We start from the raw sequence: 112581 nt of genomic DNA, 5'->3' as shown, positions 1-112581 counted from the left end.
TCCGCCGGGGCGTCCCCGGCCGCGTCCCCGGCCGCGGGGGCGGTGCGGGGGCGGCGGGCCGGGGCGGCGGCTCCGGCTGCGCGGGGAGTGCGGGCCGGGCGGGCGGGGGCCGGCGGGAGCTGGCCCTTCATCGGGCCCCAGTCGTTCGGGTCCGGGACGCCCGGCGGAAGCATCTGGCGGCGCTTGGGGCCCTCGGGGTCGGCGCCCTCGCCGGGCTCCTTGGCGCCCGGCCAGGACTTGGCGACGCGCGCCGCGAGCACGAAGTCCTTGCGCAGCGGGTGGCCCTCGAAGTTCTCCGGGAGGAGGAGGGGAACGAGGTTCGGGTGCTCGGAGAAGACGACCCCGAACATCTCGAAGGTCTCGCGCTCGTGCCATTCCGCGCCCGCGTAGATCGAGACGGCGGAGGGCAGCGAAGGCGCCGAGTGCGGGACCGTCGTCCGCAGGAGCAGGCGGCGTACACGGTGGTTTTCGAGGGACACGACGTGCGCGCAGACACGGAAACCGGTGCCCGGCTCGTCCACCGCGCTCAGCCAGTCGAAGTACGTGCAGCCCAGCTTGTCCCGGGCGATCTCCAGTGACGGGATCCAGCTTCCGACGGGCACGTCGACGGTGAGGACGTCGTAGGCGAAGGAGCCGACGGCTTCGGCGCCGAAGACGGTCGGGGCGCCGTCCGGGAGGGAGTCGTAGAGGTTCACGCGCCTGCCCCCGGGGTGGGCGGAGGGGTCACCAGGGCGCTCGTCAGCTGAGCCGGGGAAGCGGGCGCCGTCGCGTAGCGCTCCGCCAGGGACTCCCGGGCGATCTTCTCCTGGAGCTTGAGGATGCCCTGGAGCAGCGCCTCCGGGCGCGGCGGGCAGCCGGGGACGTACACGTCGACGGGGATGATCTGGTCGACGCCCTTCGTCACCGAGTACGAGTCCCAGTACGGGCCGCCGCAGTTGGAGCACGCGCCGAAGGAGATGACGTACTTCGGCTCGGGCATCTGCTCGTACAGGCGCTTGACGGCCGGGGCCATCTTGTCCGTCACCGTGCCCGAGACGATCATGAGGTCCGCCTGGCGGGGTCCCGGCGCGAAGGGGATGACACCCAGGCGGATGAAGTCGTGGCGCGCCATTGACGCGGCGATGAACTCGATCGCGCAGCAGGCGAGGCCGAAGTTGAAGACCCACAGGCTGTAGCGGCGGCCCCAGTTGAGGACCACCTTCATCGGCTCGGGGGCGAGGCGGGAGAGCACTCCCAGCCTCTTCGGCTCCGGGAGCAGCACGCCCTCGGTCTGTGGCACGGCCGGTGTCACGTCCATTCGAGGACGCCCTTCTTGTACGCATAGAGCAGGCCGACGGCCAGGAAGCCCAGGAAGATGAACATCTCCACCAGCGTCGTGGCGCCGTAACCGGCGGCGGCGAACACCGTCGCCCACGGGAACAGGAAGATCGAGTCGACGGCGAAGATGACGTAGAGGAAGGCGTAGACGTAGTAGCGGACCTGGGTGTGCGCCCAGCCCTCGCCGACCGGGTCCACGCCGCACTCGTACGTCAGGAGCTTCTCGGGGGTCGGAACCGAGGGGCGCAGCAGGCGGTTCGCGCTGAAGGCCACGGCCACGAAGAGCACACCGAGGACGGCCAGGAGGCCGACGACCGAATAACTCCGGAAGTAGTCCGCGGCGAGCACGGATACGGTCGATACCGTTGGGTCGGGCACGTCCGTTCCTCGCTTCTCGGCCACTGTCGACGATCAGGGTGATCTGGTACGGACGGGAGTCTAGGGCCTGGGCCCCGCGGGGTGGGGTTATCCCCCGTTTACCTCGACCTGACCACCCCATGGCATCGGCGTGGCGAAATTGGCAGGCTGGGGGGCATGACCGCGAGCATTCAAGCCAGTCAGGCCGTCGGCGACGATCGGCCCCCTCCCGTACGCGCCGCTCTGAGTGCCGTGACCTGGAAGGAGATCGCTCATCTCTTGAGCAATCTCCCAGTGACTCTCGTCGGGTTTGTTTACACGATCGGCATGGTGTCGATCGCCGGCGGCCTTTCGGTCACCGCGATCGGTCTTCCGCTGCTCGCATGTGGCCTGTTCCTGTCTCGCCAGTTGGGACGTCTGGAACGGGCGCGGGCCCGCCTGCTGCTCGGCGTACGGGTGGAGGAGCCGACGCCGATCCCCGGCCCGCGGCGGACGGGCGGCTTCTTCCCCTGGCTGTGGACCGCCCTGAAGGACCCGGTGGCGTGGCGGACCGTGCTGTACGACCTGGTGCGGCTGCCGTGGGGGGTGCTGACCTTCGGCGTGACGCTGGTCGGGCTGTTCGTGCTGTGGCCGGTGCTGCCGTACGTGGCGCGGGTGCTGACCAATGCGGACCGGGCGATGGTACGGGGCCTGCTGTCTCCGTCGGACGAGCTGGAGCGGCGCATCGCCGAGCTGGAGTCCGACCGCGGGGTGGTGGTCGACACGGCGGCGGCCGACCTGCGGCGCATCGAGCGGGACCTCCACGACGGGGCACAGGCGCGGCTGGTGGCGCTGGCCATGGGGCTGGGCCTGGCGAAGGAGAAGCTGCTGGAGGACCCCGAGGGGGCGGCGGCGATGGTGGACGAGGCGCACGGTGAGGTGAAGCTGGCGCTGCAGGAGCTGCGGGACCTGGCGCGGGGGATCCACCCGGCGGTGCTGACCGACCGGGGGCTGGACGCGGCGCTGTCGTCGGTGGCGTCGCGGTGCCTGGCCCCGGTGAAGGTGTCGGTGGACCTGCCGGCGCGGCCGGCGGAGGCGATCGAGGGGATCGCGTACTTCGTGGTGTCGGAGCTGCTGCAGAACGTGAGCAAGCACGCCCGGGCGCGGATGGCCGCGGTGGAGGTGTGGCGGTCGGGGCCGCGGCTGTTGATCCGGGTGTCGGACGACGGGCGGGGCGGGGCGGACACGTCGGCCGGGAGCGGGCTCGCGGGGTTGGGGGAACGGCTCGGGTCCGTCGACGGGGTGTTCGTGGTGGATTCCCCCGAGGGGGGCGGGACCACGGTGACGGCCGAGTTGCCGTGGCGCGACCGGGTCCCTGTGCGGGGGCCCGTGCGGGGCTGAAGTGTCGGTCGAGCGGGGCTCCCGTCCAGGGTTGGGCGGGGGTCCCGCCGTGTGTCCGGGGGCGGGTGGGCGCGGCTCCAAGACATAGGGCTCCGCCCCAGACCCCGCGCCTCAAACGCCGGCGGGGCTGGATTTTTCGGCTGAGGCCGTCTGGCTCCCGGCGGGGTGGGTGGGGTTAACCCCACCTCCGAGAGGCCGACGTGCCGCATGGATCGGGGCGGGGGCGGGCGGCAGGGTGGAGGGGTAGAGGGATGACGGAAGGGCGGGTCCAGATCATGGTCGGCAGCACGCGTACGGGCAGCGGCATCGGCAGGGTGTTGCGCGCCCCCGTCGAGGGGCGGGCCTGGCGGGAGTTCGGGTATCTGATGCTCGGACTGCCGCTCAGCACCGTGTACTTCTCCCTCGCCATCACCGGCGTCAGCCTCGGCGCGGGCCTGCTGGTCACCTTCCTCGGGGTGCCGGTCCTCGCCGGAGTCCTCGCCATGTGCCGGGGGTTCGGGCGGCTGGAGCGGGCGCGTGTGCGCGGGCTGCTGCGCGTCGACATCGCCGAGCCCGAGCCGATCCGGGCGAAGAAGAGCGGGGCGCTCGCCGCGATGGGGGCGCTGCTCAAGAGCGGCAGCGCCTGGCGGCACGTGCTGTACTCGGTGGTCCACTTCCCTTGGGCGGTGACCAGCTTCTGCGTGGCGCTGGTGTTCTGGGCGTACGGGTGGGCGTGCCTCCTGTATCCGCTCTGGTTCTGGGTCTTCCCCGCCTTCACGGACCAGCCCGGGCTGCAGCTCTTCCAGAACGAGGGCCACGCGTACTTCCTGGACTCGCCCGTGGAGATCACGCTGACCTGCCTCCTCGGGCTCGCGCTGACGCTCGCCACCCCGTGGGTGGTCCGGGCGCTCACCACCGCCGACCGGGTCCTGATCGCCGGGCTGCTCGGGCCGTCCCGGCTCGCGTACCGCGTCAGCGAGCTGGAGTCCGACCGGGGCGTGGTCGTCGACACCGCCGCCGCCGACCTGCGCCGCATCGAGCGGGACCTGCACGACGGGGCGCAGGCCCGGCTGGTGGCGCTGGCCATGGATCTGGGGCTGGCCAGGGAGAAGCTGACCGAGGACCCGAAGGCCGCCGCGCGGATGGTCGACGAGGCCCACGGGGAGGTGAAGATCGCCCTTCAGGAGCTGCGCGACCTGGCCCGCGGGATCCACCCGGCGGTGCTGACCGACCGGGGGCTGGACGCGGCGCTGTCCGCGGTGGCCTCGCGGTGCGCCGTTCCGGTACGGGTGGCCGTGGATCTCCCGGCGCGGCCCGCGGCGGCGATCGAGGGGATCGCGTACTTCACCGTCTCGGAGCTGCTCCAGAACATCAGCAAGCACGCCGGGGCCCGTACGGCGAGCGTCGACGTGTGGACGTCGGGCGACCGGCTGCTGATCCAGGTCGCCGACGACGGCCGGGGCGGGGCGGACTCGGCGGCCGGCAGTGGGCTGGCCGGGCTCGCCGAGCGGCTCGACGCCGTGGACGGGGTGTTCGTCGTGGACTCCCCCGCCGACGGGGGCACCACCGTCACGGCCGAGCTCCCCTGGCGGGCGTGACACTCCCGCGCCACGCCGTTCACCCGTCCGCTCCCGAAAACACGGCTCCCGCGCCCATTCGTTGATCCGGCTCCGCCTTGATCCGGCCTTGAGGCTGGGATGCTTGGCTGAGTCAGCGAATTCGGGCACGAGCAAATGCGGGAGCGGCAAAGTCGTGGAAGACAGGGTGCGGGTGGTCATCGCCGAGGATTCAGTGCTGCTGCGTGAGGGCCTGACCCGGTTGCTGACCGACCGGGGGCATGACGTCGTGGCAGGCGTCGGGGACGCGGAAGCCCTGCTCAAGACGGTGGCGGAGCTGGCGGCGGAGGATGCGCTGCCGGACGTGGTGGTGGCCGATGTACGGATGCCGCCGACGCACACCGATGAAGGCGTACGGGCCGCGGTGCGGCTGCGGCGCGACTACCCCGGGATAGGGGTGCTCGTGCTGTCGCAGTACGTGGAGGAGCAGTACGCCACCGAACTCCTGGCCGGTTCCAGCACCGGGGTGGGGTATCTGCTCAAGGACCGGGTGGCCGAGGTGCGGGAGTTCCTGGACGCGGTCGTCCGCGTGGCCCGGGGCGGTACCGCCCTGGATCCCGAGGTCGTCGCCCAGCTCCTGGGCCGCAGTCGCAAGCAGGACGTGCTGGCGGGGCTGACCCCCCGCGAGCGCGAGGTGCTCGGGCTGATGGCCGAGGGCCGGACCAATTCCGCGGTGGCCAAGCAGCTGGTGGTCAGCGACGGAGCGGTGGAGAAGCACGTCAGCAACATCTTCATGAAACTCGGTCTTTCGCCGAGTGACGGGGATCACCGGCGCGTGCTGGCCGTCCTCACCTATCTAAGGTCTTGATCAACTGACACTCTGTCAGGTATGGCCGGATGCAGCCCCCCGCGTCACGCGGGGATCTGCGTCCGGTCGGCACCTGGGCTCGGAATGTTTTGCGCACGGCACGACATCTCTCGGACAGACCGTCTCAGAGGACGGTCCAGAATATGAGCGCCCCAGGGAAGGAAAACCTTCCGACGTAGGGTTGGCCTTGGGAGCGGCTCACGCCTCGAAGGAGGTCCAGTTCAGTGACCAGCCAGGTCAGTAGCCCAGCCGAGCAATCCGACGGGGCCGAAGGGACCGTGGTCGGCGAGCAGCGGACGCCCCCGGGTCCGGGTGGCAAGGAAGTGCGCCGCCTCGACCGGGTGATCATCCGCTTCGCGGGTGACTCGGGTGACGGCATGCAGCTCACCGGTGACCGCTTCACCTCGGAAACGGCTTCGTTCGGTAACGACCTCTCGACGCTCCCGAACTTCCCCGCCGAGATCCGGGCGCCCGCCGGCACCCTGCCGGGCGTCTCCTCGTTCCAGCTGCACTTCGCCGACCACGACATCCTGACGCCGGGCGACGCCCCGAACGTCTTGGTGGCCATGAATCCGGCGGCGCTCAAGGCGAACCTCGGTGACGTGCCGCGCGGCGCGGAGATCATCGTCAACACCGATGAGTTCACCAAGCGCCCGATGGCCAAGGTCGGCTACGAGACCTCGCCGCTGGAGGACGGCACCCTGGCGGCGTACAACCTCCACCCGGTGCCGCTGACCACGCTCACCGTGGAGGCGCTGAAGGACTTCGGGCTCCCCCGCAAGGAGGCCGAGCGCAGCAAGAACATGTTCGCCCTGGGGCTGCTGTCCTGGATGTACCACCGCCCCACCGAGGGCACCGAGAGCTTCCTGCGGCAGAAGTTCGCGAAGAAGCCCGAGATCGCCGAGGCGAACGTCGCCGCCTTCCGGGCCGGCTGGAACTTCGGCGAGACCACCGAGGACTTCGCCGTCTCCTACGAGGTGGCCCCGGCCACCTCGTCCTTCCCGACCGGCACCTACCGCAACATCTCCGGGAACCTGGCCCTCTCCTACGGCCTGATCGCGGCGGGCCGGCAGGCCGATCTGCCGATCTACCTGGGCTCGTACCCCATCACCCCGGCCTCGGACATCCTGCACGAGCTGAGCAAGCACAAGAACTTCGGCGTACGGACCTTCCAGGCCGAGGACGAGATCGCCGGCATCGGCGCGGCGCTGGGCGCGGCCTTCGGCGGCGCGCTCGGCGTGACCACCACCTCCGGCCCCGGTGTGGCGCTCAAGTCCGAGACGATCGGCCTGGCGGTGTCGCTGGAGCTGCCGCTGCTCATCGTGGACATCCAGCGCGGCGGCCCCTCCACCGGCCTGCCGACCAAGACCGAGCAGGCCGACCTGCTCCAGGCGATGTACGGGCGCAACGGCGAGGCGCCGGTCCCGATCGTGGCCCCGCGGACCCCGGCGGACTGCTTCGACGCCGCGCTCGACGCGGCCCGGATCGCGCTGACCTACCGGACCCCGGTGTTCCTGCTGTCCGACGGGTACCTCGCCAACGGCTCCGAGCCCTGGCGGATCCCGGACGTCGCGGACCTGCCGGACCTCAAGGTTCCGTTCGCCACCGCCGCGAACCACGAGCTCGCGGACGGCACCGAGGTCTTCTGGCCGTACAAGCGCGACCCGCAGACCCTGGCCCGCCCCTGGGCGGTTCCGGGCACGCCGGGCCTGGAGCACCGTATCGGCGGCATCGAGAAGCAGGACGGCACGGGCAACATCTCCTACGACCCGGCCAACCACGACTTCATGGTCCGCACCCGCCAGGCCAAGATCGACGGCATCGAGGTGCCCGACGTGGACGTGGACGACCCGGACCAGGCCCGGACCCTCGTACTCGGCTGGGGCTCGACGTACGGCCCGATCACCGCGGCCGTACGCCGGCTGCGCCTCGACGGCGCGCCGATCGCGCAGGCGCACCTGCGTCACCTGAACCCCTTCCCGAGGAATCTCGGCGAGGTTCTGAAGCGTTACGACAAGGTAGTGGTGCCGGAGATGAACCTTGGGCAGCTGGCCACCCTGATCCGGGCGAAGTACCTGGTCGACGCGCAGTCGTACAACCAGGTCAACGGAATGCCGTTCAAGGCCGAACAGCTCGCCACGGTCCTCAAGGAGGCCATCAATGACTGACCTCGCGAGTCTGCCCGAGGCGGAAGCCGAGCCCACGCTGCTGTCGCTGGTGCCGAAGGCCGCGGCCAAGCAGTCCATGAAGGACTTCAAGTCCGACCAGGAGGTCCGCTGGTGCCCGGGCTGCGGCGACTACGCCGTGCTCGCCGCCGTACAGGGCTTCATGCCCGAGCTGGGGCTGGCGAAGGAGAACATCGTCTTCGTCTCCGGGATCGGCTGCTCCTCACGCTTCCCGTACTACATGAACACGTACGGCATGCACTCGATCCACGGGCGCGCCCCGGCCATCGCCACGGGCCTGGCCACCTCCCGGCGGGACCTGTCGGTCTGGGTCGTCACCGGTGACGGCGACGCGCTCTCCATCGGCGGGAACCACCTGATCCACGCCCTGCGGCGGAACGTCAACCTCAAGATCCTGCTGTTCAACAACCGGATCTACGGGCTGACCAAGGGGCAGTACTCCCCCACCTCCGAGGTCGGCAAGATCACCAAGTCGACGCCGATGGGCTCGCTCGACGCGCCCTTCAACCCGGTGTCGCTGGCGCTCGGCGCGGAGGCCTCCTTCGTGGCCCGCACGGTGGACTCGGACCGCAAGCACCTCACCGAGGTGCTGCGGCAGGCCGCCGACCACCAGGGCACGGCGCTGGTGGAGATCTACCAGAACTGCAACATCTTCAACGACGGGGCCTTCGAGGTCCTGAAGGACAACGAGCTGGCGCAGGAGGCCGTGATCCGGCTGGAGCACGGGCAGCCGATCCGCTTCGGCGTGGACGGCGCCAAGGGCGTCGTGCGCAATCCGGCCACCGGTGACCTGGAGGTCGTCGTGGTCACCCCGGAGAACGAGTCGCGGGTGCTGGTCCACGACGCCGCCACGGCCAGCCCGACGACCGCGTTCGCGCTGTCCCGGCTGGCCGACCCCGACACCCTGCACCACACCCCCATCGGGGTGCTGCGCAGTGTGGAGCGGCCGGTCTACGACACGCTCATGGCCGAGCAGCTGGACAAGGCCGTGGACCGCAGCGGCAAGGGCGACCTCAGCACCCTGCTGAGCGGCAACGACACCTGGACCGTCGTCGGCTGAGCCGTCACGGGGACCGCCCGAGGCCCGGATCTCGCGAGAGGTCCGGGCCTCGGCGCGCATACGGACGATCAACGCGCGCAGACACTGTCAAAAAGTTAGCGCTTACCGTAAGGTGGTGGCATCCCACCAAGGAGAGCCATCATGAGCATCGTCGTCACCGCAGCCACCGGAGCCCTCGGCCGCCTCGTCGTCGAAGAGCTGCTGGAGCGTGTCCCCGCCGACCGCGTCGCCGTCGTCGTACGCGACGCCGACAAGGCGGCCGACCTCGCGGCGCGCGGCATCGAGCTGCGCGTCGCCGACTACGGCGACCCCGCGAGCCTGGCCGGTGCCTTCCGGTCCGGCGACCGGGTCCTGCTGATCTCCGGCAACGAGATCGGGCGCCGCGTGGCCCAGCACACCGCCGTGGTCGAGGCCGCGGTCGCCGCGGGCGTGGCGCAGCTCGCGTACACCGGGATCCTCGGCGGCCCCGAGGCCGACTTCGACCTGGCCGCGGAGCACCGGGCCACCGAGCAGGTGATCCTCGACTCCGGGATCCCGTACACCTTCCTGCGCAACGGCTGGTACCACGAGAACTACACCCGCGACCTCGCCACCGTCCTGGAGCACGGGGCGGTCCTGGGCAGCGCGGGCGAGGGCCGGGTCGCCTCGGCGGCGCGCGCCGACTACGCGGCCGCCGCGGCCGTGGTGCTGACCGGCGAGGGGCACCTCGGCCGGGTGTACGAGCTCTCCGGGGACACCGCCTGGAGCCTGGCGGAGTACGCGGCCGAGGTCGCGGAGCAGTCGGGCAAGGAGGTGGCGTACACCGAGCTGCCCCCGCAGGCGCACCTGGAGGTGCTGACCGGCGCCGGGGTCCCCGAGGCCTTCGCGGCGATCATCGTGGACGTGGACGCGGCCATCGGGCGCGGCCGGCTGGGGTCCACCACCGGCGACCTGGCCCGGCTGATCGGGCGCCCGACGACCCCGGTGGCCCGGGCGATCACCACCGCGCTCGGCGCCTCGTAGTCGATCACACGGCGGGACCGGCCCCACTCGATGTCATGAGTATCTCCTTGAAACAGTCATGACTTCCTGCCCGTTCGGCGCTACCGTCGTCAGGTTGGCTCAAAGTCGTAGTGGAGGCCCGCGTGAAGGCAGAGAACGAGCAGCGCACGGGTTTGCTCTACGGACTGGGCGCATACGGAATCTGGGGGCTGGTCCCCCTGTTCTGGCCCCTGCTCAGACCCTCCGGGGCCATCGAGATCCTCGCCCACCGCATGGTGTGGTCCGTGGCCGTGGTCGGCCTGGCGCTGCTCGTCCTGCGCCGCTGGAGCTGGATGGCCGAATTGCTGCGCCAGCCCCGCAAGCTCGCCCTGACCGCGCTCGCGTCCGTGCTGATCGCCGTGAACTGGGGCACGTACATCTGGGCCGTCAACAACGGCGCCGTCGTCGAGGCGAGCCTCGGCTACTTCATCACCCCCCTGGTCAGCATCGGTCTCGGCGTGCTCGTGTTCGGCGAGCGGCTGCGCCGCGTCCAGTGGGCGGCGGCGGGCATCGGCCTCGCCGCCGTCCTGGTCCTCGCCCTCGCGTACGGGCGTCCGCCGTGGCTCTCCCTGGTCCTGGCCGGCACCTTCGCGCTGTACGGGATGCTCAAGAAGAAGATCAACCTCGGCGGGCTGGAGTCCCTGACCGCCGAAACCGTGCTGCTGTTCCTGCCCGCCCTCGGCTATCTGGTGTGGCTGGCCGCGCGCGGCGAGTCCACCTTCGCCTCGCAGGGCACCGGGCACTCCCTGCTGCTCGCCGCGACCGGCCTGATCACCGCCATCCCGCTGGTGCTCTTCGGGGCGGCCGCGATCCGGGTCCCGCTGTCCACGCTGGGGCTGCTGCAGTACATGGCCCCGATGTTCCAGTTCGGGCTCGGCGTCGTGTACTTCCACGAGGCCATGCCGCCCGCCCGCTGGGCCGGCTTCTCGCTGGTCTGGGCGGCGCTGGCGATCCTCACCTGGGAGGCGCTGCGCACGGCGCGGCGGTCCCGGGCAGCGCGGCCGGCCGCGGCGCCCGCCACGGCGGTGGCGCCGGCCCGCGAGCCCGCGTAACAGCACACCCCTCGCACACACGATCCCCGCTTTGCAACACCGGTAGCGGGGATCGTCCGTTTTCCGAACTCACCTGACCGAATCGCGGTCTTGACTGACAGTCATCTTCTCGTTGAACATCAGGCTCGCACTGACGCACGCATGCTCACCCGCCATACCCCGCACGTTTCCGTTCACATCCCCAGTACGGAATCCCGGAGCCCCCACATGAGCCTGTCCGTCTCCCGGCGTCTCGCCGCCGTGGCCGCGATCGCGGTCACCGGCCTGTTCGCCGCGTCCTCCCCCGCCGCCCTCGCCGCCCCGGCGGCGGTCACCGCGGCGCCGACCCCTCCCGACATACCCGTCGCCAACGTCAAGGCGCACCTGGCGCAGCTCCAGAGCATCGCCACCAACAACGGCGGCAACCGCGCCCACGGCAAGCCCGGCTACAAGGCCTCGATCGACTACGTGAAGGCCAAGCTGGACGCGGCCGGCTTCACGACCGCGCTGCAGACCTTCACCTCCAGCGGCGCGACCGGCTACAACCTGATCGCCGACTGGCCCGGCGGCGACCCGAACTCGGTCCTGATGACCGGCGCGCACCTGGACTCGGTGAACGCGGGCCCGGGCATCAACGACAACGGCTCCGGCTCGGCCGGCATCCTGGAGACCGCGTTGGCGGTCTCCCGATCGGGCCTGCAGCCCACCAAGCACCTGCGCTTCGGGTGGTGGGGCGCCGAGGAGCTCGGCATGGTCGGGTCGAAGTACTACGTCAGCAACCTGCCGGCCGCCGAGAAGGCGAAGATCTCCGGCTACCTGAACTTCGACATGATCGGCTCGCCGAACCCGGGCTACTTCGTCTACGACGACGACCCGACCATCGAGCAGACCTTCAAGACGTTCTTCGCGGGGATCAGCGTCCCGACGGAGATCGAGACCGAGGGTGACGGCCGCTCCGACCACGCCCCGTTCAAGAACGCGGGCATCCCGGTGGGCGGCCTGTTCTCCGGCGCCGACTACACCAAGACGGCGGCCCAGGCCCAGAAGTGGGGCGGCACCTCCGGCCAGGCGTTCGACCGCTGCTACCACGCCTCCTGCGACACCTCGGCGAACATCAACGACACCGCCCTGGACCGCAATTCCGACGCCATCGCGTACTCGATCTGGACCCTGGGCGCGGCCACCACGGTGCCGCCCGGCCCGTCCTTCGAGAACACGGCGGACGTCAGCATCCCGGACTCCCCCGCCGCCGCGGTGACCTCCCCGATCACGGTCTCCGGCGTCACGGGCAACGCCCCGGCCACCACCAAGGTCGACGTGAACATCGTCCACACCTACCGCGGCGACCTGGTCATCGACCTGATCGCCCCGGACGGCACGGCGTACCGGCTGAAGAACTCCAGCTCGGACTCCGCGGACAACCTGGTGACCTCGTACACGGTCAACGCGTCGAGCGAGGTCGCCAACGGCGTCTGGAAGCTCCAGGTCAAGGACGTGGCCGCACAGGACGTCGGCTACATCAACAGCTGGAAGATCACCTTCTAGGACGGCGGCGCGGGCGAGGCCGGCGAGGCGTGCTGCGGGTCCCGCATACGGGCCCGCAGCTCCTCGGCGACCGCCGCGACATCGGCCCGTCCCAGCTTCGCGGCCTCCACCAGATCGCCGAGCTCCTCCGGCGTGGGCAGCTGTTGCGCCCCGGCGACGCGCAGGTACGAGCGGGTCGCGGCGGCCGCGTAGAACTCGTTCATCGGGGACTCCAGCGCCGGGCACACCGCGAGGGTGTGCAAAAACGCGGCGGCCCGCCACGCGGTGTCCGGGGCGGGCTGTTCGGGCACCAGGACGAGGTCGTTCTGGTGCCGGGCGACGGCGGCGGCCACCCCGGAGGGGTCCCACACGGCTGGATCCGACGGCAGATGGTGGGCCAGAGCGGTCCAGGCCCACTCCATGGTGATCTTCAATTCCCGAACCGCTCCTGGAAGTAGCCCCAGTGGTCGGCGAATTCGTCGATGCCGGACAGGAAGCTCTTCCGGTCCTCGTCGAGTTCGCGTTCCGTGACTTCGGTGATCAGCGCGGTGACCGTCGTCCCCAGCGCCGCCGCACGCGCCTTCAGGCGTTCGTGGAACTCTTCGTCCAGGCGGATGGTGACGTGTCTCGACATGCTTTTCACGGTACAGCGGCGCCGCTGTACGCAGGAGGGGAACGACGCAAGGGTGGGCAGGGACACAGTCCCCGCCCACCCTTGCGCGCTTCGCGTCGCCCGTCGGCGCTCCTTGCCGGCGTTACTTGTTGGCGTCGGCCGCCTTCACCAGCGCGTCCTTGGTCACCGCACCGACGTAGACCTTGCCGTCGTCGGTGATCAGGGCGTTGACCAGGCGGGTCTTGAAGACCCGGCCCTCGCCGAACTTCCCGGAGACCTTGTCCCCGAGGGCGTCGAGGAACTGCTTGGCCTCCTTCGGGGCGTTCTTGTCGTTCTCGAGGTCCTTGAGGTTCTTCTGCGCCCCGGTCTCGATACGGGCGATGCTCGCCCAGCCCTCGCCGAGCACCTTCGTCTCGCCCTTGCCGCCCGCGCCGCCGGTCAGACCGCTCAGGCCCGGGATCGAGTCCAGGGCCCCCAGGCCGTGCTCACCCTTGCCGTGGCCGCCCGCGCCGCCCTCGTTGACCTTGGCACCCTTGGGCGGGGTGAAGGCGAAGGAGTCGGCGGCCGGCTTGGCGAAGTCCACCTTCGTGAAGCCGGCGTCCACGATCGGCTTGCCGCCCTCGGTGGACAGCAGCTGCACGCGCAGCGGCACGCCGTTCTTGGCGTCGACGGCGATCTTGACCGAGGCGACCGTGGAGCCGCTCGCCTTCGGCTTCAGCACGAGCTGGTAGGCGTTTCGTCCGGCCACCTGCGCGGTGTCGCCGACGCTGATCTCGGTGGTGGGCCCGGCGGCCTTCAGGACCTCCTGGGCCATCTCCTGGGGCGAGGCGGCGAGCCGGTCGGCCGTCTTGTGCTCGGTGCCGCCCTTGACGCCGTCCGCGTTCTTCTCGTGGAAGACCTCGTTCGACTTGGAGTCGTATCCCCAGACGTCGTCGCCGTTGTGGATGAGGCTGTACTCGTCCTTGCCGTCCAGGAACGTGAGCTTCTGGCGGTCCGGACCGTCGGCGGCCACCCGGAAGGTGTGCGTGCCGTTCGCCAGCTGCGCGATCTTGTCCTCGGGGTCGGCCGAGCCCCCGGCGATGCCCGAGCCGCCGAGCAGGCCGGTCGCCAGTTTCGGCAGGCCCAGATCCGTACTGATCTTGGCGCTGCCGGACAGCTGCTGGACGTCGGAGGCCGCGACCTTCTCGATGAGCTGCTGGGCCGTCACCGCCGGCAGGTCCGGGCCCCCGGTGTTCGCGAAGGCGGGAACCATCGCGATGGCCCCTGCGGCTACGCCGAACACCGCGACCGGTACGGCGTACCGTGCGGCCTTGCGGGAAGTCTTCGCGTTCGCTGCCATGTCAGTGCCCTGCCCTCTGTGTCCACGGTGGCGGCCCGGGTGTCGCGCCACACTCACTCGATCCGGTGGGGTTGATGACTCCATCTGACCAAATCGGGGGCTTCGGGGCGTCACTCCCCGGCATCAACTCCGTGTACGACCGTGGGATGACATGGAAAGGGCCCTTCTCCCCCGACCCGTAAGGGTCGACGGGGGCGGAAGGGCCCGTTCCGCTGCCAGAGGTCCTACCCGGCGCGGTGCACCACCGCGTCGCACAGCTCTTCCAGGGCCGACTTCGCGAAGCACTCCGGCAGCGGTGCCAGCGTGGCCCGCGCCTCCTGCGCGTAGCGGATGGTGTCCTGGCGGGCCTGCTCCAGCGCGGGGTGCACCCGCAGCCGCGACAGCGCCTCGGCGTGCCGGACGTCGTCCGTCAGGTCCCCGTCCAGGAGCCGTACGAGCTCCAGGTCCTCGGCCCTGCCCTCACGGGCCGCCGTCTCGCGCAGCCGCAGCACGGGCAGCGTCGGGATGCCCTCGCGCAGGTCGGTGCCCGGGGTCTTGCCGGACTCGTGCGAGTCGGAGGCGATGTCGAGGACGTCGTCGGCCAGTTGGAAGGCGGTGCCGAGCCGCTCGCCGTACTGGGTCAGGATGTCGACCACGGCCTCGTCGGCGCCGGACATCAGCGCGCCGAACCGGCCGGAGACGGCGATCAGCGAGCCGGTCTTGCCGGCGATGACGTCGAGGTAGTGCGCGACCGGGTCGCGGCCGTCGCGGGGACCGGCCGTCTCCAGGATCTGGCCCGTCACCAGCCGCTCGAAGGCCTCGGCCTGGATCCGGACGGCCTCGGGCCCGAGGTCCGCAAGGATGTGCGAGGCACGGGCGAACAGGAAGTCACCCGTCAGGACGGCCACCGAGTTGCCCCAGCGGGCATTGGCGCTCTCCACGCCCCGGCGCACGTCCGCCTCGTCCATGACGTCGTCGTGGTAGAGCGTCGCCAGATGGGTGAGCTCCACGACCACCGCGGAGGGCACGATCCCGGGCGCGTACGGATCACCGAACCGCGACGCGAGCATCACGAGCAGCGGCCGGAACCGCTTGCCGCCGGCCCGGACCAAATGCTGTGCGGCCTCGGTGATGAAGGGGACTTCGCTCTTGGTGGCTTCCAGCAGACCCGCCTCGACGGCGGCCAGTCCGGCCTGGACATCGGTCTCAAGAGCCTGGTCCCGCACGCTCAGTCCGAACGGCCCGACGACGGTCACGAGGGGTACTCCTGTCTGCTGACGATCACGTTGACGATCACATGGATTGTCGATGTGTCGCTGCCATCACTCAAGCCAGCGTATCCGGTCTGTTTTCGATCACCCAGAGCGCCTGCCCGGTCGCCGCACACACACTGCCCGTTCCGCACCGGTATGTTCGTGAGGAGCCGAAACAACCGGAGAGTACGTTTTGTCCAGAATTGCGACCGACCTAGGGGAACCTGGCGACCCGGCGGCGGACCAGCCGCCGGCCCGCGACGACCGCGCCTTCCTCGGACACCCCCGGGGCCTCGCCACCCTGTCCGGCCTGGAGGTCTGGGAGCGCTTCTCGTTCCTGGGCATGCAGGCCATCCTCGTCCTCTACTTCGCGGACACGGTGGCCAATGGCGGCCTGGGGATGAACCCGGGCACCGCGGCCTCCGTCTCGGCGGCCTACGGGACCATGGTCTACCTCGTCTCCGTCGCCGGCGGGTGGCTCGCCGACAGGATCCTCGGCTCGTACCGCGCCGTCCTGTGGGGCGGCATCCTGATCGCCTGCGGACACTACGCCATGGCCGTGCCCAGCGCCGCCATGACCTGGGCGGGCCTCGGCCTGATCAGCGCGGGCACCGGCCTGCTCAAGCCGAACGTGGCCAGCATGGTCGGCAAGCTGTACCGGACGGACGACGACCGGCGCGACGCCGGCTTCGCGCTCTACTACATGGCCATCAACATCGGCGCCTTCGCCGGACCGCTGGTCACCGGCTGGCTCGGCGAACACCAGGGCTGGCACTGGGGCTTCTCCGCCGCCGCCATCGGCATGACCGCGGGCCTGATCCAGTACGTCGTCGGACGCCGCCACCTGGCCGGACGCAAGCACTCCGCCGAGTTCGCGCTCGCGCCCGACGCGATGCGCGCCGCCGTCTGGAAGATCGCCGGCGGGCTCCTCGCCGCCGCCGCGCTCGCCACCCTGCTGGCCGGCCTGGGCTGGCTGACCATGGGCCGCTTCGTGGACCTGCTCACCCTGATCTCGGTGATCGCACCCGTCGTCTACTTCGCCGTCATGTTCCGCAGCCCCCAAGTCAGCGCCGAGGAGCGCGGGCGGCTGCGCCCGTACGTCGTCCTCTTCCTGGCCTCGGTCGCCTTCAACTTCATCCTCTTCCAGGCGTACTCGACGATGATGCTGCTCGCGTCGACGAACGCCCGGACCGAGATCCTGGGCTTCCACTTCCCGGTCGGCTGGTACGCCTCGGCGCTCGGCGCCTTCGAGGTGGCGCTCGCCCCGGTCGTGGCCGCGCTCTGGGTCCGGATGGGCCGCCGCCAGCCGCACGTCTCGAACAAGATCGCCATCGGTGTGGTCCTGGGCGGCCTGTCCTTCCTGCTGATGGTCATCCCGACCTCGGGCCACGGCGGGGACACCTACCGGATGGCCGCCTGGTGGATCGTCGGCTCGTACCTGCTGCTCGGACTCGGCGACGTCCTGCTGCAGACCTCCGGCATGTCGGCCACCACCAAACTCGCCCCCAAGGCCTTCACCAGTCAGACCATGGCCCTGTGGTTCCTGTCGCTGGCGCTCGCCAACGGCATCCAGGCGCAGGTCGTCAAGCTCTACGGCGAGGTCTCCAACCCCGTCTACTTCGGCGTCAACGGCTCCATCGCGGTCGTGGTCGGCCTGGCCGTGATCGCCTTGGCGCCGTGGCTGCGGCGCACGATGTACCCCGTCCACTGAGGCTGCGGCCGAGGCGATTGGTGGCTGAACACCGATGATCATCCGTACCGATTTCCCGTACGAGACCACCCACGAGGACGTCCGGATCCGGCTCCGCGACGGGGTCGAGCTGTACGCCCGGATCTGGCGCCCGGTGACGGACGAACCCGTACCGGCGCTGCTGGAGTACCTCCCGTACCGGCTCACCGACTGGACCGCGCCGCGCGACTGGCAGCGCCACCCCTGGTACGCGGGGCACGGCTACGCCTCCGTACGGGTCGACGTGCGCGGCCACGGCTGCAGCGGCGGGCTCCCGGGCGACGAGTACGACGCGCAGGAGCTCGCCGACGGGGTCGCGGTGGTGGAGTGGCTGGCGGCCCAGCCCTGGTGCACGGGGTCGGTGGGGATGTTCGGGATCTCCTGGGGCGGTTTCAACAGCCTCCAGATCGCGGCGCTCGCCCCCGAGCCGCTCAAGGCCGTGGTCACCGTCTGCTCCACGGACGACCGGTACGACAACGACGTGCACTACATGGGCGGCTCGGTGCTGGCCGTGGACATGCACGCGTGGGCGGCGACCATGCTGGCCTTCGCCGCGCGCCCGCCGGACCCGCTGTTCGTGGGCGACGGCTGGCGGGGGCAGTGGCTGGACCGGCTGGAATCACTCGAACCCCTCGTCCACACCTGGCTCTCGCACCAGACGCGGGACGGGTACTGGCGCCACGGCAGCGTCTGTGAGGACTACACGGCGATCGGCGCGGCGGTCCTCGCGGTGGGCGGCTGGCACGACCCGTACCGGGACACCGTGCTGCGGCTCGTCGAGCACCTGCCGGCCGGGCGGGTACGGGGGCTGATCGGGCCGTGGTCGCACCAGTACCCGGACCGCGGGCTCCCGCCGGGCCCGGCGATCGGCTTCCTCCAGGAGACGCTGCGCTGGTGGGACCACTGGCTCAAGGGCGCCGACAACGGGGTGATGGACGAGCCGCTGCTGCGCTCCTGGATCAGCGAGTCCCATCCGCCGGCGACCGTCTACCCGGAGCTCGCGGGCCGCTGGGTGGGCGACACGGCGTGGCCGTCGCCGGCCGTGGAGACGGTCTCGTACGCCCTCCAGGGCGCGCCGGTGGTCGTGGCGTCCCCGCAGCACACGGGGCTGGACGCGGGCCGGTTCTTCCCCTTCGGCAACGACGCGGACCTGCCGCCGGACCAGCGGGAGGAGGACGCGAAGTCGGCGTGCTTCGAGTTCCCCGTCGGGGGCGGGCCGGGCACGGCGCCGGTGGAGATCCTCGGGCGGCCGCGGGTCACCGTACGCCTGCGGCTGGACGTCCCGTACGGCCAGGTGGTGGCGCGGCTGTGCGACGTGGCGCCCGACGGGTCCTCGACGCTGGTCACGCGGGGCGCGCTGAACCTCTCCGCGCGGCAGGGGCGGGACAAGGCGGTGCCGTGGCAGACGGGCGCGTACGAGGACGTGACCTTCGAACTGAACGGCATCGGCCACGCGTTCGCTCCGGGGCACCGGATCCGGCTGGCCCTCTCCTCGGCGTACTGGCCGTGGATCTGGCCGCGGGCCGGGTCCGAGGCGGGCTGGACCCTGGAGCCGGCGGGCAGCTCGCTGGAGCTCCCGGTACGGGATGCGGGCTCGCCCGCGGCGTACCAGGAGGAGGTCCTCTTCGAGGCGCCGGAGCAGTCGGAGCCGCTGGGGGTGGTCTACCCGGCGACGCTGGACGAGCCGCGGCCGGAGCGGCTCGTCGTACGGGACGTCGCGCGCGGGAGCCGGCGGCTGGAGGTGGACCCGCGGTACGGGGGCACGCGGGTGTACCCGGACGGGCTGGAGTACAGCGAGGACGCGGAGGAGGTCTACGAGATCCAGGAGTCCGACCCGCTGTCGGCCCGGACCCGGTCGGACTGGCGGATCCGGCTGCACCGGCCGGAGCTGGGCTGGGACGTGCGGGTCGAGACGCGGTCGGAGATCTCATGCGACGAGGGCGGCTTCGTCACGTCGAACGAGGTGGTGTGCCGGGAGGGTGACGAGGTGGTCTTCCACCGCACGTGGGAGCGGCGGCTGCCGCGCGCGGCGGGCTGAACCGCCCCGGCGGGCGGCCCCGGGGCTCCGCCCCGGGGCCCGTGCCTCGAACGCCGGCGGGGCCGGTTCTTTCAGCCCCCCGCACCGCTACGCGAACAACCGCTCCAGCACCACCGCGATGCCGTCGGCTTCGTTCGACAGCGTGACCTCGTCCGCGACCGCGACCAGCTCGCGGTGCGCGTTGGCCATGGCCACCCCGTGCGCGGCCCACGCGAACATCGGGATGTCGTTCGGCATGTCGCCGAAGGCGATGGTCGAGGCGGCGGCCGCCCCCAGGACCTCCGCGGCCCGCGCGAGCCCGCTCGCCTTGTCGATGCCCGGCGGCTGGAGTTCCACCGTGTGCTCCCCCGCCATCGTGACGTTCACCAGGTCACCGACGACCGACCGGGCGACCCGGGTCAGTTCGTCGTCGTCCAGTTCGGGGTGCTGGAGCAGGACCTTGTTGATCGGCGCCGCCCACAGGTCGGCCCGTCGCGCCACCCGGACCGTCGGCAGGTGCGGGTGCCACATCCGGTAGCCCGGCCCCATCAGCATCTCCGCGTCCACGCCCTCCTGGTTGACCGCCGCGTAGACCTCGCCGATCTCCGCCTCGATCTTCCCCAGCGCGACGTCCGCCAGCTCCCGGTCCAGGGACACGGAGTGCAGCAGGCGCCCGCGCGCCGTGTCGTACACCTGCGCGCCCTGTCCGCACACCGCGAGCCCGGTGTAGCCGAGGCCGTCGAGGACGTGGCGGACCTGCGGGACCGGGCGGCCGGTGACGATGATGTGCCGGGCGCCGGCCGCGCGGGCCGTCGCGAGCGCCGTGTGGGAGCGGGCCGAGACGGTGTCTCCGGCGCGCAGCAGAGTCCCGTCCAGGTCAGTGGCGATCAAGTCATAGGGGAGGGCGGAAGTCACGGCGCCAAGGATACGGACCCTCTTGGACAAGTCCTACAAATATGGCCCGAATCCGGCCTCACGCATGCCTCACCAACCACTTGATGCACTCCTGGATCCGAAGCCGACCATAGGACCCCGCCTCGCCGGCACATGCCAAAAGATCAGATATGACCGGAACTGGGCATATCTGGCCGGGCCCGACCTCACGGGTGTGTTTCATCTCCGCCCGGGGGCCCGCGCTTTCGCCCGGGAACCTGGGTAGCGTGTGCCGCACTGTGTCTTCCGGGCCACCCCCGGACCGCATCGAAAGCGAGGCCGCACCCCATGCCCCAGCAGAGCCCCCTCGATGTACCCGAGGGCGACCCGTTCGGGCCGCACAACCTCCCGTACGGCGTCTTCTCCACCAGCGGGGACGCCCGCCGCCGCATCGGTGTGCGGATCGGCGGACACGTGCTCGACGCCGGCGCGACCGCGGCCGCGCTCGGTTCCCCGTACGCCGCGCTGCTCGGCCACGGCTCCCTCAACCCGCTGCTCGCCGCCGGCCGCACCGCCTGGCGCGACGTGCGCCGCGCGCTGACCGCCTGGGTCACCGACCCCGGCCACCGGCCCGCCGTGGAGCCGCACCTGCTGCCGCTGGACGAGGTCGAGCTGCACCTGCCGTACGAGGTCGCCGACTACGTCGACTTCTACGCGAGCGAGAACCACGCCACCAACGTCGGCCGGATCTTCCGCCCGGACGGCGACGCGCTGACGCCCAACTGGAAGCACCTGCCGATCGGTTACCACGGCCGCGCCGGCACGATCGTGGTCTCGGGCACCGACGTCGTACGCCCCTGCGGCCAGCGCAAGGCCCCCACCGACCCGGCGCCCGTCTTCGGCCCGTCGGTCAAGCTCGACATCGAGGCCGAGGTCGGCTTCGTCGTCGGCGCCCCCTCCGAGCTGGGCCGCCCGGTGGCGCTGGGCGAGTTCGAGGACCACGTCTTCGGCCTCTTCCTGCTCAACGACTGGTCCGCGCGCGACATCCAGGCCTGGGAGTACGTGCCGCTGGGCCCCTTCCTCGGCAAGTCCTTCGCCACCTCCGTCTCCGCCTGGGTCACCCCCCTGGAGGCACTGGACGCCGCCCGGGTCGCCCCGCCGGCCCGCGACTTCCCGCTCCTGCCGTACCTGGACGACGCGGACGCCGACCGCCCCGGCGGCTTCGACCTGCGCATCACCGTCTCGATCAACGGGCAGGAGGTGGCCCGCCCGCCGTTCGCGTCGATGTACTGGACCGCCGCCCAGCAGCTCGCCCACATGACCGTCAACGGCGCCTCCCTGCGCACCGGCGACGTCTACGGCTCCGGCACCGTCAGCGGCCCGGACGCCGACCAGCGCGGCTCGCTGCTGGAGCTCACCTGGAACGGCCGCGACGCCATCGAACTCGCCGACGGCAAGCGCACCTTCCTGGAGGACGGGGACACCGTCACCCTCACCGCCTGGGCCCCGGGCGCCGCGGGCACCCGCGTCGGCCTCGGCGAGGTCACCGGCCGCATCGTGGGCACCCGCTAGTCCGCCCTTCGGGACAGCCGGTCCCGGCGGGGTGGCGGAACTTGTCACCACCCCGCCGAAACCGCAGGTCACAGCCCTGCGGATGAGCCGCCCGGTGGCGCAACACTGCGGCAACACCACCGACGCCGCCCCCTCGGTATGTTCCGTGCCATGCCAGCCGAACGCACCGCCACGCACACCGTCCCGGTCGCCGCCGCGCGCCGGCGGCGGCTGCGCGCGGACCAGGCACGGCAGCTCGCCGACCTGCTGCGCCACCAGATCCTGGCGGGCGGCTACCCCGGTGGGGTCCTGCCCCTGGAGGACACCCTCGCCGCCGACTACGGCGCCGGCCGCAACACCGTCCGCCAGGCCCTCGACCTGCTGCGCGGCGAGCGACTCGTCGAACGCCGGCCGGGCGTGGGCACCGTCGTCGTCTGCGAGAAGTTCCCGCACGGCCTGGACCGCCTCCAGGGCCTGGCCGAAACCCTCCACGAGCACGGCCGGGTGACCAACGAGGTCCGCACGGTCGGCCCCGTCCGCGCACCGGCCCCCGTGGCGGCCCGGCTGCGCCTGCCCGAGCACGCCGACGTGCTCTACATCGAACGGCTGCGCCGCCTGGGCGGCCTGCCGCTCTCGCTCGACCTCACGTACATCCCCCTGGACATCGGCGCCGAGCTGCTCGGCTGCGACCTGGAGAACACCGACGTCTTCCGGCTGCTGGAATCCCTGACCGGGCAGCCCCTCGGCCACGCCGAGATCACCCTCGAGGCCGTCAACGCCGACGCGCACTCCGCCACCGTCCTGCAGGCCCCGCGCGGGGCCGCCGTACTGATGCTGGAGCGCCTCACCCACCTGGGCGACGGCCGGCCCGTGGACCTGGAGTTCATCCGCTTCCGCGGCGACCGGATCACCATGAGCGGCCTGTTGCGCCGCTCCCTCTGAGCCCCTGCTCACCCCTTTCCTGGAGACAGCCATGCCTGTGGTCCCCCAGCGCGGCGACGTGCCCGTGACCATCGACGAGTCCCTGTGCATCGAGGGCTGCACCCTCTGCGTCGACATGTGTCCGCTCGACTCGCTCGCGATCCGCGAGGACAACGGCAAGGCGTACATGCACGTGGACGAGTGCTGGTACTGCGGCCCGTGCGCCGCCCGCTGTCCCACCGGCGCGGTGACCGTCAACTTGCCCTACCTGCTCCGGTGAAAGGCCCGATCCCCATGCGTACGCGTACCAAGGCAGTCGCACCCGCCCTCGCCCTGCTCCTCGCCCCGCTGGCCACCGCGTGTGGCGGCGACGCGTCCGGGGCCCCGGGGCCCAAGACGGTCACCGTGACCGTCGGCTACCAGTCCAAGACCATCAACACCGTCACCGCAGGCACGCTGCTGCGCTCCCTCGGATACTTCGAACAGGAGCTCGCGGCGCGCGGCAAGCAGGACGGGATCACCTACAAGGTCGACTGGCAGGACTACGCCACCGGCGCCCCGATCACCGCCCAGATGACCGCCGGGAAGATCGACATCGGCTCGATGGGCGACTTCCCGCTGCTGATCAACGCGGCGCGCGGCAAGGAACTGAAACAGCCCACCCGCCTCGTCGCCGTGACCGGCTACAACCTGCGCGGCGGCCTCAACACCGTGGTCACCGCGCCCGACTCGAAGCTGGAGTCCCTCGCCGACCTGCGCGGCAAGAAGGTCTCCACCTCGGTCGGCTCCGCCGCGGACGGCACCCTCGTACGGGCCCTGCAGCGCGCCGGCATCGACCCCGGGTCGGGCATCCAGAAGCTCAACCAGCAGCCCAGCGTCGGCGCTTCGGCCCTCCAGGCGGGCAGCGCCGACGCGCTGTCGCAGTTCGTGGCATGGCCGGGCCAACTCGCCTACGAGGGACGGGCCAAGGCCCTGTACGACGGCGCCGAGCTGAACCTGCCGACCTTCCACGGGGTCACGGTCCGGGAGAAGTTCGGGCGCGAACGGCCCGGCGTACTGGAGGACTTCCTGCGGGCGCAGCGCAAGGCCACCGACCACCTGCGCACCGAGCCGGTCGCCGCGGCCGAGTCCGTCGCCAAGGAGACGGGGCTGCCGGCCGAGGTGGTGTACCTGTACAACGGCGCGAACGGCATCGCGACCTTCGACCCGGCGCTGCGGCCCGAGCTGATCGACGCGCTGAAGCAGGACGTGCCGGTGCTGAAGGACGCGAAGCTCGTCGGGGACGTGGACGTGGACGCCTTCGTGGACCCCGAACCCCTGAAGCGGGCGTCGGCCGGCGCGCCCGAGTACCCGAAGGCCGCCGCGCCCCGCGCCGAGCTGTGGCTGCGCGGCCAGAGCCGCACGCAGAGCTTCGACTCCCCGCGCGAGCTCCTCAAGGCCGCCCGGGGCGCGGACGTCCGCGCCGCCTACGTGCCGGACGCGGTGACCGGGACCCTCTGGTTCGCGGACAAGGCCGTCTGGGTGGCCGAGGGCGCCGAGCTGCGCGCCTTCGTCACCCCCGCGGGCGCCAAGGCGTACGTCGGCCAGCACCAGGACAGCGGGGCGCGCATCGTGAGCTTCGCCGAGGCCGGAGCGCTGGTGCCGTGACGGCCGGCCGCTGGCTGCTGCGGGCGGCTTCGCTCGGCGCGGCGCTCCTGCTGTGGCAGGCGCTGACCTCGCTGGACGTGAACCTGTGGCTGCGCTTCGAGCAGTTTCCGACGGTGGGCGAGGTGGCGGCGAAGTTCGCCGAGCGGGCCGGCACCGGGCCCTACTGGCAGGACCTGGCCTTCAGCCTGCGCCGGATCGTGGCGGGCTTCGCACTCGCGGCCGTCCTCGGCGTGGCCGTGGGCACGACGGTGGCCCGGTCCCGGATCGCGGACGACCTGCTGGGCCCGCTGCTGGAGGTGCTGCGTCCGATCCCGGCCATCGCGCTGGTCCCGGTGGCGATCCTGCTGTTCCCGTCCAACGAGCAGGGGATCGTGTTCATCACCTGCACCGCCGCCTTCTTCCCGGTGCTGGTCTCGACGCGGCACGCGGTGCGGGCGCTGACGCCGGTGTGGGAGGAGGCGGTCCTGACGATGGGCGGCGGGCGGACGCGGATCCTGTTCTCCGTGGTCCTGCCCGGGGCCCTGCCCGGCATCTTCGGGGGACTGTCCGTCGGCATCGGGGTGGCCTGGATCTGCGTGATCTCGGCCGAGATGATCTCCGGGGAGTACGGCGTCGGCTACCGGACCTGGCAGGACTACACGGTGGTGGACTACCCCGCCGTGTTCGTCGGCATGGCCACCATCGGCGCACTGGGCTGGCTGACGTCCACCGCGGTGGAGCGCGCGGGCCGCCGCCTGACGCGCTGGCTCCCGTCCCGCGGAGCCGCGGCCCCGCCGGCCCGGCCGGTGCGCGGCCCCAGGGTGGCGGCGCCCGGTCCCCGGTCGGCCGCCCGGTGGCCCGCCCGGGCGCCCGTACCGGGCGGCGAGCCCGCGCCGGACGGTCCGCAGACCCGTACCCGAGAGGTGGCCCCGTGAGCCTGACCGACACCCAGAGCGGCACCCGGACCGCCGCCGAGGCCCGCGGGGCCCGCCTCGCCCTGCGCGGTGCCCGGCTCGGCCACCGCGGCGGCGCGGTCCTCGACGGGATCGACCTCACCGTCGAGCCCGGCGAGGTGCTGGCCGTCGTGGGCCCGTCCGGCTGCGGGAAGTCCACGCTGCTGCGCACACTGGCCGGGCTGCTGGCGCCGCTCGGCGGGGTGGTGGAGCAGGACGGCGCCCCGGTCACCGGACCGGGCGCCGACCGGGCGCTCGTCTTCCAGGACGACGCCCTGCTCCCCTGGCGCACGGTCCGGGCCAACGTCGAACTCCCGCTCGCGATCGGCGGCGGGCGGCTGCCCCGTGCCGAGCGGCGGCGCGCCGCCGGGCAGTGGCTGGAGCGGGTCGGGCTCGCCTCGCACGCCGGCCGGCTCCCGCACCAGCTCAGCGGCGGACAGCGCCAGCGCGTGCAACTGGCCCGCGCCCTCGCCGCACGCCCCCGCGCCGTCCTGATGGACGAGCCCTTCGGCGCGCTGGACGCCCAGACCCGCGCCGAGATGCAGGACCTCCTCGTGGAGGTGCTCGCCGGCACCGGAGCGACGGTCGTCTTCGTCACCCACGACGTCGACGAGGCCCTGTTCCTCGGCGACCGCGTCGCGCTGCTCGCCGCCGGCGAGGTGGTGCCCGTACCGCACCCGCGCGACCGCGCCGCCGTACCCGCCGGTCTCCGGCAACAGATCATCAACTCACTCTGAAGGGCCGCACCATGGACATCCCCGCCCTCGACGAAGCCGAGGAAATCTCCTGCGACGTCCTCGTCATCGGCGGCGGCACCGCCGGCACGATGGCGGCGCTGACCGCGGCCGAGCGCGGCGCCCGGGTGCTGCTCCTGGAGAAGGCGCACGTACGGCACTCCGGCGCCCTCGCCATGGGCATGGACGGGGTCAACAACGCCGTCGTACCCGGCCGCGCCGAACCGGACGACTACGTCGCCGAGATCACCCGCGCCAATGACGGCATCGTCGACCAGTCCACCGTCCGCCAGACCGCCACCCGCGGCTTCGCGATGGTGCGGCGACTGGAGTCGTACGGGGTGAAGTTCGAGAAGGACGAGCACGGTGAGTACGCGGTGCGCCAGGTCCACCGCTCGGGCTCGTACGTGCTGCCCATGCCCGAGGGCAAGGACGTCAAGAAGGTCCTCTACCGGCAGCTGCGCCGCCGCGAGATGCGCGAGCTGATCCGCATCGAGAACCGGGTGATGCCCGTCCGGGTCCTCACCTCGCCCGAGGACGGCCGGGCGATCGGCGCGGCCGCCTTCAACACCCGTACCGGCGCCTTCGTGACGGTCCGGGCGGGGGCCGTGATCCTGGCGACGGGCCCGTGCGGACGGCTCGGACTGCCGGCTTCCGGATACCTGTACGGGACGTACGAGAACCCCACCAACGCCGGGGACGGGTACGCGATGGCGTACCACGCGGGCGCGGCGCTGACCGGGATCGAATGCTTCCAGATCAACCCGCTGATCAAGGACTACAACGGCCCGGCCTGCGCGTACGTAGCGAACCCCTTCGGCGGCTACCAGGTCAACCGGCACGGCGAGCGCTTCGTGGACTCCGACTACTGGTCCGGGCAGATGATGGCCGAGTTCGCGGCCGAACTCGACTCGGACCGGGGGCCGGTGTACCTCAAGCTCAGCCACCTGCCGGAGGAGTCGGTGGCCTCGCTCGAATCGATCCTGCACACCACCGAACGCCCCACCCGCGGCACCTTCCACGCGGGCCGCGGCCACGACTACCGCACGCACGACGTCGAGATGCACATCTCGGAGATCGGGCTGTGCGGCGGCCACTCGGCCTCCGGCGTACGGGTGGACGAGCGGGCCCGCACCACCGTGCCGCGCCTGTACGCGGCCGGGGACCTGGCCTCCGTACCGCACAACTACATGATCGGGGCCTTCGTCTTCGGGGACCTGGCGGGCGAGGACGCCGCCCAGTACCGCCCGCACGAGGGCGCCCTGCCGGCGGACCAGCTGGCGGCGGCGCACGAGCTGATCTACCGGCCGCTGCGCCACCCCGAAGGTCCGCCGCAGCCGCAGGTGGAGTACAAGCTGCGGCGCTTCGTGAACGACTACGTGGCCCCGCCCAAGACGGGCGCTAAACTGTCGCTGGCCGTGGCGGCCTTCGACCGGATGACCGGCGAGATCGCGCAGATGGGGGCCACCACCCCGCACGAGCTGATGCGCTGCGCCGAGGTGTCCTTCATCCGGGACTGCGCGGAGATGGCGGCCCGGTCCTCCCTGGCGCGCACGGAGTCGCGGTGGGGGCTCTACCACGAGCGCCTCGACCATCCGAAGCGGGACGACGCGGGCTGGCTGCACCACCTGGACCTGCGCAAGTCGGCTTCCGGGGCGATGGAGTTCACGGCCCGCCCGGTGGAGCCGTACCTCGTGCCCGTCCCGGAGTTCACCCCGACCGGCGGCCCCTCCCGGCACCTCGGCGAGGTGGCCCTGCTGCCCGTGGCGACGGCCGGACCCCGCGAGGCCGCCCCGGCGGCGCGACCGGCGGCGCGGGCCGCCGGGGGCGTCGGCGGATCAGGCGGCGCGCCCTCCTCGCCGCGGATCCTGGAACTCCTCGCCCTGGCGGAGGAGTCCCCCGACCTGGACGCCCTGCGGGCCTACCTCGAAGACCCCGACGCCTCGGTACGGGCCGCCGCCGTGGCCGCGATCGGCGAGAGCGTCCCGGAGGGCGCGGGCCCGGCGCTGGCCGCCCGGCTGGCCGACGCGGCACCGGCCGTGCGCGCCGCGGCGGCGGCCGCCCTGCGCGAGCTGCTGGAGGTGCTCCCCGCGGACCCGGAGCTCGCCACCGCCCTGCACGCGGCCCTGGCCGTCGCCGACCCCGCCGTGCGCTCGGCCGCGCTGGAGGCCCTGCGGGCCCTGCGGCTGGGCGACGCGGAGCGGTACGCGCGCTCCCTCGCGGACGCCGACGTGGAGGTCCGCATCCACGCGGTACGGGCGCTGGTCTCGGTGGACGCGACCGCGGAGCTGGCGCGGGCCGCCGGGGATCCGGCCCGCGAGGTCCGGGTGGCGGTGGCCAAGGGCCTGGCCTCCGTACGCGGGGCCGCGCCCGACCCGCTGGACCCGCTGCTGTCGGACCCCGACCCGCTGGTACGGGGCGCGGCCCTGGCGGCGCTGGCGTCGACCGGCTGCCCGGCCCCGTACGCGGGCATCGCGGTGGCCGCGCTGGCGGACCCGGCCTGGCAGGTACGGGCGGGAGCCGCGGCGGCCCTCGCGGCGGCCGGACCGCAGGCGGCGGTCGGCCCGTTGGCGGCGGCCCTGGCCGATGCCAACGCGGACGTCCGCAAGGCCGCGGTCCTCGCCCTGCTGGCCCACCGCACCACCCCGGCGGCCGCCGCGGCCCTCGACACGGCCACCGCCGACCCGGACGCGGACGTGCGGGCGTACGCCTCCCGGGGCTAGGACGGTCTCGGCGGGACGGCGGCGGACGGAAAGTTCCCAGGTCAGCCGCCGCATCACACCCCGCACGTTCGGCGGTGGAAGGAGAACCCGTCCGGCCTGAGCGGCTCGCGGGGCCCCCGTTTGGAGGCGTGCCGCGTGCAACCCCGCCACGGCGCCTGGATGGTGGACGAAAGCCCCCGAACGCCAGGAGTCCCGATGCCCCTCCGCACCCGCAAGGCCTTCCTGACCTGCGCGGCCGCCGTGTCGCTCGCCCTGGCCGCCGTCGCGCCCGCCCACGGCGTCGAGGGGCCCGCGCCCGACCCGACCGACACGCAGGCCATGAGGGACATGGCGACGGCGATCCGGGTGACGGCCAAGTACGTGGACGAGGGGGAGGCCATCAGGGACGGGTACGTCCCGCACGGCGAGGCGTGCATGACCAACCCGTTCGGGGTGGGCTCCATGGGCTACCACTACGTCAAGGAAGCCAACTGGGGTTCCAAGGACCCCGCCAAGCCGACCGCGCTCCTCTACAGCACCGAGAAGGACCGCCACGGCCGTCGCAGGCTCCAGACCGTGGAGTGGATGTCCACCGACGGGGACCAGGACCTGAAGACCACCGACGACCGGCCGAGCATGTTCGGCCTGCCCTTCGACGGGCCTATGCCGGGCCACTGGGCGGGCATGCCCAAGCACTACGACCTGCACATGTGGGCGTACAAGGACAACCCGGCGGGCCGCTTCCACAACTGGAACCCGGCCCTGACCTGCCCCGGAAAGACCCCCACCCAGGCCACCGCCCCGCACGCTCACCCGTAGGAGCGACAATCCGGGATTCCCCGGCGCTACGCTGAACGGACTCGCGAGACTCTGCCCCATGGGAGCACTGATGAGCGTCGAATCCGCAGCGCCACAGCCTGAACCGGAGCAGGGGCCCCGCTGGCCGATCCCGCCGGCAGGCGGCTGGACCGCGGACGACCTGGACACGCTTCCGAATCTGCCTCCGCACACGGAGCTGATCGACGGGAGCCTGGTTTTCGTGAGTCCGCAGAGCGTCTTCCACGAGCGGGCCATCGACTTGTGCAAATGGCAACTGCAATCGGTGGCCCCTGACGACTTCGAGGTCTTCCGCGAATTCACCATCGACATCGACAAGCGGAATCGACCCGAGCCGGACGTCGTCGTCGTGCGCGCGGAGGTCGTCGACGCTCTGGAACAGACGCGATTCCCTGCCGAGGCCGTGGTTCTCGCCATCGAAGTGGTCTCCCCCGACTCCATCGGGCGTGACCGCGAAACGAAGCCGTTGAAGTACGCCAAGGCCGGGATCCTCCACTTCTGGCGGGTGGAGAACAAGGAAGGCCGGGCCGTGGTCTACGTCTACGAACTCGATCCCGCCACCCAGAAATACGTCGCCACCGGCATCTTCCACGATCGCCTGAAGGTCTCCGTCCCCTTCCCGGTCGACCTGGACCTCGACGCGATCACGCCGAAGCGGCGACGCCCCGAGTAGCCCCCGCACGGCAAAGGGCCCGGCTCCCCAAAAAAGCCGGGCCCTCGGCCGTACTCGGTGCGGTCAGCGTACGAACGTACTCGCGCTGCCCGCCAGGTCCAGGAAGTACTGCGGCGCGATGCCCAGTACCAGCGTCACCGCCACGCCCACCGCGATCGTCGTCATCGTCAGCGGCGAGGGCACGGCCACCGTCGGGCCGTCCGCCTTCGGCTCACTGAAGAACATCAGCACGATGACCCGGATGTAGAAGAACGCGGCGATCGCGGACGAGATGACACCGACCACGACCAGCGCCCCCGCACCACCCTCCGCCGCCGCCTTGAAGACGGCGAACTTGCCGGCGAAGCCGGACGTCAGCGGGATGCCGGCGAAGGCCAGCAGGAACACCGCGAAGACGGCCGCCGTCAGCGGCGAACGCCGCCCCAGGCCCGCCCACTTGGACAGGTGCGTCGCCTCGCCGCCCGCGTCGCGCACCAGCGTGACCACCGCGAAGGCGCCGATCGTCACGAAGGAGTACGCGCCCAGGTAGAAGAGCACCGACTTGACGCCCTCCGCCGAGGTCGCGATCACACCGGCCAGGATGAAGCCCGCGTGCGCGATCGAGGAGTACGCCAGCAGCCGCTTCACGTCGGTCTGGGTCACGGCGATCACCGCGCCCGCCAGCATCGTGACGATGGCCACGCCCCACATCACCGGCCGCCAGTCCCACCGCAGCCCCGGCAGCACCACGTACAGGAGGCGCAGCAGCGCACCGAAGGCGGCCACCTTCGTCGCCGCCGCCATGAAGCCGGTGACCGGCGTCGGGGCGCCCTGGTAGACGTCCGGGGTCCACATGTGGAAGGGGACCGCGCCGACCTTGAAGAGCAGGCCCATCAGCAGCAGGGCGCCGCCGATCAGCAGCAGCGCGTCATTGCCCATGGTGTCGGCCAGCGCCGGGTCGATCCGCGCGACACTGCCGTCCACCACGTCGGCGATCACCGCGTACGAGACCGAGCCCGCGTACCCGTAGACCAGCGCGATGCCGAAGAGGAGGAAGGCGGAGGAGAAGGCGCCGAGCAGGAAGTACTTCACCGCGGCCTCCTGCGACATCAGCCGCTGGCGGCGGGCGACGGCGCAGAGCAGGTACAGCGGGAGGGAGAAGACCTCCAGGGCCACGAACAGCGTCAGCAGGTCGTTGGCCGCCGGGAAGATCAGCATGCCGGAGACCGCGAACAGTGCCAGCGGGAAGACCTCGGTCGTGGTGAAGCCGGCCTTGACGGCCGCCTTCTCGCTGTCGCTGCCCGGTACGGACGCCGCCTGCGCGGCGAAGGAGTCGACCCGGTTGCCGTGGGCGGCCGGGTCCAGGCGCCGCTCGGCGAAGGTGAAGATCGCGACGACCGAGGCCAGCAGGATGGTGCCCTGCAGGAACAGCGCCGGGCCGTCCACGGCCACGGCCCCCATGGCCGCGATGTGTGCCTTGCTGCTCCCGTACCCGCCGGCGGCGAGGCCGACGACCGCCGCGAAGGCCGCGGCCAGCGCGGCGACGGCGAGGAACACCTGCACGTAGTAACGGGACTTGCGCGGTACGAAGGCCTCGACGAGGACTCCGACGATCGCCGCGCCCAGCACGATCAGTGTGGGCGAGAGCTGCGCGTACTCGATGTGCGGGGCCGGGATCTTGTCGATCGGCTCCCCCGCCGCCAGCGTCAGCAGGCTCTGGGCAGCAGTCATGGTGCTCACTTCGCCGCCTCCCCGTTCTTGGCCTCGACAGCCACTTCGGGCTTCGGGTCCGACTGCTTCACATCCGACATGGTGTGCTCCACCGCCGGGTTGACGATGTCCGTCAGCACCTTCGGGTAGACGCCGAGCCCGATCAGCAGCGCGATCAGCGGGGCGACCACCAGCACCTCCCGCAGGCGCAGGTCCGGCATCGCACGGACCTCCTCCTTCACAGGGCCGGTCATGGTGCGCTGGTAGAGCACCAGCGTGTAGAGCGCGGCCAGCACGATGCCGAAGGTGGCGATGATGCCGACCACCGGGTAACGGGCGAACGTGCCGACCAGGACCAGGAATTCACTGACGAACGGCGCCAGGCCCGGCAGCGACAGGGTCGCGAGACCGCCGATCAGGAAGGTGCCGGCCAGGACCGGCGCCACCTTCTGCACGCCGCCGTAGTCGGCGATGAGCCGCGAGCCGCGCCGCGAGATCAGGAAGCCGGCGACCAGCATCAGCGCGGCCGTCGAGAGCCCGTGGTTGACCATGTACAGCGTCGCGCCCGACTGGCCCTGGGAGGTCATCGCGAAGATGCCCAGGATGATGAAGCCGAAGTGCGAGATCGACGCGTACGCGACCAGCCGCTTGATGTCCCGCTGCCCGACCGCGAGCAGCGCCCCGTAGACGATGCTGATCAGGGCCAGGACCAGGATGACCGGCGTGGCCCACTTGCTGGCTTCGGGGAAGAGCCCGAGGCAGAAGCGGAGCATCGCGAAGGTGCCGACCTTGTCGACGACCGCGGTGATCAGCACGGCCACCGGGGCGGTGGCCTCGCCCATCGCGTTCGGCAGCCAGGTGTGCAGCGGCCACAGCGGGGCCTTCACCGCGAAGGCGAAGAAGAAGCCGAGGAACAGCAGCCGCTCGGTGTTGGTCGCCATGTCGAGCGTGCCCGCGGCGCGGGCGGCGGCGATCTCTTGGAGCGAGAAGTTCCCGGCGACCACGTACAGCCCGATGACGGCGGCGAGCATGATCAGGCCGCCGACCAGGTTGTAGAGGAGGAACTTGACGGCCGCGTACGAGCGCTGCGCGGCCGCGTTCTCGTCCGAGCCCGAGTGCGCCCGGTCCCCGAAGCCTCCGATGAGGAAGTACATCGGGATGAGCATGGCTTCGAAGAAGATGTAGAAGAGGAAGACGTCGGTGGCCTCGAAGGAGATGACCACCATCGCCTCGACCAGCAGGATCAGGGCGAAGAAGCCCTGGGTCGGGCGCCAGCGCGAGGAGTGCGTCTCCAGCGGGTCGGCGTCGTGCCAGCCGGCCCCGATCACGAAGGGGATCAGCAGGGCGGTGAGCGCGATGAGCGCCACCCCGATGCCGTCCACGCCCAGTTCGTAGCGGACGCCGAAGTCGGCGATCCAGGCGTGGGACTCGGTGAGCTGGTAGCGGTCGCCACCGGGCTCGAACCGGACCGCGACGAGCACGGCCAGGGCCAGTGTCGCCAGCGAGAAGAGCAGCGCGAGCCACTTGGCCGCGGTCCGTCGGGCGGCCGGGACGGCCGCGGTCAGGACCGCGCCGACCGCGGGAACCGCGGCCGTCACCGTCAGAAGCGGGAAACTCATTTCACACCGCCCTCATCAGCAGGGTCGCGGCGATCAGGATCGCCGTGCCCCCGAACATCGAGACCGCGTAGCTGCGGGCGTAGCCGTTCTGCAGCTTGCGCAGCCGGCCCGAGAGCCCGCCGACCGAAGCGGCCGTCCCGTTGACCACTCCGTCGACCAGGCTGTGGTCGACGTACACGAGCGAGCGGGTCAGGTGCTCTCCGCCGCGCACCAGCACGACGTGGTTGAAGTCGTCCTGGAGCAGGTCCCGCCGGGCCGCCCGGGTCAGGAGCGAGCCGCGCGGGGCGAGGACCGGGACGGGCCTGCGCCCGTACATCGACCAGGCGATCCCGACGCCGACGACGAGGACGACCATGGTCGACAGCGTCACCGTCAGGGCGCTGACCGGCGAGTTTCCGTGCTCGTAACTGGTGACGGGCTCCAGCCACTTGAGGAACCGCTCGCCGATCTCGAAGAACGCGCCGGCGAAGACCGATCCGAACGCCAGGATGATCATCGGGATGGTCATGGACTTCGGGGACTCGTGCGGGTGCGGCTCGTGGCCCTCCGCGTCCGGCTGCCAGCGCTTCTCGCCGAAGAAGGTGAGGAGCATGACGCGGGTCATGTAGAAGGCGGTGATGCCGGCGCCCAACAGGGTGACCCCGCCGAGGATCCAGCCCTCGGTGCCGCCCTTCGCGAAGGCCGCCTCGATGATCATGTCCTTGGAGAAGAAGCCGGACAGGCCGGGGAAGCCGATGATCGCCAGGTAGCCGAGACCGAAGGTGACGAAGGTGACCGGCATGTACGTCCGCAGGCCGCCGTACTTGCGCATGTCGACCTCGTCGTTCATGCCGTGCATGACCGAACCGGCGCCGAGGAAGAGGCCGGCCTTGAAGAAGCCGTGCGTCACCAGGTGCATGATGGCGAAGACGTACCCGATCGGGCCGAGGCCGGCCGCCAGGATCATGTAGCCGATCTGCGACATCGTCGAGCCCGCGAGGGCCTTCTTGATGTCGTCCTTCGCGCAACCGACGATCGCACCGAAGAGCAGCGTGACCGCGCCGACCACGACGACCGCGGTCTGCGCGTCCGGCGCCCCGTTGAAGATCGCCCCGGAGCGGGTGATGAGGTACACGCCGGCGGTGACCATGGTCGCCGCGTGGATCAGGGCCGAGACCGGGGTCGGGCCCTCCATCGCGTCGCCGAGCCAGGACTGCAGCGGCACCTGGGCCGACTTGCCGCAGGCGGCCAGCAGCAGCATCAGGCCGATGGCCGTCAGCTTGCCCTCGGAGGTGGCGTCCGCCGAGCCGAGCACCGGACCGAAGGCGAAGGTGCCGTAGGTGGTGAACATCAGCATGATCGCGATCGACAGGCCCATGTCGCCGACCCGGTTGACCAGGAAGGCCTTCTTGGCGGCGGTGGCCGCGCTGGGCTTGTGCTGCCAGAAGCCGATGAGCAGGTACGAGGCGAGGCCCACGCCCTCCCACCCGACGTACAGCAGCAGGTAGTTGTCGGCGATGACGAGCAGCAGCATCGCCGCGACGAACAGGTTGAGGTAGCCGAAGAAGCGGCGGCGGCGCTCGTCGTGCTCCATGTACCCGATCGAGTACACGTGGATGAGCGTGCCCACCCCGGAGATCAGCAGGACGAAGGTCATCGACAGCTGGTCCAGCTGGAAGGCCATGTCGGCCTGGAAGCCCTCGACGGGGATCCAGGTGTACAGGCGCTGGTACAGCGTGCGGTCCTCGGCGCCGCGCCCCAGCATGTCGGCGAACAGGGCCACGCCGATCCCGAAGGACACGGCGGCGAGCAGGGTGCCGATCCAGTGGCCGGCCTTGTCGAGTCGCCGGCCGCCGCACAGCAGCACCGCCGCTCCGAGCAGGGGCGCCGCTACCAGCAGCGCAATCAAGTTCTCCACAGCGACCCCTTACAGCTTCATCAGGCTGGCGTCGTCGACCGAGGCCGAGTGGCGGGTACGGAACAGCGACACGATGATCGCGAGACCCACCACGACCTCGGCGGCGGCGACGACCATCGTGAAGAACGCGATGATCTGGCCGTCGAGGTTGCCGTGCATCCGGGAGAAGGTGACGAAGGCGAGGTTGCAGGCATTGAGCATCAGCTCGACGCACATGAACAGCACGATCGCGTTCTTCCGGATCAGGACTCCGGCCGCTCCGATGGTGAACAGCAGCGCGGACAGGTACAGGTAGTTGACCGGGTTCACTTCGAGGCCTCCTCTCGGCCGAGCCGCTCGGACGAGGCCTGCTCCAGCGCCTTCAGGTTGTCCAGCGCCTCGCTCGACACGTCGCGGATCTGACCGCGGGCGCGCAGCGTCTTGTTCACGGTCAGCTCGGACGGGGTGCCGTCCGGCAGCAGGCCGGCGACGTCCACCGCGTTGTGCCGGGCGTAGACGCCGGGCGCGGGCAGCGGCGGGAGCTGTACGCCCTCGCGTACGCGGCGCTCGGCGAGCTCGCGCTGGGTGGCGGCCCGCTCGGTGCGCTCGCGGTGCGTGAGCACCATCGCGCCGACGGCCGCCGTGATCAGCAGGGCGCCGGTGATCTCGAAGGCGAACACGTACTTGGTGAAGATCAGCGTGGCCAGGCCCTCGACGTGCCCGCCGGAATTGATCCGGCCGAGCCCGTTGAAGTGGGTGAGCTTGGCGTTGGCGAGGCCGGCGATCAGCAGGATGCCGAAGCCGATCCCGCACAGGGCGGCCAGCCAGCGCTGCCCCTTGATCGTCTCCTGCAGCGAGTCCGCGGCGGTGACGCCGACGAGCATGACCACGAAGAGGAAAAGCATCATGATCGCGCCGGTGTAGACGACGACCTGGACGATGCCCAGGAAGTACGCCCCGTTGGCGAGGTAGAAGACCGCCAGGATGATCATCGTCCCGGCCAGGCTCAGGGCGCTGTGCACGGCCTTCTTCATCAGGATCGTGGACAGTGCGCCGATGACGGCGACGGTGCCCAGGATCCAGAACTGCACCGCCTCACCCGAGGAGGTCACCGAGGCGCCGGCGGCGGCGATGGCGCTCATGCCCCCACCTCCTCGGCGGCGTCTTGCGCGACGGGGGCGCTCTCGCCCTTGGAGACGGCGACCTGCCGGACCGTGCCCGGGGCGGCCCCGGTCACCAGCCCGCGGTAGTAGTCCGTGTCCTGCGTACCGGGGAAGATCGAATGCGGTGCCTCGACCATGCCCTCGGTCAGACCGGCCAGCAGCTGCTCCTTGGTGTAGATGAGCGATTCGCGGCTGGAGTCGGCCAGTTCGAACTCGTTCGTCATGGTCAGCGCCCGCGTCGGGCACGCCTCCACGCACAGCCCGCACAGGATGCAGCGGGCGTAGTTGATCTGGTAGACCCGCCCGTACCGCTCACCCGGGGAGTAGCGCTCCTCCTCGGTGTTGTCCGCGCCCTCCACGTAGATCGCGTCGGCGGGACAGGCCCAGGCGCACAGCTCGCACCCGATGCACTTCTCCAGACCGTCCGGGTGGCGGTTGAGCTGGTGGCGTCCGTGGAAGCGCGGAGCGGTGGTCTTGTGCTGCTCCGGGTACTGCTCGGTGAGGCGCTTCTTGAACATGGCCTTGAAGGTCACGCCGAAGCCTGCCACCGGGTTCTGCCACTTCTCGCTCTTGTCGGCGTCAGACATTCTCACCACCCTCCTCTCGGTCACTCTCAGTGTTCACGCCGCCACTGACAATCAGCTCCCGCTCGGAGCGGGACCGTCGACGCGGTACGGGTGCCAGGTGCTGGCCGGGCTTGGGCGGTACGGGGAACCCGCCCGCCAGCGGGTCGAACGGCACGTCGGCCGCCGCCTGTTCGGCCTCCTGCGAGGCCGCCTTCTCCTTCTTGTCGCGGAAGAGGTCCGCGACGAAGGACAGCAGCAGGATCGCGATGACGCCGCCGCCGACGTAGAGCACGATCTCCTGGAAGTCGTAGTTCTCGTTGCGCAGCGCGCGGACGGTGGCGACCAGCATCAGCCAGACCACGGAGACCGGGATCAGCACCTTCCAGCCGAGCTTCATCAGCTGGTCGTAGCGCACGCGCGGCAGCGTGCCGCGCAGCCAGATGAAGAAGAACAGCAGCAGCTGGACCTTGAGGACGAACCAGAGCATCGGCCACCAGCCGTGGTTGGCGCCCTCCCAGTACGTGGAGATCGGCGCCGGCGCCCGCCAGCCGCCGAGGAAGAGGGTGACCGAGACCGCCGAGACGGTGACCATGTTGACGTACTCGGCCAGCATGAACAGCGCGAACTTGATGGAGGAGTACTCGGTGTTGAAGCCGCCGACCAGGTCGCCTTCGGACTCCGGCATGTCGAAGGGGGCGCGGTTCGTCTCGCCGACCATCGTGATCACGTAGATGATGAAGGAGACCGGCAGCAGGACGATGTACCAGCGGTCCGCCTGGGCCTCCACGATCGCCGAGGTCGACATCGACCCGGAGTAGAGGAAGACCGAGGCGAAGGCCGCGCCCATCGCGATCTCGTACGAGATCATCTGCGCGCAGGAGCGCAGGCCGCCGAGCAGCGGGTAGGTCGAGCCGGAGGACCAGCCGGCGAGCACGATGCCGTAGATGCCGACCGAGGCCACCGCGAGGATGTAGAGCATCGCGATCGGCAGGTCGGTCAGCTGCATCGTGGTGCGCTGCCCGAAGATCGACACCTCGTTGCCCGAGGGGCCGAAGGGGATCACCGCGATGGCCATGAACGCCGGGATCGCCGCGATGATCGGGGCCAGGACGTAGACGACCTTGTCGGCCCGCTTGACGATGAGGTCTTCCTTCAGCATGAGCTTCACGCCGTCGGCGAGCGACTGGAGCATGCCCCAGGGGCCGTGCCGGTTGGGGCCGATGCGCAGCTGCATCCAGGCGACGACCTTGCGCTCCCACACGATGGAGAACAGCACGGTCACCATCAGGAAGGCGAAGCAGAACACCGCCTTGACGACGACGAGCCACCAGACGTCCCGGCCGAAGAGGGAAAGGTCCTCGGCGGCAAGCTGTACGAAGTCACCGGGGCTTGCGTTCACGCGTCCACCTCCGCAGTGGTGTCACCGGCGTCGGCCGGGGTGGCCGGCCCGATCCGGACGAGGCCGCCCGGCAGGGCCCCGGTGTCGGCGATGACGCCGGAGCCGGTGGAGTTCAGCGGGAGCCAGACCACCCGGTCGGGCATCTCGGTGATCCGCAGCGGCAGTTCCACGGAGCCGGCCGGGCCGGTCACCGCGAGGACGTCGCCGTTCTTCACGCCGGTCTCCGCGGCCGTCGCGGCCGACAGCCGGGCGCTCGCCTCGTGCCGGGTGCCGGCCAGGGCGTCGTCGCCGTCCTGCAGCCGGCCCAGGTCGAGCAGCAGCCGGTGGCCCGCGAGGACCGCCTCGCCCGCCCCCGGCCGCGGCAGCGCCACCGGGTCGGTGGAGTGCTCGGAGGCGAGTTCCCCGCCCCACGGACCGAGCCGCTCCAGCTCCCGGCGTACGGCGTGTACGTCGGGCAGCGCGATCGGGCGGTCGGCCGCGTCGGCCAGCATGTGCAGCACCCGCGAGTCGGCGGGGGCCAGCCGGCGGGTCATCTGCTCGGGCTTCAGCGCGGCCTCGAACGGCCGGACCCTGCCCTCCCAGTTGACGAACGCGCCCGACTTCTCGGCGACCGCCGCGACGGGGAACACCACGTCCGCGTGGTCGGTGACCTCGCTGGGCCGCAGCTCCAGCGAGACCACGAAGGCCTCCTGGAGGGCGACCCGCGCGCGGACCGGGTCGGGCAGGTCCGTCACCTCGACGCCCGCGACCAGCAGGGCGGAGAGCTCCCCGCCCGCCGCGGCCCCGACGATCTGGCCGGTGTCGCGCCCGTAGCGGTGCGGGAGTTCGTCCAGGCCCCACGCGGTGGCGACCTCGTCACGGGCCCGCGGGTCGGTGGCCGGACGGCCGCCCGGCAGCAGGGACGGCAGCGCGCCCGCCTCGACGGCGGCCCGCTCACCGGCCCGGCGCGGGATCCACACCAGGCGGGCGCCGGTCGCTGCGGCCGCCCGTACGGCGGCGGTCAGCGCGCCGGGCACACCCGCGAGGCGCTCCCCGACCACGATGACGGCGCCCTTCTCGCGCAGCGCGTCGGCGGCCGCCTGGCCTCCCTGCTCCAGACCGGAGCGGGAGGCCAGCGCGGCCAGCCACTCGGGCTCGGTGCCGGGGGCGGCGGCCAGCAGGATGCCGCCCGCCTTCTCGAGGCCGCGGGTGGCGAAGGGGGCGAGGGCGAAGGTCCGCTGCTTGTGCTTGCGGTGGGCCTTGCGCAGCCGCAGGAAGACCCCGGGGGCCTCCTCCTCGGACTCGATGCCGACGAGCAGCACCGCGGGCGCCGCCTCCAGCGAGGAGTACGTCACCCCGTCCCCGTCGAGGTCCTTGCCGGTGCCGGCCACGGTGGCGGCCAGGAACTCGGCCTCCTCCGCGCTGTGCACACGCGCCCGGAAGTCGATGTCGTTGGTGTCGAGCACCACGCGGGCGAACTTGGCGTACGCGTAGGCGTCCTCGACGGTGAGCCGGCCGCCGGTCAGCACACCGGCCCGGCCGCGCGCGGCGGCGAGGCCGTTCGCCGCCGCCTCCAGGGCCTCGGGCCAGCTCGCCGGGGCGAGGACCCCGTCGGCGCCGCGCACCAGCGGGGTGGTGAGCCGGTCGGGGCGCTGCGCGTAGCGGAACCCGAAGCGGCCCTTGTCGCAGATCCACTCCTCGTTGACCTCGGGGTCCTCCGCGGCCAGCCGGCGCAGCACCTTGCCGCGGCGGTGGTCGGTACGGGTCGCGCAGCCGCCCGCGCAGTGCTCGCACACGCTCGGGGAGGAGACGAGGTCGAACGGGCGGGAGCGGAACCGGTAGGCGGCCGAGGTGAGCGCGCCGACCGGGCAGATCTGGATGGTGTTGCCGGAGAAGTACGACTCGAACGGGTCGCCCTCGCCGATGCCGACCTGCTGGAGCGAGCCGCGCTCCAGGAGTTCGATCATCGGGTCGCCGGCCACCTGGTTGGAGAAGCGCGTGCAGCGCGCGCACAGCACGCACCGCTCGCGGTCCAGCAGCACCTGGGCGGAGATCGGCACCGGCTTCTCGTACGTGCGCTTGCGCCCCTCGAAACGGGACTCCGCGTTGCCGTGCGTCATCGCCTGGTTCTGCAGGGGGCACTCGCCGCCCTTGTCGCAGACCGGGCAGTCCAGCGGGTGGTTGATGAGCAGCAGCTCCATCACACCGCGCTGGGACTTCTCGGCGACCTCGGAGGTCAGCTGCGTCTTGACGACCATGCCGTCCGTGCAGGTGATGGTGCAGGAGGCCATCGGCTTGCGCTGGCCCTCGACCTCGACGATGCACTGGCGGCAGGCGCCGACCGGGTCGAGGAGGGGGTGGTCGCAGAACCGGGGGATCTCGATGCCGATCTGCTCGGCGGCCCGGATCACCAGGGTGCCCTTGGGCACCGACAGCTCCACGCCGTCGATGGTCAGCGACACCGTGTTCTGCGGCGGTACGGCGGCCTCGCCGCCACCGGCCGCAGCGTTCGTGGTGACGGTCATGCGTTCACCTCGGAGTTCTTCTCGGGACCGTCAGCCCAGAGGGTCGACTTCCTGGGGTCGAAGGGGCAGCCCTTGCCCGTGATGTGCTGCTCGTACTCCTCGCGGAAGTACTTGAGCGAGGAGAAGATCGGGCTGGCGGCGCCGTCGCCGAGCGCGCAGAAGGACTTGCCGTTGATGTTGTCGGCGATGTCGTTCAGCTTGTCGAGGTCGGACATCACGCCCTTGCCGGCCTCGATGTCGCGCAGCAACTGGACCAGCCAGTACGTGCCTTCGCGGCAGGGCGTGCACTTGCCGCAGGACTCGTGGGCGTAGAACTCGGTCCAGCGGGTCACCGCCCGCACCACGCAGGTCGTCTCGTCGAAGCACTGCAGGGCCTTGGTGCCGAGCATCGAGCCGGCCGCGCCCACGCCCTCGTAGTCGAGCGGGACGTCGAGGTGCTCCTGCGTGAACATCGGGGTGGAGGAGCCGCCCGGGGTCCAGAACTTCAGCCGGTGGCCCGGCCTGATCCCGCCGCTCATGTCGAGGAGCTGGCGCAGGGTGATGCCGAGCGGGGCCTCGTACTGGCCGGGGCCGACGACGTGCCCGGAGAGCGAATACAGCGTGAAGCCGGGGGACTTCTCGGTCCCCATCGACTTGAACCAGTCCTTGCCCCTGTTCAGGATCGCGGGAACCGAGGCGATGGACTCGACGTTGTTGACGACAGTGGGGCACGCGTAGAGCCCCTCGACGGCAGGGAAGGGGGGACGCAGCCGGGGCTGACCGCGCCGGCCTTCGAGGGAGTCGAGGAGTGCCGTCTCCTCGCCGCAGATGTACGCGCCCGCTCCCGCGTGCACCGTGATGTCGAGCTTCAGCCCGCTCCCGAGAATGTTCTCCCCGAGGTAGCCGGCCTCGTACGCCTCGCGCACCGCCTCGTGCAGGCGCCGCAGGACCGGCACGACCTCGCCGCGCAGGTAGATGAAGGCGTGCTCCGACCGGATCGCGTAACAGGCAATGATCATTCCCTCGATGAGGGAGTGCGGGTTGGCGAAGAGAAGGGGGATGTCCTTGCAGGTTCCCGGCTCCGACTCGTCCGCGTTCACGACGAGGTAGTGCGGCTTCCCGTCGCCCTGCGGGATGAACTGCCACTTCATTCCGGTGGGGAAACCCGCGCCGCCGCGTCCGCGCAGGCCCGAGTCCTTCACGTACGCGATGAGGTCGTCCGGGGTCATCGCGAGTGCCTTGCGCAGGCCCTCGTACCCCTCGTGGCGCCGGTAGGTCTCCAGCGTCCACGACTCGGGCTCGTCCCAGAAGGCCGACAGCACGGGCGCGAGGAGCTTCTCCGGGCTCGTGCCTCCCCCGGCCTGCGGCTGGGAGGTGCCCCCATGACTTTCCTTGGAGGACACGGTCATCACTCCCCTCCCTCGGTGGTGGCCTCGCCGCGCGGGTGCACGATCGGGGCGTGCGGGGACTCGCCGCGCGCGATGCGCAGGCCGGTCAGGGAAGCGGGGCCCGCGCCGCCGCTCGCCTCGACCGCGCCCTCGCGCTCGTCGGGGAAGCCCGCCAGGATCCGGGCGGTCTCCTTGTACGTGCACAGCGGCGCGCCCCGGGTCGGCTCGACCGGGCGGCCGGCCAGCAGGTCGTCCACCATCGCCTTGGCGGACTCGGGGGTCTGGTTGTCGAAGAACTCCCAGTTGACCATCACCACGGGGGCGTAGTCGCAGGCCGCGTTGCACTCGATGTGTTCGAGGGTGACCTTGCCGTCGGCGGTGGTCTCGTTGTTGCCGACCCCGAGGTGCTCCTTGAGTTCCTCGAAGATGGCGTCGCCGCCCATCACCGCGCACAGCGTGTTCGTACAGACGCCGACCTGGTAATCGCCCGAGGGGCGCCGCCGGTACATCGTGTAGAAGGTGGACACGGCCGTGACCTCGGCGGTGGTCAGGCCCAGCACCTCGGCACAGAAGCGGATGCCGGTGCGCGAGACGTGGCCCTCCTCGGACTGGCACAGGTGCAGCAGCGGCAGCAGCGCGGAGCGGCTGTCGGGGTAGCGGGCGATGACTTCCTGCGCGTCCGCTTCGAGCCGGGCTCGTACGTCGGCCGGGTAGTCGGGGGCGGGCAGCTGCGGCATCCCCAGTTGGACGTCTGTCATCGGTCGACGCCTCCCATCACGGGGTCGATGGAGGCGACGGCGACGATGACGTCGGCGACCTGGCCGCCCTCGCACATCGCGGCCATGGCCTGCAGGTTGGTGAAGGACGGGTCGCGGAAGTGGACCCGGTAGGGGCGGGTGCCGCCGTCGGAGACGACGTGGACGCCGAGTTCGCCCCTGGGCGACTCGACCGCCGCGTACGCCTGTCCGGCCGGCACCCGGAAGCCCTCGGTCACCAGCTTGAAGTGGTGGATGAGGGACTCCATGGAGGTGCCCATGATCTGCCTGATGTGGTCGAGCGAGTTGCCGAGCCCGTCCGGGCCCATCGCGAGCTGCGCCGGCCAGGCGATCTTCTTGTCGGCGACCATGACCGGACCCGGCTGCAGCCGGTCCAGGCACTGCTCGATGATCCGCAGCGACTGGCGCATCTCGTCCAGACGGATCAGGAACCGCCCGTAGGAGTCGCAGGACTCGGTCGTCGGCACGTCGAACTCGTACGTCTCGTATCCGCAGTACGGGTCCGTCTTGCGCAGGTCGTGCGGCAGTCCGGCGGAGCGCAGGACGGGGCCGGTGGCGCCCAGCGCCATGCAGCCGGTGAGGTCGAGATAGCCGACGTCCTGCATGCGGGCCTTGAAGATGGGGTTGCCGGTGGCGAGCTTGTCGTACTCCGGCAGGTTCTTCTTCAGGGTCTTCACCAGGTCGCGCAGCTGGTCCACGGCGCCCGGGGGCAGGTCCTGCGCGAGGCCGCCGGGGCGGACGAACGCGTGGTTCATGCGCAGGCCGGTGATCAGCTCGAAGGCGTCGAGGATCAGCTCGCGGTCGCGGAACCCGTAGATCATGATCGTGGTCGCGCCCAGCTCCATGCCGCCGGTGGCGATGCACACCAGGTGGGAGGAGAGCCGGTTGAGCTCCATCAGCAGGACGCGCAGGACGGTGGCCCGGTCCGGGATCTGGTCGGTGATGCCGAGCAGCTTCTCGACGCCGAGGCAGTACGCCGTCTCGTTGAAGAACGGCGTCAGGTAGTCCATGCGCGTGACGAAGGTGGTGCCCTGCGTCCAGTTGCGGAATTCGAGGTTCTTCTCGATTCCGGTGTGCAGGTAGCCGATGCCGCAGCGGGCCTCGGTGACCGTCTCGCCGTCGATCTCCAGGATCAGGCGGAGCACTCCGTGGGTGGACGGGTGCTGCGGACCCATGTTGACGACGATCCGCTCGTCGTCCGCGCGGGCCGCCGACTGGACGATCTCGTCCCAGTCGCCGCCCGTGACGGTGTAGACCGTGCCTTCGGTGGTCTCGCGCGCAGAGGCGTGGTGTGAGGTGGACATCAGCTGTACGACCTCCGCTGGTCGGGAGCCGGGATCTGGGCGCCCTTGTACTCGATGGCGATGCCGCCGAGCGGGTAGTCCTTGCGCTGCGGGAAGCCCTGCCAGTCGTCCGGCATCATGATCCGGGTGAGGGCCGGGTGCCCGTCGAAGATCAGGCCGAAGAAGTCGTACGTCTCGCGCTCGTGCCAGTCGTTGGTCGGGTAGACCTTCACGAGCGAGGGGACGTGCGGGTCGCTGTCCGGGGCGGACACCTCCAGCCGCACGATCCGGCCGTGGGTGAGCGAGCGCAGGTGGTAGACGGCGTGCAGCTCGCGGCCCTTGTCACCGGGGAAGTGCACCCCGCTGACTCCGGTGCACAGTTCGAAGCGCAGGGCCGGGTCGTCGCGCAGGGTGGAGGCCACCCGCACGAGGTGCTCGCGGGCGATGTGGAGCGTCAGCTCACCGCGGTCGACGACCACCTTCTCGATGGCGTTCGCGGGCACCAGGTCCTGCTCCTCCAGGGCCCCTTCGAGCTCGTCGACGACCTCGTCGAAGTACGAGCCGTACGGGCGGGCGCTCGCGCCGGGCAGTGCCACGGTGCGCACGAGGCCGCCGTAGCCGCTGGTGTCGCCGCCGTTGTCGGCGCCGAACATGCCCTTGCGGACGCCGATCACCTCGGGCCCGGCGGAGGCCCTGGGCGCGGGCACGTTGTTGCCGTTCTCCACGGCCGGGTCGTCGCTCACCGCAGGAGCCCCTTCATCTCAATGGTGGGGAGCGCCTTGAGGGCCGCCTCCTCCGCCTCGCGGGCCGCCTCTTCCCGGTTCACGCCGAGCTTGGATCCCTGGATCTTCTGGTGGAGCTTGAGAATCGCGTCCATCAGCATCTCGGGGCGGGGCGGGCAGCCGGGCAGGTAGATGTCCACCGGGACGATGTGGTCGACGCCCTGGACGATCGCGTAGTTGTTGAACATTCCGCCCGAAGATGCGCAGACCCCCATGGAAATGACCCATTTGGGAGCGGGCATCTGGTCGTACACCTGCCGCAGCACCGGCGCCATCTTCTGGCTGACCCGGCCCGCCACGATCATCAGATCAGCCTGGCGCGGGGAACCGCGGAAGACCTCCATGCCGAAGCGGGCCAGGTCGTACCGGCCCGCTCCGGTGGTCATCATCTCGATGGCGCAGCAGGCCAGGCCGAAGGTCGCGGGGAAGACGGATGACTTGCGCACCCAGCCCGCGGCCTGTTCGACGGTGGTCAGCAGAAAGCCGCTCGGCAGCTTCTCTTCCAGTCCCATGGAAAATTCAGCCCCTCAGTCCCATTCCAGGCCGCCGCGGCGCCAGACGTAGGCGTAGGCGACGAAGACGGTGAGCACGAAGAGGAGCATCTCGACGAGCCCGAAGATCCCCAGCGAGTCGAACGTGACCGCCCAGGGGTAGAGGAAGACAATCTCGATGTCGAAGACGATGAAGAGCATCGCCGTCAGGTAGTACTTGATGGGGAAGCGGCCGCCGCCGGCCGGCATCGGAGTGGGTTCGATGCCGCACTCGTAGGCTTCAAGCTTTGCCCGGTTGTACCGTTTTGGGCCGATCAGCGTGGCCATGACCACGGAGAAGATCGCAAACCCTGCGCCGAGGGCGCCGAGCACGAGGATGGGCGCGTACGCATTCACGCTCCTCGCTCCTTCCAGTCGTCCTTGACCGTTGGACCGCTGCCGGCGCATGTGAGGCAGTTCACAAGCCGGACTGGTGCGCATCTTATGCCCGGTCCTCTGTGATCTGCGACACGGGTTGCAACAACGAGTTTGTGATCTCCACCACCTGACGAACGATCATGAAGTCCGATGAGTGGTGATCTTCGTACGCGAAGCATCCACATGATCACCAAAGGTGACATCCGACCTCGTCGCCGCAGGTGGCAGAGGTGTCGCACTATCAAACCGTGTCCCGTGCAGGCAAATTGGCGACGTGGCGGCCGTGGTGATAAAGCGATCGCCGTCGCCCGGCCGGGGGATGGCCCGCGTACGGGGGTGGACGCGTGCATCCGTTCACGAACTCCGGCTCCGAATCCGCCGGCCACTTCACAGCGGGATCACGAACCGGCCACAGCGTCCGCACAGCGTGACGTTCCTGTGACCTGCGCCACTCCGAATTCGCACCGCCGAAAGGGGGCTTGGCCATCTGTGGCGAGGGATGGTAGGCCGAGGATCAATTCGGACTTATTGCAGAAACCCCATGATCACAGGCTTGCGGAGGCCTGTCCGATTGGTCCGTTACGGCGTCAATAAGGCTCTCGACGCGCCCGGTTAGCCCGCTTCGCGCACAACTGTGGCGCAGACCACGTTTCTTGAAGGGAACCGCAACCCCCTGATAGCGGTTGTACTCATGTCCCACACCGCTCACATACCCAGCCACCGGAAGCCCCGCCGCAGCGCCTCGAAGCTCGCGGTCCGCGCCGGAGTTGCCGGTGGCGTCCTCAGCACCCTGGCCATGGCCGGCACGGCGAGCGCGTCCCCGTCCGCCGAACCCGTGACCGAGACGACGCTCGAGATGCCGGTCCTCAGCATGGACCTGGCCGCCGACGTCTCCTCGTCCGTCACCAAGGCCGCGGAGAACACCCGCGCCGCCGCCCTCGAAGGCGAACTGCACGCGCAGGAGGAGACCGCTCGCACGGGCGCCGCCGCCGAGGCCAAGAAGGCCAAGGAAGACGCCCAGCAGGCCGACGCCGACCAGAAGGCGAAGGAGGAGGCGGACCGCAAGGCCGAGGCCGAGCGCGCCAACCGCAGCTCCGCCCGCGCCTCCCTGTCGACCAAGTCGGCTTCCTCCGGCTCGACCTCCAGCGACGGTTCCGGCGCCTCCGTGGCCGCCCCGGCGACCGGCTCCGCCGCCGCCATCGTCAACTTCGCCCGCGCGCAGGTCGGCAAGGCGTACGTCATGGGCGGCACCGGCCCGTCCTCGTTCGACTGCTCCGGGCTCGTCCAGGCCGCGTACCGCCAGGCCGGCATCAGCCTGCCGCGCATGTCCCAGGCGCAGTCCTCCGCGGGCACCTCGGTGTCGCTGAGCGCCCTGGAGCCGGGCGACATCCTGTACTGGGGCTCCAAGGGCAGCGCGTACCACGTGGCCGTCTACGTCGGCGGCGGCAAGTTCGTCGGCGCGCAGAACTCCGGCACGGGCATCGTCGAGCGCCCCCTGAGCTACGACAAGCCCACGGGCGCCGTCCGCGTCCTCTGAGCCGCCCGGGCGCCTCGGGGCGCCCTCCGCTGCCCTGAGAGCCTCACGGATGCCTTCAGGGACGCCTGAGCATCGCGAAAGGGCCGGCACTCCCCCGCTCGGGGGCGGAGTGCCGGCCCTTTCGCGTCCCAACCGGCGGCCGGGACGTACCGATCCGGCCGAACCCCTGCGAAGATGACCGCGGCGCGCACGCCCGATTCACCCCAGGAGGTGGTGATCCATGATCACCGAGCCGTACGAGGACCAGGGCGGCAGCGGCGCAGATCCGACCGCCCTCCCGGCCGCGGCCGGACTGGGCCTCCTGGCGATGGGCGGCTGGCTGCTCACCACAGCCCGGCCGTGGCAGAAGCCGAATCACCCGGTGACCCTCGGCCTCGGCTGGACCGCCTCGGCGGCGCTGCTGATCTGCGGTCTGGTGCTGCTGTCCAGGTGCATCCGGTCCGTGCACCGCTCGGGCGAAGCACCGTACGAATAAGCGGGCCGCACCGGGAGAACTCCCCGCCGCGGCCCGCCTGAAGTTTCCTACCGACGGTGTTACGTTTTAGGTATGAGCAGCCACGTGGCACCCCAGGCCGCCGAGCGGGCCGGCAAGAGATCCGTGTCGCTCGCACAGTCGTTGATCAAGGAAGTCGAGGAGCGCACCGGCAAGAACGGGTTCTCCTCCGTCGTGGCCGAAGCCTTGGAGGAATGGCTCGCCGCGCAGAAGCTCCGCGAGGTCGTGGCCGCTGACCGCAAGGCGTTCGGCCCCGTCTCCGCCGAAGCGCGGCGGCAGGCGGAACAGGAGTGGTGAGCAAGCGCCTCAAGATCAAGGCCAAGAGCGAGGGCACGCTCGTCCTGGACGCCCAAGGGCTTTCGCTGCACGTCGACGGCGACGAGGGGATGCGTGCCCGCATCGAGGTCGCTCAGCAGAGCGGCCGACGCGTGGCGCTGTCCGCACTGACGCCCTTGGAGGTGCGCCGAAGCGGAGAGGTCGCCAAGCGACTCCGGTTCCTGCTTTCCCGGTTCGACGTGAAACCGGTCAACGACGCGGTGACAGAGGCCGCAGCGAAGCTGCTGGACGCCTCGGGCCTTGACGGGCACGAATGCCTCGTAGACGCACTCGTGGTGGCCACGGCCGCGCTCTGCCCGCCCCCGGTACTCCTCGTCACTTCCGACAAGTCGCACATCCCGGCGCTGTGCAAGGCCGCCGGGGAGCTTCCCGGCTCGCCGAAGGTGAAGATCGTCGAAGTCTGACGGCCAAACGCCGCGACCGGGCCGCTCGGTCCCTGCCAAGCGGCCCGGCCTTGAATGATCACGCTTTTGGAGCCACCTTCGAGAGGCCGTTGATGATGCGGTCCATCGCGTCGCCGCCGGCCGGGTCGGTGAGGTTGGCCAGCATCTTGAGCGTGAACTTCATCAGCACCGGATGGCTCAGGCCGCGCTGCGTGGCGACCTTCATGACCTTCGGGTTGCCGATGAGCTTCACGAAGGCGCGGCCCAGCGTGTAGTAGCCGCCGTAGGTCTCCTTGAGCACCTTCGGGTAGCTGTGCAGCACCAGTTCGCGCTGCGCCGGGGTGGCGCGGGCGTGGGCCTGCACGATGACGTCGGCCGCGATCTGGCCCGACTCCATGGCGTACGCGATGCCCTCGCCGTTGAACGGGTTGACGAGCCCGCCCGCGTCGCCGACCAGCAGCAGGCCCTTGGTGTAGTGCGGCTGCCGGTTGAAGGCCATCGGCAGGGCCGCGCCGCGGATCGGCTGCGTCATGTTCTCGGGGGTGTAGCCCCAGTCCTCCGGCATGGACGCGCACCAGGCCTTGAGGACCTCGCGCCAGTCCAGCTCCTTGAAGGCGGCGGAGGAGTTGAGGATGCCCAAGCCCACGTTGGACGTGCCGTCGCCCATGCCGAAGATCCAGCCGTAGCCGGGCAGCAACCGGTCCTGCGGACCGCGCCGGTCCCACAGTTCCAGCCAGGACTCCAGGTAGTCGTCGTCGTGCCGGGGCGAGGTGAAGTACGTCCGCACGGCCACGCCCATCGGGCGGTCCTCGCGCCGGTGCAGGCCCATGGCGAGGGACAGCCGCGAGGAGTTGCCGTCGGCGGCGACGACGAGCGGGGCGTGGAAGGTGACCGGGGTCTTCTCCTCGCCGACCTTGGCCTGCACGCCGGTGATGTGGCCGGTGCGCGGGTCGCGGACGGGCTCACCGACGTTGCAGCGCTCGTACAGCCGGGCGCCGGCCTTCTGCGCCTGGCGGGCCAGGGTCTCGTCGAAGTCGTCGCGCTTGCGGACCAGTCCGTAGTCCGGGAAGGAGGCGAGTTCCGGCCAGTCCAGCTGGAGCCGCTGACCGCCGCCGATGATCCGCAGGCCCTTGTTGCGCAGCCAGCCCGCCTCTTCGGAGATGTCGATGCCCATCGCCACCAGCTGTTTGGTGGCGCGCGGGGTCAGTCCGTCGCCGCAGACCTTCTCGCGCGGGAACGCCGTCTTCTCCAGGAGCAGGACGTCGAGTCCGGCCTTGGCGAGGTAGTGGGCGGTGGTCGAGCCGGCGGGCCCGGCCCCGACGACGATCACGTCCGCGGAGTGTTCGGAGAGGGGCTCGGTCACTGCGGGGTCTCCCGAAGGCTCGATAAAGGGTGCCCAACGGCACGGGACACGTGCAGTCTATGCAGCGAGAGAGATCGCGAACCGAAGGGCTGCCCCCGATGACCGCCTCGCCCAGCTCGTCCAGCTCGCCCGGCCTGCTCAGCTCGCCCGGCCCGCTCAGCTCGCCGGCCCGGCCGCTGCCCGCCGTACGGCTTCGCGTGCCCACCGACGAGGACGCGCACGCCTGGCACCGCGTATTCGACGACCCGGACGTGATGGCGTTCCTCGGCGGCCCCGCCGAGCTGTCCGCGTACGAGGAGCTCACCGCGCGCCAGCGCATGCACGAGGCACAGCTCGGCGTCTGCCTGTGGACCCTGCTCGACGAGGAGGGAGCGGTGCTCGGCTTCACGGGCGCGCAGCCGTGGCCCGCGGAGAAGGAGTGGGGGCCGGTCGGGGAGATCGAGATCGGCTGGCGGCTGGGTCGCTCCGCGTGGGGGAAGGGATACGCGTACGCGGCCGCGCTGGCCACGCTGGAGCGGGTCCGGGAGGCCGGTGTCCCCCACGTCGTCGCCATGATCAACGACGAGAACGCGCGCTCGATCGCGGTGGCCGAGCGGCTCGGCATGACCCTGGCGGAACGCTTCCTCCTGCCCGGCGGCACGCGCCACGGCCGCCGCTACGAGCTGAAGCTCGGCCAGGGCTGACGGGGCGCCGCGCGAGCCGCCCCCGCTTCGTGGGCTCCGCCCCGCCAGCGGAGGCGCGCGTCAGAAAACGCTCAGGCCCGTCAGGGTCGTGAAGCGGTCGAGGGCCGCCACACCCGCGACGGAGTTGCCCTGGGGATCCAGGCCCGGGCTCCACACCGCCAGGGTGCACTGGCCGGGCACGACCGCGACGATGCCGCCGCCGACCCCGCTCTTGCCGGGCAGGCCGACGCGGTAGGCGAACTCGCCTGCCGCGTCGTACGTCCCACAGGTCAGCATCACCGCGTTGATCTGCTTGGCCTCGCTGCGCGTCAGCAGCCGCGAGCCGTCCGCGCGCAGCCCGTGCCGGGCCAGGAAGCGGGCGGCGCGGGCCAGGTCGGCGCAGCTCATCTCGATGGAGCACTGCCAGAAGTAGTGGTCGAGCAGGGCCGGCACGGGGTTGTCGATGTTCCCGTAGCTGGCCATGAAGTGGGCGACGGCGGCGTTGCGGTCACCGTGCTCGTGCTCGGAGGCCGCCACCTCGGCATCGAAGGCGATGTCCGGATTGCCGCTCTCCTCCCGCAGGAAGCGCAGGAGTTCGCTGCTCGCGTCGCCGGTCAGGGTCTGGAGCCGGTCGGTGACGACGAGCGCGCCCGCGTTGATGAACGGATTGCGGGGGATGCCGTTCTCGTACTCCAGCTGCACGAGGGAGTTGAACGGGTTGCCGGAGGGCTCCCGGCCCACCCGCTCCCACAGGCTGTCGCCTCCCTCGGCGAGCGCGAGGGCCAGGGCGAAGACCTTCGTGACGGACTGGGTGGAGAAGGGGACCTGCCAGTCCCCCACCCCGAAGGCGTTGCCGTCGAGGTCGACGACCGCCATCCCGAACTGCCGCGGGTCCACGGACGCGAGCGCCGGGATGTACTCGGCGGGCGTCCCGCTGCCGACCAGCGGGGCGATGTCCTCCGCGACCTGCTCCAGCAGCGTCTGGTAGTCCACGACGGGTCTACCGCTTGGTGCCGCGGTGCAGCGCGACGATGCCGCCGCTCAGGTTGCGCCAGGCGACCTTGCCCCAGCCGGCCTTCTGCAGCAGCGCGGCCAGCGCGGGCTGGTCGGGCCACTCGCGGATGGACTCGGCGAGGTAGACGTACGCGTCGGGGTTGGACGACACCGCGCGGGCCACCGGCGGCAGGGCGCGCATCAGGTACTCGGTGTACACGGTCCTGAAGGGCGCCCAGGTGGGCTGCGAGAACTCGCAGATGACGACCTGGCCGCCGGGCTTGGTCACCCGGTACAGCTCGCGCAGGGCGGCGTCGGTGTCCTGGACGTTGCGCAGGCCGAAGGAGATGGTGACGGTGTCGAAGACGCCGTCCTTGAACGGCAGCTTCGTCGCGTCGCCCGCGGTGAGGGGCAGCCAGGGGTTGCGCCTCTTGCCCTCGCGCAGCATCCCGAGGGAGAAGTCGCACGGGACGACGTACGCGCCGGTCGCGGCGAACGGCAGCGAGGAGGTGGCGGTGCCGGCGGCGAGGTCGAGCACGGTGTGCCCGGGGCGGGCGCCGACCGCCTTGGCGACCTCCTTGCGCCAGAGGCGTGCCTGGCCGAGGGAGAGGACGTCGTTGGTGAGGTCGTAGTTCGCGGCCACGCCGTCGAACATGGAGGCGACTTCGTGCGGCTGCTTGTCCAGGGAAGCGCGGGTCACTGGCTTGGCCCCTCGGTGTACGGATCGGCTGGTACCACCCCATCCTCTCAGGTACGGGCGCACCCCCACCCCCGGGGCGGAGCCCCAGGAGCGGAACTGGCCCGGAGGACAGTTACGGAACGTGGCGCCCCCCCGGTTGACTGGGCCCGCGCGGCCCGGTGACGGTCACCCGCCGGAGCGAGGGCCGCACCACCGGCCCCTCCTCCGTGGCGGCCGCCACGAGCAAAGGGCTTCACGCATGCCGGCAGGCCATTCCACCGGTCGACCCCGCCGCACCGTCGCCACCCGCGCGGGCCGCCGCGCGGCCGAGCGCCGCAGGCGGCTGCGCCGCACCCTCCTCCTCGGCTCGGCCGCCGTGCTCGTCGCCGTCTCGGCGACGGCGTACGCGATGGCCCCGGGCGACGAGGTCGCCACCGTCGCCGACAGCCGCGCGCAGGGCGCCCCCGGCGACCAGGCGGCCCCGGCGGAGCGGCCCGCGCCTTCCGCCTCGGCCACGCCCTCGAAGGCGCCCCGGGCAGCCACCGGCAAGCACTCGCCCTCGCCCTCCCCGTCGGCCTCCGCGTCCGCCAGTGCCCCGCCGCCCGCACCCGCACCCGGGGGCTTCGCCGCCTCCTCCCTCGCCGGCCTGCCCCAGGGCAAGGGCCCGGTGCGCCGCTGGCGGCTGGAGGTCGAGGAGGGCAGCGGGGTCGACGCGAACACCGCCGCCCGGGCCGTGGAGGCGATCCTCGGGGATCCGCGCGGCTGGATCCACGACCCCGCGTACGGCTTCCAGCTCGCCGGGGCCGGCCAGCCGGTGGACTTCACCGTGAAGATCGCGACGCCGACGACCACCGACCTGCTGTGCGAGGTGGTCACGCCGGAGCTGAAGGGCGAGACCAACTGTCGCGCCGGCCACACGGTGGTGGTCAACCTCAAGCGCTGGCAGGAGGGATCGCCGCAGTTCGCGGGCCCGGTGGAGCAGTACCGGGCGCTGATCGTCAACCACGAGGTCGGGCACGAGCTCGGCCACGAGCACGAGACCTGCCCTGGCCCGGGCCAGCCGGCGCCCGCGATGATGCAGCAGATCAAGGGGCTGCTCGGCTGCACGGCCAACGCCTGGCCGTTCGACGGGAACGGAACCTACCTGTCCGGTCCCCGCGTCCCCTAGAACAGGACAGGACGGGACCGGGCCTCCGGTCCCGCCGGGGGCGAGGAGTGGGAACCGTGCGCGTCGTCAGCTTCAGCGTCCCCGCGTGGTTCCCCTCGTACGACGCCCCGGCAGCGCCGGACGCCCAGCTGACGGAGCAGGAGTCGGCCGTGTTCCTGTGCCTGGCCACCGGCGCCTCGAACGCGGAGCTGGCCGCCGAGCTGCAACTGTCCGTCAGCACGGTCAAGTTCCACGTGCACAACATACGGACCAAGCTGGGCGGGATCAGCCGCCTCCAGGCCTGCCTGCTCGCCGCGCTCGCGCTCAGCGGCGGCGGTGCAGCAGCCGTCCCCCGATGACCGTGGCCACACAGGTGGTCGGCCCCTGCACCAGCAGTTCGTCCGGCCCCGCCACGGCGAAGACCGCGAACCGGGCCGGGGCGCCGGGCTCCAGCACCCCGTGGAAGGCCTCCTCGGCCCGCTCCCGCCCGGCGAACGGGTTCAGGGACGGCGCGCCTTCGTCACCCGCGGGCGGCAGGATCGTCAGCCCGGACCGCACCACCGCGGTCCGCACCGACGGAACGGTGAACCGGCCGGCCACCGCCACCACCCCGCGCGCCAGCAGCTTCTGCGTGCCGCGCCGGGCGCTGTTGCCCCAGCGGGCCTCGGTCATCTTGAGGTCGGCCAGCGCCCCGGCCCCGGTGACGGGCTCGGCGCCGAGCTCGGTGATCTCGTACGGGTCGTCGGGGTAGTACGTCCGCTCCAGCAGCGCGTCGGCGCCGCGCACCAGCAGCCCCGGGGTGAGCACCCCGGGCCAGCGGCGGGCCCGGGCGTGCGGGTAGGCCGCGCCCAGCTCCTCGTACGGGCCCACGCGGGCGATCCGGTCGCCCTCGACGAGGACGGCAGCGCCGGGCAGGGGTACGGACCCCGGCCCGGGGACGAGGAGTTCGGCGGTGTGGAGCGTCAGCATCGGCAGCGGGCTCGCAGGCGTCAGTTCGTGGAGATGAGCTTCAGCTCGGGGTGTGCGGTGCCGCCTTCGATGGCGGTGGAGGAGATGTGCGAGACCACGCGGTCGTCGACCGGGTCGTTCGCCGGATCGTCGTGCACGACGAGGTGCTCGTACGTCGTCGCGCGCTGCGCCGGGGTGCGGCCCGCCTTGCGGATCAGGTCGATGATCTCCTGGCGGTTGGAGCGGTGCCTGGCCCCGGCCGAGGAGACGACGTTCTCCTCCAGCATGATCGAGCCGAGGTCGTCCGCGCCGTAGTGCAGGGAGAGCTGGCCCGCCTCCTTGCCGACGGTGAGCCAGGAGCCCTGGATGTGGGCGATGTTGTCGAGGAAGAGCCGCGCGATCGCGATCATGCGCAGGTACTCGAAGACCGTCGCCTGCGTCCGGCCCTTGAGGCGGTTGTTCTCGGGCTGGTACGTGTACGGGATGAACGCGCGGAAGCCGCCCGTGCGGTCCTGCGTGTCACGGATCATCGCGATGTGCTCGATGCGCTCGGCGTTGGTCTCGCCGGTGCCCATCAGCATGGTGGAGGTGGACTCCACGCCCAGCGCGTGGGCGATCTCCATGATCTCCAGCCAGCGCTCGCCGGACTCCTTGAGCGGGGCGATCGCCTTGCGCGGCCGCTCCGGCAGCAGTTCGGCGCCCGCGCCCGCGAAGGAGTCGAGGCCGGCGGCGTGGATCCGCTTGATGGCCTCCTCCGCCGAGACGCCGGAGATGCGGGCCATGTGCTCGACCTCGGACGCGCCGAGGGAGTGGATGACCAGCTGCGGGAAGGCCTTCTTGATGGCACCGAAGTGGTGCTCGTAGTACTCGACGCCGTAGTCCGGGTGGTGCCCGCCCTGGAACATGATCTGCGTGCCGCCCAGCTCCACGGTCTCCGCGCAGCGGCGCAGGATGTCGTCGAGGTCCCGGGACCAGCCCTTCTTGGTGTCCTTCGGGGCCGCGTAGAAGGCGCAGAACTTGCACGCCGTCACACACACGTTGGTGTAGTTGATGTTCCGCTCGATGATGTACGTCGCGATGTGCTCGGTACCCGCGTAACGGCGGCGGCGCGCCTCGTCGGCGGCCTTGCCGAGGGCGTGCAGCGGCGCGTGGCGGTAGAGGTCGAGCGCCTCTTCCTTGGAGATCCGGCCCCCTGCGGCGGCGCGGTCGAGGACAGACTGGAGAGCGGCCTGGTCGGTCACCGGTGCGTCACCTTTCGGCGGTGTGTCAAGAGGTCCGGACCGAGCCAGCCTACGCCAGCGTGGCGACGGCTTCCGGGACACCCCTGGACATCGCCCTTCAGCCCAGAGCGCCGTACACCACCGCGGTCAGCGCCCCGGCGAGCATGAAGGGGCCGAAGGGCATCGCGGTGCTGCGGCCCGCACGGCGCAGCAGTATCAGGACGAGTCCGTGGACCGCTCCCGCGAGGAAGGCCGCGAAGGTCCCGAGGAAGAGGACGGGCCAGCCGTACCAGCCCAGGACCTGGCCGAGGGTGAGCGCCAGCTTGACGTCTCCGAAGCCCATCCCGCGGGGGCTGATCAGGAAGAGGACCAGGTAGCAGCCGCCGAGGGCCGGGGCGCCGAGCAGGGCCGTCCGCCAGGAGCCCGCCGCCCCGTGGGACAGCGCGGCCAGGGCCAGGCCGGCCGCCGTCAGCGCGGCGAGCGGCAGCGTCAGCACGTCGGGCAGCCGGAACACGGCCGCGTCGACGAGGGCCAGTACGACGCCGAAGGGCGCGAGGGCCAGCCACACGAACAGCTCGGGGCGGCCCCCGACGGCCGCGGCGAGCGCCCCGCAGGCCGACGCGGTCAGGAGTACGGGCAGCAGCGCGGGCCGGTAGGCCCCGGCGGCCCCGCCGCCGCAGGGCGCGCACAGCGGGCGGCCCAGCCAGCCCCGGGCCGGTCCCGTCAGCGGGTGCCCGGCCGGGCACCCGCTGCGCCACGCGTCGTCCCGTTCGACGGCGAGCCGGTAGACGGCACGCGGTACGAGCAGGCCCCAGCCGGCGCCCCAGAGCGCGCCCGCCGCGACGAGGAACGCGAGGGCCATCGTCAGCCCGCCGCCGCGGTGAACACCGCCGGGGCGAGGAAGGCCTCGGCGAAGTCGCCGAAGGTCCGCCGTGGTCGGGGTGCGGCGCTCGTACGGGAGGTTCTGCGTGCCATGGCGGCTTCCTGTGTGGAGGGGCGGCGGGGCGAGGCGGTTCGGGGCGGGGCCGTCCGGCTCACGGACCCGGCCGGCCACCACTGCGCCTCGTACCGTGACGGGTCCACTGTGGTACAGACCCGGCACCGGCTGGTAGGTGAGCCGGATCTCGGCTTGGACCCGCCGGGCGTTGGCCGAGACGCAGCCGGACGCCACGGCGAGCCCTGCTCATCGCGACCCGCGACCCGCGGCCATCGGCGCCCCGCATAATTGCGGGGCCGATCGCGGCACTTGGAGGCATGGCATCGTGGTGTTCGGAAAGAAAGAGCCCGTCGAGGAGCCGCCCGTCGTACCCGTCGGCTGGGAGCGCGTACGGGACTTCGTCGTCGGCAACACCGAGCGCCCCGTGACCGCGAAGCGCAAGAAGGCCGCCTTCGGTCCGCTCGCCGTGCGCGTGCCCAAGAACGGCAAGGACTACCGGGTCTTCGCGCCGTGCGCCTACGTCGGTCACGTGGAGGGGGACTACGCCCTCTACGAGGACGCCGACTGCCTGCGCGTGCTCTGCCTCGTCGACCGGGGCGGCCGGGAGGTCGGCGGCGAACGCCACCACGACGTCCACGACGGGCAGGGGCAGCTCATCGGCACCCTGCGCCGCGTCCCGCCCCGCAGCCGGCCGTTCCGGCACACGTGGCGCATCGACCAGCCCGGCCACCCCACGGTCGTGGGTCGCAACGAGTGGGCGAGCGGGGACGCGAAGGCCTTCACGTACCGCATGGTCGACAAGGGCCTCACCGAAGTCCTCAACGCGGTCACCAGCCTGGGGGCGGAGGGCGGCGACACCCCGGCCAAGCCGCGCACGCTGGAGTGGCGGGCCGGCGACAAGGTCGTGATGGTCTCGGAGAGCAGCAAGAAGGTCACGGTCAAGGCGGACTGGGTCGACCGGCGCCTGGCCTTCGCGTTCGCCCTCGTCGGAGACCGCTGAGGGACCTCCTCGCGCCGTCCGGCGGGCGGGTCAGCGGGGCGGGTCAGCGGCCGGCGGGGGCCGCCCCGGCGGGCTCGAAGCCGGCGAGCATCTGCTCCAGGGCCTGCTGGTCCGGGCCGACGAAGGGGCTGAGGCCCGGGGCCAGGCACGCGGTGTCGATCAGCCGGGCGGTGATCCCCGCGGCCGCCGGGAGGTGGGTGGAGAAGACCAGTTCCGGGTCCATCTCCCGCAACGGCGCGACCGTGGCGAGGTACTTGTCGCGGTCGGCGAGGGCCACCCAGGGGCTGTCCACCGCGGCCCACAGGAGCTGCGCGGCCCGCAGTTCCTCGGCGTCCACCGCCGCGGCGTCCCCGTCGGCGGCAGCCTCCGCGCTCGGCATGGGCCCACCGAAGCAGTCGGAGCTGAAGCAGGCCCGCGAGCGGTCGTCGTAGAAGCCGACGGTCGCGGGGTTGTCGAAGAGCGGCGGCCGGAAGGCGGCGAGCGTACGGTCGCCGACGTCGAGGGACTGTCCGGGGTTGAGCAGGAAGATCCGGTCCATCGGCAGCGGGTGCTCGCAGGACATGATCCCGGCGGCGATGAAGGTGGTCACCAGCCGCGCCTCGGGGGCCGCCTCCAGGAGGGCGAACAGGCCGCCCGTGTGGTCCCGGTCGGGGTGCGTCAGCCAGATCCACCGCACGTCGGCGGGGTCGATGACGGAGCCGAGGGTCTCCAGGAAGTTCCGGTCGGGCAGCCCGAGACCGGTGTCGACGACCACGGGCTGCCGCGCGTGCAGCACGAAGGCGTTCACCGGGATGAAGCCGATGCCGGGCACTTCGAGGGCGTCTCCGAGGACGGTGACGTCACTGCCGACCTTGTGAGTGGACATGGCTCGCTCTCCCATGGCCCCCTGGCATGAGAACGATCGCGGCCGGCGGGGACTGTCGCCCCCGACTCCATGGTGTCCCCGCGGGGCCCCGGCCGCACGCGCGACACCCGAACACCCGCGGCGGGGGGAATGCCCCTATTCACCGCGCGGGCGCCCCCTAATACGAAAGGGAACGAATTCCCGGGAAAACGGAACATTCCGATTTCCGGGATGCGGAAATCGATCAGAAGCCGCGCTCGCGGTGTCGGGGCATAAGCCGCGTTAATGGCTCGACCGGGGCGCCTTCAGGAGCTCTACGGACACATCCGCCGGGTATCCCGTCGTGGAACCGGTACGCCGCGCGAATTCCCGTACGCCGGCCAGCTGATCGGGACCGAAGCGGAAGTCGAGCGTGGTGAAGTACCGCTCCAGCAGTTCGGCGTCGAAGGCCTCCCAGCGGGCGGCCTGCTCGGCGACCTTGGTGACCTCCTCCAGGGACACGTCACGGGAGGCGAGGAAGGCCTCGTGGACCTTCTCCACGACCTGCGGTTCGCGCGCGAGGTAGTCCTTGCGGGCGGCCCAGACGGCGAAGACGAACGGCAGTCCGGTCCACTCCTTCCACATCAGCCCCAGGTCGTGCACGGCGAGCCCGAGCCGGGGCGCGTCGTGCAGCGAGGCCCGCAGCGCGGCGTCGCCGATCAGCACCGCCGCGTCGGCCTCCTGCATCATCAGCCCCAGGTCAGGGGGGCAGGTGTAGTAGTCGGGCCGGACCCCGTACTGCTCGGCGAGCAGCAGCTGGGCCAGGCGTACGGACGTACGGGAGGTCGAACCGAGGGCCACCCGGGCGCCGTCGAGCTGATCCAGGGGGACCTGGGAGACGATCACGCACGACATGACGGGACCGTCGCAGCCGACCGCGAGATCGGGGAAGGCGACGAGATCGTCCGCGTTGCGGAGGAACTCCACGAGCGTGACCGGGGCGATGTCGAGCTCCCCCGCGACCAGCCGCTCGCTGAGCTTCTCGGGGGTGTCCTTGGTCAGCTCCAGGTCCAGCAGCGTGCCGGTTCTGGCCAGCCCCCAGTAAAGAGGGAGGCAGTTCAGGAACTGAATGTGGCCGACGCGGGGCCGGCTGTGAGAGACGTCCACATCGCGAGACTAGCCCCCGGATCCACGTCAGCCCTCTGCCGGGTCTCAAACGTCCGAGTGACGTGATCTTTCCCTCTGGTCTCGCCCGCAGGGTGCGTGCTAGGCTCGACGCAAGTTGCAGTTTGGTTTCCCTTGCAGTACGAGGCCTGCGGAGCATGTGACCCGCAGGCTTTTGTAGTTTTCAGACTTCTTAGCAGGTTCTGGAGCAGGGCGACCCTTTGGCCCATAGGAGGGCTCATGGCTACCGGAACCGTGAAGTGGTTCAACGCTGAAAAGGGCTTCGGCTTCATCGCCCAGGACGGCGGCGGCCCGGATGTCTTCGTCCACTACTCCGCGATCAACGCCGCTGGCTTCCGCTCCCTGGAAGAGAACCAGACGGTGAACTTCGACGTCACGCAGGGTCCGAAGGGCCCGCAGGCGGAGAACGTCACCCCGGCCTAGTCGCCTGGGCCAACCTAATCGCGGTTGGATAAGCAGTACCCAAGGAGCCCTGTCTCCTCCGTGCGAGCGGAGAGACGGGGCTCCTGCCTTTTGCCCTCCGGGGTGGGGGGCGGGCCGGGACAGGGCGGCCCAACGGCAGGGGCCCCCGCACCGTGGTGACGGTGCGGGGGCCCCTGCCGTTGCCTCGTCGACTACTTGAGGGCTGCCTTCGTCGCGCTCGCGCTCGGCGTCGGGGTGGAGGTCGGGGTGGGCTTCGGGGTCGTGTCCAGCTTGGCGGTGACCTTGAGGTCCAGCAGCAGGAAGACCTTGTCCGAGATGCTCACGCGCAGCGTGTACATGCCCGGAGCGACGTCCGTGGTGAACAGCTCCGGCAGCGCGATCTTGCCGTCGGCGCCCGTCGGGGGCAGCTCCAGCGTGGTCAGCTTCTTGCCGTCCTCGCCCGTGAAGAACGGGCCCTTCGCGGTCGCCGGGTCCACCGGGACCCACTCCCCGGCCGCGTTCTTCTGCACCAGTCCGGCGGTGGCCTTCGCCAGCGGGACCGGCTTGTCCTTGGCCGTCGCCAGGAACTCCACGCCTGTGAAGCTCGTGCCGGCCACCACCTCCAGCGGCTTCGTGCCGTCGGTGCGGGTCAGCAGGTCCGCGGCCGGGACCGGCTTCGCGGTGACGGCGCCGGTGAGCTTCGCGGTCAGCCGGCGCGAAGCGTCGTACGTCGTGGCCCGCAGCGTGAAGCCGCCCGCCTTGAAGCCCGCCTTCAGCGCGGGGACCGCCGCGACGCCCTGGGCGTCGGTGACGACCACCGCGAAGTCCTTGCCGTCGGCCGTGAAGACGGTGCCGCCGGTGGTGTCCTCCTCGACGGCGAACACGACGGTCTGGCCGACCGCCGGCTTGCCGTCGCTCAGCAGCACCTTCGCCTTCGGGGTCTGCGCGAAGGCGGACTCGGCCTCGGCCGTGAACTCGGGGCCGCCGGGCAGCTCCAGCTTGTCCAGGTGCGCGGCCGGCGGCGTCGGCTTGTCCGGCTCCTTCGGCGGCGTGACCGGAGGCGTCACCGGGGGCGTCACGGGCGGGGTGACCGGAGGCCTGGTCGCCGGCGGCTGCGGGGTGGGCAGGGTGCCCGGCGGCGTCGGGGTCGGGTAGTTGCCCGCGGGCGGGTTCGGCACCTGGGCCGCGCCGGCCTGGTACTGGCGCATGTACCCGAGCACGGTGTTCACGTACTCGCGGGAGTTGTTGTAGCTCAGGACCGCCTTGTCGAGCTGCGCCGGGTCCGAGAGGTCCCGGTGGCCCGAGCAGAGGTAGAGGCCCGCGCCGAGCGCCGCGTCGTAGATGTTGTTCGGGTCGCGCTTGCCGTCGCCGTTGCCGTCGGCCTTCCAGGTGACCCACGTCGAGGGGATGAACTGCAGCGGGCCGACGGCGCGGTCGTACACCGCGTCCGCGTCCCACTCGCCCTTGTCGGTGTCCCGGATCTCGGCGAAGCCGTTGCCGTCCAGGCGCGGCCCGCGGATCGGCTTCTCGGTGTACCCGTCGGCCTTGAGCCCGTAACCGGAGGCGTGTACGGATTCCACCCTGCCTATGCCCGCGATCAGTTGCCAGGGCAGCTTGCAGCCGGGAAGGGCGGCGGCCACCGATATCTGGGCTCGGCGGTAGGCGTCGAGCGCGGTCGCGGGAATACCGCTGGCCGCACCCTCGGGGGTGGTGGCACCGGGCGGCAGCGGCGGGTCCGCGACCAGGTCGGGCAGTTCCAGCCGGGCGTCACCGCGGTCGGTGGCCTGCGGGCTGTCCGGGGTCGGCTCGGCCTCCCCGGCGTCGGCGGTCGAGGTGTTGGTCACGACCGCGGCAGTGGTCAGGCTGGCCGCGAGCGCGGCCGTGCACAGGACCTTGCGCGAGGTGTTGACGAGGTGACGGTGAAGAGGCTTCACAGTGCGGCGATCCCCCCAAGGCTGCCGTCATGCGTACAAACGCAAACTCGAGCGGCCGGTCGGTCGGGCCGCTCATATTCCCTGTCTATCAGGTATTCGCAAGCGACTCACCGCGACCCCCGGAGATATGACACACCATTCGTCTCGACTTCGCCCACCCCTGAAGCCCGAACGAACTCGAACCCCAACCCCCCGCCCGAAACACCCCAATCCCCCCTGGTTTCACCGCATTCCCCTCACCCCCCGGTACAGCGGGCGTGGAGATCTCGGTCGGCCTCGACCAGGGTGGTGGCCTACGGGGCGGGGGGGGGGAGTGGGGAGTGGGGAGTGGGGAGTGGGGAGTGGGGAGTGGGGGGTCGGGGCGGGGGTTGTGGGGGGCGGGACTCATGTGGGACGGGGGCGTTGACGGGGTTTGGGGGTTTCCCGTCAGTCTCATCGTCTCTCCGTGTCGAGCCGGCCTGTCAAGGGCGCTCCCTGCGGTCGCGTCGCTGCGCGATGGCCTTCGGCCACCCTTGACAGACCGACCCGCCACGGAAACACGAAGACTGTCGGGAAACCCCCAAAAGGACGGGCCGGGAGCCGACTTCCCACTTTCCCGGACTCCTTTGCGGGACGGGGGGGAGGGTCGAGCGAAAGGCGGCCCCAACCTGCCCCGAACGGTGGCTGGATGACCGCGTCGGGGGGTCAGGCGCGTCAGACCGCCAGGCGCTCCACTTGCTCAGCGGCTGCAGGCCGTCTGTGACTGGACATAAGCCGCCAACGATCGCTACACGCTCCTACCGGACGGCGACTGCGAGCTGAATGGGGCTTGATGGGCACTTGATAGGCATCTGGTGGAGTCTGATGGAGTCTGAGGTTGATGGATCCGGCCTCACACTCCACCTGGGCCCTCTCCCACCTCCGGATCGGCCCACAGGTCACAGCAGCACCAGACGGCCGTCGGTCGCGGTCGGTGAGGAGAGTGTCGGGAGTGTGGGCGGCTTATGTCCGGCCACGGACGGCCTGCGGACGCTGAGCAAGTGGAGCGCCTGGCGGTCTGATGCGCCTGGCCTCCCGGCAGGATCATCGAGCCACCGTTCGGGGCAGGTTGGGGGGGGTGGTGGCCTTTCGCTCGGCCCTCCCTCCGTCCCGCAAGGGGGTACGGGAAGGAGGTCGGATCGGTCCGGTCCCCGGCCACGTCCTTTTGGGGGTTTCCCGACAGTCTTCGTGTTTCCGTGGCGGGCCGGTCTGTCAAGGGTGGCCGAAGGCCATCGCGCAGCGACGCGACCGCAGGGAGCGCCCTTGACAGGCCGGACCGACACGGAGAGACGAAGAGACTGACGGGAAACCCCCAAACCCCGTCAACGCCCCCGCCCGAGCCCGATCCCGGCACAGCCCGTCCCGGCACAGCCCGGTCCCGCCCCTCCTCACCCCCCGTACAGCGCGGCGATCTCGTCCGCGTAGCGGGTTGTCACCGCTGTGCGGCGGAGTTTCAGGGTCGGGGTCAGGGTGCCCGACTCGGTCGTGAAGTCCTCCCGGAGGATGGTGAAGGCGCGGATGCGGGCCGGGCGGGAGACCGTGGCGTTGGCCGCGGCGACCGCTTCCTCGATCAGGGCGCGGAGCGCCGGGTGGGTCGCCGCCTCGGCCGGGGTGAGGGTGTGGCCCTCCCGGGTCGCCCAGGCGGCCACCTCCTGCGGGTCCAGGGTGATCAGGGCCACCGGGTGCGGGCGGTTGTCGCCGATCATCACCGCGCGGGAGACGTAGCGGGAGCGCTGGATGGCGAACTCGACCTCGGTGGGGGTGATGTTCTTGCCCGCCGAGGTGATGATCAGCTCCTTCTTGCGGCCCGTGATGCGCAGGTAGCCGTCGGCGTCCAGCTCCCCCAGGTCCCCCGTGTGGAGCCAGCCCTCGGGGTCCAGGGTCTGCGCCGTCGCCGCCTCGTTCGCGTGGTAGCCGGGGAAGATCATCGGCCCCCGGGCCAGGACTTCCCCGTCCTGCGCGATGCGGACCTCGCAGCCCGCGATCGGGCGTCCCACCGTGCCGTGGCGGACCCCGGCCGGGTGGTTGAGGCTGATGACGCCGCCCGACTCCGTCATCCCGTAGCCCTCGAAGACCGAGATCCCGCACGCCCGCAGGAAATCCAGCGTCGCCGGGGCGATCGGGGCGCCGCCGGTCAGCGCCCACTTCAGGCGGCCCCCGAAGGCCGCCCGGACGGGGGAGTACAGCGACCGCTCCGCCGCCTCGTACGCCTCCCGGTCGGCGGCCGGCAGGCGGTCTTCTGCCGCCAGGACCCCCAGGCGCACCGCCTCCTCGAAGCGCTCCCGGCCGCCCTCGGCCGACTCCGCCAGCGACAGCACCACCGAGTGGAGCTTCTCGAACAGGCGCGGCACCGACGGCAGATGGGTGGGCCGCGCCACTGCCAGCTCCGCGAGGACGTCCTCGATCCGCCCGCCGAAGTAGCAGAGCTCCCCGCCCTGCAGCAGCGTCGTGAACTGGATCAGCTGCGCCAGCAGGTGGGCCAGGGGGAGGTAGAGGTACGTGGAGTCCCCCGGGCCGCCCGCTGTCAGCGGGAGCGTCGCGTCCTGGATCGCCCCCAGGTTGCCGTGCGTGAGCCGGCAGCCCTTCGGCAGGCCCGTCGTGCCGGAGGTGTAGACGATCGAGGCGTCGGTCGACGGCACCACCGAGCGGGCCCGGGCCAGCAGTTCCGCCTCCGGGGCGCGCGCCAGGCTCCCCAGCCGGTCCATCTCCACCACCTCCCGCAGCTTCGGCAGCTCGCCCCGCAGCGCCTCCACCCGCGCCGCCTGCGCCGCGTCGTCGCAGACGACCACCGCCGCCTCGGAGTCCGACAGGACCCAGGCCAGCTCCTCGTCCCCCGCCGTCGGGTAGACCGGCACCAGGACCGCGCCCGCCGCCATGACCCCGAAGTGGGTGTACGTCCAGGCCGGGCGGGTCTCGGCCAGCACCGCGACCCGCTCCCCCACCGCGACCCCCAGCCCGAGCAGCGCCCGCCCGGCCTCCCGTACGCGGGCGCGCAGTTCCCCGTACGAGAGCGTGCTCCAGCCCTCGCCCCCTCCCTCGCCCTCCCGGAAGCGCAGGGCCGTCTCCTCCCCGTACCGTTCGCCCGTCCACTCCGTGAACACCGCCAGCGTCTGCGGTCGCACAGCGTCCATCGGCCACGCCTCCCTCGGGTCGCACGGTCGTACGACCCACGGCCGCACGGTCGTCCCCCGACGCTAGGCACCGCCGCACCGCATCCGGCATGACCGGAAGCGTCACCCCCGCTGACCCCAGCGCTCATTGCGGCTACCGTCGAAGCCATGGGGAGGCGGACGATCACCGTGCACCATGTGCGCGCCGTGCTCGCGGGTGCGCGCGCCGGTGGCATCGACACCGTGCCGCTGCTGCAGGAGGCGCAGATTCCGCCGCTGCTGCTCGGCGATGACCGGGCGCGGATCACGCCCGCGCAGTTCGCGCGCCTGTTCCGGGCGCTGTACCGGAGCACGCAGGACGAGTTCCTGGGGTTGTCGTCCGTGCCGAGCCGGCCCGGAACCTTCGCGATGATGTGTTACGCCTCGCTCGGCTGCCGCGACCTCGGCGCGGCGACACGGCGCGCGGCCGCCTTCTACGGGCTCTTCCCCGGCGGTCCGGAGCTGACGCTCGAAGTGGTGGGCGGCCAGGCCCGGTTCACCGTGCGCAACGACTTCGCGCGGGACGAGGAGCGGTTCCTGGCCGAGTGCGTGGTGGCGATCTGGCACCGGCTGAGCAGTTGGCTGGTCGGGCGGCGCATTCCGCTCGCGTACGCGGCCTTCGCCTATCCCCCGCCGCCGCACAAGGACGAGTACACGATCCTCTTCGACTGCCCGGTCCGCTTCGGGGAGGACCGCACGGGCGCCGCCTTCGACGCGCACTGGCTGACCGCGCCGCTCGTACGGGACGAGCCCGCGCTGGACGCGATGCTGCGCCGGGCCCCCTTCGACCTGCTGTCGCGCCCGGAGTACGGGACCACGGTCGCGGAGCAGGTACGCCGGACCCTGACGCAGCGGCTGCGCACCTCGCCGCGGCTGCCCGAGCTGGGGGAGGTCGCGGCGCGTCTCGCGGTGTCCCCGGCGACGCTGCGGCGCCGGCTGCGGCAGGAGGGCACGTCCTTCCAGCAGCTCAAGGACCACGTCCGGCGGGACGCGGCGATCGCGGGGCTCGCGGAGAGCGGGGAGCCGATCGCCGAACTGGCCGCCCGCCTCGGCTTCTCGGAGGACACCGCCTTCCACCGCGCCTTCCGCCGCTGGACGGGCACGACCCCGGGCGCCTATCGCATGGACCACATCGCCTCGGGCGGCTGAGCCCCGCCGGGCCAGGAAAGGTGAGCTGCGCGGTCAGCGACGTTCTTACCGGTCGGTCACTACCTTCTCCTCACCTGCCCCCGCACGGACCCTTGGGAGAGCCGCCCATGCGTTTCCGAAGCACCGCCCTCGCCGCCGTGGCCGCCCTGGCCCTCACGGCCTGGATCCCCGCCGCCACCGCCCACGCCGACACCGACGCCACGGCCGACGCCGGTGCCACCGCCACCACCACCGCCACCGCCGCCGGCCGCCCCGGCGACGTCGTCGCCGCCGCCCCGTCCGCCTTCCACCCGCTGCCCGGCCAGCCCACCGGCACCAGGGCCTGGAAGATCCACTACCGCTCCACCACCGTGGACGGCGCCCCGAACGTGGTCTCCGGCACCGTCATCGTCCCGCAGGACGGCCGCACCGGCCCGCGCCCGCTCATCACGTACGCCGTCGGCACCGTCGGCATGGGCGACTCCTGCGCGCCGAGCAACAACCTCCCGTACGGCACCGCCATGGAGGCCAACCTCATCCAGCAGCTCACCCTGCGCGGCTGGGCCGTGGTCGTCACCGACTACGAGGGCCTCGGCACCCCGGGCGTGCACACCTACACCGTCGGCCCCTCCGCCGGACACGCCGTGCTCGACGCGGCCCGCGCCGCCGAGCGCCTCCCGGAGGCCGGGCTGTCGGCGAACACCCCGGTCGGCATCATGGGTTACTCCCAGGGCGGCCAGGCCAGCAGCTGGGCGGCCGAGCTGCAGGGCTCGTACGCACCGGAGTTGCAGGTCAAGGGCACCGCGACGGGCGGCGTTCCGGCCGATCTGCTGAAGGTGGCCGACTTCAACAACGGCTCCTACGGCTCCGGTCTCATCTTCATGGCCGCCGCCGGACATGACGCGGCCTTCCCCGAGCTGAAGCTCGACTCCTACCTCAACCCGGCCGGCAAGGCCCTGGTCGACGGCATGAAGGGCAACTGCGTCGCCATCGACTCCATCGCCGGCTCCTTCAAGCGGATCTCCGACCTGACCACGCGCGACCCGCTGGCCCAGCCGGACTGGCGGGCCCGCCTGAACCAGAGCAGGCTCGGGCGCACGGCCCCGGCCGCGCCGGTGTACCAGTACCACGCGCTCGGCGACGAGCTCATCCCGTACGCCGTCGGCCGCCAGTTGCGCTCCGACTGGTGTGCCGGGGGCGCGAACGTCGAGTTCGACACCATCTGGGCCGGTGAGCACGTCAGCGGCGTGATCACCCACTCCCTGGCTGCCGGTGGTTGGCTCGCGGACCGCTTCGCCGACCGCCCCGCGCACCCCAACTGCTGAGCCTCACACAAGGGTTTCCGCCCCGCCGGCGCGCTCACTGCCCGGCGGGGCAGGACCGCGTCCCGGCCGGCAGCCGGCCGTCGACCAGGAAGCGGTCGACGTACGCGCGCACGCAGGGCGAGGCCGTGTATCCGGTGTGGCCGTCGCCCTTGTAGTCCAGGATCACCGCCGACCCGAGGCGCTTGGCCGTCTCCTCCGTCCATTCGTACGGGGTCGCCGGGTCCCCGCGGGTGCCGACGAGCAGCATCCGCGGGGCGCCGGCCGGGCGGTCGATCCTGCGGATGAAGTCGGTGCCGGCGGGACGCCCGTAGCAGGACAGCACCGTCATCAGCTGCCGCGGACCGAAGATCTCGGACGCCGCCCGGAACTGCGGCTGCAGCGCCTCGATCTCCCGCGCCACGGCCGCCGGGGCGGCCTTGTCGTCGCCCCGGTCCGGGTCGTCGGCGCAGTTCACCGCCACCAGCGCGGCTTCGCCGTTGTCCGCGGGCACCTTGCTCGGCTGCCCGTCGTCGTCCGGCTGCGGCGGGTCGTGCGGGCCGCCGAGCTGGAGCAGCCCCACCGGGTCGCCGTCCCGCTCGGCCATCGCCAGCGCGTCCGCGAGGTCGGGCCACATGTCCTGCGAGTACAGGGCGGTGCCGATGGCGCCGGCGGCGTCCTGCCCGGTGAAGTACGAGCCGTCCTGGCCGATCAGCGGCTCCTTGTCGAGCCGCTCCACGAGGGCGTTGACCTCGGCCTTGGCGCTGCGGGTGTTCGTGCCGTAGACGCAGCCCGTGCGGCGGGTGCACCAGGCGAGGAAGTTGTCCAGCGCCCGCTGCTGGCCGAGCGCGGAGACGAGCGCCTGCTCGGCCAGGGGTTCGGTGAGGGTGTCGACGCCGTCGAGGACCATACGGCCGGTGCTGTGCGGGAACTGCGCCGCGTAGACCGCGCCGAGCCGGGTGCCGTAGGAGAAGCCGAGGTAGTTCAGCTTCTTGTCGCCGAGGGCGCGGCGGATGACGTCCATGTCCCGGGCGACGTTCACGGTACCGATGTACGGGAGGACCCGGCCCGAGGCCAGCTCGCAGCGCTTGACCACCGCGCGCAGGGCGGCGAGCTGCGAGGCGGCGTCGTCGGGGACCAGCGCGTCGACCTCCTGGGAGCCTCCGCAGCTGACGGGCTCGCTCAGGCCCACCCCGCGGGGGTCGAAGGCGACGAGGTCGTAGCGCTTGTTCAGCTCCGCGAAGAGGCCCGGACCGGCGGCCAGGGTGGATATCCCGGCGCCACCGGGCCCGCCGAAGTTCAGCAGCAGCGAGCCGAGGCGCTTGCCGCCGCCGGTGGCCGGGATCCGGGCGAGGGCCACCTTGACGGTGCCCTTGGCGGGGGCGCCGGGGTCGAGCGGCACGCTGACGGTCCCGCACCGCATCCCGTCGGGCACGGTCCGCTCGGCGCAGTCGCCCCAGCGGATGCGCCGCCCGTCGTCGGCGGCGGCGCGCGGCGGGGTCGGGCTCGGCATCGGGCTCGGGGCCGGGCCCGGACCCGGGCCCGATGTCGCACCGAGCGCGGCGGCCACGAGCACGCAGGCCGCGGCGCCGGTGGCGGTGGCCGACCGGGTACGGGAACGGTGCACTGCACCCTCCTCGGGTGGCCCCCCGAACCAGTCAGCCCACCATAAGCGGGCTCCCGCGCCCCCGCCTGCCCAGCCGGGGTCCGCCCGCGCGCGCGGGGCTCGTCGCTCGGCTCCCGCTCGGCTCGTCGCTCGGCTCCCGCTCGGCTCACCGCTCCCGGCGGTACAGCTCCTCGATCTCCCGCTCGTGGTCCCGGGCGATGGCGCCGCGCTTGAGCTTCAGGGACGGGGTCAGCTGGCCCCGCTCCTCCGTGAAGTCCCCCGGCAGGACGGTGAAGCGGCGGATCGACTCGGCCCGCGAGACCATCCGGTTGGCCTCGTCGACGGCCCGCTGGAGGTCGGCCCGCAGCTCCTCGTCCCGTACCAGTTCGGCCATGGGCAGGCCCTGCTTCTTGTGCATCTGGCGCCAGTGCGCGAGGCCCTCCGGCTCCAGGGTGAGGAGCGCGGTGACGTAGGGCCGGTTGTCGCCGACCACCATGCACTGGCCGATCAGCGGGTGGGCGCGCAGCCAGTCCTCCAGCGGGGCGGGGGCGACGTTCTTGCCGCCGGAGGTGATGATCAGGTCCTTCTTGCGGCCGGTGATGGTGAGGTAGCCGTCGGCGTCGAGCTCGCCGATGTCACCGGTCGCCAGCCAGCCCCCGGCCGCGCCGCCGCCGCTCTGCACCGGGTTGTTCCAGTAGCCGGCGAAGACGTGCGCCCCGCGCAGCAGCACCTCCCCGTCGTCGGCGATGCGTACGGCGGTCCCCGGCAGCGGCCAGCCCACGGTGCCGAGCCGGGGTTTCAGCGGCGGGGTGACGGTCGATGCCGCGGTCGTCTCCGTGAGCCCGTAGCCCTCGAAGACCTCGATGCCGACGCCCGTGTAGAAGGCGGCGAGCCGCCGCCCCAGCGGGGATCCACCGCTCAGGACGTACCGGACGCGGCCGCCGAGCGCCGCCCGGATCCGCCGGTACACGAGCGGGTCGTACAGCGCCCGTGCCGCGCGCAGGCCGGGGCCGGGCCGCTTGCCCTCGACCACCTCGCCGTAGCTCCGCGCGATCCGGGCGGCCCGGTCGAAGGAGGAGGCGCGGCCCATCTTCTCGGCCGTCGCCCGGGCGGTGTTGTAGACCTTCTCCAGGACGTACGGGATGGCCAGCAGGAACGTCGGCCGGAAGCCCGCCAGGTCCGCGAGCAGGTCCTGCGTACTGATGCTCGGCGCGTGCCCGAGTTTGACGCGGGCCCGCAGGCAGCCGACGGCGACCATCCGCCCGAACACGTGCGACAGCGGCAGGAACAGCAGCGTCGAGGCGGGCTCCTTGCTCACCGACTTGAAGACGGGGTGCAGCAGTTCCACCGCGTTGTCCACCTCGGCGAAGAAGTTGGCGTGGGTCAGCACGCACCCCTTGGGCTGGCCGGTGGTCCCGGAGGTGTACACGAGCGTGGCCACGCAGTCCGGCGTACGGGCTGCCCTGCGCGCGTGCACGACGGCGTCGGGCACGTGCTCCCCGGCCTTGACCAGCCGGGCCACGGCGCCGGTGTCGAACTCCCACAGGTGCCTCAGCCAGGGCAGGTTGGCCCGCTCGGCGCTGATGATCCGGGCCTGGGCGGTGTCCTCCACGGCGCAGGCGACCGCGCCCGAGTCGTGGATGATCCAGCGCGCCTGGAGCGCGGAGGAGGTGGGGTAGATCGGTACGGTGACCAGCCCGGCGGCCCATCCGGCGAAGTCCAGCAGCGTCCACTCGTAGGTGGTCCGCGCCATGATCGCCAGCCGGTCGCCCTCGCGCAGCCCTTCGGCGATCAGCCCCTTGGCGACGGCGAGGACCTCGGCCGCGAACTCGGCGGCGGTGACGTCGCGCCAGCTCCCGTCGCGCTCCTTGCGGGCGAGCACGGCCTCGCCGGGCGCCTCGCGGGCGTTCTGGAAGGGAATGTCGCCGAGCGACCCGCTCGCGGGCACCGCGGCGAGCGCGGGCACGGCCACCTCCCGCACCACGCCGTCGACCACGGTCCGGACGGGCTCCACCAGCTTCGGCTCGGCATCCACGGCGTACGCTCCTCGGGTCGAAGGGGTGTTACCGCCGGTAATCTACGCACGGGTAACCCCCCTGAACACCCCTCGGGGGCCCCTTCACACCGAATCTCCCCCGGGCCGGGGGGACGCTGCGCCATAGTGGTGGCCGAGGGGGGCGCATGGACATTTCCGTCGTGATCACGCTCGTCGCCGTACTCCTGATCCAACTCCTGCTGCCGCACCCGCGGTTCGTCAAGGCGCAGTATCAGTACGACCTCCCCGAGCCGGCTCCGGAGCCGCACCCGCCCGGCAGGCCCGTCCCGGTGAACTTCTCGCTGGTCGTTCCGCTGCGCTACCAACGGGGCATCCACGAAATGCTCGCGGAGCTGCTCGTCTCCGACCGCCGCGACTTCGAGATCGTGCTGGTGGTGGGCACCGACGACTCGGAGAGCGGACCGGCCTGCAGGGACCTGGCCACTGCGTTCCCGGACAGGGTGCGCGTCGTGGAGTCGCCGCCCGACTCGGTACGCACCAGGGCCGGCTCGCTCAACACGGCGATCCCCCACTGCAACGGCGAGGTGGTCGGCGTCATCGAGGGCGGGGACCCGGTGCGCGCGAGTCTCCTGGACCGGGTCGACGGCGCCTACCGGGTGTCCGGGGCCGCCATCATCAGGGTCGCCGTCGACATCCCGGACGCCACCTCCATCGCGGAGCTGTACTCGCTGACGAACGGCCTGGTGTGCGTCCGCGGCACCCGTCCGGTCCGGGTCACCAAGCGCATCCAGCTCACGCCGAGCGCCGCCTACTTCGTCCGGACCGACCTGCTGCGGGTGCTCGGCGGCTGGGACGAGGACTGCCTCGACGAGGAACCGGAGCTGCTGCTGCGGCTGTCCAGCTTCGGGGCCACCGACGCGATGCTGTACGGCGAACCGGCCCGCCACACCAGGTCCGGCCCCTCTTTCTGGGCGTACCGGGTGCTCTGGGCCGCTCTCCGGCGCCAGCGCGTCCGTTGGTACACCAGCCTCATCCGCGTCCACCGCACGGGCGAGTGGCGCCGCTTCCCCTCGTTCCGGGACCGGACGGCCGCACGTTACGCCCTGCTCGGCCCGGTCTTCCAGGGTCTGTTCTCGACGCCGGCGCTCGCGGCGGCCTTCCTGCTCACCTTCGTCTGGCCCGACCAGTCCCTTTACCGGTTCGCGCTGCCGCTCGGGACGGTCTACGCATCCGCCACGGCCAACGTGTGGGGGGCGACCTGGCTACGGGCCCAGAGTCGGGGCACCGGGCGGATCTCCCTGGCCGACGCGCTGGACCCGCGGGCCCTCTGGTTCAAGGTCGCGGTGCTCGCCGGTTGGGGGCTGGACCTCGCCGTGCGTCTGGCCGCCGCCCTGCGGGCCGTCTGGGGATACCTGCGCAGCGACGCCAAGGTGCTGAGCGACCACTTCGAGCGGAGCCGGCACGAGCCGCCGAAGCGCCCGGCCAGAACGACCCCGGCCCCTGAGGCCGCCTCGCCCGAACCGCCGCCGCCGGCCCACCCCGACCTGCTGGCCGTCGCCGGCTCCCCGGACACCCCCGCCGCCGTGCAGGCCATGGCCACCGGGCTCGACACACTGTTCCGCGCACTCGGGCCGCCGCCCGAGTCGCTCCGGCTCGCCGAGGCGGGCCCCACGCCCCAGGGAGACGGAGGCACCAGCGATGGCTGAGGAACTCGGCACGGAGCCGGCCCACCGGCCGAGCGCGCTCGACATCGCCGCGCAGTGGGCGCAGTTGCCCGCCGAGCACCTGACGGTCGCCCTGGCCGCACTCGACCCCCAGCTGGCGCGCGAACACGAGCTGCGGATGCAGGCCGAGCGCGCCCGCGAGCGGGCCGAGCTGGAGCGCCTCCAGAGCGAGCGCGTCGAACAGCAGCGGGCCCACCGCAGGCACGTCCTGGGCATTTCCGCCGCCCTGACGGTGGCACTGGCCACGCTCGGCGCGTCCCTGTACTTCGGCACGCACGACCATCCGGTGCTCGCCGTCACCTTCTTCGGGCCGACCCTGCTCGCCCTGGTGAAGATCTTCGCGCTCCAGCGCAGCGACCCCGACGACATGAAGCACGTGGCGGCCGCCGCCAAGAAGGCGGCTTCCGCAGCGCCCCCGCCGCCGCCTTAGGCCGTGTCCGGCTGCGCCGCGGGACGGCCGCGGGGCATGAGCTTGCCCAGCAGGATCCCGCCGAGGAGCCAGACGAGGACACCGCAGCCGACCGCCATCCAGATCGAGGCCCTCGTGCCGGCGAGCAGCAGCCAGCCGGTGAGCACCCCGCCGGCCAGCGCCGCGTTGCCCGCGACGAAGGCAGCCTCCTTGGCCCGGGACACGTCTTCGATCCACGCCTGGGCCGCGGCGGCGCAGAACATGAGGACCGGCATCGCGACCAACCCGATGGGGACGGCGCCCCACCACGGGAGGGCGTCGGTGAGCACCATGGTGATCGCCATCGCCAGGCCGGCCGCGAGCGAGAACCCGATGGCGAACTGCGACAACGACTCCTTGCCGGGCGGGCTCTTGGCCTCGGCGGCCGCACAGGCGAAGAACAGGACGCCGGCGGCGGCGCCCGCGAGCGCGGGAACAGGGACGGCCAGGGCGGTGAAACCGGCCAGCTCCCCGGCGAACACCACCCCGATCGCCGTGGAACCGAGCAAGATCGCCCCTCGTGCCGGCCTGCGTTCCGCCACGGGGACTCTTGCCGGCGGCTGGGCACCCGGGGCCGGATCGGGCTTCGGGACGGGCTCCGGGCTGGGCGCGGTCAAGGTCGTGGGCACCGGCCCGGCGGGCGGAACGGGCCTGGCCGGTCGGGCCGTCCGGACCGACGGCGTTGCCAGTACCCGCTCGATGTCACGGAGGCGGTCGGCGACCTCGGCCGCGCCCACGGGCCGCCGGAAGGCCTCCTTGCTCAGCAACTGCCCGATCAGCGCGTCGAGATCGACGGGCACCTCGGGCCGGCGCTGCCGCACGGGCACCGGGTTCTTGTTGGCGTGCTGGGCGAGGATCTCCCAGCCGGTCCCGGTGAACGGCGGCGCTCCGGTGAGCAGTTCGTAGAGCAGGCAGCCCAGCCCGTACAGGTCGCTGCGCGCGTCGATCTCCTCGCCGCGCGCCTGCTCGGGGGACATGTACGCGGGTGTTCCGGTGACCGAGCCGGTCGTGGTCAGGCCCTGTGAGCCGCTCTGCCGGGCGATCCCGAAGTCACAGATCTTGATGCGGCCCGTCCGGGTGAGCAGCACGTTGCCGGGCTTGATGTCGCGGTGGATGACGCCCGCGCCGTGGGCGGCCGCCAGCCCCTCGCAGATCTGGACGGCCCACCGCACCACGTCCTCGACGGCGGCCGGGCCGCCCCCGGTGGCGAGCGGTCGGCCGTCGACCAGTTCCATGACCAGGTAGACGACCGTCCGGCTGTCGATGGTGGTCTCGCCGACGTCGTGTACGGACACCACGTGCGGGTCCGACAGCGCCGCGGCCGCCCGGGCCTCGGCGCGCAGCCGCTGGGCGAGTTTGTCGTCCCCGGGCTGCGCGATGAGCTTCACCGCCACGTCCCGGGCCAGTGCCAGGTCGCGGCCGCGCCAGACCTCGCCCATGCCGCCCGCGCCGATGCGCCCGCCGAGCCGGTAGCGGCCTGCCAGCGTCGTCCCGTCCATCCGTGCACCCCCACCCCGTTCGCCCGCCGGCGCGGGTGCGCGACCGGCATGCAGTGCACTGTAGGACGCTACCGCCCTGCGCGCGGCAACTCCTACGCAGCAGCCGCCCGTTCGGGCGGGCAGTCCCGGCAGCGGCCCGGGGCGGGGGCGCGGAAAGCGCGTTCGCAGCCGTCGCAGGTCTGGAAGGGGTCCGGCCGGGCGATCCGCTCGGGGGGCGGCGGCGCGGGGAGGTGGGGCGGGAGCTGCGCGGCGAGGCGGTGGGCGAGCAGCCCCGGGGCGTAACGGAGGTCGGCGGGGAGGTCGGCCGTCAGGATGCGGCGTACGGCATCGGGTTCGGCGCCGCGGTCCAGCCACTGCGAGAGCCCGGGCGCGAGCCGCTCCACGTCGCGGGCGGCCAGCAGCAGCCGCGGGTCGTCGCAGCGCAGCCGCGCGAGCAGGTCCCGCGCGTCCTGCCGGGCGGGGGCGGGGGCGCTGGCCGATGGCGCGGCCTCGGCGACGGGAGCGGGCGGCGGGGGTACGGGCGCTGCCGCTGGCGGCGGCACGGGCGCGGGCGCAGGGACGGGCACGGGTTTCGGTACCGCCACCGGCACCGGTACGGGCGCCCGACCCGACGGCGGGGGCGGTGGCGGTGGCGGGGCGGGCGGCTCCGGCGGCACGGCCCCCGGCCGGTCGTAGGACTCCGTCCGGGTGATGAACTGCCCGTTGGGGAGCTTGACGCGGCTGCGCTTCAGGTACCCGTACGCCTCCAACTCCCGCAGGGCGGCGGCGACGCGTACCTCCCCCTCGGGGAACCGGCCGGCGAGCACCTTGATGCCGACGGGGGCGCCGTCCGGCAGCGACTGGATGTGGACCGCGATCCCGATCGCCACCAGCGACAGCGAGCGGTGCTGGGCCAGGTGGTTGCCGACCACGGTGTAGTGACCGGCGTGCCCGTCGTTGACGTGAACGACACCGGATCGGGCGGTCCCGCCGCGAAGACGGGACGAGGCGGGCGAGGCCGCGCTAGGCTGTTCAAGAGCCATTGGGAAGGTAGTGCTTCCTGTGTGGTCAGGCCCTCGTCCGGGATGCCAGTCCCGCCGGGGGCCGTCTCATGTCTGGTGTTGTGTGGGGCGAGCATATGCCAGGCAACCAGTCCCAAATCCAGCCCAGTTGGCACAGTTCACCCATGCGGGTGACGGGGGGCCGGAGGGGTGGGGTTGGGTTGGTTTTACCCGGTTCTTTTAAAGAGGTTGGGCCGGGCCGCACCGGGTCCCGGCCCCCCGCGTCACGGTCCGCCCGACCCCCCTCGCACATCCAACTCCGCCCACACCGACTTGCACGGCGGCAGCCCCCGGTCCACGCCCCAGCGGTCCGCGAGCGCATCCACCAGCACCAGCCCCCGCCCGGCTTCCGCCCGCGCGTCCGCGTCCCGGATACCCGGGACCCGGTCGCCGCGCGTGTCCACCACCTCGATCCGCAGCACGCCGTCGGCGAGGGCGAGCCCCATCCGGAAGTCCCGCCCGGGCACCCGGCCGTGGGTCACGGCGTTCGCGGCCAGCTCGGCCACGATGAGCGCGGGCCCCTCGGAGGGCAGCCCCCACGAGTCGATCTTCTCGACGGCGAGCCGACGGGCCTGGCGGGCCCCGAAGGGCGTGGCGGCGAGCCGAGCCACGAACTCGCTCTCAGAGTCACGGATTTCAGTATTCACGTCACTGAGCGTGGCGGTGGATGCCTACCGTGAGAAGCGGCAACGCCCCCGCGTCCGGCTTTTGTCCGGAGCCTGTCCGGTGCTGTCCCGGCTGTCCTGACCAGGCCTCGGGAACAGGGCGTTGAGGAATTCGGTGCGGCGGAGGTGGGCGCGCATGAGCGTGGACAGTGACGGTACGGAAGACGCGGGCTGGGACGTCGATCCCGAGGACGAGCAGGGGGTTGCGGTACTGGCCGCGCTCGGCCGCCAGCTCAAGGCGTGGCGGGAGGAGGCGGGCATGCGGGCCGCCGAGTTCGGCACGGCGATCGGGTACGGGGAGGACCTCGTCCGCAAGGTCGAGGCGGGCAAGCGGATCCCCCGCCCCGAGTACCTGGACAAGGCGGACGAGGCACTCCGGGCGGGCGGCAAGATCGCCTCGATGAAGGCGGACATGGAGCAGGTCCGCTACCCGAAGAAGGTGCGGGACCTGGCGAGGCTTGAGCGCCAGGCCGTGGAGATCGGCGTTTACAGCACGCACGTCATACACGGACTGCTGCAGACGCCGGACCACGCGCGGGCCCTCTTCGAAATGCGGCAGCCCTCGTACTCGCAGGACGAGGTTGAGCGGTACACGGCCGCGCGCGTGGCCCGCCAGTCCGTCTTCAGTCGGACACCCGCCCCGGCTATCAGCTTCGTGCACGAGGAATCGGCGCTGCGCCGCCCCGTCGGAGGCACAATGGTGTGGCGAAATCAGCTCAAACGGCTCTTGGAGGTGGGCCAGTTGCGGCACGTGTCCCTCCAGATCATGCCGAACAGCCGAGAGGCACACGCCGGTATGGACGGTGGTATCGAGGTCCTGAAGTTCGGGGACGGCACACCGTGGGCCGCTCCGAAGGAGCGTTCAACGGGCGCCCGGTCTCCGACCCGAAGCAGCTCCGAGTCCTTGAGCTGCGCTATGGCATCATCCGGGCTGAGGCACTCACGCCGCAGGAGTCGAGGGCCTTCATCAAGGAACTGCTGGGAGAGACATGATCGACAATCCCGAGCTCGACTGGTTCAAGAGCAGCTACAGCAGCGGCAGCGAGGGCGACTCCTGCGTCGAGGTGGCCAACACCCCGGCCACGATCCACGTCCGCGACTCCAAGGACCTCCGGCAGCCCCACCTCGCCTTTACCTCGCACGCCTGGGCCGAGTTCGTGGAGCACGCGTCATGAGCCGCCGCCCCGACCTGCACTGGTTCAAGAGCAGCTACAGCGACAGCAGCGACGGCAACGACTGCGTCGAGGTGGCCCGCACCCCCGCCACCGTGCACGTCCGCGACTCCAAGGACCTCCGCCGGCCCCACCTCGCCTTCGCGCCCCGCGCCTGGGCCGGCTTCGTGGCGCATACGGGCGCATGACACACCGCAGCCCCCGCCCGGGCGGGGGCGGGGGCTGCGGCGCGTGTGGAACGGGTCAGGCGGGGACCGGGACCTTCGCGGGCTCCGGCGTCACCGCGACGGCCGGGGCCGGCTCGTCCAGCGGAGACGACGAGGCCCGACACACGCAGAGCCCGCACGAGTACCGTCCAAGGTGTCGAGCCAAGGACGGAGTTCATGATGCCCCACCAGCTTGAGGAGCAAGAGGCCATCGGCCAGCGCGTCCGGCGGCAGCGGCTCAAGGTCGGCATGACACAAGCCGACCTCGCTGCTGCGGTCGGCAAGACACAGGCGTGGGTGTCGAAGGTCGAGAAGGGCAGGCTCGAACTGGACCGGGCCGCCCTGATCAACGCCCTTGCCGCCGCCCTGCACTGCCACCCGAACGTGCTGATCGAGCGACCGTACGGCGGCGGCGCCGAGTCCCATGCCGGCTGGCACGCGGCTGCCGCGTCGATCATGCGGGAGCTGCGCCGCTACGACCTCACCCCCGTGTTCGACGGCATGCCGCGAACGGCCGACGACCTGTGGCGGGACACGCGCCGCCTTCACCGGCTACGAGACGCCGCCGCGAACACCGCAATTCTTCGCGAAATCCCTGACCTGTTGCGGGAGTCCCGGGCACTCGCAGAGCGTGCCGACGGCCATGAGCAGGAAGAGGCATTCGCCGTCTACGCGGTGGCGTGCAAGTTCGCCCACACCGCAGCCCACGCCCTTGGACAGCCAGAGCTCGTCGCACTCGCCTGCGAGCGCGCCGTGTGGGCCGCGCAGCGGTCCGGTGACCCGCTGCTGCCCGCCGTCGCCGACTGGATGCGGGTGTGGGACATGTGGGCCACAGCCGACTACGCCGATGCCCTCGCCCTGGCCGACAAAGCTCTCGCCACCGTCCAGGACCAGTACGACGGCGGCGACCCGCTCGCCCTGCGCGTATGGGGCTCGCTGCAACTGCGCTCCGCCGTCTCCGCCGCCCGCTCCGGGAACAAGGACGAGACCCTTGCCCGCATCCGGCACGCCACCGAGGCTGCCGAACGCGTGGATGCCCACGTCGGCGTAATGCCCTTTGACCGTCACAGCCTCACTTTCTCCATGGGGAACGTCCAGATCCACGAGATCAACGTCAACCTGGAGATGAGCAACCAGCGTGAGGCGCTGCGCCTGAACCGGCGTACCGACCCCGGGCATATCGCCGTCCTCCCGAAGTCCCGGCAGGGACACCACCACATGGACCTGGCTCGCGCGTGGCTGTGGGATGGCAACCGGGACAAGGCCCTCACCGAACTGGAAACCGCCGAGGACCTGGCCCCGCAGCTCGTACGGAACCACCCCATCGCCCGTGCCACGCTTCGCCAACTCGTCTATGCGGAACGGCAGCTCACCCGACAGAAGCTCCGCCGCATGACGACCCGCTTTTCACTGGATGACCTGTAGGTATTCCACGGATTCATGTTGGGCGGTAGCGAAGCACCTACCTTCTGCTCATGCCTGAGCGATCGACCACCGAACAGGCCTTGACCTGCTCCGCGTTACCAGCGGCGGGCGACTGGCTGCCCCAGCGCGGAGACCTCGCCACGGACACCACCACGGGTCGTACGGGGGTGGTGGTATCCCTCCCCCAGGACACCGGAACCCACGTCTACCATTTGCGCCCCGAGGGCGGCGGGGACGACTGGACGGCCCACTCGCACCAGCTCGATCCCGCCGACGAGGCCGGTCAGGGGGCCCGTGTGAGCCGCACCCACGACACCGACCGCCAGACAGCACCCTGACCCCGACCAGACGCCGGGGCCGCGAGCGGCCCGACGACGACCCGTCCGCCGCCACCGGCCGGGCATGCCAGTCCGAAGACCGCACCACCCCTGGCCCCGGGCCGCGGGACCACCACTACGTCCCGCCCGCAGCCACTGAACCTGACGCTGCATCACCACGAAGGGAACACCCGTCATGGCCAAGCACGGCCCGCCCCCGCCGTCGAACCCCTCGCCGCCGCCCGGTCAGCCCGCGCCTCCGCCCCCGCCGCCGAACCCCGACACGTCCACCCCGCCCGGCGGCGGGACGCACCGCAAGTGACCACCACCGCACACCAGGAGCGCCCCAGCCGAATCGAGCTGGGGCGCTGCCTCGTGTCCAGTGGCGCCCTCTCCTCCGATTGGGCGCCCGGGTTCGCCGCCGTCGACCGGGCCGCATTCCTGCCCGACCGCATGTGGCCCTTCGTTCCCGACGGCGCCGATGCCAGCACCGTCACCATCGACCGCCGCGAGGACCCGGCCGCGTGGTACGGGTACGCCGACGCCGACCTGTCGATCGTCACGCAGTGGGACGACGGCGACCACCAGGGCGAAGCCCCCGGCACCGTGCCGACATCCTCCGCTTCTCAACCCTCAGTCGTCTACCGGCTGCTCGCCGCCCTCGGCGCGGAAGCGGGCATGCGCGTCTTCGACGCGGGCACCGGCACCGGCGAGACCGCCGGACTCCTCACCCACCGGTGCGGCCCGAACACCGTCACCAGCATGGACGTGGACCCGGCCGTGACCGCCGCCGCCCAAAAACGCCTCGTCCCCCTCGGCCTCGCCGTCGACGTCCTCACCGGCGATGCTCTGGCCGGGCACCCGGCCGGCGCCTCGTACGACCGCATCCTGTGCACCTTCGGGGTGCGGACCATCCCGGGCGCGTGGCTGCAACAGGTACGTCCTGGCGGCCTGATCGTCGCCCCGTACGGCACCCACTACAGCAGCCGTGACGGGCTGCTCCGCCTCACTGCCCACACCGACGGCACCGCCTCCGGCCCGTTCACCGCAGGGGTCGAGTTCATGAAGGCGCGGGCGCAGCGCACCACGTGGCCGACCCACGCCGACTACGTCACCGACTGGCCCGGCTCGACCGGCACCGCCGTCCGGTCCGGCCAACTCGCCGACTCCGACGCCACCCACGCCATCGGCCTCGTTCTCCCCGACGTCACCCACACCCTCTACCGAGAGACCGACGGCACCCGCGCCGGCTGGTGGTACTCCCTCACCGACCGGTCATGGGCGTACGTGCGGTGGCCCGACGAGGACGGGCCGGGCATCGTCCACCAGTACGGCCCGCGGCGCCTGTGGGACGGCGTGGAAGCCGCCTACGACTGGTGGGAGGGCACCGGACGACCGTCCCTCACCCGGTTCGGACTCACGGTCAGCGCCGGCGGTGCTGCACCATGGGTGGACGACCCGGGCAACCCGGTGCCCGGGGCACGCTGGCGGTAGGGAGCAGCCGTGGACAGCAGCGACACCCCCGAGGCCCCGCGCCGCAATTCCCTTGAGGCGTGGGCGGCTCGGCGGAAACGGCGCCGGGAGTCCGACCACTGGATCACCGGCACCCGTCGCGCGGTCCCCCTCGCCGGCGGCGGCGCTTCCCACCTGCACCCCGACGCTCCGCGGCTGCTCCTCGAACGGCAGGGGGATACCGGGGCTTGGGCGCCGGTCGGCGTCGCCGCCGACCACGCCGAGGCCGTGGCATGGCTCAACGGCCGACCCGAACCGGTGTGACACCGCAGCCCCCGCCCGGACGGGGGCGGGGGCTGCGGCGCGTGTGGAACGGGTCAGGCGGGGACCGGGACCTTCGCGGGCTCCGGCGTCACCGCGACGGCCGGGGCCGGCTCGTCCAGCGGGGACGACGAGGCGGTGGCGTAGGCCTCCTTGTCCAGGATTCCCTCGCGGGCCGCGACCACTACCGGGACGAGCGCCTGCCCGGCCACGTTGGTGGCGGTGCGCATCATGTCCAGGATCGGGTCGATCGCCATCAGCAGGCCGACGCCCTCCAGGGGCAGGCCCAGCGTGGAGAGGGTCAGGGTCAGCATCACGGTGGCGCCGGTCAGACCGGCGGTCGCGGCCGAGCCGACCACGGAGACGAAGGCGATCAGCAGGTAGTCGGTGATGCCCAGCTGCACGTCGAAGATCTGCGCGATGAAGATCGCGGCGAGCGCCGGGTAGATCGCGGCGCAGCCGTCCATCTTGGTCGTCGCGCCGAACGGGACGGCGAAGGAGGCGTACTCCTTCGGAACGCCCAGGCGCTCGGTGACCTTCTGGGTGAGCGGCATGGTGCCGACCGACGAGCGGGAGACGAAGGCCAGCTGGATCGCGGGCCAGGCGCCCTTGAAGAACTGGACCGGGTTGACCTTGGCGACCGTGGCCAGCAGCAGCGGGTAGACGCCGAACATCACGAGCGCCGAGCCGATGTACACGTCGGCGGTGAAGGTCGCGTACTTGCCGATGAGGTCCCAGCCGTACGTGGCGATCGCGGTGCCGATGAGGCCGACGGTGCCGAGCGGGGCGAGACGGATGACCCACCACAGGGCCTTCTGGAGCAGTTCCAGCACGGCCTCGGCGAGGTTCAGCACGGGCTGCGCCTTGGCGCCGAGCTGGAGGGCGGCGATGCCGGCTACGGCGGCCAGGAAGACGATCTGCAGGACGTTCAGCTCGGTGAACGGCGTGATGATGTCCTTCGGCACGATGCCGGTCAGGAAGTCCAGCCAGGACCCGGTGCGCTTGGGCAGCTTGCCGTCCTGCGGGGTGAGGCCGGTGCCCGAGCCCGGGTTGGTGAGCAGGCCGATCGCGAGGCCGATGCCGACCGCGATGAGCGACGTGATCATGAACCAGAGCAGCGTGCGGGAGGCGAGCCGCGCGGCGTTGTTCACCTTCCGCAGGTTGGTGATCGACACCAGGATCGCGAAGAAGACGAGCGGGGCGACGGCCAGCTTCAGGAGCTGGACGAATATGTCACCCACCTGCTCCAGCGTGGTCCGCAGCCAGCTGACGTCCTGGCTGCGCGAGAGCCAGCCGAGCAGGACGCCGAGCACGAGACCGGTGACGATCTGGGCCCAGAAGGGGAACTTGAACGAGGCCTTGGCCTTGACGGCAGGGGCCTGCGGTGACGCGGACACGGGCACTCTCCGGGATGGGTCTGCGGATCTGCAGCGGGTGGCGGTGCGGTGCGGCAGCACCCGGAGGGAGCCGGGCGGGCGGGACCGCTGCTGTATCGATTCAGCTCGACGGACAGCAACAGGCCGCGGACACGCGGCGGCAGAGGTCGACATGCAGGCGCGCCACGAGCGGGACGCCCGGGGTCATCGTGTGCGCGAAGGGCGCAGCGGCTGCGGTCAACATGTTGAACACGCTAACACTTCCGCTTTGGGAATCCCAAAGGAGTTCTTTGGGTCGAGGCGGCGCGTAAGCCACCCCACAGCCCCGCGGTCCGGCCCGAGAACGCCGAACGCCCCAGCGTTACGGGGGGTATTCCCGTTGCTGGGGCGGTTCGGTGTGTGATGAAGCCAACTGGGCGCTTCGGGGCCTCTACTGCGCCACGCGGGACGCGTCGTCGACCGCGTCCTCCTGGCTGCGGTTGGCGGCGAGCTTGTCCTTCGCACCCGCGACGCGTCCGGAGATCGCCACGGACATCTCGTCGCGCTGCTTGCGCAGCAGCACGAAGGAGAGCGGCGCGGAGATCACGAGGGAGAGCAGCACGATCCAGGCGAAATTGGCGTCGCCGATGCTGGAGGGCACCCAGCCCAGGCGGACCAGGAGGGCGACGGCGACGAGGCATCCGACGAAGATGCCCAGGCGCATCGCGGTGTAGCGGATCGTCGCGCTCGGCTTGAGGGACACGGTGACCCCTTCTCTCTCGTCGTCTACGTCGGTACGTGCCCGTCCAGTGAAGCACGCCGACGCCACGGGCACGGCCGCCGGGGTCAGCGCAGCGGCAGCAGCATCGTGATGTCGTCGCGGCCGGCGCCCCGGCCGACGACGAGGCGGTGGCGGCCCTCGGCCATCGCGGCGAGGTGCTTGACCAGTTCGGGGCGGATGTCGTCCACGGTGACGGGCGGCACGAAGCCGACCGCGCCGCCGGCGTTGGACACCTCGGTCCACAGCTCGGTGATGCCGTCGCGCAGGGCGCCGTCGACGACCGGGTCGAACGCAACGGAAAAGCCCCGGCCCCCCGAAGGGGACCGGGGCCTGCCCGGAGCATCAGTGCGGAGTCAGAGACGCATCGCCTGCGGCGTCTCGCGCAGCTCCGCGTCCGGGCCCGGGTACTCGCGGATGATCTCGTAGCGCGTGTTGCGCTCGACCGGGCGGAAGCCGGCCTCCCGGATCAGCTCCAGCAGGTCCTCGCGGCCCAGCTTGTTCGGGGTGCCGTAGTTGTCCGCGTCGTGCGTGATCTTGTACTCGACGACCGAGCCGTCCATGTCGTCCGCGCCGTGCTGCAGCGCGAGCTGGGCGGTCTGCACGCCGTGCATCACCCAGAAGACCTTGACGTGCGGCACGTTGTCGAAGAGCAGCCGCGAGACCGCGAAGGTCTTCAGCGCCTCGGCCCCGGTCGCCATCGTCGTGCGCGCCTGGAGCGTGTTGCGGATCTTGCCGTCCTTCATGTCCACGAAGTCGTGCTGGTACCGCAGCGGGATGAAGACCTGGAAGCCCCCGGTCTCGTCCTGGAGCTCGCGCAGCCGCAGCACGTGGTCCACGCGGTGGCGCGGCTCCTCGATGTGCCCGTACAGCATCGTCGCCGGGGTCTTGAGACCCTTCTCGTGCGCGAGCCGGTGGATGCGCGACCAGTCCTCCCAGTGGGTGCGGTGGTCGACGATGTGCTGGCGGATCTCCCAGTCGAAGATCTCCGCGCCGCCGCCGGTGAGCGACTCCAGGCCCGCCTCGATCAGCTCGTCGAGGATCTCGGAGGCCGACAGCCCGGAGATCGTCTCGAAGTGGTGGATCTCGGTCGCCGTGAACGCCTTCAGCGAGACGTTCGGCAGGACCTCCTTGAGCGCGGAGAGCGAGCGCGGGTAGTAGCGCCACGGCAGGCTCGGATGCAGGCCGTTGACGATGTGCAGCTCGGTGAGGTTCTCGTTCTCCATGGCCTGGGCCAGGCGCACGGCCTCCTCGATGCGCATCGTGTACGCGTCCTTCTCGCCCGGCTTGCGCTGGAACGAGCAGTACGCGCACGACGCGGTGCACACGTTCGTCATGTTGAGGTGGCGGTTGACGTTGAAGTGCACGACGTCGCCGTTCTTGCGCGTGCGCACCTCGTGGGCGAGGCCGCCGAGCCAGGCCAGGTCGTCCGACTCGTAGAGGGCGATACCGTCCTCACGCGTCAGCCGCTCGCCGGAGCGGACCTTCTCCTCCAGCTCGCGCTTGAGCCCAGCGTCCATCCCGGTCGTCTCCTCTGTGCGTCCTGCCCTGCCTGCAACCGCCACCAACCGTACTCTCAGCCCTCCTCGGGCAGATCCCCGACCCGGTTCTCCCACTTCGTGGAGAGCACGATGGTGGTGCGGGTCCGGGAGACGCCCTTGGTGCCCGAGAGCCTGCGGATGATCCTCTCCAGGCCGTCCACGTCGCTGGCGCGCACCTTCAGCATGTAGGAGTCGTCACCGGCGATGAACCAGCAGTCCTCGATCTCGGCGAGGTCGCGCAGCCGCCGGGCCACGTCCTCGTGGTCGGCGGCGTCCGAGAGGGAGATGCCGATGAGCGCCGTGACCCCCAGGCCGAGCTCGGCCGCGGCCACCGTCGCGCGGTAGCCGGTGATCACGCCGGCGGTCTCGAGCCGGTTGATCCGGTCGGTGACGCTGGGGCCGGAGAGGCCCACGAGCCGGCCCAGCTCCGCGTACGAGGCACGTCCGTTTTCCCGGAGTGCCTGGATGAGCTGCCTGTCCACCGCGTCCATATACCTGGAGCCTTCCATTATTCGGCGATCCCGCAAGTTTACGTATAGAATCAAAGGCGCACAGGGTCAACACCCTGTGAATCTTTCAACAGATCAATGACGATCTTCAGGAGTGGTTCACCGTGTACACGATCGAGATGGCCTACGCACACATGCGACAGCTCCAGGAGCTGGCCAACCGATCCCGTGCCCACCAGCCCGCCGCCGCCCACCGCGTCGACAAGACCCGCAAGCCCGGCGCCAAGAAGCACTAGTCACGGGGGCGGGAGCCTCCCAGCTCCCCCTCCCAACGGCGGTACAGCCGGTGCGGCACCCCTGCCGCGTCCAGCACCCGCCCCGCGACGAAGTCCACCAGATCCTGGATGTGCGTCGCGCCCGCGTAGAACGCCGGAGAGGCGGGCAGCACGATCGCGCCCGCCTCGTCCAGCGTCACCAGATGCTTCAGCGTCTGCCCGTTCAGCGGGGTCTCCCGCACCGCGACCACCAGTCGGCGCCGCTCCTTGAGCGTCACGCTCGCGACGCGCTGGAGCAGGTCCTTCGACAGCCCGAGCGCCACACCCGCCACACAGGCCGTGGACGCCGGCACGATCAGCATCCCCTTGACGGGGTACGAGCCCGAACTCGGCCCGGCGGCCAGGTCCCCGGCGCCCCAGTGGCGTACGTCCCCCAGCTCCGGCCGGACGAAGGTGGAGGGCTTCCCGTCCGCCCCGCGCTCCAGCCACTCGCCGAGGTCCTCCCGCCAGTGCGCGTCCCGGAAGGCGATCCCGGTCTCGTCCAGCAGGGTCAGCCTCGAAGCCCGGCTCACCACCAGGTCCACACTCTCGCCCGCCGCCAGCAGGCCGCGGAGCACCGCCGCCGCGTACGGCGTCCCGGACGCCCCGGAAACCCCGACCACCCACGGGGTGCGCTTGCGCTCAGTCATACCTCCGAGACTATCCGGCCACAGGGCGCGGGCACTCGGTAAGGTGCCCCGACGTTCCACGGGGTGGGACGAGGGCGGGACAGGCAGCACGGGGAGCACGGGGACCGGCATGAAGACGATGGACCAGAACTGGACACAGGCCGACCGCGCCAAGGCGGCGGCCCGGCTGATGCTGGGCTGGGTGGCCCTGCTGTGGCTGATCGAGGCGGTCGACCTCGCCACCGGCCACGCGCTGGTCGCTTACGGGATCGCCGCGCGCGAGACGGACGGCCTCACCGGGATACCCCTGGCGCCCTTCCTGCACTTCGGCTTCGACCACACCGCGTCCAACAGCATCCCGCTGCTGGTCCTCGGCTTCGTCGCCGCGCTCGGCGGCATACGCCGCTTCCTGGCCGTCTGCGCCCTGATCATCGCGGCGGACGGGCTGGGCGTCTGGCTGTTCTCCCCGTCGCACAGCATCACGGTCGGCGCCTCGGGCCTGGTCTTCGGGCTGTTCGGCTACCTGGTGACGCGCGGCTTCGTCGAACGCAAGGTCCTGGGCGTGGCGGTGGGACTGGCGGTGGCCGCGGTCTGGGGCGGCACGATCTTCCTCGGCGTCCTGCCGACCGACTCCGGCAGCGTCAGCTGGCAGGCCCACCTCTTCGGCCTCGCGGCGGGCGTGGCGACGGCCCTCTTCTTCCGCCGCCCGGACACGCCCCGGCCGACGGGCCCCCGCTAGAAGGTCAGCCCCCGGACCGCGAGGTCCAGCAGGGCGCAGACGAAGAGGGCGACGCCGATGAAACCGTTGACCGAGAAGAAGGCCCGGTTCAGGCGGGACAGGTCGTGCGGCGTGACGATGGTGTGCTCGTAGAGGAAGGCGCCGGCGACGATCACCAGGCCCGCCCAGAACAGCGGGCCGGCGTCCGTGGCGACGGCGTACCAGGCGAGCAGGGCGGTGGTCACGACGTGCGCGCTGCGGGCTCCCCACAGCGCGGCCGGGATGCCGAAGCGGGCCGGGACGGACTTGACGCCCTCCGCGCGGTCCGCGGCGACGTCCTGGCAGCCGAAGATCAGGTCGAAGCCGCCGATCCACACGCCCACCGCGACCCCGAGGATCACCGCGTCCCAGGACCACTCGCCGGTCACGGCCAGCCAGGCGCCGACCGGGCCCATGGCCTGGGCCAGGCCCAGGATGGCGTGCGGGAAGTTCGTGAACCGCTTGCCGTACGGGTACACCACCATCGGCACCACGGCGAGCGGCGCCAGCACCAGGCAGAGCGGGTTCAGCAGCGCGGCCGACCCGAGGAACACGGCGAGCGCGACCCCGGCCCCGGTCCACGCGGACCGTACCGACACCGCGCCGGTCACGAGCTCGCGCCCGGCGGTGCGGGGGTTACGGGAGTCGATCTCGCGGTCGATGATCCGGTTGGCGGCCATCGCGAAGGTCCGCAGCCCCACCATGCAGACGGTGACGAGCAGCAGCGTGCCCCAGTGCATGGCCCCGTCGAGCCGGAACATGGCGGTGAGGGCGGCGATGTAGGCGAAGGGCAGCGCGAAGACCGAGTGCTCGATCATCACGAGCCGCAGGAAGGCCTTGACCTTGCCGGTCGTCTGCGGCGCGGGCCCGGACCCGAGGACTCCCTCGGCGGCGGATGTCATACGAGGTCCCTCCGGAACTCTTCGAGGTCGGCCAGCAGTTCCGCCGTGGGCAGGGGACCGAGCTCCAGGGCCTGGGCGCCGGCGCCGTCGTGGCCCTCCGGCGGGGTGACGTGGGCGGTGACCATCCAGGAGTCGCCGGACGGACGGGCGTCGAGGCGCAGGAAGTTCCCGGCTTCGGCGGTGAACGGCTCGCCGGCCGCCAGGGCCCGCTGGAGCTGTTCCGCGAAGTCGTCCGCCTCGACGTCCCGCGCGCCGGGCAGCTCGAAGCCGTCTCCCTCGCCGTCCACGTCGATCATCAGCGCCCAGATGTTGCCGGGGCCCGCGAACTCCTCGGGCGTCACGCCGGCCTGCCGGGCCGCGGTGATCACTCCCGGCTCGGCCGGGTCGATCTCCGGCCGCAGCAGGGCCACGTACGCGGTGTCGGTGCCGATGACGAGCTCGGGGCCGCTCACTCCGATCGGGCTCACAGTCCGTATTCCTTCCAGCGGCTGTCCACCAGTGCCGCGGTGGCCGGGTCGGACTCGACCATGTCGGGCCAGCCCCCGTCACGGGTGTAGCCCTCCTCGGGGAGCTTCTTCGTGGCGTCGATGCCCGCCTTGCCGCCCCAGAACTGCTGGTACGAGGCGTGGTCCAGGTGGTCCACCGGGCCCTCGACGATCGTGAGGTCGCGGGAGTAGTCCGTGTTGCCCAGCGCCCGCCAGGACACCTCGTGCAGGTCGTGGACGTCGCAGTCCGAGTCCACCACGATGATCAGCTTGGTCAGCGACATCATGTGCGCGCCCCAGATGGCGTGCATGACCTTCTGCGCGTGCTTCGGGTACTTCTTGTCGATCGAGACGATCGCACAGTTGTGGAAGCCGCCCGACTCGGGGAGGTGGTAGTCCACGATGTCCGGCACGATGATCTTGAGGAGGGGGAGGAAGAAGCGTTCCGTCGCCCGCCCGAGCGGCCCGTCCTCCGTCGGCGGCCGGCCGACCACGATCGACTGGAGCAGCGGACGCTTGCGCATCGTCACGCAGTCGATCTTCAGCGCGGGGAAGGGCTCCTGCGGGGTGTAGAAGCCGGTGTGGTCGCCGAAGGGGCCCTCCGGGAGGGTCTCCCCCGGCTCCAGCCAGCCCTCGATGACGACCTCCGCATGGGCCGGGACCTGGAGCGGGACCGTCTTGCAGTCGACCATCTCGATGCGCTTGCCCGCGACGAAGCCGGCGAAGAGGTACTCGTCGATGTCGCCGGGCAGCGGCGCGGTGGACGCGTACGTCACCGCCGGCGGGCAGCCGAAGGCGATCGCGACCGGCAGCCGCTCACCGCGCTTGGCGGCGACCGCGTAGTGGTTGCGGCTGTCCTTGTGGATCTGCCAGTGCATGCCGATGGTGCGCTTGTCGTGGCGCTGGAGGCGGTACAGGCCGAGGTTGCGCACGCCCGTCTCCGGGTGCTTGGTGTGCGTGAGGCCCAGGTTGAAGAAGGACCCGCCGTCCTTGGGCCAGGTGAAGAGGGCCGGCAACTGGTCCAGGTCCACGTCGTCACCGGTGAGGACGACCTCCTGGACGGGCGCGGCGTCGCCCTTCACCTTCTTCGGCGGCACGTGCACCATCGAGCCGAGCTTGCCGAAGGCCTCGCGCACGCCGATGAAGCCCTGCGGCAGCTCCGGCTTGAGCAGGCCGCCGATCTTCTCGCTGATGTCGGCGTACGACTTCAGGCCGAGGGCCTTCAGCAGCCGGCGGTCGGTGCCGAACACGTTCATGGCCAGCGGCATCGCCGAGCCCTTGACGTTCTCGAAGAGCAGCGCGGGGCCGCCCGCCTTGTTCACTCTGTCGACGATCTCCCCGACCTCCAGGTACGGGTCCACCTCGGCCTTGATGCGCTTGAGGTCGCCCTCCCGTTCGAGGGCCCGGAGCAGCGAGCGGAGATCGTCGTAAGCCATGCGGGCAATTGTGGCATCCCCGCTCCGGGGCCGGACCGCGGCGGGGGTCCGACCCGCGACACCGGATGGATCGTCACCGGCCGCCCGGCCCCTCTACCCTGGAGGAGTCGTCCTCGGCCCGTCCAGGGCCGCGCAATCCTCTGGGGGTCGGTCCCACACCGTGCTGCGCTATCTGCCCTTCCTGCTGATCATCGCGCTGACCATCTACACGTTCATCGACTGCCTGAACACGCCGGAGGAGGAGGTCAAGCACCTCCCGAAGGTGATCTGGGTGATCATCATCCTGCTCTTCTCGATCGTCGGCCCGGTGGTGTGGCTGTTCGCGGGCAAGAAGCGGTCCGCGGTCGGCGGCGGGCGCACCCACCGCACCCGGTGGGTGGCGCCGGACGACAACCCGGAGTTCCTGAAGTCCCTGGAGAACGACCGGGAGCGGAACACGGACAAGGACGCCGACAAGGACAAGCCGGCCTGACGGCCGCCGCGGCGCCTCCTGTGCGCCTACTGCGTCCAGGGCAGCACCCGGGTCCCTTCGGTTCCCGGGACGCTGACGACGCCGTCGGCGCGCATGGCGACGTACGCCTCGCTGTCCTCGACGGCGTGGACGTGGCGCAGTACGTCGGGCGGCAGGACCAGCACCTGGCCGGCGGCGGCCTTCTCGGTGCGGCCGTCGCAGGTGACGTGCAGGGCGCCGGCGGTGACCGTCCAGACCTGCTCGCGGCTGACGGAGTGTTCGGGGCCGGTGATCCCGGCGGCGATGGCGACGTGCCAGGTGCTCAGTTCCGCGCTGCCCCGGCTGGGGGCGGCGAGGCCGGTCATGGTCGCGTTCGGGGTGGTGATGACGTGCTCGGGGGACGGGGTGATGACGCGCAAGACGGGTCCTTCGCTTTCTCGGCCGAGTGAGTCAAGTAGCTTTACTTGCGGTGAGTAAAGCACGTTGACTCATTCGTGTCACCATGTTTCCGTGACCCACCACCAAAGCGACGACGGCATCGAGCTGGGCTTCCTGCTCGGCCTCGGCTTCCAACTGCTGCTCGGCGAGTTCACCCGCCGCCTCGAGGAAACCGGCCACGACGACGGCCTGCGGCCCCTGCACGGCATGGCCTTCCAGGCCCTCAAGGGCCCCGGCGCCACCGCCACCGAGCTCGCGGAACGGCTCGGGGTGACCAAGCAGGCCGCCGGACAGATCGTGGACGACCTGGAGAAGCGCGGCTACGTCCGCCGCGAGCCGCACCCCGAGGGCGGCCGCCGCAAGCTGGTCGTACTGACCCGGTCGGCGACCGACCACCTGGCGGCCGCGGGGCGGATCCTGCACGCCCTGGAGGCGGAACTCGGCCGCGACGTCGACCTGCCCGTCCTGCGCGCGGAGCTCGCCCGGCTCGTGCGGACACTGAACGGCGACGGGGAGCTGCCCGCCCTGCGGCCCGTGTGGTGACGGGCGGCGGGTGACGCCGGGCGCCAGGGCGGCTACGCCCTGGCGGCTGCCGCCACCGCGGCGGCCGCGTACGCCTCGCGCAGCTCCGCCCAGCGGGCGTCGTTCCACAGGGGCCGGTCCGCCGGGGCGCCCGCCGGGCTGCCCGCCAGGGCGGATTCCAGCAGCTCGAAGTGGTGGTGCCAGCCGGCGAGGCTGTCGAGGCGGTCCGCCTCCGTCCCGCCGCGCTCGTTGACGAAGCGCACGACCGTGGAGTCCGTCCCCACCGGCTCCAGATGGAAGCGGATCCGCCCCTGCTCGCTCACCGTGTACTCCACGACCCGTTCGGTGTCCCAGGCCGTGATCCGCCCGGTCACCGTGGCGCCGGTGTTCAGCCGGCGCAGCGTGACGGCCCCGCCGAGGCGCCGTTGCAGCACCTCGGCCGTCGCCAGCCAGCCGCGCAGCCCGTCCGCCGTGGAGAGGGCGGGCCACAGGGCCTCGTAGGCGTACGGCAGGTGCGGTTCGAAACGCAGCAGCCAGCGGTCCTCGCCGCCACCGTCACCCCCACCGTGACGGCCGAGGGGGCTCTCGCTGGTGCCCTGACTCACAGGAGGCATGACACCAGCGTCCCACTCCCGCCGGTCAGACGCCCGCGTACGAGTGCTTGCCGTTGAGCAGGATGTTCACGCCGTAGTAGTTCCAGATCCAGCAGGCGAAGGCGAAGAGCGCGAGGTACGCGGCCTTGCGGCCCTTCCAGCCGGCGGTGGCCCGCGCGTGCAGGTAGCAGGCGTACGCCACCCACGTCACGAAGGACCAGACCTCCTTGGGGTCCCAGCCCCAGTAGCGGCCCCAGGCGTCGCCGGCCCAGATCGCGCCCGCGATGATCGTGAAGGTCCACAGCGGGAAGAAGGCCGCGTTGATCCGGTACGAGAACTTGTCGAGCGTGGCCGCCGCCGGCAGCCGCTCCATGACCGAGGTCGCGAACCGGCCGGGCTTGCCGCCGCGCGCGAGCTTGGACTCGTACCCGTCGCGGAAGAGGTACAGGACCGTGCCGGTCGCCCCGATGTAGAAGACGGCGCCGCAGATGATCGCGGTCGAGACGTGGATCCACAGCCAGTACGAGTGCAGCGCGGGCACCAGCTGGTCACTGTCGGTGTAGAGCCAGGTGGTGGCGATGCCGAGGTCCAGCAGGACGGTGGTGACCAGGATCAGGCCCATCCAGCGGACGTTCTTCTTCAGCGCCAGCAGGATCAGGTACGCGCCGACGGCCACCGTGGAGAAGGTGAGCGAGAACTCGTACATGTTGCCCCAGGGGGCCCGGTTCACCGACAGCGCGCGGGCGAGGACGCCGCCCGCCTCGATGAGGAAGGCCAGCGCGGTCAGCGAGACCGCGATCCGCCCGTACAGGTCGCCCTGGACGGTGCCGCCGGCCGCGCCGGGACCGTCCGGGACGTCGCGGGTGCCGGAGGCCGAGCGCGTGACGACCTTGGGCTTGTCCAGGACGGCGGTGCTCCCGCCCTTCGCCCGCACCTGCACGGCGGGGGCGTCGGCCGTCTTGGCGCCGGTCAGCGCGGCGGCCGTACGGCCCACCTTGCTGCGGCTGCCGAAGATCCACTCGGCGATGTGCGCGAGGAATGCGAGCGTGTAGACCGCCATCGACGAATAGATCAGCACATTGCTGATGTGCGCCAGGTTCTCGTTGGCTGCGGCTGCGAGCGGCGTCATCCGCGCTCCCCTTCAACGGTTTCTTCGACAGGATCAGGCGCCATGGGCGCCTGCTGGTTGAGCGCGACGGCGAGCAGCGTCAGCTCTTCCGAGAGCCGGGCGGACTCGCTTCGACCGAGGCCCGCCATCTCGATGACGGTCACTCCGTCCTTGCCGGACACCGCGCGGACCCAGATCCGGCGGCGCTGGATGAACAGGGATGCGGCCAGGCCCCCGATGGCCGCCACCGCGCCCGCGAGCGCGAGCCCGCTGCCGGGCTGCCGGGTGATCGAGAAGGTGGCCCATCGCTCGATGCCTTCGAACTTCACGGTGCCCGCGCCGTCCGGCAGGGTCATCGTCTCGCCCGGCTGCAGCAGCTGCGAGAACGGATCGCCGTTCTCCTTCTTGAACTGCTGCATCTTGGCCGTGTCCAGCTGGTACACGTTCTGCGGCAGTCCCGCGTCGACGCCGAGGCTGCCGTGGAACGCGTTGAGGGCGAGCACCGGGAAGTCCGCCGCCGGGAACTGCGAGAGCATCGTGCCCTGGCCCTTGCCGGCGAAGGTCGGCACGAACCGGGCGGAGAAGCCGAGCTGCTCCTTCTCGCCGCTCTTGTTCCGGTAGCCGTCCGCGACCTTGACGGCGCCGGCCGAGGTGAGGTTCGCGTCCTGGGGCAGCATCGGCACGGCGTCCCGGTAGACCACCTTGCCGCTGGGGTCGGTCACCGAGATGACCGGCGCGTAGCCGTGGCCGAGCAGGTAGACCTTGGAGCCGTCGACCTCCAGGGGCTTGTTGACCTGGATCTCGCGCTTCTGCGGCGTGCCGTCCGCGCCGTCGCTGAAGGTGACGTACGCCTTGAAGTCGCGCGGGGTGCCCTTCTGCGGGCCGCTCTTCTCGTACGTGGCGTCGAACTTGTCGAGCGTGAAGGAGAAGGGCGGCAGGTCGTCGGAGCTGAAGAGGCTGCCGTGCTTGAAGTCGTCGTACTGGGTGAGCGTGTTCGAGAAGCCCTTGCCGCGCAGGACGAGCTTGCCGCCCTCGGACTTGAAGAGCTGACCGGTGGCGAAGGCCACCAGCAGCACGATCAGGGCGATGTGGAAGGCCAGGTTCCCGGCCTCGCGCAGATAGCCCTTCTCGGCGGCGACCGAGTTCCCGCCCGGCTCCGTGCGGAATCGGCGGTCGCCCAGGAGCGTCTTCGCGTGCGCGAGCACCTCCTGCGGGGACTTCTCCGTACGCCAGGTCGTGTACGCGGGCAGCCGGTCCAGCCGCTTGGGGGCGCCGGGCGGGCGGCCGGTGAGCTGGCCGACGAACTGCCAGGTGCGCGGCACGATGCAGCCGATCAGCGACACGAACAGCAGGATGTAGATCGCGGAGAACCACACCGAGCTGTAGACGTCGAAGAGCTGGAGCTTCTCGGCGAGCGGCACCCAGAACTCGTGGGTCCTCTTCCACTCCGCGACCTTCATCGCGTCGACCTGGGTCTGCGGGACGAGGGATCCGGGGATGGCGCCCAGGGACAGCAGGAAGAGCAGGATCAGCGCCACCCGCATGGAGGTGAGCTGGCGCCAGAACCAGCGGGCCCAGCCGATCACGCCGATGCCGACGGCCGGCCCGGTGGGGCTGTCCTCCAGCGGGGCGGTCGACAGCTGCGCGCCGGCCGCCGCGTCGGCGGTGGCTTCGGCGGTCGCCTCGGCGTCGGCCGCGGCTGTGTCCACGGCGGATTCGGAATGCGGCGCCTCGGTGGACGCCTTGTCGGTCGTACTCATTGCTTAAGTCCTCAGATCCCCACCGTGAAGCCCTGGGTCCAGCTCTGCGTTTCGCTGATGAGGGTGCCCCACCAACCTGTGACGAGCAGCAGACCGGTCAGGATCAGCATGCCGCCACCGATGCGCATCACCCACGCATAGTGCTTCTTCACCCAGCCGAACGCACCGAGCGCCTTGCGGAAGGCGACCGCGGTGAGGATGAAGGGCAGGCCCAGCCCCACGCAGTAGCCGACCATCAGCAGCGCGCCCCGGCCGGCGCTCGCCTGGTCGAGGGAGAGCGTGTTGACGGCGGCGAGGGTCGGCCCCATGCAGGGGGTCCAGCCGACGCCGAAGAGCACACCGAGCAGCGGAGCACCGATCAGGCCCGCCGTCGGCTTCTTGTGGAAGCGGAACTCCCGCATCGTCAGACCGGGGATCGCGCCCATGAAGAACAGCCCGAGCAGGATCACCAGCCCGCCCATGACCTGGGAGATGATCTCCTTGTGCAGCGAGAGGGTGTTCCCGAACTGCCCGAACAGCGCCCCGGTCGAGACGAAGACGGCCGTGAAGCCCGCGACGAACAGGCTCGCCCCCGCCAGCATCCGGCCGCGCCGCGCCTCGGCGAGGTCGGCCCCGCCCACGCCGGTCACGTACGAGATGTAACCGGGGACGAGCGGCAGCACGCAGGGGGAGAAGAACGAGACCAGCCCGGCGAGCAGCGCGATCGGCAGCGAGACCAGCAGCGCCCCGTTGAGGACGGTCTCGTTCACACCGGTCGCCTCGGCGGCGAGGACGTACTCGACCACGAGGTCACTGCTCCGCGAGGAGCGGGTCGATCATCTTGTGCAGCTGCTCCGCGTTGACCGCGGCAAGGGTGCGGGCGGCGATCTTGCCCTCCTTGTCGAGGACGATCGTGGAGGGGATGGACTGCGCGTTGAGCGTGCCCTTGGGGAAGCGGAGCATCAGCTTGCCGTCGGGGTCGTAGAGGCTCGGGTACGTGATCTGGAAGTTCTCTTCGAAGGAGGCCGCGTTCTGCTTGCTGTTGTCGCGGGTGTTGAGGCCGACGAAGGCCACGTCCTTGCCCGCGTCGGCGAGCTCCTTCGACACCTTCGCGAAGTACGGCGCCTCGGCGCGGCACGGCGGGCACCAGGAGCCCCAGACGTTCAGGACGACGACCTTGCCCTTGAGGGCGGTGGTGTCGAGGGACTTTCCGTCGACGGTCTCGCCGTCGAGCTTGGGCGCCTCGTCCCGCTCGCCCTTGGCGACGGTGGAGATGCCGCCGGGGCCCGTCACGTAGTTGCCGCCGGCGGAGCCGGAGGATTTGCCGGCGGAGTCACCGCACGCCGTGAGGGTCAGGGCGCTCGCGAGGGCCACCGCGGTCAGCAGGGCGGCACGGCCGCTGGGCGAGCGGCGGCTACTTCGACGGGCACGGGCGCGGCTAAGGCTCATGTGAAAAGTTTCGCATGAGCGATTTGCGGATCTTCCGCGCCCCCCGACGGTGTGTTAAGCCGCTGGTCAGCCACAGCAGGGCGCTACGCGAGATACGTGTGCCAGCCACCGGTCGGCGACTGGCCCGGCGCGAGCTCGCGCAGCTTGGTGAGGATCCTGCCGTCCTGGACGTCGAGCCAGTCGGTGAACTGCCGGAAGGACACGAGCCGTACGTCCTTTTTGTCCGACATGCTCTTCAGGGCTTCCTCGACGGCGTCCATGTAGATGCCGCCGTTCCATTCCTCGAAGTGGTTGCCGATGAACAGCGGCGCGCGGTTGGTCTCGTACGCCCGCTTGAAGCCGCCGAGGTAGGAGGCCGTGGCCTGGGTGCGCCAGGCCGGGTAGTTGGACGGGACGCCTTTGGTGGTGCTCTTGGACTGGTTGGCGAGGATGTTGTAGTCCATCGACAGCACCTCGAAGGAGTGCCCGGGGAAGGGCAGCGCCTGGAGCGGCAGGTCCCAGATCCCGGCCCTGCGCACCGGCCACTGCTGGAGGCCGCCGGGCGAGGAGGCGTCGTAGCGCCAGCCGAGCTTCTTGGCGGTCGGCAGCAGGTTGTCCTGGCCGAGCAGGCAGGGGGTGCGGGCCCCGGTCAGCTCCTTGCGGTAGTCGAAGGGCAGCGGTTCGAGATCGGTGAAGCCGGTGTTGGTGCGCCAGTTGGTGACGAACGCCACGGCCTGGTCGATCTCGCTCTGCCAGTCGTCCGGGGTCCAGCGGCCCACCGAGCCGGAGCCGCCGCAGAAGTGGCCGTTGAAGTGGGTCCCTATTTCGTGCCCGTCCAGCCACGCCTCGCGCACGTACTTGAGGGTGTTGCGGACGTTCTCGTCCTTCAGGTACCCGATGTCGGAGGCCCCGACGGGGTTGTTCGGCGGGTGGTAGAGGTCCTTCTTCGACTCGGGCAGCAGGTAGATGCCGGAGAGGAAGAAGGTCATGGCCGCGCCGTGGTCCTTGGCCAGCTTGAGGAAGCGCGGGAAGAGGCCGTTGCCGATCTCGCCGGCGCCGTCCCAGCTGAACACCACGAACTGCGGCGGGGTCTCCCCCGGCTGGAGCGGCACGGGCGCGGCCGGCTGGTGGGGCTGCGGGCCGGTGTCGGCGGTGGAGCCGTCGCCGATGGCCTTGGCCGCCGGCTTCTCGCCGGGCCTGGGGTTCTTGATCGGTCCGGGGCTGCCGGGCTCGGACCCGTCCGGGGAGCCGCAGCCCGCGATACCCACCGCGGCGGCAGCCCCGAGTCCGAGTCCCAGCACACCCCTCCTGCTGAAGTCGCGCATGTCACCGTCCCGGTCGTCACTCGCGAAGCCCACGTTGAATTCCATATAAACGGACAATTCTTCGCGGCTCGCGACACTGGAACGGTGATTCCCGGCGCAACTTGTATTTATTTAGGTAAAGCTGTAACGGTTCGTAACAGCGTGTCGATCAAGACCGGCGCGCGTCACGGACCGTCAGGCCCCGAAGGCCTTGGACTTCCCCTTGACCGGCTTCGCCCCCGCCAGCAGATGCGCCGGGACCAGGTCACGCGCCGGCTCGCTGTAGCCCACCGACACCAGCTTGTCGCCCTGGTACGTGAACGACGTCAGCGAGGCCAGCGTGCACTGCCGGCGCCGCGGGTCGTGCCACAGCCGCCGCTTCTCCGCGAAGCTGCGCACGATCCAGATCGGCAGCTGGTGGCTGACCGCCACCGCCTCGTGGCCGCGGGCCGCGTCGCGCGCCGTGTCCAGCGCGCTCATCATCCGTACGACCTGCTCGACGTACGGCTCGCCCCAGGACGGCTTGAACGGGTTCGTCAGGTGCTTCCAGTTCTCCGGCCGGCGCAGCGCGCCGTCCCCGACACCGAAGGTCTTGCCCTCGAAGACGTTGCCCGCCTCGATCAGCCGGCCGTCGGTGGCCAGGTCCAGGCCGTGCACCTTCGCGATCGGCGCCGCGGTCTCCTGGGCCCGCTCCAGCGGGGAGGACACGACGTGCGTGATGTCCCGGCCCTGGAGGTGCTCGGCGACCCGGTCGGCCATCTGGCGGCCGAGCTCGGAGAGGTGGTAGCCCGCGCGGCGGCCGTAGAGGACGCCCTCCGGGTTCTCCACCTCGCCGTGACGCACCAGGTGGACAACGGTGATGTCGCTCATGCGGTCGCCTCCGCGGCGGCTCGGGCGGCGGCGGGCAGGGCGGCCGCGATGCGCTCGACCGCCCGCTCGTCGTGGGCGGTGGACACGAACCAGGACTCGAAGGCCGACGGCGGCAGGTACACGCCCTGCGACAGCATCGAGTGGAAGAAGCCGTTGAAGCGGAAGGCCTCCTGCTTCTTGGCCTCGTCGTAGTTGCGCACCTCGTCCTCGGTGAAGAAGACGGAGAACATGTTGGACGCGGTCTGCACCCGGTGCGCCACGCCCTCCTTGCCGAGCGCCGCGGTGACCAGGCCCTGGATCTCCTTCGAGACCGCGTCGACCTTCTCGTACGCCGCCCCGTCCAGCAGCCGTAGCTGCGCGAGACCGGCGGCGGTGGCCACGGGGTTACCGGACAGGGTGCCCGCCTGGTACACGGGCCCGGCGGGCGCCAGGTACCCCATGACGTCGGCGCGGCCGCCGAAGGCCGCGGCCGGGAAGCCGCCGCCCATGACCTTGCCGAAGGTCATCAGGTCCGGCTTGACCCCGTCGACCCCGTACCAGCCGGCGCGGCTCGTACGGAAGCCCGTCATGACCTCGTCGGAGATGTACAGGGCGCCGTTCTCGCGGCAGAGGTCGGCGAGCCCCTGGTTGAAGCCCTCGGCGGGGGTGACGACGCCCATGTTGCCGGGCGCGGCCTCGGTGATCACACAGGCGATCTCACCGGGGTGCGAGGCGAACGCCGCCCGCACCGCTTCGAGGTCGTTGTAGGGGAGCACGATCGTGTCCGCGGCCTGCGCGCCCGTCACACCGGGGGTGTCGGGCAGCGCGAAGGTCGCGAGCCCCGACCCGGCGGCGGCCAGCAGCGCGTCCACGTGGCCGTGGTAGCAGCCGGCGAACTTCACCACCTTGGCGCGGCCCGTGAACCCGCGGGCCAGCCGGATCGCGGACATCGTCGCCTCGGTGCCCGAGGACACCAGGCGAACCTGCTCCACGGGCTCGATGCGCGCCACGATCTCCTCGGCGAGCGCGACCTCGCCCTCGCCGGGCGTGCCGAAGGAGGTGCCGCGGGCGACGGCGGCCTGGATGGCCTCCACCACGGCCGGGTGGGCGTGGCCGAGGATCATCGGCCCCCACGAGCAGACCAGGTCGACGTACTCGCGGCCGTCGGCATCGGTCAGGTACGGACCGGTACCGGACACCATGAACCTGGGCGTTCCGCCCACGGCGCGGAAGGCGCGCACGGGAGAGTTCACGCCGCCAGGCGTCACGAGGGACGCGCGGTCAAAGAGAGTCTGCGAGACTTTGGCTTCATACGGGTACGGGTAGCTCACACCAGCCATGGTCTCAGAGGCCGCGACTGACTTGCGGACGGGCGTTTCACCGCGCCGCCCGGGGGGAGGTCACTGCCATGATGATCAGGCTGCGTGGCGGGGGTCACGGGGCCGGGGCAGGCAAGACCAGTCGGGTGGAGATATGCAACGCGGTGGTGGACCGGGCGAGGGCACGGACGGCCTGGACCCGCAGCGCGCCCGTGAATCCCGTCGCCGCGGCAAGCACCGCCGCCGCGCCACGGACGCGGCCGAGCCCGACGCGGGCCCCGAGCTGGAGTCCGACGGCCTCCCCAAGGGCCGCGGCATGGGCGTGACGTACAAGTACTTCGGCGCCCCCGACGGCGCCACCGCCGCCCGCGTCCCGGTGACGATGCGGCCGGAGGAGCTGGGCGGCGACGAGCTCGGCATGGGCGGCCTGTTCACCAAGATCAAGCCGGAGACGGTGGCCGCGATGGTCCTGACCGGCATCGAGGGCATACCCCTGCACAAGGTGCCCCCGCTGGAACTGGTCGTCCTCCACCCCGACTACGCGGTGGTCAAACTCCCGATGACGGTGGTCGACCCGCTGCGCGGCATCGGCGAGGAGTCCGTCGGCGCGGCCGCCTTCATCTGGTCCACGGTCCCCGACCGCGGCGGCCCCCGCGATGCGTTCAACGTCTACCAGCTGCTCCACGAGTGGCAGGACTTCTCCCACCGCCTCCACGAAGCCGGCCACCAGCCGTACTGCCTGGTCTGGCCCTGACGCCGACGGCCCAACCCGGCCCCGCCGCCGTTTGACGCGGCCCGGGGTCCGGGCCGGCCGAGCGGCCCACCCGGCCCGAGGCGCATCCAGCCCCGCCGGCGATTGCGGCGCGGGGTCCCGCCGAGCAGCCCCGTCGGCACAGGCCGCATCCAGCCCCGCCGGCGTTTGAGGCGCGGGGTCCGGGGCGGAGCCCCGGGGGGGGCCGCCGTCAGGCCATCGTCGGGACGACTCGGCCGCGGGCGCCGCCCTTGGCCGGGCGGGCATGGGCAAGGCCCGCCTCCGCCAGGGGGTACGTGTCGGCGACCCGCAGCGCGAGCGCCCCCGCGTCGACCAGGGCCACCAGCCGCCCCAGGTGCGCACCATCCGCGGCCACCTCCTGTTCCGCCACCCGGATCCGCCGCTCCGCACCCGGCGCCGCACCCGGCCGCAGACCGACACCGCGAGACCTACGACGAAGCCGTGGCCGCCACCCCCGCCGCCCCGTAATTCACCCGCGCCGCCCGCCCGGGCAGTGGCATGCTGGCACCGTGAACGGACCCGGCATTCAGCTCACCCTCGCCCCCGAACTGCACGTCTTCGCCGCGCTCGCCCGGCGCGGCGAGCGCGTACCGACCACGACCGACGGCGCCTCCAGCCTCGGCCACGTCGTCGAATCGGCCGGCGTCCCGCTCACCGAGGTCGGCCACATCCTCGTCGACGGCACCGAGACACCCTTCTCGTACGTCCCCCGAGCGGGCGAGTCGGTCGAGGTGTTCGGGGTCGACCGCCCCCAAGCCGTCCCCGGCGCCCCGCTCCGCTTCCTCCTCGACGTCCACCTCGGCACCCTCGCCCGCCGCCTGCGCCTGCTCGGCGTGGACGCCGCGTACGAGAACGAGGACCCCGGCGACCCGGCCCTGGCCTCCCGCTCCGCCGCCGAGCAGCGCGTCCTGCTCTCCCGCGACCGCGGACTGCTGCGCCGCCGCGAGCTGTTCGCGGGCGCGTACGTCTACAGCGACAACCCCGACGAGCAACTCCGCGACGTCCTCGGCCGCTTCGCCCCGGCCCTCGCCCCCTGGACCCGCTGCACCGCCTGCAACGGCCCGCTCCGCCGGGCCACCAAGGACAGCGTCGGCGACCGCCTCGAGGACGGCACGCACCGCTCGTACGACGTGTTCGCCCAGTGCGCCGACTGCGAGCGCGTGTACTGGCGCGGAGCCCACCACGCCCGCCTGGAGCGCATCGTCGGCGAGGCCGTCGCCGAATTCGGCGGCGTGGCCACGCCGTAGTGCCGGGGCCGGCACCAGCTCAGAACGCGTACGCGTCGCCCGTGTCCAGCGCCAGCACCACGTGCTCGTTGTTGGCGTGGTTCCGGTCGGTCGCTCCGCCGTTCCACCACGTGTCGATCCGCACCACCACCTCGGGCTCCCTCTCCCGCAGGTCCAGTACGAGCCCGACGTGCCGCCCGCGCCCGTGCAGCGGCAGTTGCCCCGTCTCGCACACCACCTCGCGCAGCCCGGCCCGGGCGCAGCCCCCGGCCAGCGCCTGCCGGTCCGCGAGGTCGGCCGACAGCCGCACCCGCAGGGTGGCGTTCGCCAGCGCGGCCGGGCCCTCGTTCTCCGGGACCAGCCAGATCCGCAGCCGCCCGTGGGCCAGGGCGACCTGCCCGTGGTACGCCACATCGGCCTCGGGCCCGGCCGACGCACCGGCCGACGCACCGGCCGGCCCGGCCCCGGCCCCGCCCAGCACCAGCAACCCGGCCACCACCACACTGCGTACGACACCTCGGCGCACCGCGACCACCTCCACGCGCGGACGCTAGTCAGCCCACCCGTCCGCCGATCGGACCATCACACGAATGAGGGCGAGCCGCCCCCCATTCGCACGCACCCGCCCGGCCCCCTGCGTACGCTTCAAGCCATGGTGATCGCCCGCTCCGCAGCCCTCTTCGTCCTCGCCGCCGTCCTGGAGATCGGCGGCGCCTGGCTGGTCTGGCAGGGCGTGAAGGAGCACAAGGGCTGGGCCTGGATCGGCGCCGGGGTCATCGCCCTCGGCCTCTACGGCTTCGTCGCCACCCTCCAGCCCCAGGGCGATTTCGCCCGCGTCCTGGCGGCCTACGGCGGAGTCTTCGTCGCCGGGTCCCTCGTCTGGGGCATGGCCGCCGACGGCTACCGGCCCGACCGCTGGGACGTCGCCGGCGCCCTCGTCTGCCTCGCGGGCATGGCCGTGATCATGTACGCGCCCCGGCGCTGACCCCACCTATGCTGGCGAGGAATCGCCCGTACGAACGAACGAGCAACAGCGAGGAGCCCCGCACATGAGCACGGCCACCCGAACCGCCGTAGTCACCGGAGCGAGCAGCGGCATCGGCGCGGCCACCGCCCGGCAGCTCGCCGCGGCCGGCTACCACGTCGTTCTCACCGCCCGCCGCAAGGACCGCATCGAGGCCCTCGCCGCCGAGCTCACCGATGCCGGGCGCCAGGCGACCGCGTACGCCCTCGACGTCACCGACCGCCCCGCCGTCGACGCCTTCGCCGCCTCCCTGGAGCGCTGCGACGTACTCGTCAACAACGCCGGCGGCGCCATCGGAGCCGAGCCCGTCGCCACCGGCGACCCCGCCGACTGGCGCACCATGTACGAGGTCAACGTCATCGGCACGCTCAACGTCACCCAGGCCCTGCTCCCGGCCCTGACCGCCTCCGGTGACGGCACGGTCGTCGTCCTGTCCTCCACCGCCGGGCACTCCACGTACGAGGGCGGCGCCGGCTACGTCGCCGCCAAGAACGGCGCCCGCGTCCTCGCCGAGACCCTCCGCCTGGAGATCGTCGGCCAGCCCGTCCGCGTCATCGAGATCGCCCCGGGCATGGTCAAGACCGAGGAGTTCGCCAAGACCCGCTTCCGCGGCGACGCGGCCAAGGCGGAGAAGGTGTACGCGGGCGTCCCCGACCCCCTCTCCGCCGACGACGTGGCCGACACCATCACCTGGGCGGTGACCCGCCCCAGCCACGTCAACATCGACCTCCTCGTGGTCCGCCCCCGCGCCCAGGCCTCGAACACGAAGGTCCACCGCGAGCTCTGACCCCCGGGTCGACGAGCCCCGTCAGACGAGCCCGGCCGCCTTCAGGTGCGGCATGAGGGCCGCCGGCTTCAGCCCGGCGGCCCTCGCCGCGTCCAGGGCCCGCTGCAGGTCCGCCGCCAGCGTGGGCGTGAAGTGCAGCAGCACGATGTCCCCGGCCCGCAGCCGTGGCGTCGGAGGCGTCTGGCTCCAGGTGGTGAAGTCGTACGTCCACGTCACGAGGGCCTTTACCCCGCACGCCTTGGCCGCGGCCCGCACCTCGTCGTTCAGGGCCCCGTACGGCGGCCGCAGCAGCTTCGGCGTCTTCCCGAAGACCGCGTCCAGCTGCTCACCGGCCCCGCACACCTCGGCGTCCTTGCCGGCCGCGTCGAGGGTGGTCAGGTCGGGATGGTTGACGGTGTGGTTCTCGACGGTGGCCCGGCCCTCGTCGATCAGCCGGGTGAAGTAGCCGGTGTCGTAGGAGGCCGCCCCGGGCAGCAGGAACAGCGAGACCGGCACCCGCTGCTCCAGCAGGATCCGGGCGGCCTGCAGATCGTGGTTCCAGCCGTCGTCGACGGTGATGAAGACGACCTTCTCCCGGGTCGGCACGTGCGAGACGACGGGCGGCAGCCCCACCCCGGCCGGAGCCGCCCCGGCGGCCCCGGCGACCCCGAGACCGAGCGACAACGACGCGAACGCGGCAAGTAGCACGCGGGATCTCCACATGCCGCACACCTTGGTCTAGACCAACTCCGGCCGTCAATCCCCTAGCGGGGAGTTCCTTCCGCCGAAAGCAACGGCGCCGTCCGGGAGTTGCTGCCGACCACGTCGGCGGGACCGGCCTGCGGCACCTCGAAGGTCACCGTCACGCTGCGCCGCACGGTCGTGTCCCGCCACCACTTGTTCCCGCCGCCCAGCAGCGCGTCCACGTCCCTGAACCTGCCGGTCCCGTAGCGGAACGCCGCGTCCTTGCCCGACCAGTGGTCCGTCCGCCGGTAGGAGCAGGTGACCAGGGACTTGCCGTCCACCAGGCGCACCACCGGCAGCTCTTGGCCCACCACCTCGAAGTGGTACCGCCTCCTGGTGAAGTCCAGGTTCTCGTTCGCCTCGTTGTACGCCTTGACGATCCCGGTCGTCAGATCGCCCGGAACGAAGTGCTCGCTCTGCGGCTCCCCGTCCGGCGCGGTGAAGGTCATGTACTCCGCGTACCGCTCACACACCTCCCGGTCCGCACCGGCGGTCGGCGACAGCGTCACGGCCCCCGCCGCATCCCGGCCGACCGGGGCGATCTCCTTTTCGCGCGTCCCGAATCCCGCATGCCGGGAAGGCGTGTCCTCGTTCTGCTTTTTGATCGGCCCGTCGTTCACCCAGGAGCCGGCGGCCGCCTTCCACTCCCCGCCGGGCGCCTCCTGGACAAAGTAGTGCACGGCGGTCTCCCGGCCGGCGGGATTCCAGGACGACTTGCTCAGCACCACGAAGGAGCGCGGGTAACCCGGCTGGTCGCGTTCCGCGGGAATCAGGAACGACGGCTGGGTGTAGCGACTCTCCGTCGCGACCGGGAACGCTTGCTTCAGCTGCGCGTAACGGGCCCGGCTCGCCTCCAGCAGCGGCCCGGTCTGCAGCTTGGCGACCGCTTCCTCGTCGCGCCGCACTTCGGCGGCGAAGCTCTCCTCCGCGTACCGGTTGAAGACCTGCTCCGCCTGCTCCTTGCCGATCACCATCGCCGCGGTGGGCGACGGCGACGGCGGCGCCGCGGCCACGGCCCCCGCCTCCCCGTCACCCTTCGCGGAAGTACACCCGCCCACCCCGAGGACCACCGCCCCGACAACGCCCACCCACACACGCCGCCGACCGGCCGAGAACCCGCCCACGAACCATCCCCCCACAGCACCGACCCATCAAAACCCCGCCGAATGAAATCACGCCCGCGGACACCCGCACCGGCCGCCCCAGCCAGAGACGTTTCACATTCCGTCACACGTTCGAATGAAGGGTGTGAGAAGCCCTGAAATCCCCCGGAGACCAGACCTAGGTTCGATCACAAAGCAAACGACCCCCGCCCGGGATGGCCCTCCCGACCGAGGGCCTCACCAGCAAGGAAAAGGGCTTCCTCGTGGCTGATCAGGACCCTAGCGCCCCCATGCGCTTCATGGACCTCCAAGACCCCCGCTACGCCTACATGTTCGGCTTCCTCCAAGCCGACGGGCACCTCGCAAGGGGCCGGGGACAAAAGGGCAGGCTCACCGCCGAAATCAACGCGCGGGACATACACATCCTTCGCGAGTTCCAGCAGCTCACGCCCTACTACAGCTCCATCACCGAACGCGTCCGACAAACGAACTTCGCGGCGAATCACCACTCGGCGACCTGGACCGTCTGCTCACTCGAAGCCAGGACCACCGTCAACGAGCTCGGGATTCCCTACGGCAAGAAGTCGCTGAGCATCAAGCCCCCGCGCACCGGCTTCTCACACGTCGACTACCTGCGTGGGCTCATCGACGCCGACGGATCGCTCGGCTGGACTGCCCAAGGCTTCCCGTTCCTCTCCTTGACCTCGGCCAGCACCGCCATCGCCGCCTACCTGTGCCACTACGGCAAGAAGATCACTGGCATCGATCGCACCATCTCCCGCAACCAGCGGGATGGCGTGTACAACGTCTGCTACTACAAGGAGACGGCACAGCAGCTCGCTGCGCACCTCTACTACGACGGCTGTCTCGCCCTTGCACACAAGAAGGCCAATGCGGGCGCAATCCAGTCTTGGGTTCGACCTGCGGACATGAGGGTCGCACCGCCACGACGACGCTGGACCGCAAACGACGACCGGGAGTTGCTGCGGCTGAACGACCCCGCAGCAGCCGGTGTCGCCCTCAACCGCACCGCACAGAGCTGCTCCATGCGCCTGTGGCGCCTACGTACAGGAAAGACCTGAGAACAGGCACAGAAGAGCCCCGGACGACTGCACGCAGGCCTCAGCCCTTGATGCAGATGACCTGCTTGAGCTTCGCCACGACCTCGACCAGGTCGGTCTGCTGGTCGATGACCTGCTCGATCGACTTGTACGCGCCCGGGATCTCGTCCACGACGCCCGAGTCCTTGCGGCACTCCACGCCCTTGGTCTGCTCCGCCAGGTCCCGCGCCGAGAACCGCTTCTTCGCGGCCGTCCGGCTCATCTTCCGGCCCGCTCCGTGCGAGGCCGAGTTGAAGGACTTCTCGTTGCCGAGGCCCTTCACGATGTACGAGCCCGTGCCCATCGAGCCCGGGATGATCCCGTGGTCGCCGCTGCCGGCGCGGATCGCGCCCTTGCGGGTGACCAGCAGGTCCATGCCGTCGTACCGCTCTTCCGACACGTAGTTGTGGTGACAGCTGATCTCGTGGTCGAAGGAGACCTTCGCCTTCCGGAACTCCTTGCGGATGACCTCCTTGAACAGGCTCATCATCACGGCCCGGTTGTACTTCGCGTACTCCTGCGCCCAGAAGAGGTCGTTGCGGTACGCCCGCATCTCCGGCGTGGCCGCGAGGAAGACCGCGAGGTCACGGTCGACGAGGCCTTGGTTGTGCGAGAGGCCCCGAGCGACGTTGATGTGGAAATCCGCGAGTTCGTTCCCGATGTTGCGCGACCCCGAGTGCAGCATGAGCCACACCGAACCGGACGCATCGATACATACCTCACAGAAGTGATTCCCTTGGCCAAGGCTTCCCATTTGCCGCATGGCCCGGTCCCGCCGGAACTTCACCGCGTCCGCGATGTAGTCGAACCGCTCCCACAAATCCCCGAACCCCGCCTCCGGGAACCCGTACAGCCGCGCCGGATCCACCGCCTCGCGGTGCATGCCCGCCCCCACCGGAATCGCGCGCTCGATCTTCGACCGGAGCCCCGACAGGTCGCCCGGCAGGTCGTTCGCCGTCAGGGAGGTCTTCACCGCCGACATGCCGCAGCCGATGTCCACGCCCACCGCCGCCGGGCAGACCGCGTCCTTCATGGCGATGACCGAGCCGACCGTCGCGCCCTTGCCGTAGTGGACGTCCGGCATGACGGCCAGACCCTTGATCCACGGGAGGGTGGCGACGTTGCGGAGCTGCTGCATCGCGCTGTCCTCGACCGACGCCGGGGCGGTCCACATCCGGATCGGGACCTTCGCCCCGGGCACCTCTACATACGACATTTAGGCCTCAATACCCCGTCAACCACAGAAAAGTCTGAATACGCAAAAAGCCTCGCTCTTGGCCCCATAAGCGACAGAGGACCGGCGCCAGCACCAGCGTGTGCGATAGACATTGTGTCCATCCGCGCCCGAACCGCGGCAACGCATTTTTTCCCGAGGGGAGCCAATCGACGTGCAGCGCAAGGCAGTACGGCAAGTCCTGCCCGGCATCGCGATGCTCGGCGCGCTCGTGGCCGGCCTCGCCGGGTGCAGCAGCGGCAGCGGCGTCGGGATCACCTCCGACGCGAAGGCCGGCGGCAACGCGGGCGCCGTCGCCCAGCCGGGCAAGTACCGCAGCCTGCCCTCGCCCTGCAAGGCCGTCGACGGCAAGCGGGTCAGGACGATGCTCCCGGCCGCCGAGGAGCTCACCGACCAGCAGCGCGAACAGCTCTACGCCGGCGCCGCGGACGCCTCGTACGACGGCGACCGGAACGTGGGGTGCCGCTGGAGCGCGCAGACGCCCGAGGGCACCCGGCTGCTGTCGGTCGGCTTCGAGCGGGTGGTCTCCTACGACCGGACCGCCGCGAGCGACGACGACAAGGCCAAGCAGGTGTACGTGCGCCGGCTCACCGACGCCCACCTGCCCTTCCCTGGGGTCGTGACCTCCCCGATCCCCTCCTCCCCGCCCCCCTCCTCCTCGGCCCCGGCCCAGGGCGGCAGCCCCTCCGGCACCCCGTCCGGCTCCCCCTCCCCCTCCGCACCCGTCGAGCTCGGCTCCCGCGTCCTGGCGGGGCTCGGCGACGACGCCTACCTGGAGGACAAGCTCAGCGCGGCCGGCGCCACCGCCGCACAGTCGCGCACCGTGCGGATTGTGTTCCGTACCTCGAATGTCCTCGTCACCGTCGAGTACAGCGTGCAGCCGTCGCTGCCCGGCACGGTCCCGCCGAGCGGTGAAACCCAGGACAGGGCACGGCAGTTGGCGCAGGCGCTGGTCGACCGGTTCAACGAGTAGCCGCGCCGGTCACCAGGGGCGTACGGGGCCTGCGTGACGGCGCGCACAGCAGCCGGGCGCCGGGTCGGGCTACCGTTGCTCCGGTCCCGCGCCCGAATTAGGCAGTCCCCCAACGTCTGAAGGAACCATGCACCGATCAGCCTCGCGCCTCACCCGCGTTCTCGCCTGCGCAGCCGTCCCGGTGGTCCTCACGCTCGCCGGCTGCTCTTCCGACTCCGGCAAGGACTCGAACGCCGACGGCGGCAAGAAGTCCGGCTCCTCCGCTTCGTCCAAGCCGAACGCCAAGCCGTCGGCCGCCCTGGAGAAGGCGGCGTACGGCACGCTGCCGGACCCGTGCAAGGCGGTCCAGACGAAGACCGTCGAGACGCTCGTGCCGAAGGCGAAGGACAACAACGGCACGTCGGCCAAGTCGAACGACCTGGCCAGCCGCGCCAGCTGCTCCTGGAACGGCCTGGACGAGGGCGGCCTCCAGGGCTCGCAGTACCGCTGGCTCTCGATCTCCCTGGTCCGCTACGACTCGCTCGCGTCGGTCGGCACCGGCAACAAGCGCGCCGAGGACGAGCTGACCAAGCAGGTCGAGAAGGCGAAGGTCACCGAGGGCGCCTCGGACGTGAAGACGGAGCAGGCCGGCGGCATCGGCGACCAGGCGACGTCGATCACCTTCACCACCAAGAAGGACGGCGACTTCCTCAACAGCACGGTCATCGCGCGCACCCAGAACGTGGTCGTCACCCTCGACTTCAACGGTGCCGCCTACGAGGGCGCCGGCTCCCCGGACCAGGGCAAGATGCTCCAGGACGCCATCGCGGCGGCGAAGGAGACCGTGGCCTCGGTGGACGCGGCCAACCAGCACAAGCAGCCCGAGCAGCAGGCCTCGCCGACCCAGTCCCAGTAGCGGTGTCGCGGTGGGCGGACCGCTGGCGTCCGTTCACCCGTACGCGCGTACTCTGTGCCTGCCGTAGCTCGACAAGGGGAGGGGACCGCGGGTGGCCGCGATGCAGCTGACTCGTACCCACCGGATACTCATCGGTGTCGTGGTCGCCGGAGCCGTCGTCATCGCGGGCATCGGCTTCGCCGGTTCGTACGCCGCCGTCCGCTCGCTCGCCCTGCAGAAGGGCTTCGGCAGCTTCTCGCTGGTCTTCCCGATCGGCATCGACGCGGGCATCTGCGTCCTGCTCGCGCTGGACCTGCTGCTGACGTGGATCCGGATCCCCTTCCCGCTGCTGCGCCAGACGGCGTGGCTGCTGACGATCGCGACGATCGCCTTCAACGGCGCGGCCGCCTGGCCGGACCCGTTGGGTGTCGGCATGCACGCCGTGATCCCGATCCTGTTCGTGGTCACGGTGGAGGCGGCCCGGCACGCGGTGGGCCGCATCGCGGACATCACCGCGGACCGGCACATGGAGGGCGTGCGCATCACGCGCTGGCTGCTCTCCCCCGTGCCCACCTTCAAGCTGTGGCGCCGGATGAAGCTGTGGGAGCTGCGCTCCTACGAGCAGGCCGTCGCCATGGAGCAGGACCGGCTGATCTACCAGGCCCGCCTCCAGGCCCGGTACGGGCGGGCCTGGCGCCGCAAGGCCCCCGTGGAGGCGCTGATGCCGCTGCGCCTGGCCCGGATAGGCGTACCGCTCGCCCAGACCGCGCCCGAGGGCCTGGCGGCGGCGGGCATCGACCCGGTGCTGCTGCCCCCGGCCGCGGCGGCGGTCATGGGCGTGGGCGTCAAGGTCCAGACGGCCCCGGCCCCGGCCCTGCCGGCGGGCGAGACCGCGCCGCAGGACCAGCGGTACGCGCCGCAGCCCGAGGCCGGCCCCCAGCCGGAGCCGCAGCCGCAGCCCGAGCCGCAGCACGCCCCCGCGCCCTTCGCGGTGGACCCGACGGCCATGCCCGCGGCGCACAACAGCGCCTGGTTCGCGGCGCCGCTCGCACCGCAGGCGGCGTACGAGGGCGGTTACGACCCCCGGTACGTCGAGGGCCTGGAGCCGACCCCGGTCATGCCCCCGTCGGGCCCGGAGGGCTTCGAGGGGGGCCTTGAGCGGGGCTACGGGCAGGGCCTTGAGGCGCAGCCCGCGCAGCAGGGGCTGCCGGTACCGGCCCCCCGCCGGGAGGAAGCGCCGGAGGAGTCCGCCGGGGAACCCGAGGCACCCCCGTCGATCGACGAGATCAAGTTCGCCGAGACGGCGTACGAGGTCTTCCGCGCCTACATCGACGAGCACTCGCAGTTCCCGACCCCGGAGCAGGTGGACATACACCTCTCGGACCGCCACGGGGTGGTGCACCCGCGCAGTGCGTCGATGATCCGCAAGATGATGCCGGAGCTCAAGCAGCGCTACCAGCGCGACCTCGAGAACGAGCACATCGCCTAGTGCTGTGACCGCACTAGGACGACGGCGGGGTCGAGGGCTTCGGCTCCGAGACGGGCTTGGGCAGGAAGAAGACGTGGTCCGGGGTGACGATCTGCGTGATCGCCTGCCCGAAGAGGATGCTCGGTTCGAAGCCGTTGTGCGAGATGTCGGTGTTCGACAGGAACACGAGGGTGGCCTTCGACCCGGGCAGGTGGATCGTCAGCGACTGGTAGCCGGGCAGCGAGCCGTTGTGGCCGATCCAGCCCTGGACGTTGAAGATGCCCAGTCCGTATCCGGCGCCTTTGATTCCGGTGGGCTCGGTCTTCAGGCGCTGGGCCTGGGTGGCGGGGGTGAGGAGCGTGCCGTCGGCCAGGACACCGGCCCAGCGGCGCAGGTCCTGCAGGTTCGAGATCATCGCGCCGGCGGCCCAGCCCCAGGAGGGGTTCCAGTCGGTCACGTTCTCGACCTTGCCGGTCGCCGTCTGGTCGGAGTAGCCCTGGGCGTGCGGCTCGGGGAAGGCGGCGTTCGTGGGGAAGAGGGTGTGCTGGAGGCCGGCGCGCTTCACGACGTCCTGTCCGATGACGTCTTGCAGCGGGCGCCCGGTGACCTTCTCCACCACGAGTCCCAGCAGGATCAGGTTGGTGTTGCAGTAGTCGAAGCGCTCGCCGGGCTGGAACTGCACGCCGGGGCGCTTCCAGGCGTACGCCAGCAGCTCCTGGGGGGTGAAGCTGCGCTCCGGGTCGGCGAACAGGTCCTTCGCGAAGGTCTCGTCGGTGGTGTAGCTGTACAGCCCGCTGCGCATCCCGGCGAGTTGGCGCAGGGTGATGTGGTCGCCGTTCGGGACCCCGTCGACGTACTTGGCGATGGGGTCGTCGAGTCCGACCTTGTGCTGGTCGACCAGTTCGAGCAGGGCCGTGACCGTGAAGGTCTTCGTCTCGCTGCCGATGCGCGAGTAGAAGTCGGTGGACATCGGCTTCCCGGTGTCCTTGTCGGACACGCCGAAGGTGCGTACGTACTGGCCCTTGCCCGGCGCCCACAGGCCCACGATGACGCCGGGCACCTGGGTTTCGCGCATCACCTTGCGGATCGCGTCGTCCAGCTGCCGTGCGATCTCGGGTGTCAGTTGCGGGAACCGGGTGTCGTCGGCGGTGGGGCCCGTCGACACCGGCGGGCTCGGGGTCTCGGCCCCGTACGCCGCTGCGGCCGATGCCGGTACGGCCAGCAGCCCGGCGGTCGCCACGACCACCCAGGTACGGCGCAGTCGCCTGCTCCAGCAGCTCACGGCGGGCTCCTCCCACCAGGGGACGCGGATCTCCACCCACCAGAGTAGACACGGGGTGTCGGGACCCGCCTGCGGAAGGCCCGCACCCCCCCGGGGGGG

At 71.3% G+C, this 112581-nt stretch carries 109 protein-coding genes and 2 pseudogenes (1 of these 111 only partly in view); 50 read left to right on the top strand and 61 right to left on the bottom strand.

All coding sequences use genetic code 11. The features are described from left to right. The 3 genes in view from ACFWBF_RS00555 to ACFWBF_RS00545 are tightly spaced (each overlapping or abutting the next) and all read right to left on the bottom strand, a layout consistent with a single transcriptional unit that may run on beyond the window. On the bottom strand, positions 1-695 hold the 5' portion of the coding sequence (locus tag ACFWBF_RS00555) for an NADH-quinone oxidoreductase subunit C (protein ID WP_385592880.1). Its footprint begins 319 nt before the window's first position; 695 of the gene's 1014 nt are visible here — the first part of the coding sequence; the start codon lies at positions 693-695; its stop codon lies off the left edge, out of view. After that, positions 692-1297, bottom strand: a complete 606-nt coding sequence (locus ACFWBF_RS00550; protein WP_385592875.1) for an NADH-quinone oxidoreductase subunit B — start codon at positions 1295-1297, stop codon at positions 692-694. The genes ACFWBF_RS00555 and ACFWBF_RS00550 overlap by 4 nt, the downstream gene beginning before the upstream one ends. After that, on the bottom strand, positions 1288-1695 hold the full coding sequence (locus ACFWBF_RS00545) for an NADH-quinone oxidoreductase subunit A (protein ID WP_385234697.1): 408 nt from the start codon (positions 1693-1695) through the stop codon (positions 1288-1290). The genes ACFWBF_RS00550 and ACFWBF_RS00545 overlap by 10 nt, the downstream gene beginning before the upstream one ends. 156 nt (positions 1696-1851) lie before the next feature. Here ACFWBF_RS00545 and ACFWBF_RS00540 point away from each other — a divergent pair, with 156 nt between their 5' ends. The 8 genes from ACFWBF_RS00540 (at position 1852) to ACFWBF_RS00505 (ending at position 12299) form a co-directional block, all read left to right on the top strand. Further along, positions 1852-3054 (top strand): sensor histidine kinase, encoded by a 1203-nt coding sequence (locus tag ACFWBF_RS00540; protein ID WP_385592871.1) that lies wholly within the window; start codon positions 1852-1854, stop codon positions 3052-3054. Positions 3055-3329: 275 nt separating this feature from the next. Continuing rightward, on the top strand, positions 3330-4631 hold the full coding sequence (locus tag ACFWBF_RS00535) for a sensor histidine kinase (protein WP_385593208.1): 1302 nt from the start codon (positions 3330-3332) through the stop codon (positions 4629-4631). A 166-nt stretch (positions 4632-4797) separates the two neighbouring features. Continuing rightward, positions 4798-5457 (top strand): response regulator transcription factor, encoded by a 660-nt coding sequence (locus ACFWBF_RS00530; RefSeq protein ID WP_361608429.1) that lies wholly within the window; start codon positions 4798-4800, stop codon positions 5455-5457. Between the two features lie 224 nt (positions 5458-5681). Then, positions 5682-7625 carry a 2-oxoacid:acceptor oxidoreductase subunit alpha gene (locus ACFWBF_RS00525; protein ID WP_385592868.1) on the top strand — a complete coding sequence of 648 codons (1944 nt, stop codon included), beginning with the start codon at positions 5682-5684 and terminating at the stop codon, positions 7623-7625. Then, entirely contained in the window at positions 7618-8703 is a 1086-nt protein-coding gene (locus tag ACFWBF_RS00520; protein WP_385592866.1) for a 2-oxoacid:ferredoxin oxidoreductase subunit beta, read from the top strand. The genes ACFWBF_RS00525 and ACFWBF_RS00520 overlap by 8 nt, the downstream gene beginning before the upstream one ends. 141 nt (positions 8704-8844) lie before the next feature. After that, positions 8845-9705, top strand: coding sequence for an NAD(P)H-binding protein (locus ACFWBF_RS00515; protein ID WP_385592863.1), 861 nt, complete (start codon positions 8845-8847; stop codon positions 9703-9705). A gap of 122 nt (positions 9706-9827) precedes the next feature. Beyond that, positions 9828-10775 (top strand): EamA family transporter RarD, encoded by a 948-nt coding sequence (gene rarD, locus ACFWBF_RS00510; RefSeq protein WP_385592860.1) that lies wholly within the window; start codon positions 9828-9830, stop codon positions 10773-10775. Between the two features lie 207 nt (positions 10776-10982). Further along, positions 10983-12299: a M28 family metallopeptidase gene (locus ACFWBF_RS00505; protein ID WP_385592857.1), complete on the top strand. Its 1317-nt coding sequence runs from the start codon at positions 10983-10985 to the stop codon at positions 12297-12299. Here the strand turns inward: ACFWBF_RS00505 and ACFWBF_RS00500 are convergent. The 4 genes from ACFWBF_RS00500 to ACFWBF_RS00485 all read right to left on the bottom strand — a co-directional run bounded on the left by ACFWBF_RS00500 (position 12296) and on the right by ACFWBF_RS00485 (position 15465). Then, positions 12296-12712 carry a hypothetical protein gene (locus tag ACFWBF_RS00500; RefSeq protein WP_385592855.1) on the bottom strand — a complete coding sequence of 139 codons (417 nt, stop codon included), beginning with the start codon at positions 12710-12712 and terminating at the stop codon, positions 12296-12298. The genes ACFWBF_RS00505 and ACFWBF_RS00500 overlap by 4 nt on opposite strands. Beyond that, positions 12709-12912 (bottom strand): hypothetical protein, encoded by a 204-nt coding sequence (locus ACFWBF_RS00495; protein ID WP_251050317.1) that lies wholly within the window; start codon positions 12910-12912, stop codon positions 12709-12711. The genes ACFWBF_RS00500 and ACFWBF_RS00495 overlap by 4 nt, the downstream gene beginning before the upstream one ends. Positions 12913-13033: 121 nt before the next feature. Continuing rightward, the gene (locus ACFWBF_RS00490; protein WP_385592852.1) at positions 13034-14230 is read right to left on the bottom strand and encodes an outer membrane lipoprotein carrier protein LolA; all 1197 of its coding nucleotides are present in this window, start codon (positions 14228-14230) and stop codon (positions 13034-13036) included. 224 nt (positions 14231-14454) lie between these two features. Further along, positions 14455-15465, bottom strand: a complete 1011-nt coding sequence (locus ACFWBF_RS00485) for a polyprenyl synthetase family protein (RefSeq protein WP_385592850.1) — start codon at positions 15463-15465, stop codon at positions 14455-14457. Positions 15466-15655: 190 nt separating this feature from the next. Here ACFWBF_RS00485 and ACFWBF_RS00480 point away from each other — a divergent pair, with 190 nt between their 5' ends. Beyond that, positions 15656-17173 carry a peptide MFS transporter gene (locus tag ACFWBF_RS00480; RefSeq protein WP_385592847.1) on the top strand — a complete coding sequence of 506 codons (1518 nt, stop codon included), beginning with the start codon at positions 15656-15658 and terminating at the stop codon, positions 17171-17173. Between the two features lie 34 nt (positions 17174-17207). After that, the gene (locus tag ACFWBF_RS00475) at positions 17208-19229 is read left to right on the top strand and encodes a CocE/NonD family hydrolase (RefSeq protein WP_385592844.1); all 2022 of its coding nucleotides are present in this window, start codon (positions 17208-17210) and stop codon (positions 19227-19229) included. Between the two features lie 87 nt (positions 19230-19316). On the opposite strand, the gene ACFWBF_RS00470 is transcribed toward ACFWBF_RS00475, so the two are convergent. After that, a complete protein-coding gene (locus ACFWBF_RS00470) occupies positions 19317-20123 on the bottom strand; it encodes a Cof-type HAD-IIB family hydrolase (RefSeq protein WP_385592842.1) in 807 nt (268 codons plus the stop codon). Positions 20124-20429: 306 nt separating this feature from the next. Between ACFWBF_RS00470 and fahA the strand changes: the two genes are divergently transcribed. The 9 genes from fahA to ACFWBF_RS00425 all read left to right on the top strand — a co-directional run bounded on the left by fahA (position 20430) and on the right by ACFWBF_RS00425 (position 30078). Beyond that, complete coding sequence (gene fahA / locus ACFWBF_RS00465; RefSeq protein ID WP_385592837.1) at positions 20430-21653, top strand: fumarylacetoacetase; 1224 nt, start codon at positions 20430-20432, stop codon at positions 21651-21653. A 150-nt stretch (positions 21654-21803) separates the two neighbouring features. Next, positions 21804-22574 carry a GntR family transcriptional regulator gene (locus tag ACFWBF_RS00460; RefSeq protein ID WP_385592832.1) on the top strand — a complete coding sequence of 257 codons (771 nt, stop codon included), beginning with the start codon at positions 21804-21806 and terminating at the stop codon, positions 22572-22574. A gap of 31 nt (positions 22575-22605) precedes the next feature. Then, positions 22606-22833 (top strand): ferredoxin family protein, encoded by a 228-nt coding sequence (locus tag ACFWBF_RS00455; protein ID WP_385592829.1) that lies wholly within the window; start codon positions 22606-22608, stop codon positions 22831-22833. Between the two features lie 14 nt (positions 22834-22847). Further along, positions 22848-24200: an ABC transporter substrate-binding protein gene (locus tag ACFWBF_RS00450; RefSeq protein ID WP_385592825.1), complete on the top strand. Its 1353-nt coding sequence runs from the start codon at positions 22848-22850 to the stop codon at positions 24198-24200. Continuing rightward, positions 24197-25114 carry an ABC transporter permease subunit gene (locus ACFWBF_RS00445; protein ID WP_385592822.1) on the top strand — a complete coding sequence of 306 codons (918 nt, stop codon included), beginning with the start codon at positions 24197-24199 and terminating at the stop codon, positions 25112-25114. The genes ACFWBF_RS00450 and ACFWBF_RS00445 overlap by 4 nt, the downstream gene beginning before the upstream one ends. Continuing rightward, a complete protein-coding gene (locus ACFWBF_RS00440; RefSeq protein ID WP_385592819.1) occupies positions 25111-25869 on the top strand; it encodes an ABC transporter ATP-binding protein in 759 nt (252 codons plus the stop codon). The genes ACFWBF_RS00445 and ACFWBF_RS00440 overlap by 4 nt, the downstream gene beginning before the upstream one ends. A gap of 11 nt (positions 25870-25880) precedes the next feature. Then, entirely contained in the window at positions 25881-28589 is a 2709-nt protein-coding gene (locus tag ACFWBF_RS00435) for a fumarate reductase/succinate dehydrogenase flavoprotein subunit (RefSeq protein ID WP_385592816.1), read from the top strand. Positions 28590-28784: 195 nt separating this feature from the next. Next, positions 28785-29387, top strand: a complete 603-nt coding sequence (locus tag ACFWBF_RS00430) for a hypothetical protein (RefSeq protein ID WP_385592813.1) — start codon at positions 28785-28787, stop codon at positions 29385-29387. A gap of 70 nt (positions 29388-29457) precedes the next feature. Continuing rightward, a complete protein-coding gene (locus ACFWBF_RS00425; protein WP_385592810.1) occupies positions 29458-30078 on the top strand; it encodes a Uma2 family endonuclease in 621 nt (206 codons plus the stop codon). Between the two features lie 63 nt (positions 30079-30141). Here ACFWBF_RS00425 and nuoN read toward each other — a convergent pair whose 3' ends face one another. The 14 genes from nuoN to ACFWBF_RS00355 are packed head-to-tail and all read right to left on the bottom strand — an operon-like array spanning position 30142 to position 45989. After that, positions 30142-31788: an NADH-quinone oxidoreductase subunit NuoN gene (gene nuoN, locus ACFWBF_RS00420; RefSeq protein ID WP_385593205.1), complete on the bottom strand. Its 1647-nt coding sequence runs from the start codon at positions 31786-31788 to the stop codon at positions 30142-30144. 5 nt (positions 31789-31793) lie between these two features. After that, entirely contained in the window at positions 31794-33386 is a 1593-nt protein-coding gene (locus ACFWBF_RS00415) for an NADH-quinone oxidoreductase subunit M (RefSeq protein ID WP_385228009.1), read from the bottom strand. A gap of 1 nt (position 33387) precedes the next feature. Beyond that, positions 33388-35283, bottom strand: coding sequence for an NADH-quinone oxidoreductase subunit L (nuoL, locus tag ACFWBF_RS00410; protein WP_385592808.1), 1896 nt, complete (start codon positions 35281-35283; stop codon positions 33388-33390). A 9-nt stretch (positions 35284-35292) separates the two neighbouring features. Next, positions 35293-35592 carry an NADH-quinone oxidoreductase subunit NuoK gene (gene nuoK, locus ACFWBF_RS00405; RefSeq protein WP_112449176.1) on the bottom strand — a complete coding sequence of 100 codons (300 nt, stop codon included), beginning with the start codon at positions 35590-35592 and terminating at the stop codon, positions 35293-35295. Further along, positions 35589-36404 carry an NADH-quinone oxidoreductase subunit J gene (locus ACFWBF_RS00400; RefSeq protein WP_385592805.1) on the bottom strand — a complete coding sequence of 272 codons (816 nt, stop codon included), beginning with the start codon at positions 36402-36404 and terminating at the stop codon, positions 35589-35591. Before ACFWBF_RS00400 ends, nuoK begins: the two co-directional genes overlap by 4 nt. Next, on the bottom strand, positions 36401-37012 hold the full coding sequence (gene nuoI / locus ACFWBF_RS00395; protein ID WP_385592803.1) for an NADH-quinone oxidoreductase subunit NuoI: 612 nt from the start codon (positions 37010-37012) through the stop codon (positions 36401-36403). Before nuoI ends, ACFWBF_RS00400 begins: the two co-directional genes overlap by 4 nt. Continuing rightward, positions 37005-38390 carry an NADH-quinone oxidoreductase subunit NuoH gene (nuoH, locus tag ACFWBF_RS00390; RefSeq protein ID WP_385592800.1) on the bottom strand — a complete coding sequence of 462 codons (1386 nt, stop codon included), beginning with the start codon at positions 38388-38390 and terminating at the stop codon, positions 37005-37007. Before nuoH ends, nuoI begins: the two co-directional genes overlap by 8 nt. After that, a complete protein-coding gene (locus tag ACFWBF_RS00385) occupies positions 38387-40894 on the bottom strand; it encodes an NADH-quinone oxidoreductase subunit G (protein ID WP_385592797.1) in 2508 nt (835 codons plus the stop codon). The genes nuoH and ACFWBF_RS00385 overlap by 4 nt, the downstream gene beginning before the upstream one ends. Further along, complete coding sequence (nuoF, locus tag ACFWBF_RS00380; protein ID WP_385592795.1) at positions 40891-42282, bottom strand: NADH-quinone oxidoreductase subunit NuoF; 1392 nt, start codon at positions 42280-42282, stop codon at positions 40891-40893. The genes ACFWBF_RS00385 and nuoF overlap by 4 nt, the downstream gene beginning before the upstream one ends. Then, the gene (nuoE, locus tag ACFWBF_RS00375; protein WP_385592792.1) at positions 42282-43019 is read right to left on the bottom strand and encodes an NADH-quinone oxidoreductase subunit NuoE; all 738 of its coding nucleotides are present in this window, start codon (positions 43017-43019) and stop codon (positions 42282-42284) included. The genes nuoF and nuoE overlap by 1 nt, the downstream gene beginning before the upstream one ends. Beyond that, a complete protein-coding gene (locus ACFWBF_RS00370) occupies positions 43016-44341 on the bottom strand; it encodes an NADH-quinone oxidoreductase subunit D (protein ID WP_385592789.1) in 1326 nt (441 codons plus the stop codon). The genes nuoE and ACFWBF_RS00370 overlap by 4 nt, the downstream gene beginning before the upstream one ends. Beyond that, complete coding sequence (locus tag ACFWBF_RS00365) at positions 44341-45063, bottom strand: NADH-quinone oxidoreductase subunit C (RefSeq protein WP_385592786.1); 723 nt, start codon at positions 45061-45063, stop codon at positions 44341-44343. The genes ACFWBF_RS00370 and ACFWBF_RS00365 overlap by 1 nt, the downstream gene beginning before the upstream one ends. Continuing rightward, the gene (locus tag ACFWBF_RS00360; RefSeq protein ID WP_007265818.1) at positions 45060-45614 is read right to left on the bottom strand and encodes an NADH-quinone oxidoreductase subunit B family protein; all 555 of its coding nucleotides are present in this window, start codon (positions 45612-45614) and stop codon (positions 45060-45062) included. The genes ACFWBF_RS00365 and ACFWBF_RS00360 overlap by 4 nt, the downstream gene beginning before the upstream one ends. Before the next feature lie 15 nt (positions 45615-45629). Then, complete coding sequence (locus ACFWBF_RS00355) at positions 45630-45989, bottom strand: NADH-quinone oxidoreductase subunit A (RefSeq protein WP_190182942.1); 360 nt, start codon at positions 45987-45989, stop codon at positions 45630-45632. A gap of 712 nt (positions 45990-46701) precedes the next feature. Here ACFWBF_RS00355 and ACFWBF_RS00350 point away from each other — a divergent pair. The 4 genes from ACFWBF_RS00350 to ACFWBF_RS00335 all read left to right on the top strand — a co-directional run bounded on the left by ACFWBF_RS00350 (position 46702) and on the right by ACFWBF_RS00335 (position 48780). Further along, a complete protein-coding gene (locus ACFWBF_RS00350) occupies positions 46702-47547 on the top strand; it encodes a C40 family peptidase (protein WP_385592783.1) in 846 nt (281 codons plus the stop codon). A gap of 220 nt (positions 47548-47767) precedes the next feature. Then, positions 47768-48022 (top strand): hypothetical protein, encoded by a 255-nt coding sequence (locus tag ACFWBF_RS00345; RefSeq protein ID WP_385592780.1) that lies wholly within the window; start codon positions 47768-47770, stop codon positions 48020-48022. Between the two features lie 72 nt (positions 48023-48094). Continuing rightward, positions 48095-48337, top strand: coding sequence for a hypothetical protein (locus tag ACFWBF_RS00340; RefSeq protein ID WP_327284822.1), 243 nt, complete (start codon positions 48095-48097; stop codon positions 48335-48337). Then, positions 48334-48780, top strand: coding sequence for a DNA-binding protein (locus tag ACFWBF_RS00335; protein ID WP_385592777.1), 447 nt, complete (start codon positions 48334-48336; stop codon positions 48778-48780). Before ACFWBF_RS00340 ends, ACFWBF_RS00335 begins: the two co-directional genes overlap by 4 nt. A gap of 58 nt (positions 48781-48838) precedes the next feature. On the opposite strand, the gene ACFWBF_RS00330 is transcribed toward ACFWBF_RS00335, so the two are convergent. Further along, entirely contained in the window at positions 48839-50122 is a 1284-nt protein-coding gene (locus ACFWBF_RS00330; RefSeq protein ID WP_385592774.1) for a geranylgeranyl reductase family protein, read from the bottom strand. A 98-nt stretch (positions 50123-50220) separates the two neighbouring features. On the opposite strand from ACFWBF_RS00330, the gene ACFWBF_RS00325 reads away from it, so the two are divergent. Beyond that, entirely contained in the window at positions 50221-50805 is a 585-nt protein-coding gene (locus tag ACFWBF_RS00325) for a GNAT family N-acetyltransferase (RefSeq protein WP_385592771.1), read from the top strand. Between the two features lie 60 nt (positions 50806-50865). Here ACFWBF_RS00325 and ACFWBF_RS00320 read toward each other — a convergent pair whose 3' ends face one another. Both ACFWBF_RS00320 and ACFWBF_RS00315 read right to left on the bottom strand, forming a co-directional pair. After that, positions 50866-51777 (bottom strand): glutaminase, encoded by a 912-nt coding sequence (locus ACFWBF_RS00320; protein ID WP_385592768.1) that lies wholly within the window; start codon positions 51775-51777, stop codon positions 50866-50868. A gap of 7 nt (positions 51778-51784) precedes the next feature. Further along, a complete protein-coding gene (locus tag ACFWBF_RS00315) occupies positions 51785-52477 on the bottom strand; it encodes a demethylmenaquinone methyltransferase (RefSeq protein ID WP_385592766.1) in 693 nt (230 codons plus the stop codon). Positions 52478-52715: 238 nt separating this feature from the next. On the opposite strand from ACFWBF_RS00315, the gene ACFWBF_RS00310 reads away from it, so the two are divergent. Both ACFWBF_RS00310 and ACFWBF_RS00305 read left to right on the top strand, forming a co-directional pair. Further along, a complete protein-coding gene (locus tag ACFWBF_RS00310) occupies positions 52716-53624 on the top strand; it encodes a DUF3152 domain-containing protein (RefSeq protein WP_385592763.1) in 909 nt (302 codons plus the stop codon). A 56-nt stretch (positions 53625-53680) separates the two neighbouring features. Beyond that, the gene (locus ACFWBF_RS00305; protein ID WP_385592760.1) at positions 53681-53962 is read left to right on the top strand and encodes a helix-turn-helix transcriptional regulator; all 282 of its coding nucleotides are present in this window, start codon (positions 53681-53683) and stop codon (positions 53960-53962) included. Here ACFWBF_RS00305 and ACFWBF_RS00300 read toward each other — a convergent pair. The 3 genes from ACFWBF_RS00300 to ACFWBF_RS00290 form a co-directional block, all read right to left on the bottom strand. Beyond that, positions 53928-54572, bottom strand: coding sequence for a hypothetical protein (locus tag ACFWBF_RS00300; protein ID WP_385592757.1), 645 nt, complete (start codon positions 54570-54572; stop codon positions 53928-53930). The two genes, ACFWBF_RS00305 and ACFWBF_RS00300, sit on opposite strands and share 35 nt — an antisense overlap. 20 nt (positions 54573-54592) lie before the next feature. Further along, entirely contained in the window at positions 54593-55792 is a 1200-nt protein-coding gene (gene mqnC / locus ACFWBF_RS00295) for a cyclic dehypoxanthinyl futalosine synthase (protein WP_385592754.1), read from the bottom strand. A gap of 97 nt (positions 55793-55889) precedes the next feature. Then, complete coding sequence (locus ACFWBF_RS00290) at positions 55890-56633, bottom strand: prepilin peptidase (protein ID WP_385592752.1); 744 nt, start codon at positions 56631-56633, stop codon at positions 55890-55892. Positions 56634-57033: 400 nt separating this feature from the next. On the opposite strand from ACFWBF_RS00290, the gene ACFWBF_RS00285 reads away from it, so the two are divergent. Next, the gene (locus ACFWBF_RS00285; RefSeq protein ID WP_385592749.1) at positions 57034-57708 is read left to right on the top strand and encodes a hypothetical protein; all 675 of its coding nucleotides are present in this window, start codon (positions 57034-57036) and stop codon (positions 57706-57708) included. Between the two features lie 43 nt (positions 57709-57751). Here the strand turns inward: ACFWBF_RS00285 and ACFWBF_RS00280 are convergent, their stop codons facing one another. Next, complete coding sequence (locus ACFWBF_RS00280; protein WP_385592747.1) at positions 57752-58573, bottom strand: MBL fold metallo-hydrolase; 822 nt, start codon at positions 58571-58573, stop codon at positions 57752-57754. A gap of 261 nt (positions 58574-58834) precedes the next feature. Continuing rightward, positions 58835-59698, bottom strand: a complete 864-nt coding sequence (locus tag ACFWBF_RS00275; protein WP_385592744.1) for a menaquinone biosynthetic enzyme MqnA/MqnD family protein — start codon at positions 59696-59698, stop codon at positions 58835-58837. A gap of 237 nt (positions 59699-59935) precedes the next feature. Here ACFWBF_RS00275 and ACFWBF_RS00270 point away from each other — a divergent pair, with 237 nt between their 5' ends. Beyond that, positions 59936-60139 carry a cold-shock protein gene (locus tag ACFWBF_RS00270; protein WP_351275452.1) on the top strand — a complete coding sequence of 68 codons (204 nt, stop codon included), beginning with the start codon at positions 59936-59938 and terminating at the stop codon, positions 60137-60139. 191 nt (positions 60140-60330) lie between these two features. Here ACFWBF_RS00270 and ACFWBF_RS00265 read toward each other — a convergent pair whose 3' ends face one another. Both ACFWBF_RS00265 and ACFWBF_RS00260 read right to left on the bottom strand, forming a co-directional pair. Then, positions 60331-62052, bottom strand: a complete 1722-nt coding sequence (locus ACFWBF_RS00265; RefSeq protein ID WP_385592741.1) for a hypothetical protein — start codon at positions 62050-62052, stop codon at positions 60331-60333. Between the two features lie 1406 nt (positions 62053-63458). Further along, entirely contained in the window at positions 63459-65201 is a 1743-nt protein-coding gene (locus tag ACFWBF_RS00260) for an AMP-dependent synthetase/ligase (RefSeq protein WP_385592737.1), read from the bottom strand. A gap of 147 nt (positions 65202-65348) precedes the next feature. Between ACFWBF_RS00260 and ACFWBF_RS00255 the strand changes: the two genes are divergently transcribed. Further along, positions 65349-66368, top strand: coding sequence for an AraC family transcriptional regulator (locus tag ACFWBF_RS00255; RefSeq protein WP_385592733.1), 1020 nt, complete (start codon positions 65349-65351; stop codon positions 66366-66368). 107 nt (positions 66369-66475) lie between these two features. Beyond that, positions 66476-67672: a lipase family protein gene (locus tag ACFWBF_RS00250; protein WP_385592730.1), complete on the top strand. Its 1197-nt coding sequence runs from the start codon at positions 66476-66478 to the stop codon at positions 67670-67672. Between the two features lie 34 nt (positions 67673-67706). On the opposite strand, the gene ACFWBF_RS00245 is transcribed toward ACFWBF_RS00250, so the two are convergent. Both ACFWBF_RS00245 and ACFWBF_RS00240 read right to left on the bottom strand, forming a co-directional pair. Beyond that, a complete protein-coding gene (locus ACFWBF_RS00245) occupies positions 67707-69275 on the bottom strand; it encodes an alpha/beta hydrolase (RefSeq protein WP_385592727.1) in 1569 nt (522 codons plus the stop codon). A 145-nt stretch (positions 69276-69420) separates the two neighbouring features. Then, entirely contained in the window at positions 69421-71289 is a 1869-nt protein-coding gene (locus tag ACFWBF_RS00240) for an AMP-dependent synthetase/ligase (RefSeq protein ID WP_385592723.1), read from the bottom strand. Between the two features lie 146 nt (positions 71290-71435). Between ACFWBF_RS00240 and ACFWBF_RS00235 the strand changes: the two genes are divergently transcribed. Together ACFWBF_RS00235 and ACFWBF_RS00230 are read left to right on the top strand one after the other, a co-directional pair. Beyond that, on the top strand, positions 71436-72956 hold the full coding sequence (locus tag ACFWBF_RS00235) for a glycosyltransferase (RefSeq protein ID WP_385592720.1): 1521 nt from the start codon (positions 71436-71438) through the stop codon (positions 72954-72956). Continuing rightward, positions 72949-73404 carry a hypothetical protein gene (locus ACFWBF_RS00230; RefSeq protein ID WP_385592717.1) on the top strand — a complete coding sequence of 152 codons (456 nt, stop codon included), beginning with the start codon at positions 72949-72951 and terminating at the stop codon, positions 73402-73404. The genes ACFWBF_RS00235 and ACFWBF_RS00230 overlap by 8 nt, the downstream gene beginning before the upstream one ends. Here the strand turns inward: ACFWBF_RS00230 and ACFWBF_RS00225 are convergent. From ACFWBF_RS00225 to ACFWBF_RS00215, 3 genes are all read right to left on the bottom strand, one after another. After that, positions 73401-74921 carry a protein kinase gene (locus tag ACFWBF_RS00225; protein ID WP_385592714.1) on the bottom strand — a complete coding sequence of 507 codons (1521 nt, stop codon included), beginning with the start codon at positions 74919-74921 and terminating at the stop codon, positions 73401-73403. The genes ACFWBF_RS00230 and ACFWBF_RS00225 overlap by 4 nt on opposite strands. Before the next feature lie 92 nt (positions 74922-75013). Next, positions 75014-75943 (bottom strand): helix-turn-helix domain-containing protein, encoded by a 930-nt coding sequence (locus ACFWBF_RS00220; RefSeq protein ID WP_385592711.1) that lies wholly within the window; start codon positions 75941-75943, stop codon positions 75014-75016. A 242-nt stretch (positions 75944-76185) separates the two neighbouring features. Further along, on the bottom strand, positions 76186-76608 hold the full coding sequence (locus ACFWBF_RS00215; protein WP_385592708.1) for an ATP-binding protein: 423 nt from the start codon (positions 76606-76608) through the stop codon (positions 76186-76188). A 154-nt stretch (positions 76609-76762) separates the two neighbouring features. Here ACFWBF_RS00215 and ACFWBF_RS00210 point away from each other — a divergent pair. The 6 genes and pseudogenes from ACFWBF_RS00210 to ACFWBF_RS00185 all read left to right on the top strand — a co-directional run bounded on the left by ACFWBF_RS00210 (position 76763) and on the right by ACFWBF_RS00185 (position 81522). Then, a pseudogene (locus tag ACFWBF_RS00210) lies at positions 76763-77619 on the top strand (helix-turn-helix domain-containing protein). Then, positions 77616-77801 (top strand): DUF397 domain-containing protein, encoded by a 186-nt coding sequence (locus ACFWBF_RS00205; protein ID WP_385592705.1) that lies wholly within the window; start codon positions 77616-77618, stop codon positions 77799-77801. The pseudogene ACFWBF_RS00210 and the gene ACFWBF_RS00205 overlap by 4 nt, the downstream one beginning before the upstream one ends. Next, a complete protein-coding gene (locus ACFWBF_RS00200; protein WP_385592702.1) occupies positions 77798-77986 on the top strand; it encodes a DUF397 domain-containing protein in 189 nt (62 codons plus the stop codon). Before ACFWBF_RS00205 ends, ACFWBF_RS00200 begins: the two co-directional genes overlap by 4 nt. Before the next feature lie 198 nt (positions 77987-78184). Further along, complete coding sequence (locus tag ACFWBF_RS00195; RefSeq protein WP_385593202.1) at positions 78185-79429, top strand: helix-turn-helix domain-containing protein; 1245 nt, start codon at positions 78185-78187, stop codon at positions 79427-79429. 635 nt (positions 79430-80064) lie between these two features. Beyond that, complete coding sequence (locus ACFWBF_RS00190; protein WP_385592699.1) at positions 80065-81240, top strand: methyltransferase domain-containing protein; 1176 nt, start codon at positions 80065-80067, stop codon at positions 81238-81240. A gap of 9 nt (positions 81241-81249) precedes the next feature. Further along, the gene (locus tag ACFWBF_RS00185) at positions 81250-81522 is read left to right on the top strand and encodes a DUF6087 family protein (protein WP_385592696.1); all 273 of its coding nucleotides are present in this window, start codon (positions 81250-81252) and stop codon (positions 81520-81522) included. A 53-nt stretch (positions 81523-81575) separates the two neighbouring features. Here the strand turns inward: ACFWBF_RS00185 and ACFWBF_RS00180 are convergent, their stop codons facing one another. The 5 genes and pseudogenes from ACFWBF_RS00180 to ACFWBF_RS00160 form a co-directional block, all read right to left on the bottom strand. Continuing rightward, entirely contained in the window at positions 81576-82922 is a 1347-nt protein-coding gene (locus tag ACFWBF_RS00180) for a dicarboxylate/amino acid:cation symporter (RefSeq protein ID WP_385592693.1), read from the bottom strand. 403 nt (positions 82923-83325) lie between these two features. Continuing rightward, a complete protein-coding gene (locus ACFWBF_RS00175) occupies positions 83326-83598 on the bottom strand; it encodes a DUF4229 domain-containing protein (protein WP_385593199.1) in 273 nt (90 codons plus the stop codon). 161 nt (positions 83599-83759) lie between these two features. After that, positions 83760-83921: pseudogene (locus tag ACFWBF_RS00170) on the bottom strand (GNAT family N-acetyltransferase); the annotation flags it as partial. 87 nt (positions 83922-84008) lie between these two features. Beyond that, positions 84009-85172 (bottom strand): aminofutalosine synthase MqnE, encoded by a 1164-nt coding sequence (mqnE, locus tag ACFWBF_RS00165; RefSeq protein ID WP_385592689.1) that lies wholly within the window; start codon positions 85170-85172, stop codon positions 84009-84011. A gap of 56 nt (positions 85173-85228) precedes the next feature. Continuing rightward, positions 85229-85684 carry an Lrp/AsnC family transcriptional regulator gene (locus tag ACFWBF_RS00160; RefSeq protein WP_385228354.1) on the bottom strand — a complete coding sequence of 152 codons (456 nt, stop codon included), beginning with the start codon at positions 85682-85684 and terminating at the stop codon, positions 85229-85231. A gap of 122 nt (positions 85685-85806) precedes the next feature. On the opposite strand from ACFWBF_RS00160, the gene ACFWBF_RS00155 reads away from it, so the two are divergent. After that, positions 85807-85938: a hypothetical protein gene (locus ACFWBF_RS00155; RefSeq protein WP_385592684.1), complete on the top strand. Its 132-nt coding sequence runs from the start codon at positions 85807-85809 to the stop codon at positions 85936-85938. Here the strand turns inward: ACFWBF_RS00155 and ACFWBF_RS00150 are convergent. After that, positions 85935-86606, bottom strand: coding sequence for a UbiX family flavin prenyltransferase (locus ACFWBF_RS00150; RefSeq protein WP_385592681.1), 672 nt, complete (start codon positions 86604-86606; stop codon positions 85935-85937). The two genes, ACFWBF_RS00155 and ACFWBF_RS00150, sit on opposite strands and share 4 nt — an antisense overlap. Positions 86607-86715: 109 nt before the next feature. Here ACFWBF_RS00150 and ACFWBF_RS00145 point away from each other — a divergent pair, with 109 nt between their 5' ends. Beyond that, the gene (locus ACFWBF_RS00145) at positions 86716-87324 is read left to right on the top strand and encodes a rhomboid family intramembrane serine protease (protein WP_385592678.1); all 609 of its coding nucleotides are present in this window, start codon (positions 86716-86718) and stop codon (positions 87322-87324) included. Here the strand turns inward: ACFWBF_RS00145 and mqnP are convergent. From mqnP to ACFWBF_RS00130, 3 genes are read right to left on the bottom strand one after another with little or no spacing between them, the layout of a single operon-like run. Then, complete coding sequence (gene mqnP / locus ACFWBF_RS00140) at positions 87321-88244, bottom strand: menaquinone biosynthesis prenyltransferase MqnP (protein ID WP_385592675.1); 924 nt, start codon at positions 88242-88244, stop codon at positions 87321-87323. The genes ACFWBF_RS00145 and mqnP overlap by 4 nt on opposite strands. Continuing rightward, entirely contained in the window at positions 88241-88711 is a 471-nt protein-coding gene (locus tag ACFWBF_RS00135; protein ID WP_385592672.1) for a hypothetical protein, read from the bottom strand. The genes mqnP and ACFWBF_RS00135 overlap by 4 nt, the downstream gene beginning before the upstream one ends. Continuing rightward, complete coding sequence (locus ACFWBF_RS00130; protein ID WP_385592669.1) at positions 88708-90165, bottom strand: menaquinone biosynthesis decarboxylase; 1458 nt, start codon at positions 90163-90165, stop codon at positions 88708-88710. The genes ACFWBF_RS00135 and ACFWBF_RS00130 overlap by 4 nt, the downstream gene beginning before the upstream one ends. Positions 90166-90325: 160 nt before the next feature. On the opposite strand from ACFWBF_RS00130, the gene ACFWBF_RS00125 reads away from it, so the two are divergent. Next, positions 90326-90637, top strand: a complete 312-nt coding sequence (locus ACFWBF_RS00125) for a PLD nuclease N-terminal domain-containing protein (protein ID WP_385592666.1) — start codon at positions 90326-90328, stop codon at positions 90635-90637. Positions 90638-90663: 26 nt separating this feature from the next. On the opposite strand, the gene ACFWBF_RS00120 is transcribed toward ACFWBF_RS00125, so the two are convergent. Beyond that, positions 90664-91035 (bottom strand): cupin domain-containing protein, encoded by a 372-nt coding sequence (locus ACFWBF_RS00120; RefSeq protein ID WP_385592663.1) that lies wholly within the window; start codon positions 91033-91035, stop codon positions 90664-90666. A gap of 91 nt (positions 91036-91126) precedes the next feature. Here ACFWBF_RS00120 and ACFWBF_RS00115 point away from each other — a divergent pair, with 91 nt between their 5' ends. Next, on the top strand, positions 91127-91597 hold the full coding sequence (locus ACFWBF_RS00115) for a MarR family winged helix-turn-helix transcriptional regulator (protein WP_385592660.1): 471 nt from the start codon (positions 91127-91129) through the stop codon (positions 91595-91597). A gap of 32 nt (positions 91598-91629) precedes the next feature. Here the strand turns inward: ACFWBF_RS00115 and ACFWBF_RS00110 are convergent, their stop codons facing one another. The 8 genes from ACFWBF_RS00110 to hemL form a co-directional block, all read right to left on the bottom strand. Further along, entirely contained in the window at positions 91630-92190 is a 561-nt protein-coding gene (locus ACFWBF_RS00110; protein WP_385592657.1) for an SRPBCC domain-containing protein, read from the bottom strand. A 25-nt stretch (positions 92191-92215) separates the two neighbouring features. Beyond that, on the bottom strand, positions 92216-93298 hold the full coding sequence (gene ccsB, locus ACFWBF_RS00105; RefSeq protein ID WP_385228381.1) for a c-type cytochrome biogenesis protein CcsB: 1083 nt from the start codon (positions 93296-93298) through the stop codon (positions 92216-92218). Further along, complete coding sequence (locus ACFWBF_RS00100; RefSeq protein ID WP_385592654.1) at positions 93295-95037, bottom strand: cytochrome c biogenesis protein ResB; 1743 nt, start codon at positions 95035-95037, stop codon at positions 93295-93297. The genes ccsB and ACFWBF_RS00100 overlap by 4 nt, the downstream gene beginning before the upstream one ends. An 11-nt stretch (positions 95038-95048) precedes the next feature. Further along, positions 95049-95822 carry a cytochrome c biogenesis CcdA family protein gene (locus ACFWBF_RS00095; protein ID WP_385228387.1) on the bottom strand — a complete coding sequence of 258 codons (774 nt, stop codon included), beginning with the start codon at positions 95820-95822 and terminating at the stop codon, positions 95049-95051. 4 nt (positions 95823-95826) lie between these two features. After that, entirely contained in the window at positions 95827-96465 is a 639-nt protein-coding gene (locus ACFWBF_RS00090; RefSeq protein ID WP_385592651.1) for a TlpA family protein disulfide reductase, read from the bottom strand. Between the two features lie 83 nt (positions 96466-96548). Next, positions 96549-97769, bottom strand: coding sequence for a hypothetical protein (locus ACFWBF_RS00085; protein ID WP_385593196.1), 1221 nt, complete (start codon positions 97767-97769; stop codon positions 96549-96551). Positions 97770-97943: 174 nt separating this feature from the next. After that, a complete protein-coding gene (locus tag ACFWBF_RS00080) occupies positions 97944-98618 on the bottom strand; it encodes a histidine phosphatase family protein (protein ID WP_385228393.1) in 675 nt (224 codons plus the stop codon). Then, positions 98615-99937 carry a glutamate-1-semialdehyde 2,1-aminomutase gene (gene hemL, locus ACFWBF_RS00075; protein WP_385592648.1) on the bottom strand — a complete coding sequence of 441 codons (1323 nt, stop codon included), beginning with the start codon at positions 99935-99937 and terminating at the stop codon, positions 98615-98617. Before hemL ends, ACFWBF_RS00080 begins: the two co-directional genes overlap by 4 nt. A gap of 295 nt (positions 99938-100232) precedes the next feature. Here hemL and ACFWBF_RS00070 point away from each other — a divergent pair, with 295 nt between their 5' ends. Then, positions 100233-100670 carry a hypothetical protein gene (locus tag ACFWBF_RS00070; RefSeq protein ID WP_030161262.1) on the top strand — a complete coding sequence of 146 codons (438 nt, stop codon included), beginning with the start codon at positions 100233-100235 and terminating at the stop codon, positions 100668-100670. Positions 100671-100878: 208 nt separating this feature from the next. On the opposite strand, the gene ACFWBF_RS00065 is transcribed toward ACFWBF_RS00070, so the two are convergent. Further along, positions 100879-101058, bottom strand: coding sequence for a zinc-binding dehydrogenase (locus ACFWBF_RS00065; RefSeq protein WP_385592646.1), 180 nt, complete (start codon positions 101056-101058; stop codon positions 100879-100881). 139 nt (positions 101059-101197) lie between these two features. Here ACFWBF_RS00065 and ACFWBF_RS00060 point away from each other — a divergent pair, with 139 nt between their 5' ends. After that, positions 101198-101935 carry a Mut7-C RNAse domain-containing protein gene (locus ACFWBF_RS00060; protein WP_385592643.1) on the top strand — a complete coding sequence of 246 codons (738 nt, stop codon included), beginning with the start codon at positions 101198-101200 and terminating at the stop codon, positions 101933-101935. A 19-nt stretch (positions 101936-101954) separates the two neighbouring features. On the opposite strand, the gene ACFWBF_RS00055 is transcribed toward ACFWBF_RS00060, so the two are convergent. Then, the gene (locus ACFWBF_RS00055) at positions 101955-102455 is read right to left on the bottom strand and encodes a hypothetical protein (RefSeq protein ID WP_385592640.1); all 501 of its coding nucleotides are present in this window, start codon (positions 102453-102455) and stop codon (positions 101955-101957) included. Between the two features lie 111 nt (positions 102456-102566). On the opposite strand from ACFWBF_RS00055, the gene ACFWBF_RS00050 reads away from it, so the two are divergent. Further along, entirely contained in the window at positions 102567-102899 is a 333-nt protein-coding gene (locus tag ACFWBF_RS00050; RefSeq protein WP_385592638.1) for a YnfA family protein, read from the top strand. A gap of 64 nt (positions 102900-102963) precedes the next feature. Next, on the top strand, positions 102964-103725 hold the full coding sequence (locus tag ACFWBF_RS00045) for an SDR family oxidoreductase (protein WP_385592635.1): 762 nt from the start codon (positions 102964-102966) through the stop codon (positions 103723-103725). A 21-nt stretch (positions 103726-103746) separates the two neighbouring features. Here the strand turns inward: ACFWBF_RS00045 and ACFWBF_RS00040 are convergent, their stop codons facing one another. Together ACFWBF_RS00040 and ACFWBF_RS00035 are read right to left on the bottom strand one after the other, a co-directional pair. Next, entirely contained in the window at positions 103747-104427 is a 681-nt protein-coding gene (locus tag ACFWBF_RS00040) for a polysaccharide deacetylase family protein (protein WP_385592632.1), read from the bottom strand. A gap of 41 nt (positions 104428-104468) precedes the next feature. Further along, positions 104469-105461: a hypothetical protein gene (locus ACFWBF_RS00035; RefSeq protein WP_385592629.1), complete on the bottom strand. Its 993-nt coding sequence runs from the start codon at positions 105459-105461 to the stop codon at positions 104469-104471. 305 nt (positions 105462-105766) lie between these two features. On the opposite strand from ACFWBF_RS00035, the gene ACFWBF_RS00030 reads away from it, so the two are divergent. Then, a complete protein-coding gene (locus ACFWBF_RS00030) occupies positions 105767-106633 on the top strand; it encodes an LAGLIDADG family homing endonuclease (RefSeq protein WP_385592626.1) in 867 nt (288 codons plus the stop codon). A gap of 40 nt (positions 106634-106673) precedes the next feature. On the opposite strand, the gene ACFWBF_RS00025 is transcribed toward ACFWBF_RS00030, so the two are convergent. After that, positions 106674-107867, bottom strand: a complete 1194-nt coding sequence (locus tag ACFWBF_RS00025; RefSeq protein ID WP_385592624.1) for an RtcB family protein — start codon at positions 107865-107867, stop codon at positions 106674-106676. Between the two features lie 172 nt (positions 107868-108039). On the opposite strand from ACFWBF_RS00025, the gene ACFWBF_RS00020 reads away from it, so the two are divergent. From ACFWBF_RS00020 to ACFWBF_RS00010, 3 genes are all read left to right on the top strand, one after another. After that, positions 108040-108858: a DUF3558 domain-containing protein gene (locus ACFWBF_RS00020; RefSeq protein WP_385592621.1), complete on the top strand. Its 819-nt coding sequence runs from the start codon at positions 108040-108042 to the stop codon at positions 108856-108858. A gap of 127 nt (positions 108859-108985) precedes the next feature. Then, on the top strand, positions 108986-109753 hold the full coding sequence (locus ACFWBF_RS00015; protein ID WP_385592618.1) for a DUF3558 family protein: 768 nt from the start codon (positions 108986-108988) through the stop codon (positions 109751-109753). Positions 109754-109844: 91 nt separating this feature from the next. After that, positions 109845-111221 (top strand): DUF2637 domain-containing protein, encoded by a 1377-nt coding sequence (locus ACFWBF_RS00010; protein WP_385592615.1) that lies wholly within the window; start codon positions 109845-109847, stop codon positions 111219-111221. Between the two features lie 13 nt (positions 111222-111234). Here ACFWBF_RS00010 and ACFWBF_RS00005 read toward each other — a convergent pair whose 3' ends face one another. Beyond that, positions 111235-112518: a serine hydrolase domain-containing protein gene (locus ACFWBF_RS00005; protein ID WP_385592611.1), complete on the bottom strand. Its 1284-nt coding sequence runs from the start codon at positions 112516-112518 to the stop codon at positions 111235-111237. Positions 112519-112581 lie beyond the last annotated feature (63 nt).

Source organism: Streptomyces sp. NPDC060028, from assembly GCF_042736725.1.
Taxonomy (GTDB): Bacteria; Actinomycetota; Actinomycetes; order Streptomycetales; family Streptomycetaceae; genus Streptomyces.
This window is presented reverse-complemented; position numbering and strand designations above follow the sequence as displayed.

Excerpts from the sequence above, each read along its gene's own strand:
- ACFWBF_RS00430 (WP_385592813.1), top strand. The coding sequence starts at position 28,785 with ATGCCCCTCCGCACCCGCAAGGCCTTCCTGACCTGCGCGGCCGCCGTG.
- ACFWBF_RS00195 (WP_385593202.1), top strand. The coding sequence starts at position 78,185 with ATGCCCCACCAGCTTGAGGAGCAAGAGGCCATCGGCCAGCGCGTCCGG.
- nuoE (WP_385592792.1), bottom strand. The coding sequence starts at position 43,019 with ATGACAGACGTCCAACTGGGGATGCCGCAGCTGCCCGCCCCCGACTAC.
- ACFWBF_RS00495 (WP_251050317.1), bottom strand. The coding sequence starts at position 12,912 with ATGTCGAGACACGTCACCATCCGCCTGGACGAAGAGTTCCACGAACGC.
- ACFWBF_RS00520 (WP_385592866.1), top strand. The coding sequence starts at position 7,618 with ATGACTGACCTCGCGAGTCTGCCCGAGGCGGAAGCCGAGCCCACGCTG.
- ACFWBF_RS00535 (WP_385593208.1), top strand. The coding sequence starts at position 3,330 with ATGGTCGGCAGCACGCGTACGGGCAGCGGCATCGGCAGGGTGTTGCGC.
- ACFWBF_RS00540 (WP_385592871.1), top strand. The coding sequence starts at position 1,852 with ATGACCGCGAGCATTCAAGCCAGTCAGGCCGTCGGCGACGATCGGCCC.
- ACFWBF_RS00235 (WP_385592720.1), top strand. The coding sequence starts at position 71,436 with ATGGACATTTCCGTCGTGATCACGCTCGTCGCCGTACTCCTGATCCAA.
- ACFWBF_RS00490 (WP_385592852.1), bottom strand. The coding sequence starts at position 14,230 with ATGGCAGCGAACGCGAAGACTTCCCGCAAGGCCGCACGGTACGCCGTA.
- ACFWBF_RS00040 (WP_385592632.1), bottom strand. The coding sequence starts at position 104,427 with ATGTGGAGATCCCGCGTGCTACTTGCCGCGTTCGCGTCGTTGTCGCTC.
- nuoN (WP_385593205.1), bottom strand. The coding sequence starts at position 31,788 with ATGACTGCTGCCCAGAGCCTGCTGACGCTGGCGGCGGGGGAGCCGATC.
- mqnE (WP_385592689.1), bottom strand. The coding sequence starts at position 85,172 with ATGGACGCTGGGCTCAAGCGCGAGCTGGAGGAGAAGGTCCGCTCCGGC.
- ACFWBF_RS00505 (WP_385592857.1), top strand. The coding sequence starts at position 10,983 with ATGAGCCTGTCCGTCTCCCGGCGTCTCGCCGCCGTGGCCGCGATCGCG.
- ACFWBF_RS00385 (WP_385592797.1), bottom strand. The coding sequence starts at position 40,894 with ATGACCGTCACCACGAACGCTGCGGCCGGTGGCGGCGAGGCCGCCGTA.
- ACFWBF_RS00050 (WP_385592638.1), top strand. The coding sequence starts at position 102,567 with ATGGTGATCGCCCGCTCCGCAGCCCTCTTCGTCCTCGCCGCCGTCCTG.
- ACFWBF_RS00345 (WP_385592780.1), top strand. The coding sequence starts at position 47,768 with ATGATCACCGAGCCGTACGAGGACCAGGGCGGCAGCGGCGCAGATCCG.
- ACFWBF_RS00415 (WP_385228009.1), bottom strand. The coding sequence starts at position 33,386 with ATGAGTTTCCCGCTTCTGACGGTGACGGCCGCGGTTCCCGCGGTCGGC.
- ACFWBF_RS00455 (WP_385592829.1), top strand. The coding sequence starts at position 22,606 with ATGCCTGTGGTCCCCCAGCGCGGCGACGTGCCCGTGACCATCGACGAG.
- ACFWBF_RS00130 (WP_385592669.1), bottom strand. The coding sequence starts at position 90,165 with ATGGCTTACGACGATCTCCGCTCGCTGCTCCGGGCCCTCGAACGGGAG.
- ACFWBF_RS00400 (WP_385592805.1), bottom strand. The coding sequence starts at position 36,404 with ATGAGCGCCATCGCCGCCGCCGGCGCCTCGGTGACCTCCTCGGGTGAG.
- nuoF (WP_385592795.1), bottom strand. The coding sequence starts at position 42,282 with ATGACCGTGTCCTCCAAGGAAAGTCATGGGGGCACCTCCCAGCCGCAG.
- ACFWBF_RS00045 (WP_385592635.1), top strand. The coding sequence starts at position 102,964 with ATGAGCACGGCCACCCGAACCGCCGTAGTCACCGGAGCGAGCAGCGGC.
- ACFWBF_RS00225 (WP_385592714.1), bottom strand. The coding sequence starts at position 74,921 with ATGGACGGGACGACGCTGGCAGGCCGCTACCGGCTCGGCGGGCGCATC.
- ACFWBF_RS00360 (WP_007265818.1), bottom strand. The coding sequence starts at position 45,614 with ATGGGACTGGAAGAGAAGCTGCCGAGCGGCTTTCTGCTGACCACCGTC.
- ACFWBF_RS00255 (WP_385592733.1), top strand. The coding sequence starts at position 65,349 with ATGGGGAGGCGGACGATCACCGTGCACCATGTGCGCGCCGTGCTCGCG.
- ACFWBF_RS00270 (WP_351275452.1), top strand. The coding sequence starts at position 59,936 with ATGGCTACCGGAACCGTGAAGTGGTTCAACGCTGAAAAGGGCTTCGGC.
- ACFWBF_RS00145 (WP_385592678.1), top strand. The coding sequence starts at position 86,716 with ATGAAGACGATGGACCAGAACTGGACACAGGCCGACCGCGCCAAGGCG.
- ACFWBF_RS00310 (WP_385592763.1), top strand. The coding sequence starts at position 52,716 with ATGCCGGCAGGCCATTCCACCGGTCGACCCCGCCGCACCGTCGCCACC.
- ACFWBF_RS00450 (WP_385592825.1), top strand. The coding sequence starts at position 22,848 with ATGCGTACGCGTACCAAGGCAGTCGCACCCGCCCTCGCCCTGCTCCTC.
- ACFWBF_RS00175 (WP_385593199.1), bottom strand. The coding sequence starts at position 83,598 with ATGCGCCTGGGCATCTTCGTCGGATGCCTCGTCGCCGTCGCCCTCCTG.
- mqnP (WP_385592675.1), bottom strand. The coding sequence starts at position 88,244 with ATGACATCCGCCGCCGAGGGAGTCCTCGGGTCCGGGCCCGCGCCGCAG.
- ACFWBF_RS00160 (WP_385228354.1), bottom strand. The coding sequence starts at position 85,684 with ATGGACGCGGTGGACAGGCAGCTCATCCAGGCACTCCGGGAAAACGGA.
- ACFWBF_RS00350 (WP_385592783.1), top strand. The coding sequence starts at position 46,702 with ATGTCCCACACCGCTCACATACCCAGCCACCGGAAGCCCCGCCGCAGC.
- ACFWBF_RS00370 (WP_385592789.1), bottom strand. The coding sequence starts at position 44,341 with ATGTCCACCTCACACCACGCCTCTGCGCGCGAGACCACCGAAGGCACG.
- ACFWBF_RS00090 (WP_385592651.1), bottom strand. The coding sequence starts at position 96,465 with ATGAGCCTTAGCCGCGCCCGTGCCCGTCGAAGTAGCCGCCGCTCGCCC.
- ACFWBF_RS00070 (WP_030161262.1), top strand. The coding sequence starts at position 100,233 with ATGGGCGTGACGTACAAGTACTTCGGCGCCCCCGACGGCGCCACCGCC.
- ACFWBF_RS00200 (WP_385592702.1), top strand. The coding sequence starts at position 77,798 with ATGAGCCGCCGCCCCGACCTGCACTGGTTCAAGAGCAGCTACAGCGAC.
- fahA (WP_385592837.1), top strand. The coding sequence starts at position 20,430 with ATGCCCCAGCAGAGCCCCCTCGATGTACCCGAGGGCGACCCGTTCGGG.
- ACFWBF_RS00280 (WP_385592747.1), bottom strand. The coding sequence starts at position 58,573 with ATGTCCACTCACAAGGTCGGCAGTGACGTCACCGTCCTCGGAGACGCC.
- ACFWBF_RS00340 (WP_327284822.1), top strand. The coding sequence starts at position 48,095 with ATGAGCAGCCACGTGGCACCCCAGGCCGCCGAGCGGGCCGGCAAGAGA.
- ACFWBF_RS00085 (WP_385593196.1), bottom strand. The coding sequence starts at position 97,769 with ATGCGCGACTTCAGCAGGAGGGGTGTGCTGGGACTCGGACTCGGGGCT.
- ACFWBF_RS00550 (WP_385592875.1), bottom strand. The coding sequence starts at position 1,297 with ATGGACGTGACACCGGCCGTGCCACAGACCGAGGGCGTGCTGCTCCCG.
- nuoI (WP_385592803.1), bottom strand. The coding sequence starts at position 37,012 with ATGTCTGACGCCGACAAGAGCGAGAAGTGGCAGAACCCGGTGGCAGGC.
- ccsB (WP_385228381.1), bottom strand. The coding sequence starts at position 93,298 with ATGACGCCGCTCGCAGCCGCAGCCAACGAGAACCTGGCGCACATCAGC.
- ACFWBF_RS00300 (WP_385592757.1), bottom strand. The coding sequence starts at position 54,572 with ATGCTGACGCTCCACACCGCCGAACTCCTCGTCCCCGGGCCGGGGTCC.
- ACFWBF_RS00250 (WP_385592730.1), top strand. The coding sequence starts at position 66,476 with ATGCGTTTCCGAAGCACCGCCCTCGCCGCCGTGGCCGCCCTGGCCCTC.
- ACFWBF_RS00220 (WP_385592711.1), bottom strand. The coding sequence starts at position 75,943 with ATGGCTCTTGAACAGCCTAGCGCGGCCTCGCCCGCCTCGTCCCGTCTT.
- ACFWBF_RS00460 (WP_385592832.1), top strand. The coding sequence starts at position 21,804 with ATGCCAGCCGAACGCACCGCCACGCACACCGTCCCGGTCGCCGCCGCG.
- ACFWBF_RS00425 (WP_385592810.1), top strand. The coding sequence starts at position 29,458 with ATGAGCGTCGAATCCGCAGCGCCACAGCCTGAACCGGAGCAGGGGCCC.
- ACFWBF_RS00100 (WP_385592654.1), bottom strand. The coding sequence starts at position 95,037 with ATGAGTACGACCGACAAGGCGTCCACCGAGGCGCCGCATTCCGAATCC.
- ACFWBF_RS00110 (WP_385592657.1), bottom strand. The coding sequence starts at position 92,190 with ATGCCTCCTGTGAGTCAGGGCACCAGCGAGAGCCCCCTCGGCCGTCAC.
- ACFWBF_RS00475 (WP_385592844.1), top strand. The coding sequence starts at position 17,208 with ATGATCATCCGTACCGATTTCCCGTACGAGACCACCCACGAGGACGTC.
- ACFWBF_RS00025 (WP_385592624.1), bottom strand. The coding sequence starts at position 107,867 with ATGTCGTATGTAGAGGTGCCCGGGGCGAAGGTCCCGATCCGGATGTGG.
- ACFWBF_RS00030 (WP_385592626.1), top strand. The coding sequence starts at position 105,767 with ATGGCCCTCCCGACCGAGGGCCTCACCAGCAAGGAAAAGGGCTTCCTC.
- ACFWBF_RS00260 (WP_385592737.1), bottom strand. The coding sequence starts at position 65,201 with ATGGACGCTGTGCGACCGCAGACGCTGGCGGTGTTCACGGAGTGGACG.
- ACFWBF_RS00080 (WP_385228393.1), bottom strand. The coding sequence starts at position 98,618 with ATGAGCGACATCACCGTTGTCCACCTGGTGCGTCACGGCGAGGTGGAG.
- ACFWBF_RS00205 (WP_385592705.1), top strand. The coding sequence starts at position 77,616 with ATGATCGACAATCCCGAGCTCGACTGGTTCAAGAGCAGCTACAGCAGC.
- ACFWBF_RS00435 (WP_385592816.1), top strand. The coding sequence starts at position 25,881 with ATGGACATCCCCGCCCTCGACGAAGCCGAGGAAATCTCCTGCGACGTC.
- ACFWBF_RS00150 (WP_385592681.1), bottom strand. The coding sequence starts at position 86,606 with ATGACTGAGCGCAAGCGCACCCCGTGGGTGGTCGGGGTTTCCGGGGCG.
- hemL (WP_385592648.1), bottom strand. The coding sequence starts at position 99,937 with ATGGCTGGTGTGAGCTACCCGTACCCGTATGAAGCCAAAGTCTCGCAG.
- ACFWBF_RS00015 (WP_385592618.1), top strand. The coding sequence starts at position 108,986 with ATGCACCGATCAGCCTCGCGCCTCACCCGCGTTCTCGCCTGCGCAGCC.
- ACFWBF_RS00290 (WP_385592752.1), bottom strand. The coding sequence starts at position 56,633 with ATGGCCCTCGCGTTCCTCGTCGCGGCGGGCGCGCTCTGGGGCGCCGGC.
- ACFWBF_RS00230 (WP_385592717.1), top strand. The coding sequence starts at position 72,949 with ATGGCTGAGGAACTCGGCACGGAGCCGGCCCACCGGCCGAGCGCGCTC.
- ACFWBF_RS00325 (WP_385592771.1), top strand. The coding sequence starts at position 50,221 with ATGACCGCCTCGCCCAGCTCGTCCAGCTCGCCCGGCCTGCTCAGCTCG.
- ACFWBF_RS00515 (WP_385592863.1), top strand. The coding sequence starts at position 8,845 with ATGAGCATCGTCGTCACCGCAGCCACCGGAGCCCTCGGCCGCCTCGTC.